Genomic DNA, 114,859 nt, shown 5'->3' with positions numbered 1-114,859 from the left:
ACGGGACCGGACCGGCGCCTTCGCGGGCTGGATGGCGGGACTGACCGCAACCTTGGGCAAGATGGGGGAGGATCTGATCCTCATGGTCCAGTCCGGCGTGGATGAGATCCGCATCGCGGGCGCGGGCGGCTCTTCCACCATGCCGCAGAAGCAGAACCCGGTCGGCCCCTCGGTCCTTGTCGCGCTCGCGCGGCAATGCGGCGCGCTGGCCGCCGTTGTGCAGGGCGCGGGTCTGCACCGGCAGCAACGCGACGGGGCGGCATGGTTCGCCGAATGGCTGTCGCTACCGCAGCTTTGCATCCTGACCGGGCGCGCGCTCGCGCTGGCGTTAGACCTTGCGGGCCGGATCACGCCGCAGCCAGAGGCCATGGCCCGCAATCTGGACGACGGCTCCGGCCTGATCCATGCCGAGGCCTTGTCCTTCGCGCTGGCCCGCAATCTGCCCCGCCCGGAGGCGCAGGCCCGGATCAAGGCGCTTTGCGCCGCGGCGCGGCCGGGCGGGCCGTCGCTTCAGGCGCTGGCGGCAGCGGCGTTTCCCGGGCTGGGCCTTTCCGCCGCGGACCTTGGCACCGCGCCGGATGAAGCGCGGGCCTTTGCCGGGGCCGCGGGCGCCTAAAGGCGGGCCTTCACACCCCGCAGGTAAGACAGGCTTTCGGCCACCGCCTCCGCCTCTGTGCCATAGCCCGGGGAAAGCCAGTCGATTTCCACCGCCAGCACCCCCGCATAACCGTGGGACTTCAACTCGCGCAGCGCGAAATCAAGGTCGATGACCCCGCGTCCGGCGGGCACGCTGGGCCAAAAGGCCATGGTGGCGGGATCGCCGCCGCGGGCCTCGATATCCTTGATATGCGTGGCCTTGGCATAGGGGGCCAGACGGCGGATCACCGCCTTGGGGTTTTCATACATTCGCAGATTGTTGGCGGTGTCCAAACAGACCCCCAAATAGTCCGAGCCTATAGTCTCGATCAGGTCCGCTATCTCTTCGGCCAGCAGGTCAATGTGGTTCTCCACCGCCAGCACCACGCCCGCCGCCTTTGCCTCACGCACCAGCGGGGTCAGCAATGGCAGAAGCGCCGCCTTGTGATCGGCCCAACGGGCGGGGCGGGTGCCGCGGCCACCGGCGCAAATCCGCATGACGCGGGCCCCCACGGCGGCGGCATCGGCAAGGCTGGCCCGTGCATCGTCCAGCGCCTGCGGGGCGGCACCCGACTGCAATCCACGCGGATGACCCCAAGCCCAAATCCGATCCATCCCCGCCCGGTCCAGCCGGGCCGCCAGCGCCGTGGTCAATTCCCGATCGCCCACCGGCAGGAAACAGCTTTCCAAAGAGACCGCCTCGACCCCGAACTGCACGGAGAAGTCGATGAAATCCCAGACCGTCATGCTGTGGTCGGGCGCAGTTTCCAGCCCCGGGTAAAGTTCGCCGAAATAGCGGTGGAAGCTGTAAGCGTCGATGCCGAGTTTCATGGGTCTTCCCGCTAGATGTGCTCCTGCGGCGCGCCGAAGACACCCCGCGACAGTGCCTGATCCACGCCCCCCTGAAGATGGCGGCGCAACAGCGCAACGGCCGCCGGCACATCCCGGGCGAGCGCCGCCTCTTTCAGCGCAAGATGTTCCGGGCGCGAGGCCGCCGGACGGAAAGCCAGCGCAATCATCTGGTAGCGCAGGTACTTGTCGAAAACCTCGGCATGGGTCTGCATCAGCACCCGCGACCCGCAGGCCGCGATCAGCGCCTGATGAAACTGCCAGTCGCTTTTGCGCCATTCGGTGATGTCCGAGGCATCGCCCGCCTCCAGCCGCAATTCGTGACTGTCCAGCCGGTGGTGGGCGGCGATCACCTGCGCCTCCCAGTCCAGCGTGCCCTGGGCGAAGCTCAGCGCCAGCGCATGTTCCTCGATCAGCAGGCGAAGTGCCGCAATCTCGTGCAGACCCTCGGCCGAGATGGGCGAAACCTCAAAGCCGCGCTGCCCCTCGGCCAGCACGAAACCATCGGCCGCCAATCGCGACAGCGCCTCGCGCAGGGTGCTGGCGCCGGCGGCATAATCCTCTTTCATCTGGTCCAGCCGCAGCCGCTGCCCCGGGCGCAGCCGGCCCATGATGATATCGCTGCGCAGCCGCTGATAGACCGTCGCGCCGACGGTTTCCCGTCCGGCCATCTCGGTCGGGTCCGGCCGCTGCGGAAATTCGATCATGCCGCCGCCCCCGGAGCTTTGCCGAGCAACCCGTTCTGCACGGTATAGTCAATGCAGGCGCCTATATGCCCGGTCAGCACGGCCCGGGCGCGATCCGCATCCCGCTCCAGCGCGGCGGCCAGCAGTGCATCATGCTCCTTTGCGGCCACCGTGCCGCGGAACATCACCAGCAGCACCTGATAGCGCAGAAAACGGTCGAAAATCCGCTCATGCGCGGCCAGAAGTTCGGTCGAGCCGCAGGCCGAGATCAGCGCCACATGGAATTCGCGGTCATAGCGTTTCCAGCGGGCGGTGTCGCTGCGGTCTCCGGCCAGCATCCGCGCCTCCATCCGGGCCAGCTTGTGATGGGCGCCGACGACGGCCGCCTCCCATTCCAGATCGCCCGCCGCGAAAGAGGGCCCGACGGCATGGCATTCCAGCAGGATGCGCATATCGGAAATCTCGCGCAGATCCCGGGCCGAGATCGGGGCGACCTCAAACCCTTTCTGCGCCTCGAACAGGATCAGACCTTCGGCCACCAGCCGGGCCAGCACCTCGCGCAGGGTGGTGACGCTGACATCATATTCGTCGCGCAATCGCTCCAGCCGCAGCTTGCCTCCCGGAGGCAGCCGACCGAACAGGATATCGTCCCGCAATCGCCGATGGGTGGTTTCCCCCGGCGGCGCCCCGGTCTGCTGTGCCGCGATCATCGACCATCCTCCTGCCGGCAGTGAAGCTGAACCCCTGCCGAAGCGCAAGACGCACGTTCATTCGATGATCATAGGGCGATCCAAAAAATCTCATATGAAATGTGAATCAATTGTTGATCGCAGAAAGCTCCGATGGCAGTCTCGTCCCGAGGCCGCCCGCTGGGGAGAGTGGTGCGCGCCGTTCAGGGAGGAACACATGACCATCAAAGTCACGCGACGCAGCTTTGCCGTGCTGGGTGCTGCCGTTCTGGCGACGCCCTTCGTTTCCCGGATTGCCAATGCCCAGGACCCGGTCAAGATCCGGTTCTCGGCCGTGTTCTCGGAACAGGACATCCGGGCCGAGATGATGAAGAAATTCGTCGAGGGCATCGGCCCCGGCTTCGCCTATGAAGGCTTCTACGGCGGCGTGCTGTTCAAGCAGGGAACCGAACTTGTCGCCCTGCAGCGCGGCAATCTGGAAATGTCGAACATCGCGCCGCAGGATATCTCGAACCAGGTTCCGGCATGGTCGGCGCTGACCTCGGGCTATCTGTTCCGCGATTCGGCGCATCTGACCACCTTCTTCGCCAGCGATGCGGGCACCGAGATGAAGGCCCTGGCCGAAGAACAGCTGGGGATCAAGATCCTGGGGCCGACCTTCTACGGCACCCGGCAGGTCGGACTTTCGACCACCAAGAAGATCAGCACCCCCGCCGACATGGCCGGGATCAAGCTGCGCATGCCGGGCGGCGAAGCCTGGCAGTTCCTGGGCCAGGCGCTTGGCGCGAACCCGACACCGATGGCCTATGCCGAGGTCTATACCGGCCTGCAGACCGGGGCGATCGACGGGCAGGACAATCCGCTGCCGAATGTCGAGAACATGAAGTTCTACGAGGTGATGAAGCAGATCGTCCTCACCTCGCATCTGGTGGCCTTCGACCTTCTGACCCTGTCGGGGCAGGTCTGGCAGGCCCTTTCGGACGAACAAAAAGCCGCGGTCCAGAAGGCCGCCGACGAGGCCATCGCCTTCTCGACCGCCGAACATGTGAAGCGCGAGGAAGAGCTGGCGAAGAGCTTTGCCGAACGCGGGCTTGAGGTCTACACGCCGGATGTCGAGGCTTTCCGGGCCCATGTGCAGAAGGCCTATCTCGAATCCGATCTGGCGAAGGACTGGCCCGAGGGGCTGATCGACCGGATCGCCGCCCTGTAAACCTTTGCAAACCCGCGCGGCCCCCGTTCCGGCAGGGCCGCGCTTTCCGTTCCCGAGGTCGCCCATGCCCCTTGCAAGGCTTTCCGCGTGGCTGCGCCGCCGCGCCGAGGACGTGATCGTCCTGATGCTTCTGGCGATGTTTCTGGTCTTCCTGCTGCAGATCGTGTCGCGCTACCTGCTGAACCTGCCGATGGGCTGGACGCATGAGGCCAGCGTCGTGCTGTGGATCTGGCTCGTGCTGTTCGGCGGCGCCTTCGTGATCCGCGACACCGAAGAGATGCGCTTCGATCTGGTCTATGCCGCCGTGGGCGCGCGGACCCGGCGGGTCTTTGCGCTGATCACGGCCGCGGTCACGGTGCTGGCCTTCACCGTGTCGATGCCCGCCACATGGGATTACGTGACCTTCATGAAGGTCGAGAAATCGGCCTATCTGCGCATCCGGTTCGACTGGCTTTATTCGATCTATGTCGTCTTCGCAGTCGCCATGATCATCCGTCAGATCTGGGTCGGGTTCCGCGCCATCTATGGCGGTGCTCCCGAAGCCTATGATCCCACCAAGGCGAGTTCCGGCGTATGACCCTGACCAGTCCCTTTTCGCTGACCATCGTTGCCATCACCGCGCTGGCGCTGCTGGGCCTGCCCATCGGCCTGTCCATGATCGTGGGATCGGTGGGCTATCTCTGGATGTCCGGCATGGACATGGGCACCGCGGCCGAACAGTTCCTGAACGGCATGTATTCCAACTACATCATCCTTGCCGTGCCGCTGTTCATCTTCGCGGCCGAGATCATGAATTCGGGCTCGATGACCGAGCGGCTGCTGCGGTTCTGCAACGTGCTGGTGGGGCATATGCGCGGCGGCCTGGCGCAGATCAACGTCGTGCAAAGCCTGATCTTCGCCGGCATGTCGGGATCGGCCATCGCCGATGCGGCGGGGTCCGGCCGGATGATGCAGAACATGATGACGCGCGAGAACCGCTATACCCCCAGCTATGCCGCGGCGCTGACGGCGGTGACGGCGGTGATCGGGCCGATCCTGCCGCCGTCGATCCCGATGGTGGTCTATGCGCTCGTATCCGACGCCTCTATCGGCTATCTGTTTCTGGCCGGTGTCGTGCCCGGGCTGCTAATGACTGCGATGCAGATGGCGCAGGTGGCCTGGGACGCAAGGCGCCACAATTTCCCGGTCGAGGAACGGGTGCCAATGCGGGAAATCCCGCGCGTCACATGGGCCGCTTTCCCGACGCTGCTGATGCCCGTAATCCTCTTGGGCTGCATCTATTCCGGCATCACAACGCCGACCGAGGCCGCCGCCCTGGCCGCCGCCTATGCCGTGCTGGTCTCGACGGTGATCTACCGCAGCCTGACCTGGCGCGAGGGCTATAATGCCGTGCTGATCTCGGCCAAGACCTCTGCCTCGATCGGGATGATGATCGGCGGCGCGCTGGTCTTCAACTATGTGGTGACCGTCGAAAACATCCCCGAGACGCTGCGCGCGCTGCTGCAGGGATGGGAACTGACGCCGCTGCAGTTCCTGCTGCTGGTCAATGTGATCCTGCTGGTGCTGGGTTGCGTGCTGGAGGGGACGGCGGTGCTTCTGATCATCGTGCCGGTCTTCATCCCGGCCGCGCAGGCGCTTGGCATCGACCTTGTGCATTTCGGCGTGGTCGTGGTGGTGAACATCATGCTGGGGCTGGTGACGCCGCCCTATGGCCTTCTGCTGTTCATCATGACGAACATCTCCGGTTCGCCCATGAAGGACATCATCCGCGACTGCCTGCCTTTCCTCGCATGGATGGTGCTTTGCCTTGGGCTGATCACCTTCTTCCCCGACCTCGTGCTGTGGCTGCCCCGCATGGCGGGCTATGCCGGCTGACCTTTGGTGACCTGAATGACCCTTTACATCCTGAACGGCCCCAACCTGAACCGCCTGGGCAAGCGCGAGCCCGAGATCTACGGCCACACCACCCTGGCCGAGGTCGAGGCATGGTCGCGTGACGCGGCGGGCGATCATCCGGTGGAGTTCCGCCAAACCAACGCGGAGTATCAGCTGATCGACTGGGTGCATGAGGCAATCGACGCCAAGGCCGCGGGGCTGATCATCAACCCGGCTGGCCTGACCTTCACTTCGGTGCCGGTGATGGATGCGCTGAAGATGTTCAGCGCGCCGAAGATCGAGCTTCACATCTCGAACATCCACGCGCGCGAGGCGGTCTATCACCGCTCGCTGGTGTCGCCGGTGGTGACGGCGGTGATCGCAGGGCTGGGCCCGAACGGCTACCGCGTGGCGGTGCGGGCGCTTCTGGACCTAATCGGCTGAAATCATGGCGGGGCTACTCCGCGTCGGCCTGATCGGCGCAGGCATCCAGCAGTCGAAATCACCCCTTCTGCATATGGAGGAGGCGCGGGCGCAGGGCCTGCCCCTGAGCTATGAGTTGATCGACCTGACCGCCCGCGGCCTTGGGCCAGAGGCGCTGCCGGATCTGCTGGCCGAGGCCGAGGCACAGGGGTTTGCGGGCGTGAACATCACCCATCCCTGCAAGCAGCGGGTCATTCCCCTGCTGGATGACCTGTCCGAGGATGCCGCCCAGCTGGGCGCAGTGAACACGGTGCTGTTCCGTGACGGACGCCGGATCGGTCACAACACCGACTGGTCCGGCTTTGCCGAGAGCTTCCGCCGTGGTCTGCCAGACGTGGCCTTCGACAATGTACTTCTGGTCGGGGCGGGTGGCGCGGGGGTGGCCGTGGCCCATGCTTGCCTGCGGCTTGGGGTCGGCAGGCTGTGGCTGCATGACGCCGACGCAGCACGGGCCGAGGCGCTCGAGGCCGACCTGAACGCGAGGGCCGGCGCCGCCCTGGCCGTCGCGACGCCCTATCTGGCCAGCGCAATGGCGCAGGTCGACGGTCTAATCAACGCCACGCCGATGGGGATGGAGGCACATCCCGGCCTGCCGGTGGATGTGGACCTGCTGATGCCCCGGCATTGGGTGGCCGAGATCGTCTATTTTCCGCTGGAAACCGCGCTGCTTCGGCATGCCAAATCCCGCGGTTGCCGGGTTCTGGACGGCGGCGGCATGGCGGTGTTTCAGGCCGTCGCCGCCTTTCGCCTGTTCACCGGGCGCGAGCCGGATGCCGGGCGGATGACAGCACATTTCGCGCGGATGACCGGCGGCTGACGCGTCGCCCTGCCTCGCCCCTCTGCCGCAACAGCACCGCGCGCAACATCTTGTCCCACGGCCGCGCCGCGTGATCGGTCAGCAAAGTCTGGAGCAACCGATGCTCCACCCGCCAAGCCAGCCTTCAGTCAAATTGCATTAATATCACAAGGTCAACGGAACGCCTCCGGCAGCCCGACCGGCATGGCGATAGAGCCCGTTTGAAAGGCAATCCCGGTCAAGTCGCAGTCCCCGATGCCGACCGGCATGCGGATACGGAAAGCCAACGGCTCTTACCGCGCGCGGGGCAGCTGCACGCTTGGGAGGCCGGGTCGCAAGCCAAGGTTGGCGTCGGGCGCTGGATCGCTTTCTACAACCGTCAGCGGCCGCACGCCGCCCATCGCCGACAACCGCCAGCCGTAGTCTGCTTCGACGCAATCGAAACTGATCAGCAGGTGCGGGCAGTCGCGTACATCAGCCGGGAATCTGTCGAAAGATCGGGAAACCGCTCATCTCCACAAAGGCCTGCGAAAGTGGATCGCAGGCAACCCACTCGGCGCATCAAGGCTGTGAAGGAAGCGTATAATCATCAGAACCGCGTCACACCCGCTCCATCGCCAGGGCGATGCCCTGGCCGACGCCGATGCACATCGTGGCCAGCGCGCGCTTGCCCCCCATGAGAGACAGTTGCAGGGCGGCCGTGCCGGCGATCCGCGCGCCCGACATCCCCAAAGGATGGCCAAGCGCGATGGCGCCGCCATTCGGGTTCACCCGCGGATCGTCATCGGCGATGCCCAGTTGCCGCAGCGTGGCTATGCCCTGAGCCGCAAACGCTTCGTTCAGTTCGATCACGTCGAACTGGTCCTGGGTCAGGCCCAGCCTTGCCATCAGCTTCTGGCTGGCGGGCGCTGGCCCGATCCCCATGACCCGCGGCGGAACGCCCGCCGTGGCCCCGCCCAGGACGCGGGCCATCGGTCTGAGGCCGTATTTCTCGGCCATCGCACCATTGGCAAGGATCAACGCGGCCGCTCCATCATTCACCCCCGACGCATTGCCTGCGGTGACGGAACCGTCCGCGAAGAGCGGCTTCAACTTGGCCAGCGCCTCGGGCGTCGTAGCGCGCGGATGTTCGTCTTGGCTGACGATCACCGGATCGCCCTTGCGCTGCGGGATGCTGACCGGGACGATCTCTTTGGCGAGACGGCCATTCTCTTGCGCCGCCGCGGCCTTGCCCTGGCTTGCCAGAGCCATGCCATCCTGCGCCGCGCGGCTGATGCCGTAGTCATCGGCGACGTTCTGACCCGTCTGCGGCATGGAATCGATACCATAGGCCGCCTTCATCGCCGGATTGACGAAGCGCCAGCCGATCGTGGTGTCATGGATCTCGGCCGCGCGGGAAAAGGCGCTTTCGGCCTTGGGCATGACAAAGGGGGCACGGCTCATGCTTTCGACCCCGCCCGCAATCATCAGACTCGCCTCGCCCGCCGCGATCTGCCGGGCTGCGGCCAGAACCGCATCCATGCCCGATCCGCAAAGCCGGTTGATGGTCGTGCCTGTCACGCCCACCGGCAACCCCGCCAGCAGCACGGACATACGGGCGACATTCCGGTTATCCTCTCCCGCCTGATTGGCGCAGCCGAAGATCACGTCATCGACCGCCTCCCAATCGACCTGCGGATTGCGCTCGATCAGAGCGCGCAGCGGCACGGCGCCAAGATCGTCGGCCCGAACCGACGACAGCGCGCCGCCGAAACGGCCGATCGGCGTGCGGATATAGTCGCAGATGAAGACGTCGGTCATGGTTACAGGTCCGGGCAAATAAGGTCGGTCACAGGGCCGGGCACCAGCAATTCGGCCTCCGTCAAAGCCTGCAGGTCATCCAGCGAGACCGTGGCCAGCTTTTCCCGCAGCACGAACCGCCCGCCTTCGATATCCAGCACCGCCAGCGAGGTATAGACCCGCGTCACGCAGGCGACCCCAGTCAAGGGCAAGGTGCAGCTTTTCAGGATTTTGGGCTTGCCGTCCTTGGTGACATGATCAGTGATGACGGCCACGCGTTTGGCGCCATGGACCAGGTCCATTGCCCCGCCGACCGCAGGCACGCCCCTGGGTCCGGTGGACCAGTTCGCCAGATCGCCGGTCTCGGCGACCTCGTAGGCGCCCAGAATGGCCACATCCAGATGCCCGCCCCGGACCATGGCGAAACTGTCGGCATGGTGGAAGAAGGCGGTCCCGGGCTTGACCGTGACGGCCTTCTTGCCTGCGTTGATCACATCCCAATCTTCCTGTCCCTTCTCGGGGCTTTCGCCGAAGTTCAGGATGCCGTTTTCGGTATGGAAAATCGCCTCGCGCCCCGGCGGTTGGTATTGTGCCACCTTCTCGGGAAAGCCGATGCCCAGGTTCACATAGGCCCCGTCGGCAATGTCCTGCGCCGCGCGCCAGGCGATCTGGTTGTTGCTCAGCTTGTCCATGTCTCAGGCCTCCAGCGGATAGATGGCTTGGGCGCGGTTCAGATCTTCCTCCTGCACCGGCGCGGCGACCTCGACCACGGTCTGCACGAAGATGCCCGGCGTGATCACATGTTCGGGGTCGATTTCGCCCGGCGCTACGATGCGGCGCGCCTGCACCACTGTCTGCGCCGCTGCCATGCACATCAGCGGCCCGAAATTGCGTGAGGCCGCACGGTAGGTCAGATTGCCATGCCGGTCGGCCAGCTCAGCCTTCACCAGCGCCACATCTGCCTTCAACCAGCGCTCGCGAACATAGGACCGGCCCTCGAACTCTTCGACCGGCTTGCCCTTGGCAAGATCGGTTCCGAAGGAGGTTGGCGTATAGAACGCCGGAATGCCCGCGCCGCCCGCCCGGATACGCTCGGCCAAGGTACCCTGCGGCACCAGTTCCAGCTCGATCTTGCCAGCCAGATACAGCTCGGTGAACACGACGGGATCGGCGGATCGCGGGAAGGAACAGATCAGCTTCCGCACCATCCCCGCCTCGATCAGCGCAGCCAGTCCGACATGGCCATTGCCCGCGTTGTTGTTAACGATTGTGAGATTCTTGGGATGGCCCGATGCGCGAAAGCGGTCGATCAGCGCGTGGATCAGCTCGATCGGTGCGCCCGCGCCGCCGAAACCGCCGATCATCACGGTCATGCCATCCGCGATTCCGCCCACTGCTGTGCCCAGGTCGGCGACTGTCTTATCCATGCTGGCCCTTTCCGAACGCCTCGCGCCCAGGTTCTATTTTTGGGTCAGCCATAGGGTCGATTTCCGGATGCGTAAATTCGGTTTGTGCGATATGGAGTATTTGTTAGCATATCGCACAAAGGATAAGGCCGCGTGATCTCCGAACGTGACATGATGACCGGCCTTGCCAAAGGCCTGGCGGTGATCGAGACCTTCGGCGCCGAGACGCCGCGCCAATCCATCGCCCAGGTCGCCGCCAGTTCGGGCCTTGACCGGGCAACGGCGCGCCGCTGCCTCCTCACGCTCACCCATCAGGGCTATGCCGTTTGGGACGGAAAGTACTTCACACTTACGCCGCGCGTGCTGCGGCTGGGGACGGCTTGCCTGGCAAGCATGCCGCTGCCGCAGCTGGTGCAGCCCTTGCTGGATGCGCTGTCCGAGCGGATTGGCGAAAGCTCTTCGGTCTCAATCCTGGACGGCGCTGAGATCGTCTATGTCGCCCGCGCCGCGCAGCAGAAGGTGATGTCGATCGCGCTGATGCCCGGATCCCGCCTGCCCGCCTATTGCACAAGCATGGGTCGGGTCATGCTGGCGGCCCTGCCCGAACCCGAGGCAGAGATGCGACTGGGCCGCGCTCCATTGCCCGCAAGAACACCGCACACCTTGACCGATCCGCAAGCCATCCTGGCCGAATTGGCGCAGGTGCGCGCACAGGGCTATGCCCTGATCGACCAAGAGATCGAGCTCGGTCTGCGCTCGGTGGGAGTGCCTTTGTTCGACATGTTCGGCCGCATTGTCGCTGCCGTGAACGTCGGTGTGGCCGCCAGCCATGCCAAGGTCGTCGATCTCAAGACGCGATTCCTCCCAGAGCTTTTGGCGCTACAGGCGCAAATGCGGGGAATCCTGAGGTGAAGAACGGAATGGCTTTAGGCTCACGACTCTATCCCGCTCCATAGCCAGAACAGGGCGGTTGCGGCGAGGCATCCGGCCAGGGTCGCAGAGCTTTATCCCCTTGTCTCTCAACGCATACCTGAACCGAGCCCCGCCGGTCATCGGGGCGCGCTTTGCCGTGGCTCTTCGGGAAGCCGGGCGGAAAGCGCGCCTTTAGACCGTCCATTCGGCAGAAAAGCTTGCTCGTCGCTCAGTCTCCTTTCCGAGGCTGAATCGCGCAGCAGATGCAAGAGCTACGGGTCCGACCCTATGCTGCGGCGGCAACCTGTGCCCTGCTCAATCGGCGCCTGTCCGCACAGGCGTGCAAGAAGTATGACTGTTTTGCGACAGCAATTTTCATCGCGACGGCGCATATCGGCAAAAATAGTAGCAATTGCGGGCCATCAGGCTATTGTGCACCGCGCGAAAAGACGCCCAAACCTGTGCAAAGCGGTCAGAGACCTTGCCCAAACCGAAGAACAAGCCGAAGAAACCCTCGGTCAGCGCCAGCAAGGTGGCTGAACTGGCAGGCGTGTCGCGCTCGGCCGTGTCGCGCACGTTCACCGACGGGGCAAGCGTTTCGGCGGACACACGTGCCCGCGTTTTGGCTGCGGCCGAGAAGCTGGGCTATCACGTCAACCACCTGGCGCGCGGGCTGATCCATCACCGCTCGGGCATTGTCTGCCTGATCGTGGCCGAGCTTCAGACCCCGTTCCAGTCAAGCTTTGTCGAGGTGCTGACCCATCAGCTCCAGGCCAAGGGCAAGGTGGTGATGGTGCTGAACACCTCGGGTGTGGCGGCGAATGTCGAGGCGGCCTTGCGCCAGACGCTGAACTACCGGGCGGATGCCACGGTCGTCCTTTCCGGCGCGCCGCCGCTGTCGCTGATTGAGACCTGCATCGACAATGGCCAGCGGATGATCCTGATCAACCGCGCCGATGCCCGCAAGGGCGCGCATATCGTCCTGATCGAGAACGAGATCGCGGCGGCGGAAGCCTGTTTCATGCTGCGCCGCGCGGGGTGCGAGCGGCTCGCGGTCGTGTCTTCGACCGCCGGAACACCCAGCATCGTCGCGCGGGAAGAGGCTTTTGTGGCCGCGGCGCACGAAGCAGGGGTCGAGGCAGTGGTCAGCCGCGCCGGGCCGACCGGATACGCTGCCGGGGCCGAAAGCGCACGGCAGCTACTGGCGGGATCGAAGCGCCCGGACGGGGTATTCTGCGCGACGGACCTGCTGGCCTTGGGCTTCCTCGATGCGGCGCGGATCGAATTCAAGCTCAGACTGCCGCAGGATCTTTGCGTGGTGGGCTTTGATGACATCAATGCGGCGGGCTGGCTGGGCTATGACCTGACCACCTTCCGGCAGCCGCTCCCGGAAATCGCGGCCCATATCGCCGAGGTATTGGACGGGGATGAGCCGGAAGAGCCGCAGATCCGCCGCTTTCCCGCCCAGGTGATCTGGCGCAAGACGGTGCGGCCCTAGCTTATCTTCAGGGCGTTGAGTTCCATGCTGAAATCGCCATTTGGCAGGCGGTTCAGGTAGCCGTTGAGAATGCGCAGCAGCGCGGCGAAGCGGCTGGCAAGGCTGTCACCCGTCAGATCAGGTATCTCGGCGCAAAAAAGGCGGTAGAACGCCAGCCGCTCGACCGGAATGAACGGCTCGGCCAAAACGCCAGCCTTGCGCAGCCGATACCAGTCCTCGGCCAGATGGCGCAGCGGCAGGTCTGGGGTTTCGACCTCGATCCCCAGAATGCCCGCCAGATCGGCCATCCGCGCACGATTTGCGAAATCGACCATGTCCGACGGCCATTCGCGCGCCATGTAGCGGTCCTGCACAAGACCTGTCAGATGCCGGTCCAGAAAGGTGCCGTGGTCGGGCGCATGGGTGGCGAAGGGCGCGGGCTGGCCCGTCCGCCCGGCCTCACTCTGATAGGCGGGATAGGCGCGGTCATGGCCAGAGATGTCGGACAATGACAGCGTGCGGATGCGCGCCTGGTTGTCCGCAAGGTCCAGCATCTTCATCGCGGGCGCGAAACCGACCGGCGAGGGCACGGCGATGTTGAAGAAGCCCTCGGCACCCGTGCCATGGCGGGCCGTGTCATTCACATGCAGATGGCCCGAGAAATGCAGCCTTACCCCGGTGGCGGCAAAGCCCAGGGCAACGTCCTCCGGCGGGATGCGCCGGGCAAGACCCGTCGCACCGAAGAGCGCGATTTCCCCGGCGCCCGTCCCGCCCAGAACGTCGGTCGGCGGGTAATGCGAGAAGGCAACCAGTTGCTTTCCTGCCGTCCGCGCGCGCGCCGCCACATCCGCCATCCAGCCAAGCAGATGCGGTCGCTGGTCGATCACCGCCGCCCAGCCGCCATCGGTGGCATCGTGGAAGGAAGAGGCTTGCGAGAAATCCTGTGCGCCGCCACGCGGGATACAGACATTGGCATCCAAAGACAGGATCCAGAGGCCGGGCTCGGGTTCGACCAGATAGGAGGCGTCGATCATCTGGCAGCACGCCGATCCGTCAGGGCTGCGGGCCTCATAGCTGCGCGCAGCCCAGTCGGGGTCGTGACCGAAAGGCGTTTCCCAATGCAGATCGGCGGGATCGGGCCAATAGCCCAACGAGCGCATCCGCTCCAGCGCGTCCTGCGTGCCCAGCGTCGCCGCCTCGGGGCAGGTGTCACTGCGCAAGGGTACGCTTTCGCCGCTGATGCCAACGAAATTCTTGTTCTGCGGCCGCCCGGACAGGGCGAAAAGATCGTGATTGCCGGGGGTCGCCAGAACGCGCAGCCCATAACGGTCGCGGAAGGCAGCGATCACGTGCAGCGCGGCCCTTATGTTCGGCGCCTGCCCATCATCCGTGAGGTCGCCCACCAGCAGGGCCAGGCGCGCGCCTTCATCCACCGCTCGTTGCAGGGCCGCGCGAAAGGCGGGCAGGCTTTCGTTGAAGACACGGGTCGAGGCCGCCGTATCGGCCCAGGTGCGGATCGCGCGTCCAAGACCGCTGTCGCGGGGCGACCAGTCGCAGTCATGGACATGGGGATCGGCGATGACAGCGATACGCGTCACTCGGCCGCCTCGTGATGGGACTCAAGCAGGCGGACCCAGCCCACCGTCCGCTCGGCCGCGGCGATCAGCATGGGTTTGGGCGTCTCATGCCATTCGTCGGGGCGAAGCGCACGCTTTTCGCGGATGTGGTCGATGGCGGCAAGCAGTGTGGGGAATTCGGCCGGGATATGCAGATGCAGGAACAGGGCCGCAAGGATAACCGAGCGCGACCGTCCCGCCCGGCAGTTCACCAGCAGGTTGCCGCGTTCGCGAAACGGGTAGCTGGCCTTTTCCGGCAGCACCTGGTCCAGCGCCCCGCGCAACTGGTAATAACCCGCCAGCATCATCGTGTCGGGATTGCCCGGCCCGTCGACGATGCCCAGCTTGTAATAGCGGATCGGAGCAGGGCCATACTCGACACGGCTGTCATGCGACACCTCGTCCGGCGTGGCGACATAGTTGAAATCCAGGTTCACGGCACAATTCAGCACCGTGCTGATTCCGTTGGCGCGCAGGAGCCGCACATCCGAAGCCCCCTCGCGGCCGCCAACATAAAGATCCACGCCGTAGCCAGGCAAGTTTTCATAGACGCGGCTGATCGGCGGGCGGTCATAATGCGGGGCCATTAGGCGGTCCTTGCCAGGTGTTGCGGTTTGGCCAGAAGGTCCGGGCCATCGAGAAGCGGAATGCCGGAGGCGAGAGACAGGATCGCGGCGACATCGGGGCTAGCGGCCAGAACGGGCGCGCCTTCGGTAAGCCCACCCAGCGAAAGGAAGGGGCCAGTCACCCCGCCCGCTTCGCGCACCAGCAGAAGCCCGGCAAGGCAATCCCAGGAATTCATGTGCAACTCGGCATAGCCGTCGCTGCGGCCATCGGCGACGTAGGCAAGGCCCAACGCGCCACAACCGCCGCGCCGGACGTTGCTGCCCGCGGCGAGGAGGTCACTGACGGCGGTGATGTACTCGCTGTTCGGCAGCCGGTTGGACCATCCCATCTCGAAACTGGTAGCAGTGATGTCCTTGGTGCCCGAGACATGGATTGCCTTGCCGTTCAGCGTGGCGCCGCGACCCAGGCGGGCGAAGTACCGGTCGTCGAGGATCGGGTTGGTGATGGCGCCCAACTGGGTCTCGCCATTCGCGACAAAGGCAATGGCGATGCAGAAATGCGGAATGGCGCGGGCAAAATTCGCCGTGCCATCAATCGGGTCCACCACCCAGGCCTGCGCGCCGGGATTGCCACCGGTTTCCTCGCCCAGGAAGCCGTCTTCGGGGAAGGCCTGCGCGATCCGCGCCTTCACATGCGCCTCGACCTGGCCGTCGGTCTCGGTCAGGTAATCCTGCGGGCCCTTCATGCCGATGGGTTGGCCGATCTGACGCGCGAAGCCCGCCGAGGCCAGCGCGGCGGCGGTGGCGATCAGGTCGCGCAGGAACGTTTCGCGGCGGTCAAGGGCTTCGGGATCAAGTGTCATTGGGTCATCCTTGGGTGCCGCTGTGATGGCAAGTTTTGCACAGGAGTGCAACGGGATTGTGATGGGCTTTCATGCGACCTGTGCCCGCTGGGCGCGACCAGTTGAGATTTCATCGGCCAGGGCCTGCAGCGTGGGGTAATCGGCGCCGCCACGCAGGGCGAGATAGCCGGGATGATGGTGGGCGGGGGCGTCTTCGGGACATTTGCCCAGGTGAAAGGGCAGGTAGCGCCCCCCTGCCCGCTCGACGATCAACTTCCCGGCGGTCACATCCCAGGGGTTGACCCCAAATCCCGCCGCCGCATCAGCCCAGCCCGCCGCCACATGGGCAAGCGACAGGGCCGCACTGCCAGGGCGACGCAGGGTGGCGACCGTCTCGATCAGGCGGCCCAGCCGCGCCAGAGACAGTTCCTTGCCATCCAGCCGGAAGTCGCGTGTGACGGGATAGCCGCAGATAAGGGTGGCGTTTTCCTCGGGCGGCGCGTTTGCCGAGATCAGCGGCTTGCCGTTGAGCCAGGCGCCCTCGGCATTGGCCGAGAAGAGGTCATCCGCCATCGGATCATAGATCGCCCCGGCGACCACCTGACCATCCACGACGGCACCGACAGAGGTGCACCAGAAAGCGATGCCGCAGGCGAAATTCGATGTGCCGTCAATCGGATCGACGAACCAGTGCACGGCGCCACCGCCGGTCGAGCCGCCCTCTTCCCCCATGAAGGTAGAGTCCGGCACATCTCGGAAGATTGCCTCGCGGATCATCGCCTCGGCTTGACGGTCATAGACGGTGACCGGATCGTGGCGGTCGACCTTGAAATCCACCTTCATCTGGCCCCGGAAGGCCGCCACCAGTTCGGCGGCCGGAAGGCGGGCTGCGCGTATTGCCGCGGTCAGGATATGATCGGTCATCTTGCTTCTCATGTTCAGGGTCGGCGGGCCGTGTGGAGCGACCCGCCGAAAGCGCTGGGAGGTGTCAGCGCTGGTAAAAGACGCGCCAGAAATCCTGCCAGTCCTGACGGGTGTCCCAGTCATCCAGGCCGGTTGCGGCGTCATAGGGGAAAAGCGCGTCCAGATGGGCGGCAAGACCCGAGGGTTCATCTGCCGGAAGCGCGATCTTGGTCGAAGTCGGCATCTTGCCATCCCTCATCTGGGGCAGGATGCCTTCCTCGGTCAGGACATAGTGGATGAACAGCTTTGCAGCGCTGGGGCTGTCGGTTCCCGTGGCGATCAGGCCTAGCTTGGTGTAGCTCCAGCCGACCCACGGTTCCATGCCGGCACAGAGGCCCAGCTTGTAGCCCTTGTCGGCATTGTCGCGGAACTTGGCCGAACTGAGGAGGCCTACGAAAGGCTCGGCCTGGCCCGGCGCACCCACGGCTTCCGACACGCGGTCATCGCCATCGGCGACCAGCGGGCCATTCGCCCCCATCGCGGCCAGCCAGGCAGCGGCGGCCGAAGGCTGATCTGTCTCCAAAGGCTTGCCGAAATGGGCCTCATAGGCGGCTCGCAGTGGTTCTTCGCCACGCGTCGCCATCTGGTTGAACCAGTCGGTATATGTGCCCTTGGTCAGCGGATCGATGATCGCGACCCTGCCCTTCCATTCCGGCTCGGTCAGTTGCCAGATATTCTTGATCGGGCATTCCGTATGGGCCTCGGTGTTGTAAGCCCAGACATTGGCATTGGTCGAGATCGCCAGCGGGTTGCGGTAGCTTTCCGGGATGTCCGCCTCAAGATCCGGCGGCACCCAGCTTTCCACGACCCCGGTCGGCAGAAGCTGCGCGATGGCGGCGGGCGTGTCGGTCAGAAGCGCCACATCACCCAGGACATTGCCCGACTGATGTTCGCGGATCAGCATCTCAAGCTGTGCCGTGGCCGAAACCTTCTCGCCCGTCGCCTGGATGCCGTATTTGGCACTGAAGGCCTCGGCCATGTCGACGATCTTCCCGGTCGAGTCATAGACCGTGATCGGCGGTTCGGCCTTCGCCGCCTCGATCAGGGCGTTCAGATCGAAATCCTGCGCCAGCGCGGGCAGGGCCGACACGGTCAGCACTGCTGCCGTGAAAACAAGTCTTTTCATGCTGTTACCTCTGAAAATTCGGTTCAGCGCGCATAGGCCAGACGCCAGAAATCCTGCCAGTCCTGGCGGGACTCCCAGTCTTCCAGCCCGGTAGAGGGATCATAGGCCAGCACCTCGTCCAGATGCGCGGCGATGCCCGAGGGTTCATCGGCAGGCAGCCCGACCGACTTGTTCGACGAAACCTTGCCATCCGCCGCCTGCGGCGCGATGCCTTCGGCGGTCAGGGCATAGTGGACAAAGAGCTTAGCCGCGTTCGGGCTGTCGGTGCCCTTGACGATCAGGCCGACCGTGCCGCTGGAAAAGCCGATGATCGGGTCTACGCCGGAACACAGACCCAGGGTAAAGCCCGCGCCTTCGTTGTCGCGGAACTTGGCGGCTGAAACGAGGCCGATGAAGGGCTCGGTCTGGCCTGGGGCAGCAACCGCCTCGGCGGCGGCGCTATCGCTGTCGGTCAAAAGCGGGCTGTTGGCGGCAAGGGCCGCAACGAAGGCCTCGGTCGCGCTGCCATAGGTGGTCTCCAGCTTCTTGCCGTAATGGGCCTCATAGGCGGCGGCCACCTTGTCATCCGCATGGCTGCGCATCTGATTGAACCAGTCGGTGTAGGACGGTTTGCCCAGCGGGTCCTGCATCGAGACCTTGCCCTTCCAGTCGGCATCGGTCAGCTGCCAGATGTTGGTGATCGGGCATTTGTCGAAAAGGGCGGTGCTATAGGCCAGGATATTCGGGCTGCTAACGATCAGCAGCGGATTCTGCGCCACGGGCGCGATATCGGCGGCCAGATCCGGCGGCACCCAGCTTTCGGCGAAGCCGCCGGGCAGAAGCTGGCCGATGGCGGCGGGCACGTCCGAAATGAAGGACACATCGGTCTGCACATTGCCCGACTGCACCTCGCGGATGACGGTTTCCAACTGCGCGGTGGCTTTGCTCTTGATGCCCTCGGCCTTCAGCCCGTATTTCGCCGAGAACGCGTCGGCCATTTCGGTGATCTTGCCGGTCGAGTCATAGACGGTCAGCGGCGGCTCGGATTTCGCGGCCTCGATCAGCGCATCCAGATTGAAGTCTTCGGCTTGCGCCGCACCCAGCCCGATGAACAGGGCCAGCGCAGAAGTGATGGTCTTTTTCATTCTTGTTCCTCCCTCTTTCCTATGGCCGGACCCGGCATCCCTCCCCGGACGGCGGGCCCGGGTGGTTTCAGCGGTTCAGTTCCGTCATCCAGATGTCCTGCCAGTCCTGCCGGCGCTCCAGATCGGAGTCCGAACTGGCGGTGTCCCAGACCATCAGCTCGCCCAGATGGGCGCCGATGCCCGAGGCTTCTTCAGCCGGCAGGCCGATCCGCGGATCGGCGGGGATCTTGCCATCCACGCTTTGCGCGGCGATGCCCTCTTCGGTCAGCAGGTAATGAATGAACAGCTTGGCGGTATTGGGCGCGGGGGTGCCTTTGGCGATGACGCCCAGCCCGGGGTAAAGCCAACCCGCGAAGGGCTGCATCCCGCTACAGATCGCCAGCTTATAGCCCTTGTCGGCATTGTCGCGAAACTTGGCGGCCGAGAGCATGCCGAAGAAGGGCTTCTCCTGCCCCGGCGCGCCGATGGCATCCGCGACACCGCTGCTGTCGGCGACAAGGGGGCCATTGGCGGCAAAGGCGCGGACCCAGGCGTCGGTGGCACTGTCGCCCTCAAAAGGTTTGCCGTAATGCGCCTCATAGGCGGCGGCCATCGCATCGTCGTGATGCTCGGCCAGCTGGTTGAACCAGTCCGCATACATCGGCTTTTCCAGCGGATCCATGATCGCGACCAGCCGCGCAAAGTCCGGATCGACCAGCTGCCAGACATTCGTCACCGGGCATGTGTCTTGCGCTTCGGAATTGTAGGCCCAGACATGCGGATCGCTGACCACGACAAGCGGATCGCGGGCGCTTTCGGCCAGATGCTGGGCGATATCGCCGGGAACCCAGCTTTCGACCACGCCCTGCGCGACCAGGTCGGTGACAATGACCGCGACATCCGACGCCAGCGAGACCGATCCGGTGATACTGCCTGCCTGATGTTCGCGGATCAGAAGATCGACCTGACCTGCCTCGTTCACCTTCTTGCCGGTGACGTTCAGGCCGTATTTGGCGTTGAAGGCCTCGGCCGTCTCGACGATCTTCCCGGTCACGGCATAGACCGTGGTCGGCGGTTCGCCCTTTGCCGCCTCGACCAGCGCGTCAAGGTCGAAATCCTGGGCCATAGCCGATCCGGCGATAACACCGGCGGCAACCGTCGTCAGTAGTCCCTTCATCCATTCCTCCCGTTTTCTCTTGTGTCCCGCACCACCTGCACGCCCTCCTCGGCGCGCAGAAGGGCGCTGTCGGCCTTGGTCAGCCGGTTTCCTTCCTTGTCAAACACGTGCAGCGCCGTGGGGCGGGCGTGCAGCCAGACCCTTTCCCCCCCGCGCAGGCTCGGGCTGGTGGTCGTGGTCAGAAAGACCACCCGGCCCTCGATGTTCAGCTCGATGATCCAGCTGCCGCCGGTGGGCAGGATGCCCGTCACCTGCGCCTCGTGCGAGAAATGGCCCTTCGGCACGGCGAGTTCGGTCGCGGCGATCTGCAGGGCTTCGGGGCGCAGCCCGACCGAGCCGATCGCAAGCCCTTCGCCCAGCCGTGTCCGAAGCCAGCTCTTCAGACTGCGGTCCAGCGCGTTGTTGCCCGAAACCTCGACGATATTGATCGGCGGGCTGCCGACGAATTCCGCGACGAAGCGGTTGGCGGGACGGTCGTAGATGTCATTCGGCGAGCCGATCTGCTGCAGCGTGCCTTCGTTCATCACCGCGATCTGGGTGGCCAGCGTCATTGCCTCCCATTGGTCATGGGTCACGAAGACGATGGTGGTGCCAAACTCGGCATGGATGCGTTTCAGCTCGGTCCGCATTTCCAGCCGTAACCTTGCGTCAAGGTTTGACAGCGGTTCGTCCAGCAAAAGCACGCTGGGGTTCACGGCAAGCATGCGGGCCAGCGCGACGCGCTGCTGCTGACCGCCGGAAAGCTGGCTGGGATAGCGCTTGCGGTATTTCTCGATATCCAGCGCCTTCATGACCTTGGCGACCCGGTCTTCACGCTCAGCCTTCGCGACCTTGCGCAGGCGCAAGCCAAAATCGACATTCCGCTCGATCGTCAGGTGCGGCCAGAGCGCATAGGACTGAAACACCAGCCCCATCCCGCGTTTCTCTGGCCCCACGAACTGGCCGCTGGCCGGGCAGTCGATGACCTGATCGCCCACCTCGATCCGGCCTCCGGTGAGGTTCTCGAGTCCCGCGATCATGCGAAGGGTGGTGGTCTTGCCACAGCCCGACGGGCCGAGAAGGCACATGAACTCGCCATTGCCGATCTTCAGGTCCAGGTCGCGGACGGCATTCGGGCCAGCGCCATAGGATTTCTGGACATTGCTCAGGGTGATGTCGGGCATCAGGTTCCAAGTCCTTCGGCAAGATTGGTGCGGGTCAGGCGCTGCGCCATAACGGTGCCGCCATAGGCTAGGCCCGCGATGATCAGCACCACGGCGTTGGCCGCCTGGGTGTAGTTGTAATCGACCAGCCGCAGCGAGAAAGTCGTCAGCACATCGGTCGCGGGCACGGCGAGGATGACGAAGAGCGACAGGCCCTTGATGCCCGAGATGAACGGGAGAAGGATGCCGGTCACCAGCGATCCCTTCTGGATCGGGATCACCACCCAGACCATCCGCCGCAGCCAGCCCGCGCCCACGACTTGCGCGGCCTCCTCAGGGTCCTTGCCCAGCTGCATCATCGCCGAAATCCCGGCGCGCGAGGCATAGGGCATCTGATCGGCCATCAGGGCCAGGATCAGGATGGCGGTGGTCCCATAAAGGGCGGGCACCGGGCCGCGCGCCACCGCAAAGAGCGACAGATAGGCCGCGGCAAAGGCGATGCCAGGCACCAGATAGGGCATAAAGGTGACTTGCCGCAGGAACACCGCCAGCGGGCGCCAGGGGGTGCGGACCACGACATAGCCGGTCAGGATGCCCAGCAGGCCCGATCCGATCGAGGCGGTGCCGACGATGGTGATCGTGTTCACCGCAGCCTGCCACAGATCGGGGCTGAGCAGGATGCCGGTGCGCATGGCGACGGTGGGCAGGTCGGTGCCGATCCAGTAATCCAGCGTGAAGTTCGACCAGGAGAAGTTGCCGGGCTGGCGCATCACGGTGGACAGCGCCAGGGTCAGCAGCGGCAGGCAGACCGAGACGACAAAGACCGCCATGGCGAAGCCGCTGGCCGGCCAGCGCCAGGATTTCAGCCGCGACTGGCGGTTCATCGACCCTTTGGAACCCACGGTTACGAAGCGCCGCGCCTCCCGCGCCAGATAGGCATCGACCAGGATCGCGATCATCCCGATCAGCATGATGGCGCCTGCCAGCACCCCCGCCACCCCGGTCTGGCGCGAGCTGATCGAGCGGTAGAGCGAGGTCGCCAGCACGTCGAAATTCACCGGCAGGCCAAGCACATAGGGCACGCCGAACTCGCCCAGGCATTTGGCGAAGATCAGCACCACGGCCGACATCAGGGCCGGTCGCATCAAGGGCAGGATCACCTGCCAGGCGACCGCGCGGCCCGAGGCACCCAGGATGCGCGCGGAATCCTCCAGCTGGCTGTCGAACCGCTTCAGGGCCGATCCGAACAGCAGGATCACGAAGGGCGTGTAATGCAGCGCCAGGATGACGGTGATCGGAAACTGCCCATAGGCCAGCCAGTCGGGCGGGCTGAATCCCATGCTCTCCAGCCAGCCGGGCTGACCGCCGATGGTGCGGTTCTTGAACAGCGTGGTCCAGGCCAGCGCAAAGGTCCAGGCGGGCAGCATGTAGGGCACGATCAGCGCGGTGGCGAACCAGCGGCGGCCGAACATGTCGGTCCGCGCGATCAGCCAAGCCAGGAAGCCGCCGACAACCAGCGAGATGACGATGGCGCCGAAACCGACCTTCAACGTGTTCAACAGGGGTACCCAGAACAGGTTCTGCGCGACGGGCGAGGTGAAGGCGCGGCCCAGATAGTAGAGCGTCAGCCCGCCTTCGTCGGTCTTAGTACGGCGTTCGTCGCCGAACTGCACCGTGATCGCATCGGCCAGGATCGAAATGATCGGGACGAGGATCAGATACAGGAACAGCGCCGCCATCAGCACCCCGATCAGCGTCGTCGGCTCGCGCAGCGCCAGACGCAGCCGATAGCGCAGGCTGCTGCCGCCGAGCATGCGATCTGGATCAGCGGATTGCATGGCAAACCGAAGTTCCCGCCGAGACGGCGGGAAAAGAGCGACCGGACAAGTTGATACTCCCCATGAACCTGCGACAGGACGGGCCCGCCGGATGCACCCCTCCCGGCGCATCGGTCTTTGCTGAGTCTGAAGATTCCCGCTGCCCGCCTCGTTGTCAATGACTTTTTGCACGGCTGTGCATTGATCTTTTGCCCTTGCAAAACGAACATGTCCAGCCAGGCGCCTCGCTGCCTTTGGCAGGTCTCGCACGACATTGTGCAAGCGCAGCAATCGAAAGCTTCCATTCTTTGACGGGATTGCCTGCCCGCGCCCTCACGCCAGCCGTCATTCTTCCTTGACAGGCCTGTAAATCGTGCAACAGGATATGCACAGCAGTGCATTTCTGCGCGGGTCTGCAAGAACCCTTGGGAGGAGGAAACATGAAACGACAACGCGCGCTGGCGCTTGCGACATTGGCATGCGCACTTCCGACTGTGGCGTCCGCCGATGAGCTGAACTTGATCTGTGCCGCAGATGTGGTGATCTGCGAACGCCTGACCGAGGAATTCGGCAAAGCCTATCCCGATATCAGCACCAATATGGTGCGCATGTCCTCGGGCGAAGCCTATGCCAAGATCCGCGCCGAAGCCCGCAATCCGCAGACCGATGTCTGGTGGGGCGGAACCGGCGATCCGCATCTGCAGGCGGCGGCGGATGAGCTGACGACGCCCTACGATTCGCCGATGAAAGCGGAATTGCAGGACTGGGCCCTGTCGCAGGCAAAGGCCTCGGGCGACCGGTCCATCGGGGTCTATAGCGGCGTTCTGGGCTGGGGATACAATACCGAAATCTTCGCCGCCAAGGGGCTGAAAGAGCCGACCTGCTGGGCCGATCTTCTGGACCCGTCGCTCAAGGGCGAAATCCAGATCGCCGACCCCAATTCCTCGGGCACAGCTTACACGACACTTGCCACGCTGGTGCAGCTGATGGGCGAGGACGAGGCCTTCACCTATCTGAAGGCGCTGAACGAAAATGTGGCGCAATACACCAAATCCGGCTCGGCCCCGGTCAAGGCGGCGGCACGGGGCGAGACAGGTCTGGGCATCGTGTTCATGCATGACGCGGTCACCCAGTCCGTCGAAGGCTTCCCGATCAAGGTCGTGGCGCCTTGCGAGGGCACGGGCTACGAGATCGGATCGATGTCGCTGATCGAGGGCGCGCCGAACCCGGACCAGGCGAAGATCTTCTACGATTGGGTGCTGCGCGCCGATGTGCAAAGCCTGATGCCCGAGGCCGGTTCTTATCAGATCCCGTCGAACAAGGCGGCGAAAGCCTCGGAACATGCCATCGACCCCTCGACGGTAAAGCTGATCGACTACGATTTCGCCAAATACGGCTCTTCCGAGACGCGTCAGCACCTGCTGTCGCGCTGGGATGCCGAAATCGGCGGCCGGGCGGCCGAATGACAAGACCGGTCGGGGCAGCCCCCCGACCGGCTTCCCGGATGATCGGAACTGCCGATGCGCGTTGAAGACCGCCGCCTCGACCGCCTCTTGATCGGAATCATCCTCGCGCTGGCGATCCTGCCCTGGTTTCGCGTGCGCGCGGGGTTCTTCTCATTCGCCTGGGTGACCGAGGTCTTCGGCAAGGATGACCTCTGGCCCGGCCTTGCGCAGGCCGTGGCGGGGCAGGTCCAGCTTTGGCCGGTGATCCTCCTGGTCGGGGCGGCGGTGGCCCTGCGCCTGACCATGCCCCCCGGCCCGAGACGTGGCGGGCGAATGATCTGGCTGGGGGCCCTGGGCCTGGCCTGGCTTGCGATCGAGGGTCTGTCGCTCGGCGCGCGGGGCTGGAACTGGTCGCTTCTTGAGGCGCTGATGGGCGAGGCAGAGGGACAGCCGCCCTTTGGCGCGGGGGCGATTTGCACGGGCATCACCTTCACTTGCCTGATCTCGCTGGGTCAGGCCGAGCGCGGCGCCCTGAAAGGCGACGCTTTCGTGCTGACCGCCATCGCGATCCTGATCCTGCTGGTCGCCGTCTTTGTCTTCTATCCAATCCTGTCGATCTTCACCGGCGCCTTCCAGGATTTCGATGGCTCCTTCACCGCGACTGGCGTGGCCAAGAACATCATCGATCCGAAGATCTGGAGCCTTTCCTGCCTCGTCGGCGGCAGTTGCGGCGTCGCCTGGCGCACCTTCTTCCTGGCGATCTGCACCGCCAGCGGCTCGACGCTGCTGGGCCTCGCCTTCGCGCTGGTCGCCACCCGCACCGGGTTTCGCTTCCGCAAGGGGCTGCGGCTGCTGACGGTACTGCCGATCATCACGCCACCTTTCGTGGTGGGCCTTGCCCTGACCATGCTTCTGGGCCGCAACGGCACCATCACCCACGTCATCCAGGACCTGACCGGCTACGAACTCGGGCGCTGGCTCTATGGCCTGACGGGGATCTGGCTGGCACAGGTTCTCAGCTTCACCCCGATCGCCTTCCTTGTCCTGATCGGCGTGGTCGATGGCGTCAGCCCAGCGATGGAGGAGGCGTCCCAGACCCTGCGCGCCGGGCGCTGGCGCACCTTCCGCTACGTCTCGCTGCCGCTGATGGCCCCCGGCCTCGCCAATGCCTTCCTGATCGGCTTCATCGAAAGCATGGCGGATTTCGGCAATCCCTTGGTCCTCGGCGGATCGGGCGGCGTCCTGTCGACCGAGATATTCTTTTCCGTCGTAGGCGCCCAGAACGATCCGTCGCGGGCGGCGGTACTGGCGGCGGTGCTCTTGTTCTTCACCCTCTCGGCCTTCCTCGCCCAGCGGCTCTGGCTTTCGGGCCGCAACTTCGCGACCCTCGGCGGAAAGGGGGCGGCAGGCACCCATGCAAGTCTGCCCCGCCGCGTCGCCTGGCCGGTGATCGCCCTTGTCACCTTCTGGGCGCTGTTCACCCTGACGATCTACGCGATGATCCTGTTCGGCGGCTTCGTGAAGACCTGGGGCCTCGACCATTCGCTGACGGTCGAACATTACGTCCGCGCCTTTGGTGTCAGCCTTGAAGACGGCTTCCGGTGGACCGGCGTGGCCTGGAACAGCTTCTGGACCACCATGATGATCGCCCTGATCGCGGCCCCCCTGACTGCCGCCGTGGGCCTGCTGACCGGCTGGCTGATCGCCCGGCAGAAATTCCCGGGCAAATCCGTGTTCGAGTTCATGCTGATGATGAGCTTCGCCATCCCCGGCACGGTCATTGGCATCAGCTACATCATGGCCTTCAATCTGCCGCCGATCCAGATGACCGGGACGGCACTGATCCTGATCGCCTGCTTCGTCTTCCGCAACATGCCGGTCGGCGTGCGCGGCGGCGTCGCGGCCATGGCGCAGCTTGACCCCAGCCTGGACGAGGCTTCGCTGACCCTTGGCGCCAATTCCGGCCGCACCCTGCGCCGGGTGATCCTGCCGCTTCTGCGCCCGGCCATCACGGCGGCGCTGGTCTACAGCTTCGTGCGCGCCATCACCTCGATCTCGGCCGTCGTCTTCCTTGTCTCGGCCAAATACAACATGGCGACGGCCTATATCGTCGGCCTGGTCGAGAACGGGCAATATGGCGTGGCCATCGCCTATTCCTCGGTCCTGATCGTGGTCATGATCACGGTGATCGGGGCCTTCCAGCTGCTGGTCGGCGACCGCAAGATCCGCCGCCCCGGCACACCCCAGAAAAGTGAGGTGCCCGCATGACCGGAACCCGTCGGGGAGAGGTGGAGTTTCGCGCAATCCGCAAGGACTATGGCTCTTTCACCGCGATTCCACAGCTTGACCTGCGGATCGAACCGGGTCAGCTGGTCACCCTGCTGGGTCCGTCGGGCTGCGGCAAGACCACGACCCTGCGCATGCTGGCGGGGCTTGAGACACCAACGCAGGGCAGCATCCTGATCGGCGGTCAGGACGTTACGCGCCAGCCGGCGAACCAGCGTGACGTGACCATGGTGTTCCAAAGCTACGCATTGTTTCCGCATATGACGGTGATGCAGAACGTCGCCTATGGGCTGGAATCCGGCGGCATGCGCAAGGATGAGGCGAAGGAGGCCGCAAACAAAGGTCTCGACCTGGTCGGTCTCAGCGGCTTCGCCGGGCGCCTGCCGTCCGAGCTTTCGGGCGGCCAGCAGCAGCGTGTCGCCGTGGCGCGCGCTTTGGTGCTGGAGCCGCAGGTTCTCCTCCTCGACGAGCCGCTGTCCAACCTCGACGCCCGTCTGCGCCGCCGCGTGCGGACCGAAATCCGCGAATTGCAGCAAAGGCTGGGCTTCACCGCCGTCTATGTGACCCATGACCAGGACGAGGCGCTGGCGGTCTCGGACCGGATCATCGTGATGAAGGATGGCCGGATCGCGCAGGACGGCACGCCGGCAGAGCTTTACGAACGCCCGGCCTCCGAGTTCATCGCGGATTTCATCGGCGAGGCCAATGTTCTGCCCTGTACAGTCCTGTCCGTGACCGGAGCTGAGGCGCGGGTCGGCCTGGGTGGGATCGAATTCACCCTGCCCGCCCATGGTGCCAGTCCCGGCCCGGCCAAGCTCGCCCTGCGCCCGAGCGCGCTGAAACTGGGCGCAGCAGCGGGAATCCCGGCCATGGTTCTCAGCGCGGCCTATCTGGGCGATCACGTGGAATATGATCTGGAGACCGGCATCGGCCGGCTGTTCCTTGTCGACGAAGCCACCGACCGAAGCCTCGCCAAGGGATCAGAAACCTTTCTCGCCTATGGCGGCAGAGGGGCCGCATTGATCGTCTGAACCTCTGCGCTGTCTCCTTGGCAGTGGCCTCTGCGGTTTCGCAACCCGCTCTGACCGGCAAGGTTTTGTCGCATAGTTTTGTGTTGACGGACGAAGGGGAGCCGATCCCTTTCTGTTGGTCGGCCAGCGCTGTGAACTGGGCGAACGGGCAGTGTCCAGGCGTGAGCTGACCATTACTTATCATGTTGGCCACCTCGATGCCCCCAACATAGCTGATGCGGAGGCGAAGGAGTTGAACCCCAGCATCGGTCGGATCCGCTTCTTGATCGTATGGTGATCCTGCTCGACCATGTTGTTCAGGAATTTGATCCGAACCCTCTCGATCGGGATCGGGCAACCGAAGGCCCTGAGCATCCGGTTGATCGCGTTGAAAGCGGCAGTGTTCGCGCCACTACGGTCGATGACGATCTTGCGGAGCAGGCCGCTTACCTTCAGCGCCCGGGCAAATAACCTGGTTGCAGCCTCCTAGTTGCGCCACTTTGACAGCATGACGTCCAGGGTTTTGCCGAACTTGCCTACCGCTCTGTAAAGGTAAACCCATTCGCCCATCACCCGGATATAGGTTTCGTCCCTCCGCCAGGATCGATCTGTCAGCACAGTCCTGCGCCGTGCATTGGCAACAATCTGGCAGGAATACTTGGCGACCCAGCGATTGAGCGTCGGAGATCGACATGCACATCTCGCTCCGGCAGGGTCTCTTACAGATCCCCGAAGGACACAGTGTACCGGAGTGAGAAGACCGCCGCGAACAGGGTCTCGTCCTCAGGAAATTGCGCAGCGTCGAACGAAATCGTCAGTCTCCTCTGAATGGCACCGTGGAAAGCAGGAACCATCGATCCTCAAGAACAGTCACGTCAAGAACCAAGGCTTGCCACAGCAGCCAGGCGCGCCCTTATCGCGCCATGTCAGCCGAGAATGCTTCGACCGAGCCGGTGAAGATTTCTTCCTGCCCGTCGCTAACTCTTATGACCGTGCCCTGGGACGCCTCAATGGACTCCCATCTTTCTCTTGGAAGGTTCGTCAGCAGGCCGCGGAGGATGATCAGCACGACCTTATGCGCGACGATGACAGAAGGTCCCCTGACATCTTCAAGAAAAGCACGCAGACGCTGTTCCAGGGCTTCCAGCCCCTCGCCCCCAGGCGCGCTGCGATACAGATCGAAATCCGTCACACAGGCCCTGACCAATTCAGGATCACGCAGCGCGCGCTCTTCGGGCGAAAGGGCTTCCCACGCTCCGCAATCAAGCTCTCGCAGCCGCGGCTCCAGGATTGGGAGGGTACCATCCAGCGCGATCGCGGCAGTCTGGCGAGCGCGCGGCAGCGGACTGGAATAATAGGACAAGCGCCCGGCGTGCTGAAGCGCCCGCTTCAGGATTGCGGCCTGCTGCCTTGCCTGCGACAGGCCGCGATCCGTAAGAGGCGAATTCAGGCTGCCCTGAATCCGTCCTTCACGGTTCCACTCCGTCTCACCATGCCGCAGCAGATACAGGACATGTGGACAATGGACGCAGTCCGACATCTCCCTCACAGGACCACCGCATTCTCAGTATTCGTCACCAGATAAACTGTCGCGCCCGGATCGAACCAATCCCTGCCCGAGCGATGACTTTGATCCACCACGATCTCGCTTCCGCCGGAGGTGACGAGATAGCGGATCTGCCCACCCAGGAACTCCCGGTGTACCACCGTTCCGGCAAGCGCATCACGGCCCGCCTCGCGCTGGATTGTGATGTTCTGGGGACGCAACACGATGTTCTTCCCCGCTGCGCCGACCCCATCGGGAAGCGACAGGCTGTCCCCGGTCTTGGTGCGGAACCGCGCGCGGCCGCCTTCGGCCTCGACCGTCCCCTCCAGGATATTGGCCGTCCCGAGGAACCGCGCGACGAACAGATTGGCCGGCCGGTCATACAGATCCTGCGGCGACCCGATCTGCTGGATCACCCCGCCGTCAAGCACCGCCATCCGGTCCGACGTGGTGTTTGCCTCCTCCTGGTCATGCGTCACGAAAATCGTCGTCAGACCCAGCTTGCGTTGCAGGGTCAGCAACTCGCGCCGCATCTGCACCCGCAGGCTGGCGTCAAGGTTCGAGAGCGGCTCGTCCAGAAGCAGAACCTGCGGCTCGATCACCACGGTCCGCGCCAGCGCGACGCGTTGCTGCTGGCCGCCCGAGAGCTGGTTCGGCATCCGGTCGGCCAGATGTTTCAGCCCCACCAGATCCAGCGCCTCGTCGACACGGCGCGCGATGTCGGCCCCCGGCACCTTGCGCTCGCGCAGGCCGAAGGCAACATTCTCGCGCACCGACATATGCGGCCAAAGGGCGTAGGACTGGAACACCATCCCCACGTTCCGTTTCCAGGGCGGCAGGTCGACCACATCCTTGCCGCCGATGCGGATCGCGCCTTGCGGGCGGGGGCCGAACCCGGCGATCGACCGCAGCAGGGTTGACTTGCCGGACCCGGATGGCCCGAGGAAGGCGAAGAACTCGCCGGGTTTGATCGTCAGGTTTACGCCAGTCAGCACCTTGGTCTGCCCGAAGGCGAGGTGCAGGTCATCAATCTCGATGCCAAGCATTTCGGTTTTCATGGGTTGCTCCCTTTCGGCACTCAGTGCCCGGTGCCGGATGTTTTCAGTTTCTTGTCGCGCTCGATGATCAACTGAGACAGGTACATCCCCAGCCCGACGATGATGACCGCGATGATGCCAAGCGCAGCCCCCGCCCCGCGCCCCGAAGGCGTCTGCATGAAGAGGTAGATGCCATAGGCCAGCGGGCTGTCCTTCGAGGAGGAAACCAGCATGATCGTCGCCGACAGTTCCACCGCCGCCGTGGCAAAGCTGGTGACGAACCCGGCCAGGATGCCCCCGGTCATCAAGGGCACGACAACGCGGCGGATGGTGCGCGACTTGGTGGCGCCAAGGCTTTCGGCGGCTTCCTCAAGCGCGACGCTGACCTGTTGCAGCGCGGCCATGCAGGCCCGAAGGGCATAGGGCAGCCGCCGGATCATCAGCGCGATGGCGATGATCACCCACCATTGCGCCAGGGGCTTGTCGAGGAAGGGCACCTCGACACTCTGGAAGGTGCGCAGATAGCCGATGCCCAGAACCACGCCTGGCACGGCCAGCGCGGCAGTGGCCATATAATCCAGCCATTTGCGGCCCGCGATGCCGGTGCGCAGCACGATATATGCAATCGCAGTGCCCAGGATCACGTCGCCTAAGGCCGCCAGACCCGCGTAAAGCAGCGTATTGGCGATATATTGCTGCGAGCCTTCCCACATGCGGACATAGTTGGCCCAAGTATAGCCGTCCGGAAGGGGTGCAAAGCTCCAGATCGTGCTGAAGGACAGCAGCAGAAGACCGATATGGGGCGACAGGACCAGAAGCAGGATGAAGATCACCGCGCCATAGGCCAGCACCTTCTCACGGGGCGACAGGTCGCGCTTGGCCAGCCCGCCGCCGCCTTTCTGCACGGTCGCGTAATCCTTGCCACGCATCACCAGGAAGGATGCCCAAAGCGACAGGATCGAGAACGCGACGAGGATGACCGAGATCACATAGCCCATCGGGTCGCTGATCCCGACCGAGGTGATCCGCAGATAGGCCTGCGGCGCCAGCATGTTGTTGGCGTTCAGAAGAAGTGGCGTGCCAAGATCGTCGAAGACCTTGATGAAAACCAGCACCGCGCCGGCGATATAGCCCGGCATGGCCAGCGGAAACACGATGCGGCGGAACATCCTCAGCCCCGAGGATCCCAGGTTCTGCGCCGCCTCTTCCATCGAGCGGTCGATGTTGCGCAAGGACGCCGACAGGTTGATCAGGATGAAGGGAAAATAGTGGATCGACTGGACCAGGATGACGCCGTTCAACCCCTCCATGAAGGGAATGGTAAAGCCGAAAGTGTCGCGCAGAAGCAGGTTGATTGTGCCATTCCTGCCAAAGATCAGCGACATGGCCACCGCACCCACAAAGGGCGGCATGATCAGCGGGATGAAGCCGAGGCTCTGGATCAAGGCCGATCCGCCGAAGTTGAAGCGCGTGGTGATATAGGCCAGCGGCAGGGCGATGATCGTTGCCACCACGACCGACATGGCCGAGACGTAGAAGGAATTGGCAAAGCTTTCCCGGAACAGGCTGGTGCCAAAGAAATCCGCGAAGTTCTGCAAGGTCAGCCCGCCGCTGCGCGGGTCGATGAAGGCGACGTAGATCACCTGAAGAACCGGGAAGATCAGAAACCCCATCAGGAAGATCGCGATGAAAAGCCCGACCAGGGCGGTGCCGCTCAGCCGGGGAAACAGGAAGGACGGCAGGCGATCGGCCAGACCTGTCCCGGCCGCCAGGCGCGGAGTGTCATTGGGCATGGGAATATGTCCGGGATGTAAGGGGGGATGAGTTGACAGGGACGGTTGCCCGCCCCTGCCGGATCGACCTCCGCCCGCCCCGCGACCCACCAGAAGCGGGGCAAAGCGGATGCCAATCACATGGCAGCGGCCTTGTCGGCCAGGTCCTTAGCCTTGCGATAGTTCTCGGTCACCATCGCGTCCCACTGCTGCTCAATCTCTGCCTGACGCGCCTCGACCGCATCACCGGCTTCCTTGCGGACCGCTGTGAAGGCGGCGGTGAAGGCGGGGTCGAGGCTTTGCTCTTCGGTGATCGGCATGGCCTCGATCAGGGCGCGGGCCTCGGCGATCAGGGCTTTGGCCTCGGCATTGCTGCCATCCGGGTGCTTGGCCTCGGCATCATGCACGGCCTTCACGGCGGCTTTCAGATCGTCCAGCCGGTAGGTGATCATCACGTCGAACAGCGACGAGACGACGTAGTAGCGCGCGCCCGACTTGTCGACATCGAAGGTCACCGCCGCGCCGATCGACTTGTCCTCGAACGGGTTCGGCAGGCCCTCTGGCGCATCGGGATAGACCGCCGGGTTGACCGGCAGACGCATGATCGCCGGGTCGAACAGCACCTTCTGGCCCTCGGGCGACAGCAGATATTCGACAAAGGTCACCGCGCCCTTTTCATTCGGCGCATTGGCGATGACGCCCACATTCGCCGGCACCAGCGCGGTCACTGTCGGATAGGCGAATTCGACCGGGAAGCCCGAGGCCTTGGACGAGAAGGCGAAGAAATCGATCACGATGCCAAAGCCGAAGCTGCCGGTGTTCACCCCGTCCGGCACGCCAAAGCTGCGCTCGGTGACCGAGGCGAAGTTTCCACCCATCCATTTCCAGTCGGCCCAACCCTTGTCCCAGCCCTCGCCCTGCAACACGGTTTCCACCGTCAGGTGCGTGGTGCCCGAGCGCGAGGGCGCCGACATGCCCACATGGCCGAAATATTCCGGTTTCTCCAGATCGGCCCATTCCTTGGCGGGCTGCAACCCATTGCCTTCCAGATAGCGGGTGTTCCACATGATCCCGTAGCCCGAGGCCGCGAAACCATAGTAGTGGCCATCGGCATCGTTCATCGGATAGCTGCCGATCACGTCGGGAATGCCGGTGACATTTGGGGCGATCTTGGCCAGCTTGCCATCGCTCTTAAGAACCTCGAACGCATCGGGCGCCGAGGCCCAGAAGATGTCGGCCGTATTGGCGCTGGCGATTTCCTGGATGTATTTCACCCCCGAGGAAGTGCTCTTGTTCAGGATCTCGATGTCATAGTCGGGATGCGCGCCCTCGAAAGCCTTTTCGATCACGGCGGTCATTTCCTCGGGGAACGAGGTGACGACGACGATTTTCTCCGCAGCCCATGCGCCGCCAGCCATCAGGCCAGACGCCGCCGCACTGCTGATCAGCAGTTTTTTCATGGTGTAATTTCCTCCCTCTTGTCCGCATCGCTGCGGATCGGGAAGCAACCTGCCAAGCTGGGAAAATCAAATCAACTATTTGATTTTTCAAGAAAATATATCCAGAAACGGGTCATTTTTGACACGGGCGGCGGGTCAATCCTGACCCTCGGGAACCATCCCGCACGCCCGCAGCCGCAGATAAAGCCGCTTGCGCGGGATGCCCAGGGCCTCGGCCGCCTCGGCCTTGCGGCCGCCGGTCTTTTGCAGGGCGGCGCGCAGCAGGGCTGATTCGAAGTCCTGCATCGCTTCGTCATAGCCCAGATCATCCGCCGCCACCGTGCCCCGCGTCGGCGGCTGCAACGTGACCTTCAACCCGATCACCAGCTTTTCGGCGACATTGCGCAATTCACGCAGGTTGCCCGGCCAGTGATAGCTGCGATAGGGCCGCAGCTCTTGCGCGCTCAGTTCGGGAAAACGGCGGTTGTGGCGCTGCGCCGCCTCGCGCAGGAACTGGGTCAACAGCAGGTAGATGTCGTTCTCCCGGTCGCGCAGCGGTGGCAGTTCCACTTCGGCAAGGCTGAGCGGGTAGTAAAGGTCATCGCTCATCGCGCCGGTGCGGCGCAGGTCACTGATACTGCCATGGGCCGAGGCGATGACACGGAACCGTGTGCCGGGCGTTCGTGCCTCCATCATGGCCAGCAGCCGATGTTGCAGGGGCGGGCTCAGCGCGTTCGCCCGCTCCAGATACAGCGTGCCATCGCGCGCCGCCGCGACCGCGCCAGGGGCGTCTGTGCCCTCGCCCAGCATCAGCGCCGCGAAATTGCTTTCAGTCAGCGCACTTGCGTCCATCGTGATGAATTCCCCGTCAAGGCCGGAAAAGTCATGCAGCGCCCGGGCCGCCAGTTGCTTGCCCGTTCCCGGTTCGCCGTGCAGCAGCACATCCACCTCAAGCGGTGCCACTGCCGCCAGTTCGCGGCGACAATTGCGCATCGCCGTTGAACGGCCCAAGAGCCGCGCCCGCAGATCGGTGCCGCGCGCGATACGTTCTTTCAGCCGCCGGTTCTCCAGCAGCAGCCTTCGGGTTTCCAGCGCGCGGCGGATGACTGCCAGCATGTATTCCGGCGGGGCAGGCTTTTCGATGAAATCAAATGCACCACGCTGGATCGCCTGCACTGCGCTGCGCACATCGCCATGCGCCGTGATCAGCACGAAGGGCACGCCCGGGGCCATGTCGCGGGCTTTGGCCAGCAGGTCCAAGCCCGAAAGCTCGGGCATCCGCATGTCCGACAGGATCATCCCGTCCCATTCCGGGTCCAGCTCTGCCAACATCGCCTTGCCGCGCTGGAAGCCTCGCGCTGGCAGGCCAGCGGCCTCGATCACCTCTACCATTGCGGGCAAGAGGTCGGCATCATCATCGACGATGAAAATCTTAGCTTCAGGTTTCATCTTGCTTCACCATCGGCAACCGCAGCCGCGCCACCACACCCTGGTCGGGCGCGGGCGCGAGCATCAGGTCGCCGCCCATGTCCTTTGCGATGTTATAGGAAATCGACAGGCCAAGCCCCATGCCGCGGCCGGCCTCTTTCGAGGTCACGAACGGGTTCACGGCCTCTTCGGGAGACAGATCGCCCAGGCCCACGCCATTGTCGCGCACGGTCAGGTCGATGAACCTGCCCGCGATCACGGCATCCAGCGCGATCCGCCCGTCGCCGTTGCGTTCGGCGACTGCATCCAGGGCATTGCTGATCAGGTTGATGATCACCTGCTCGATCAGAATCGGATCGCCCATCACCCGCGCTTCGGTCGCGGCGGCGCTGCTGTTGATCACCGCACCCGATTCCTCGATCCGGCCCTGCAACAGCGACAGCGCGCCCGAGATCTGGTCGCCCAGCCGCAGCGGCTCGCGCTTGTTGTCCGAGCGGCGGGCAAAGCGGCGCAGATGCGAGATGATCGCTTCCATCCGGTCGGTCAGATCGGCGATCCGGTCCAGCTGCCGCCGGGCCTCTTGCGCATCCGCGGCCTCGCGCGCGGATTCCAGCAGCACGACGCGATAGCGCAGCGCAGAGAGGGGCTGGTTCAACTCATGGCTGATGCCGGCCGAGAGGTTGCCCAAGGCGGCCATCTTGCCCGCTTGCACCAGGTCGGCCTGGGTCTCTTTCAGCTTGCGGATCGCCTGATCGCGTGCCGCGATGGCCCGGTCGAATTCATCGACCGCGGCGCGCATCCTGCCGATCTCGTCCTTGGCGCCCGTCTGCGGAACGCCCGTCCCGGCGCTGTCGGCGATCCGCAGCATCCGCCCCATTAACTCGCGCAGCGGGGCGACGATCCGCTTGCGCATGACGCCAAAGACGATGGCCAGCCCCACCAGCCCCAGGGCAAGCGTCAGCGCCACCAGCCAGGCCATAGTGCCGCGGGCCTGGTCGACCGTGTCGGCGATGGTGGCCAGAACCCGGCGCTTCTCGCTGACCGCCAGCCCGGCAAGGTGATCCTGCAGCAAGGCCACCCCATCTTGCGCCGACTGGATGACAGCATAGATCCTGGCCTGCCCTGCGACCCAGACCAGACGCCGCTGCACCAGGCCATTGGCCGGATCGGCCAGCTTACGCAGCCGGTCGTAGGACTGGCGCAGGGTCAGGAAATCGGCCCGCTCCGGCAGCGCGTCGATCGACTCTCCCAGTTGCGCCATCATGTCCCAGGTCAGGCCGGAAAGCTGCTCGATCTGGGCCTCGTCCTGTGAGACGGCGATCTGCAGCATCAAGGCCACCGCCGTCCCGGCATCGGTGCCAACCTGGAACACGCGGTCGCGCAGGCGCCGGTCACGATCAACCTGCTCGACCAGCGCAGCGCGAAGGCCGGGATCATCCTGAGCCTTCAGTTCCAGCATCCGGGCACGGATGTTGAAGTCATAGTCGTCCAGCAGCGGCTCGACCTCGTCCTGGATATCGACATTCAGCCAACGCAAGGCCTCGATGTCGCGGGCATTGGTCTGGGCGAGATCGTGGCGGCGGGTGTAAAGCGGCGGCAGCGCAGCCAGATCGCGCTGCAACGCCGCGACCAGATCGGGGATAGGGCTACCGGCAGGCAGGCGCAGAGCGGGATCTTTCAGCGCCGCCGTCAGCCGCGCGGCGACCGCCGCGACTTCGGCCAGCTCGACTGCGCTTTCGCCCTCGCCGCCTATGATGCGGGTCGTCAGCCCCGCAAGCTGTGCCGAATGGCCCGCCAACTCGCCCGTCAGCGCGATCCGGGGCACTTGCGAGGCGGCCAGCCCCGAAAACTGCGTCTGAAACCGGGCGAAGGTCACGCTGGTCAGCGCCAGCGCCAGCCACATCAGCGCCACGGTGCCGCCGATCAGCAGCATCAGCCGCTGCCAGACCCCGCCGCGCGGCAACAGCCTCATGGTCGCGCCCCCCTGATCCGGCGCTCCAGCGCCGTCAGCGCCCGGTCGGCTTCATCCAACTGGCGCAGGGCGGCTGCGGCCCAGTCGGTCCGCACCGCATCCTGTTCCGGCGTCATCGTGATCAGGTCCGAGATCCGGCCGGGGCTGGCGTTCAGCGCCTCCCGTTCCGCCTCCTGCTCCGACACGGGCAGGCTGGTCAAAAGCCGTTCGATCAGGTCAAGATCGGCGGCATCGAACTTGCCTTGCAGCGCCCGTAACCGGACCCACAATTCCCGACGGCGCGGCAGCAGATCCGAGATGAAAATATCGAAAAGCGCGTTGACCGCCCAGTAGCGCCGCTGCGCCAGCCGGGCATCATAGACCTGCCACTGTCGGCGGATCGCATCGCGCATCGGCTCTGGGATTGCGTCTGGTGCCTCTGGGCGCAAGCTGGCGACGACCGGAATCCGCCCGACGCCGGGGTCAAGCAGCAGCCGCTGGCCGGTATCCGACAGCACGAAGCCGATGAAATCGCAGGCCAGACCCGGCTCTAGCCCGCCCGCCAGTCGGCCGATCTGGGCGGGAAAGATCATCACCGGCTTGCCATAGCGAAATTCCAGATCCGGCTCGACCTCGGCCAGAAAGTCGATGGTCAGGCCGATGTCAAAGCGCCCGGACCTGACCCCGTCGATCACCCCGAAACTGCGCGCGGTCAGGGTCGACAGGTTTTCGGTCAGGCGCAGGAAATAGGCCCAGCCGTCCTCCCAGCCCCGCACCTGAAGAAACCGCTCGACCATCATATGCGTCGTGCCCGACTGCGAGGGCAGCGACATACCGATGCGGCCGCGATAGCCCGGGAGCAGCAGATCGTCCCAGTCACCCGGCATGGCGATATGCGCATCCGCCCGCCGCGCCCAGCCGATCGAGGACAAGGCGAAACTGACATGGCCCGAGGCATCCAGTGCCGGGCAATCCTCGGCGACAAAGCCATGATGCTGACCGATGACCGCAAAGGCTTCGGGTGCAGAGGCCCAGAAGATGTCAAAGCCCCGAGCATTGCCGCGGGTGATCTCATCGATGCCGGAATTGGTATTCTTGTTCAGCACAAGAAGATCGGCCTCGGGAAACGCTTGGCGGAAGGCGGCGATGAACGGATCGGTCAGCGCCGGGGGCATCGAGGTCAAGATCCGCAATTGCTGCGCCTGCCCGGCCGACCCGGTCGTCGCCAGCACCGCCAGACCGGTCAGCAACCGGCAAAACAGGCCGAAACGCGATCCTTGCAACCCCTTCCCTCCCTCGCCTCCCATTCCCCTATGAGCGCTCTGTCAGCTTTCGGCAACTGAAAGGCCGGGTCGGCGAAACGCGGGTCAGTTTTGACACGTGGGATCGACAGCCCGCGACAGACGATCCTGCATTCTGGCTGGTCGCAAAGTTCTGCGACCGACCCCGCCCATCGAAAGGCAAGAGGTAAGTCGTTGCGGCCCCGCATGTCCTGATGCCGGGTGGCGATGGAGGGCTCTGGCGCGAAGTTTCATTCTGAACGGCTTTGTTGGGCGCGACCGCTTGCAGAGCAATCGGCCAGCGCCGCGATCCGATTCATGCCGACCAATTCCCTGTGAAACCGCCGGGGCTGCGCAGTCTGGCAATCTGCGGCTTTCGGTCGGAGGCTATGCCGTTCCGCCGCGGTTCCAGCCCCGACCGCGCGTGCCGTAAAGCTCGTAGCCCGTCTCGGTCACGGCCAGGGTATCCTCCAGCTTGATGAAGCCGCGCCGGGGGTGAAGCATTGTGGTTTCGACCGACAGGATCATGCCCTCTTCCAACGGGGCTTCCGCATCGGTGCCAGCGTAGGCGACGGGGTGGTTCGTCATCAGGAAGGGCACTTCATGGGTGATGACGCCCATGCCATGGGCAAAGAAGTCGGTGCAGGCGCGGTTGGGCTGGCGGGAAAGCTCGGCCTCGCCCGCGGCGATCAGGTCGCCGCCCAGGGCGCCAGCGCGCACCTTGGCAAAGGCGGCCTGTTGCACCGTCTCGATTTCCGCCAGAAGGTCCTGCAACTCGGCATCCGGCTCGCCCAGCACGCCCATCCGGCAGATATCGCCGATATAGCCTTTGAGGTTGCCGCCTGAATCGATCGACAGCACCTCGCCCTCGGCCCAGGTCTGGGACGAAGCCGCGCGATTGTGCGACGACCCAAGCGTCAGCAGACAATATTCGAACTGCAGGCCCCGCAGGGTTTCCTCGCGCCGCAGCCGGTCGATGATCTCATGCTTGCTGTCGCCCGCCCGGCTCGCGGCAATGGTCGCCTGCATCGCATCGCTGATCGCCTCGGAGGCCTGCCGGAGCAGGGCGCGTTCGCCCGCGGTCTTGACCGCGCGCAGCCGTTCCAGAATCCCGGTCGCATCGGCAAGCGGCGCGTTGGGATAGGCGTCCTCAAGCAGCCTGGCGCTGTTCATCGGCAGGAAGGACGGTTCCACGCCGATGCGGGGCGAGGCGGGGCCGTGGTCCTTGAGGTGGCGGATCGCCTCGGCGATGCTGTCGGTCGAAGTCCAGGACATCGGCAGGAAATGCGGTGTCCAGAACGGATGATTGGCGTGCTCGCTGTTTTCCATCTTGTTCGCCACGTAGGCGGTCTTGTCCGGCGCGCCACGGATATAGGCGATGACCGGCAGATAGCGGCTGTGGCCGATCGCATCCATCGCCGAGAAGAAGATGAAGCGGTAGCCGCCCAGAAGATATTGCGTATTGTGCTTCGAGGTGACGAGAAGGACGTCGATCCCCGCCTTCTCCATCAGGTCGTCCAGCCTGGCAAAGCTATAGGGCAATGCAGCGGTGAGCGCGGCGTCCATGGCTCAGGCCTTTCTGGCAATCAGGCGGAAATCCGGCAGCGTGCGCAGGGCCTCTTCCGGCCCATGCGGGGCGTAGACGACAAAGATCTTCATCTCGGTCGTGCCGGTGTTCAAGGTGGCATGATAGCGGCCTTCCGGAATGAAGACGCAGGTGCCGGGGCCGACCTGTTCGGTATGGGGGGTGCCGTCTTCGTCTTCGACCATCTGCTCGCCCCAGCCTTCGAGGATGTAGATGATCTCCTCGGCGCCCGGGTGGTTGTGGCGGCTGTGGCCCTGGCCGGGCGGCACGGTGACGACCGCGGCCGAGAATTTCTGCGCGCCGTTCACCTGCGGGCCAAGGACAACGGCGAGGTGGCCCCAGTCGAAGCCGAAGGCATCGACATCAGCGGGGGTGCGGAACAGGGTCTTCACATCGGTCATGGCCTCAGCCTTTCGCAGGAATGGATTTGAAGGCGCGGATCTGGTCGGCAATGGCACGTTCGGCCGGCAGGCGTTCGGCACTGGAGGCGCCGTAGAAACCGTGCATCCGGTCGGCCCGGGCCAGGACATGGGCGGCATCCTCGGGCATCGAGATCGGGCCCCCGTGGCACAGCAGGATGATGTCGGGGCGCACCTTGCGCGCCGCGGCCGAGATGGCGTCGATTTCGCTCACGCATTGGTCCAGCGTCTTGGTAGACGTGGCTCCGATACTGCCGCCGGTGGTGACGCCCATATGGGCAACGATGACATCGGCCCCGGCTCTCGCCATCGCGGTCGCCTCGTCGGCGTTGAAGACGTAGGGCGTGGTCAGAAGGTCCTGCCGGTGCGCTTCGGCGATCATGTCGACCTCCAGCCCAAAGCCCATGCCGGTTTCCTCGAAGCTCTGCCGCATCTGGCCGTCGAACAGACCGATCGTGGGAAAGTTCTGCACGCCGGAAAAGCCCATGGCTTTCAACTCGCCCAGGAACTGCGGCATCAGGATGAAGGGGTCTGTGCCGTTCACGCCCGCAAGGACGGGCGTGTGTTTCACCACCGGCAGCACTTCGACCGCCATCTCCCTGACGATCTCATTGGCGTTGCCATAGGCCAGGAGCCCCGCCGCCGAGCCGCGCCCCGCCATGCGGTAGCGCCCGGAATTGTAGATGATGATCAGGTCGATCCCCCCGGCCTCTTCGGCCTTGGCGGAAAGGCCCGCGCCGGCGCCGCCGCCGATGATCGGCTGACCGGCGGCGATCATCCTGTGGAAACGGTCGAGAATCGTCTTGCGGGGAATTGCGGGCATCAGGGCCTCATCAGGGACAGGAAGGTGTCGGCGGCGGCCTTGGCGAAGGCCGGGTCGTTGATGTGCAGCGGCAGGTGGACCAGCCGCGCAGGGTCGGAAATCGTGCTGGCCAGTGCGTCGAACAGGGCAGCGTCGGCCGCGGGGTCCCGGAACGGGCCACCGTCAATGTCCAGCGCGGAGACCCCCTTTTCGGGAATCAGCAGGCGGATCGGGCCGGGACAGGCATTCAGCTTCTGGCCGATCCAGCGGCCGATCTGCGCATTCTCCTCGGCCGTTGTCCGCATCAGCGTGACATTCGGATTGTGGTGGTAAAACAGCCGGTCGCGGTACCGCTCGGGCACGGTTGGCGGCGCCCAGAAGTTCACCATGTCCAGCGCACCGACCGAACCGACCCAGGGCGTGCCCATGCGGGCGACGACATCCAGCCGGTCGGGCCGCGCCGGCAGGACGCCCCCGAACAGCAGGTCGGCGATCTCGGTCGTGGTGATGTCGATCAGACCCGCAAGGATGCCCTGGTCCAGCAGCTGCTCCATGGCGCGGCCGCCGGTTCCGGTGGCATGAAAGACCAGACAGTCGAATCGGCCGCGCAGGTGGTCGGTGATCGCGGTGACACAGGGCGTGGTGACGCCGAACATCGTCAGACCCAGCGCGGGCAGACCGACGCTGTCGGCGGGTGCCGGCGCGGTGGCGGCGCCGACCAGGGCATGGGCCGCGTTCGACAGGATCAACCGGCTCAGCCGGTTCAGCCCGGCAACATCCGTGACCGATGGCATCATCACGATGTCCGAGGTGCCGACATAGGGCGCCGTGTCGCCGGAGGCGAGGGTGGAGACCATGAATTTCGGCAGCCCATAAGGCAGTTCGCGCATGCCCGCGCAGGCGATCGAGCTGCCGCCGCCCCCGCCGATGGCAAGGATTCCCGAGATCTTTTCGCCATTCGCCCGGCACCAGGCGGCAAAGGCCCGGCCCATGGCAGTGACGGCGGCGCCTCGATCCTGGCCGGCCAGGATTGAGGGCCCGTCCGGGTGGCAGGCGGCAATGGCGGCGGCGGGAATATCGGGGGTGATGCGGGGTGCCCGGGTGCCAAGGTCGATGACCGTGACCCTGTGACCTGCAGCGGCAATCAGATCGCGCAGATAGGCGATCTCCTCCCCCTTGGTATCGCAGGTTCCGGCGAGGTGGATGGTGCGCACCGCAGGCCCTTTCTGCGGCCCCGGCCGCAGCGGCGGACGAAGGCGCTTGATCGAATATTGGACTGTAGTACCATATTGGGATGATAGTCCCATTACAAGCTTCCGATCCTGCCGAACCCGTCGTGCCGCTCAAGGGCGCCGCGGCACGGACCCGCGCGCTGATGATCGCCACCGCCTCGGAGATGATGCGGCGGGGCCAATCCCCTTCCGTCAGCGCGGTGGCCGAAGCGGCGGGGGTGTCGCGCTCGACGGCCTACCGCTATTTCCCGACGCTGGCCGACATGCTGCGCGCCGTGGTGGGCGAGGCGCTGGGACCGATCCTCGGCTGGAACCCGCCCTCGAGTCCGGGCGCGGCGCGGCTGGCTTCGCTTTACGGCATGACCTTTCCTCGGCTAGCGGAACATGAGGCGACTTTCCGGGCTGCGATCCGCCAATCGCTGGAGCCGGATGCAGAGCTGCCGGGGGACAAGACCCTGGGCCGGGGGCATCGGCGGGCCCTGCTGCAGCGCGCCATCGCCGACAGCGGCCTGCCTCCCGAACAGGCGGCGCGGCTGGTGCATGCGCTGTCGCTGACCTTCGGGATCGAGGCGCTGATCGTGCTGAAGGATATCTGTGGCCTGACCGACCCCGAGGCACAGGAGGTGGCGCTCTGGTCGGCCGGGGCGCTGCTGGAGGCGGCCCTGCGCCAAGCAGGCATCAAGCCGGACTAAATCCGATTCTGGTCCGGCCAGAATTTCGAACTCAGTCCGACGCGCACGGGCGCGGCAGGGCCGCGCCTCTGCCCGTTTCGTAAGTATTTCGCGGACTTGTGGCTGATATACTTGTGCAGATGCAGCATTTTCGTGCGCAGGTTGCGGGGGGCGGATTCGAATGGATGATTGACAGCCCGCCACAACTGGTAGTACCAATTCTGGAGTCTTGGAGGGGACGAATGGTGGCACCAGGGGACCCGGCAAGCCGGGCTCGCGTCGCCTGATAATGATAAACGGGAGGAAGTCACATGCACGGATCATTCTACCGTCTGCTGGCAGGGGTTGCGGCGATCGCGCTCTCCGCTCCGGCGGCGTCATCGCAAGAGCTGACCATCTTCTGGGCCGAATGGGACCCGGCCAATTACCTGCAGGAACTGGTGAACGAATACGAGGCCGAGACCGGCGTCGTCGTCACCGTCGAAACCACGCCCTGGCAGGATTTCCAGACCAAGGCCTTTACCGAATTCAATGCCAAGGGCAGCGCCTATGACATGATCGTCGGCGACAGCCAGTGGCTGGGCGCGGCGTCGGAGGCGGGCCACTATGTGGACCTGACCGATTTCTTCAATGCCCACAAGCTGGGCGAGGTCATGGCTCCGGCCACGGTCAAGTACTATGCCGAATATCCCGGCAACTCGGGCAAGTACTGGGCCGTCCCGGCCGAAGGCGACGCGGTCGGCTGGTCCTATCGCAAGGACTGGTTCGAGGACCCGGCAGAAATGGCCGCGTTCAAGGAGAAGTACGGCTATGATCTGGCCGTGCCGGAAACCTGGGCGCAGCTGATCGATATTGCCGAATTCTTCCACCGGCCCGACCAGAACCGCTACGGCATCGCGATCTACACCGACAACTCCTATGACGGGCTGGTGATGGGTGTCGAGAATGCCCTGTTCTCCTACGGCGGCAACCTGGGCGATTATGAGACCTATCAGGTCGACGGCATCCTGAACTCGGACGCCTCGATCGCGGGCCTGGAGGCCTACCGCAAACTCTACGGCTTTACCCCGCCCGGCTGGTCGAAGACCTTCTTCGTGGAAAACAACCAGGCGATCACCGAAGGCCTTGCGGCCATGTCGATGAACTACTTCGCCTTCTTCCCGGCGCTGGTGAACCCCGCGACCAACCCGAACGCCGAAGTCACCGGCTTCTTCGCGAACCCCAAGGGCCCCAACGGCGACCAGTTCGCCGCACTGGGCGGGCAGGGCATCTCGATCGTCTCCTACTCGAAGAACCAGGAAGAGGCGTTCAAGTTCCTGGAATGGTTCATCAAGGACGAAACCCAGAAGCGTTGGGCCGAGCTTGGCGGCTATACCGCCAGCGCCAAGGTCCTGGAAAGCCCGGAGTTCCGCAACGCGACGCCATATAACGAAGCCTTCTACCAGACCATGTTCATGGTGAAGGACTTCTGGGCAGTGCCGGAATATGCGGAACTTCTGACCGCAGCGAACGAACGGATCTACCCCTATATCGTGGGCGGCGAAGGCACGGCCAAGGAAGTGCTCGACGCGCTGACAGCCGACTGGACAGCGACGTTCAAGAAGTACGGCCGGATCAAGTAATCACCCAACCTGGTTGCGATGGGCGTCGCTTGGCGCCCATCGCTTTCCCCCCACGCAGGATGACGCACCGTGGCAGATGTGATGACCCGGCTGGAGCCTGATACGCGCGCGGCGGCGCGCGGGCTGTCCGACCTTTCGATCCGCAACCTTTTCATCATTCCCACGATCGCATTCCTGATCATTTTCAACGTCTTCCCGTTGATCTATTCGCTGTATACGGCATTCACCGACTATCGGGCCTCCACCTCGGCCCCGGCGAACTGGATCGGCCTGCGCAATTTCCGCGAGCTGCTGAGCGACCCGAACATCTGGCGCAACTTCACCATCACCGCGAAATACGTGGTGATCTCGGTCACCGGGCAGGTGCTGGTGGGCTTTGGCCTGGCCATGCTCCTGAACCGGCCGATCCCGCTGAAGGGGCTGATCACCACGCTTCTGCTGCTGCCGATGATGATGTCGCCAGCCGTGGTGGGCCTGTTCTGGAAGCTGCTCTATGACCCGTCCTTCGGGATCATCAACTACTTCCTGGGCCTTGGAAAATTCGAATGGCTGGCCGACCCGCAGATGGCGCTCTGGGCCGTCGCGATCGTCGACATCTGGATGTGGTCGCCCTTCGTGATGCTCTTGTCCCTTGCCGGCCTGTCAGCCGTGCCGAAGCACCTCTACGAGGCGGCCGAGATCGACCGGGCGGGGCCGTTCTACACCTTCTTCCGCATCACCCTGCCCCTGGTCGCGCCGATCCTTATGATCGCGATCATCTTCCGCACGATGGAGGCGTTCAAGACCTTCGACCACGCCTACATCCTGTCGACCCAGCCCACGACCGAGCTGATCGCGATCCGGCTGTACAAGATGGCCTTCCTCGAATGGCAGACCGGCATGTCCTCGGCCTTTGCCTACATCGTGCTGATCGTCGTGGTCGCGATCACCAACATCTATGTGAAATACCTGAACAAGGCGAAGGCGCGCTGAGATGGCCGAGGTCAAGACAAAAGGCGAAGTGATCTTCAACCGTGCCGCCGTGATTGCCGTGCTGGTGGCCCTGGTCATCATGCTGACGCCGATCTTCTGGATCGGGGCCACGGCCTTCAAGCCGCGCAACCTGGCGACGACGGCGCCGCCGACCGTGTTCTTCGAACCGACGCTGTCGCCCTTTGCCAAGCTGTTCACCAAGCGCAGCCAGCTGCGCGAGCCGGTGGACGAGGCGACCTACGACGCCGCGCCCTGGTGGGAAAAGCTGATCTACGACGGCGGCGAAAGCGTGGTGCGCAACAAGAAGACCGGCGAGGTGACGTCCTCGGGCTACGGCAGCCGCTACCTGAACTCGCTGATCGTCTCGATCATCTCGACGCTCCTTGCGGTGTCGATGGGGACGGTGACGGCCTATGGCTTCTCACGCTTCCGGGTGCCGGGGGAACAGGACTGGCTGTTCTTCATCCTCAGTACGCGGATGCTGCCGCCCATTGTCGTCGCGATCCCGATGTTCCTGATGTACCGGGCGGTGGGGCTCTATGACACGCATGTCGGCCTGATCATCCTTTACACCGCCTTCAACCTGTCCTTCGCGGTCTGGATCATGAAGGGCTTCATCGACGAAATCCCGCGCGAATATGAAGAGGCGGCGCTGGTCGACGGCTATACGCGCCTGCAGGCCTTCCGCAAGATCGTGCTGCCCGAAGCCCTGACCGGCATCGCCGCAACCGCCGTATTCTGCTTCATCACCGCCTGGAACGAATATGCCTTCGCGCTGATGATGACCTCGCGCAATGCGCAGACCGCCCCGCCCTACATCCCCAGCCAGGTCGGCTCGGGCCTGTCGGACTGGACGGTCATCGCCTCGGGCGCCTTCCTGTTCCTGGTGCCGGTGGCCATCTTCACCTTCCTTCTGCGCAACCACCTTCTGCGCGGCATGAGCTTCGGGGCGATCCGCAAATGACCTTCCGCCAGATGAACGCCAAATATTACGAACCGGCGGCGCAATGGACGATGATCCTGGGGGTGATCTTCCTGTGCCAGCCCTGGATCGAGGTGCTGCACCGATACGGGCTGACCATCATCCTGATCGGGCTGGTCGCCTTCCTGATCACGTCGCATGTCCCGCCCGAGCCCGAGGCCGAAGAGGAAGAAGAGGAAGAACTGGTCTGATGGCACGGATCGAGCTGAAAAACATCCAGAAGTTCTTCGGCGCCGTGCAGGTGCTGAAGGATGTGAACCTGACCATCGAGGATGGCGAATTCGTCGTCATGCTGGGCCAGTCGGGCTGCGGCAAGACCACCACGCTGCGCGCCATCGCGGGGCTCGAGACGGTGTCGTCGGGCACGATTTCCATAGACGGAAAAGAGGTGCAGGACCTGCGCGCCGCGGACCGGGACATCGCCTTCGTCTTCCAATCCTTCTCGCTTTATCCGCACATGACGGTGCGGGAAAACATCGCCTTCCCCCTGCGCGCCGTGCGGATGAGCGCCACCGAACTCGACGCCGCCGTGACCGAGGTGGCCAAGGTGCTGGGCATCGAGCGGTTCCTGAACCGCAAGCCCTCGGCCCTGTCGGGCGGCGACATGCAGCGGGTGGCGATCGGACGCGCCCTGGTGCGGCGGCCGAAGGCGCTGTTGATGGACGAACCCATCGGTGCATTGGACGCGAAGCTGCGCGAACAGATGCGGGCCGAGATCAAGCGCCTGCACATCTCGCGCGGGTCGACCTCTGTCTATGTGACGCATGACCAGATCGAAGCGATGAGCCTGGCCGACCGGATCGTCGTCATGCACGCGGGCCTGCTCCAGCAGGTTGGCGCGCCGGAAGCGGTCTACAACCGGCCCGCGAACCTGTTCGTCGCGCAATTCGTCGGCAGCCCGGTGATGAACGTCTCGGACGTGGCGATCGAAGGCGGCGCGGGGGCGGCGGTGCTGTCCTTCGGCCGGGGCGTGGGCCTGCCGGTCGCGGGCGGCCATGTCGGCCACCTGCCCGGCCAGCGTGCGGTCAAGCTGGGGATCCGGCCCGAGGCGGTCCTGTTGCGCCACGGGCCCGAGGGCGGCTTCGTCGAGACCGAGACCACCAACATCGAACCCCTTGGCTCGCACGAGATCGTCGACGTGCGGCTCGGCGATGCCACGCTGCGCGCCCGCGTCGAGCCGGGCTTCGTCCGCGACGGACAGCGCGTCTGGGTGGGCATCGACCCCGAGCGGGCGCATTTCTTCGACGGGGAATCCGGAATGGCGCTGCGGAGGACTGCCTGATGGCGCGGATCGAGCTGAGCGGGATCAACAAGAGCTACGGCGCCTCGCGCGCGCTGCGCGACCTGAGCCTGGTGGTGGAGAACGGCGAATTCTTCGTGCTTCTGGGCCGGACGGGCGCCGGCAAGACCACAACATTGCGCATGATTGCGGGGCTGGAAAAGCCCGACAGCGGCGCGGTCAGCATCGGCGGCCGCGATGTCGGCGACATGACCGCAGCCGAACGCGACGTGGCGCTGGTGCTGCAGCAATATTCGCTCTACCCGCGCCTGACCGTGCGCGGGAACCTCGAATTCCCGCTGCGCGCGCCGGGCCGGAAATTCACCGAAAGCGAGATTGCCGGGCGCGTCGAACGGGCGGCGAAGACGCTGCAGATCACCCATCTTCTCGACCGTAAGGTCGAACGCCTCTCGGGGGGCGAGATGCAGCGCGTGTCGATCGGCCGCGCCATCGTGCGCCAGCCTTCGGTCTTCCTGATGGACGAACCCCTGTCGGCGCTGGACGCCAAGCTGCGCGAAAGCCTGCGGGTCGAGCTGAAGAAGCTGCACAGCGATCTTGGCGCCACCTTCCTCTTCGTGACCCATGACCAGGTGGAAGCCATGTCGATGGGCGACAAGATCGGCGTGTTGCGGCAGGGGCGGCTGGTGCAGGTGGGCACGCCCGCCGACATCTACGAACGCCCGCTAAACACCTTCGTCGCCCGCTCGGTCGGCTCGCCGCCGATGAACTTGATCAATGGCCGGCTGGCCGGGGGCATGGCCGAGATCGGCGGCTTCACCCTGCCGATTGCGGCCAATACGGCCGGCAGTGGTGCTGTGACCTTCGGCGTGCGGCCGGAGAATGTGGTGCTGGCCCCCGGCGCGCCCGGCGAGGCGCGGATCTTCGACATTGAGGATCAGGGCGTGGTCAAGATCCTGGTGATGGATATGGGCGAGACGCGGCTGCATGTGACCGTCCCCGCGGGCACACAGGTGCAGCGCGACGAGGTGGTGCGTTTCGGCTGGAAAGCCGACCGCGTGGTCACCTTCGATGTGGAAAGCGGCGCAAACCTCGCGCTGGGATGATAGGATCCCGGCCATTCCAGGCGGATCAGGCCGGAAACCGCGCGCGGTAGGTCGACACGACCTCGGGGTTCACCAGGTTCAGCGGCAGCTCGCCCGCCATGATCCGGCGCGCTTCGGCCACGACCCCCTGCCCCATGCGCAGCATGCTTTCCACGGTGATCCCCGCCATATGCGGCGTCAGGATCACATTGGGCAGCTTCAGAAGCGGGTGGTCCGCGGGCAAGGGTTGGGTGTCGAAAACGTCCAGTGCGGCACCGCCCAGATGGCCCGAGGCCAAGGCGCGGATGAGCGACTCTTCGACGACCAGGGGGCCGCGGGCGACATTGACCAGGACCGAGCCCGGCTTCATCCGCGCAAGGGCCGCCGCGTCGATCAACCCACGGGTCTGGTCGGTCAGGGGGGCGCAGAGGACCAGCACATCGGCCCGCTCCAGCAGCTCGGGCAGCGTGACGACCTGCACATCCATGTCGCTGACCGGGCTGCGGCTGTGGACGACGACCGGCATGCCGAACCCCTGCCGCGCGATGCGGGCGAGTGTCCGGCCGATATTGCCGAAACCGAGGATGCCCAGTGTCCGGCCCGAGAGTTCGCGGCCATGGTCGGAATGCGCGCGGCCGGCAGCCCAGCCCCCGGCCTGCAGGTCGCGCGTCACTTGCGGGTTGCGGCGCAGAAGCGCCAAAGCCGTCCAGATCGCGTGTTCGGCCACCGTCAGGGCGTTGGCGCCGGGCACATTGGCGACAAGCACCCCGGCCTCCGTCGCCTCATCCACCGGGATCATATCAAGCCCGGCCCCATGACGGATCAGCGCACGCAGCCCGCCCTCGCGCGGGGCGATGCCCGGCGGAATCGGCGCGCGGACCACGATGATGGCGGCGCCGGCAGATTCCGTGCTGATGGCCTGTGGCGTGGGCGCCGAGGCCACGCGATAGTCGCCAAGCGCCCGAAGGTCGGCGGTCACCTCGGGATGAAGCGGATGGGTTGAAAAGATCACCGCTCACCCCTCGGCGGCTGGCTCGAGCAGCTCGCTCCAATAGCTCATCGCGCCGCGCAGATGCGACACCATGAGCGCCGAGGACAGCGCGGAATCGCGGCGCTGCAGCGCCTCGAAGATCTGGACATGCTCTTCATGCGAGCGGCGGTTGCGCTCGGGGCTGCGGAAGTAAAGCTTCAGCCGGTTGTGGCTGAGTGCGTAGAAGGACGTGCAGATGTTCAGGAAGATCGTGTTCTGTGTCGCGCGGACGATTTCCAGGTGAAAGTCCTGGTCCAGCTGGTCAAGCCCCTCGCCGGCCTGAAGGCGCTCTTCCGAAAGCTTCAGGATCTCGCGCAGGCGGGCAAAGTTCTCGTCGGTCGCGCGCGACGCGGCCAGTTCGGCGGCCTTGATCTCGTGAATCTTGCGGACCTCGACCGCTTCGAAGATCTGGCGGTTTTCCAGCGGCAGGCCAAAGCGGGCGAAGAAGGACATCGCCTCGATCCCGCCCGATCCACCATTGACATAGATGCCGGACTTCGCGCGCCGTTCGATGACCTGCATCGCTTCCAGGATCGCCAGCGCCTCGCGCACCTGGCCGCGGCTGATCGAGAAATGTTCGGCCAGATCGCGCTCGGACGGGGCCTTGCCATCATTCGCGCGGGCGGCGTCCATCAGATAGGCGGCTAGGGTGGGCAGGAACTCTTCCTGTTGCATGGCTGGCTCCCGCTGGATCACTGTCTGGCGTAGCGCGCGATCACGTCCGTGTCCATGTCGAGCCCCAGACCGGGGGCATCGGGCACGGCGATCATCCCGTCCTGCACGGTGACGGGAACGCGCGACAGGCTGTGGATCATCGGATTGGCCCCCAGCGAAAACTCGACGATGTATCCGGACGGGGCGGCGGCCAGAACATGCAGCCCGGCAAAGAAACAGGGCGCCCCGGCCCAGAGATGCGGGGCAAGCCGCAGGTTGAACGAGGAGGCAAGCGCCGCGATCCGCATCGCCTCGGTGATGCCGCCGCAGAAGGCGGGATCGGGCTGCAGGATGTCGGCGGCACGATGGCTGATCAGCGAGGCAAAGTCGAAGCGGCTGCATTCGGATTCGCCTGTTGCGATCGGGATCATGGTCGCGGCGCGAAACTCGGCCAGCCCCCTGTGGTCGTCGGCTGTGACCGGCTCTTCGAACCAGGCCAGGTCGCAATCCTCGACCAAAGCGGCAAAGCGCTTGGCCTCGGCAACGGTATAGGTGCCATGGGCGTCGACCATCAGCTCCACATCCGGCCCCAGCGCCTTGCGCGCCGCCCGCACCCGCTGGGCCGAAACCTGCGGACGGTCGTCCATCGACCCCACCCGCATCTTCACCGCGCGAAAGCCGCCCGCCTCGACATAGGATTGCAGCTGCGCGCCGATCCCGGCTGAATCCGCCCACCCGCCCGAGGCATAGGCTGGCAGACGCGGAGCCGACCGTCCGCCCAGAAGCGCCCAGACCGGCTGATCCAGCGCCTTGCCGCGAATGTCCCACAGAGCAATGTCGATGGCGCTGATCGCCGCGACGGTCAGCCCGCGCCGCGCCAGTTCCGGCAGGGCATGCCCGCGCGCCGCCGCGGCCGAGGCACGGCTGCCGTTGTACAAATCCTCCCAGATGGCGGTGATCTGGCTGGCATCCCGGCCGATCAGCCGGGGACCGAATTCATGGTTCAGAAGATGGACCAGCGCCGCATATTGCCCCGCGCTGCCCGCCGCGTTCTTGCCTTCCCCCCAGCCGACCACACCATCCTCGGTCTCGATCCGCAGGATGGCTGCATCAAAGGTGCGAAGCCGCCCGAAATCGCTGACGTGCTGGCGGGATTCCTCGATCGGAATCTGCACCCACCACGCCTGAACCGTCTTGATCCGCATTCACGGGGATTCCCTTCCTTGGCGGGCGGTCCGGCACACGGCCGCCCGCGCCAGTTCACTTGATCAGCGGCAGGATGGTTTCGGCGGTGATCCGCATCTGATCGGCATAGAACTTCTCGGTCAGCAGGCTCGACCCGTGGTCCTGGATGAACTTCAGCTGCTCGGGCGAGATGTCGACGGGGTTCTTCTCCACCATGTCGGGATAGGGCGCGGCGGGGGTCCGGTCGACCGGGGCGACGAATTCGTTCGTCAGCGCCCCGTCATAGCCGATCTCGCGCAGCGTGCCGATGATCCTGGCCCAGTCCAGATGCCCAAGCCCCGCCGCAAAGCGGTTGTTGTCGGCGACGTGGAAATCGAACAGGCGCTTCCCGGCCAGGCGGATCGCGTCGTAGATGTTCGATTCCTCCATGTTCAGGTGATAGGCGTCCAGGCAGACGCCACATTCGGGGCTGACGGCATCGGCCAGCGCCAGAGCCTGGGCGCAGCGGTTGAACAGATAGGTCTCGAACCGGTTCAGCGGCTCGACCGCGATCCGCACGCCCACCTTCTGCGCATGCGCAAAGCACTCGCGGGTGGCATCGACCACCCATTTCCATTCCTCTTCCGGCGTTGCGTCCGGGGTTACCTTGCCCACGGTTGCCGGCACCAGCGTGATGATCTCGCCCTCCAGTTCCGACACCATGGTGAGAACCGATTTCACGTAATCGACCGACCGCGCGCGCTGGCCTTCGTCCTTGGCCGCAAGGTTGCGTTCGCCCAGCGTCAGGGTCACGGCGCCCCAGCAGCGCATGCCGTTGTCCTTGAGCAGCTTCAACGTGTCCTTGGTGTTGTATTGCGTCGGTTCGCCCGAGATCTCGATGGACGAATAGCCGTATTGCTTGATCCGGCGAACGGTCGTTTCCAGCGGTTCGGCCCGCATCCAGTTGTGCGTTGAAAGATGCATATTTCCTCCCTGAAGGGCGCGCGCCGGAAAGCGGGTCCCGACCGTCCTTATCCTATTCTGGTTCTACCAGATTGCGCCGCTTTCTGTTGGCGGTCAAGCGGGTCGCCGGGCGATTTCACCATTCTCTGCCGAACGAGGCCGCGAATTTGGCGGATGGTCGCGGCGGCAGTGGCAAAGCACAAGAACGCGCTGGCAAGACGCCGCTCACTTTGGTAAGACCAGATAACAGCAATGGGGGCCGCGGTGAAAATCGGAATGTGTATGTTCCTGTGGACCACGAAGGTCGGCCCCGAACATGAGGCGCTCTTGGCGGACATCCGAAAGACCGGGTTCGACGGGGTCGAGATTCCGGTCTTCGAAGGCCAGCCTTCGGACTATGCCGCCCTCGGCCGCCGGCTGGACGCGCTGGGTCTGGCGCGCACCGCCGTGTCGGCCATCGGTGACCCGGCGCTCGACCTGATGTCGCCGGACACGGTGGTGCGGCAGGCCGGAATCGACCGGATGCGCTGGGTGCTCGACTGCACCGCCGCGCTGGGGGCGGACCGGGTGTCGGGGCCGCTTCATTCGGTCCTGGGGCAGTTCTCCGGGAAGGGACCGACGCCAGACGAGCTTTCCCGCGCGGCCGATAGCCAGCAGCGGATCGGCGAACATGCGGCGACCGTCGGCGTGACCGTCGGGCTCGAGGCGCTGAACCGGTTCGAATGCTACCTTCTGAACACGATGGCCGATCTGGCGGCCTTCGTGCGCAGGGTCGGGCATCCGAACATAAAGGCGATGTACGACACGTTCCACGCCAATATCGAGGAAGCCGATCCAATCGGCGCGCTGACGCGGAACCGGGCAGAGGTGATGCATATCCACCTGTCCGAGAATGACCGGGGCGTGCCGGGTCGGGGCAATATCCCCTGGGCCGAAACCTTCGCGGCGATCAAGTCCATCGGCTATGACGACTGGCTGACGATTGAGGCTTTCGGCCGTGGGCTGCCCGACCTGGCGGCAGCGACGAAGGTCTGGCGCGACTTCGCCGAAAGCCCCGAAGCGGTCTATCGGGACGGTTACGCGCACATTGCCCGGCATCTGACGGATATCGGCCTGCGCTAGGGCGTCGGGCACAACTACGGGAGGACGTTCATGAAGACGATCAAGGGTCCGGCGCTGTTTCTGGCGCAATTCGCGGGCGATGCGGCACCATTCAATTCGTGGAAATCGATCACGGCCTGGGCGGCCGATTGCGGCTATAGGGGGGTGCAAGTCCCGTCCTGGGACGGTCGCCTGTTCGACTTGGAAAAGGCCGCGGCCAGCAAGGACTATTGCGACGAGTTCAAGGGCGTCGCGGCGGAGTCGGGTATCGAGGTGACCGAGCTTTCCACCCACCTGCAGGGCCAGCTTGTCGCCGTCCACCCCGCCTATGACGCGGCGTTTGACGGTTTCGCCGCACCGTCCGTCCGGGGCAACCCCAAGGCCCGGCAGGAATGGGCCGTCGACCAGGTCAAGAAGGCGCTGACCGCCAGCCGCAACCTCGGCCTCACCGCCCATGCCACCTTTTCCGGCGCGCTGGCCTGGCCCTTCGTCTATCCCTGGCCGCAGCGACCCGCCGGTCTGGTGGAAGAGGCGTTCGACGAGCTTGCCCGCCGCTGGACGCCGATCCTCGATCATGCCGACAGCTGCGGTGTGGATGTCTGCTATGAAATCCACCCCGGCGAAGACCTGCATGACGGGATCAGCTACGAGATGTTCCTGGACCGCACCGGCAACCACGCCCGGGCCTGTATGCTCTACGATCCGTCGCATTACGTTCTGCAGCACATGGACTACCTGCAGAACATCGACATCTACCACGACCGGATCCGCATGTTCCACGTCAAGGATGCCGAGTTGAACCCCACCGGCCGGCAGGGCGTCTATGGCGGCTTCCAGTCCTGGGTGAACCGGGCCGGCCGTTTCCGCAGCCTGGGCGACGGCCAGGTCGATTTCGGCGGGATCTTCTCGAAACTCACGGCCCATGGCTTCGACGGCTGGGCGGTGGTGGAATGGGAATGCTGCCTGAAGCACCCCGAGGATGGCGCGCGCGAGGGGGCCGAATTCGTGGCCGCCCATATCATTCGGGTGACGGAAAAGGCCTTTGACGACTTCGCCGATTCCGGCACCGACCGCGCCGCCAACCGCCGCATGCTTGGACTGGAGTAGGACAGATGCCCATCGACGCCGCCCATACCGCCCGCCCCGAACGGCTTCGCCTTGGCATGGTCGGCGGTGGACGCGACGCCTTCATCGGCGCGGTCCACCGCATCGCCGCCCGGATCGACGACCAGTATGAACTCGTCGCCGGGGCCTTCTCGTCGAACCCCGAAAAGGCGCTCGCCTCGGCCTCCGACCTGGGCGTGACCCGGGCCTACACATCCTTCGCCGAAATGGCCTCGAAAGAGGCGCGGCGGAAGGACGGGATCGACGCCGTCGCCATCGTCACCCCGAACCACATGCACGCGCCAGTGGCGCTGCAGTTCCTGAAACGCGGCATCCACGTGATCTGCGACAAGCCGCTGACCGCGACCCTGGCCGAGGCGAAACGGCTGGCCAAGGCGGCCGAAGCCTCGGACGTCGTCTTTGCCCTGACCCACAATTACACCGGCTATCCGATGATCCGGCAGGCCAAGGCGATGATCGCGGCGGGCGAGCTGGGCGAACTGCGGCTGGTGAACGTCGAATATGTCCAGGATTGGCTGACCGAACCCGTCGACAACAAGCAGGCCGACTGGCGCACCGACCCGGCCCGGTCCGGCGTCGGCGGCTCCACCGGCGACATCGGCACCCATGCCTTCAACCTGGCCAATTTCGTCACCGGCCTGACGCTCGACACGCTGGCCGCCGACCTCACCGCCTTCGTGCCCGGCCGAAGGGTCGACGACAACGGCCATGTGCTGATGCGCTACCAGGGCGGCGCAAAGGGGATGCTGTGGTGCAGCCAGGTCGCGCCGGGCAACGAGAACGCCCTGCGCCTGCGCGTCTATGGCACCAGGGGCGGGCTCGAATGGGCGCAGGAAGACCCGAACTACCTCTGGTTCACCCCCTTCGGCCAGCCCAAGCGCCTGATCACCCGCGGCGGCGCCGGATCGGGCCCCGAAGCGGCCCGCGTCTCGCGCGTGCCCCCGGGCCACCCGGAGGGTTACCTGGAAGGCTTCGCCACGCTCTACACCGAAGCCGCCCGCGCCATCCGCGCCGCCAAGTCGGGAACCCCCCTCCCCGAGGGCACCACCTTCCCGGGCCTGAAGGAGGGGCTGGAGGGTGTCGCCTTCGTCGATGCCTGCGTCCGCTCTTCTGGCCGCAACGGCGCCTGGGTCACGCTGAACCTTTGACAACCCGCGCCGTCGCGACCAGATCGGCCAGCGCCTGGCCAAGCGGGCGCTCCGGGTCGGCCAGATCGAGCACGACGTTCATGTGATTGAGCCCCGGCTGCACCATCAGCCGGGCCCCTCGGCCGGACCGGCCCAGAAGCTTGTGCAGGCGCTGCGCCTGGTCGTGGAAAGGCGCGGTTTCCTCGGCCCCGTGCGCGATGATCCGGCCCGGTCCCGCGTGCTGGTGCGCGGTCAAGGGCGACCAGGCCCGCGCCTCGGAGACCGTCATCCGCGCCTCGTCCTTCAGGAAGCTGCCCGGAATGCCGGACAGGTCGTAGATCCCGCTCAGCAGCAGCAGCCCCGCAACCGGGGTCTCGGGCGCCACGCCATCCTCAGGCCCCGTCGCGGCCAGGTACGAGGCCAGATGCGCCCCGGCCGAATGTCCGCTGACCGTCAGCCGCGCCGGATCGGCCCCCAGTGCAGGGGCCCGCGCCGCAAGCCAGGCGGTGGCGCGGCGGACCTGGTCCACCAGCACCGGCAGCCGCGTGCCGGGCATCAGATCGTATTCCACGATGGCGGCAATGCCGCCGGCCGCCAGCACCGGGGCGGCCACACAGGTGTAGTCGGCCTTGTCGCCCGACCGCCAGTAGCCGCCGTGGACGAAGATGTGGATCGGCGCGCCCGAGCGCAGGTTGGGCGGCAGCAGGATGTCGATCCGCTCGCGGGCGCCGGGGCCGTAGGCGGAACCGGCCCAGATCATCGACCTTGCCGCAAGGGCCCGGCTGCGGGCGGCAATCTCGGCCGAGATCGCGTCGAAATCCGGCACGAAACTGCGGATGCGGTAGGGGTCCGGGCCTGCCATGCGACGTCCCCCGGGCTGCACGATGGGGTCAGAAATCAACTGCAAGATACTTGGCCTCCAGAAAATCGAGGATGCCGGTCACCCCGCCCTCGCGGCCAAGTCCGCTTTGCTTCACGCCGCCGAACGGGGCGGCCGGATCGGACATGAGCCCGCGGTTCACGCCGATCATCCCCGCCTCGATCCCGCGCGAGACGCGCAGCGCACGGGCAAGATCGCGCGAGTAGACATAGGCGGCAAGCCCGTATTCGGTGGTGTTCGCCAGACGGATCGCCTCGTCCTCGGTGCGGAAGCGGTAGACCGGGGCGACGGGACCGAAGATTTCCTCATGCGCGATCGGTGCCTCGGGCATAACATTCTCAAGGACGGTGGGCGGGTAGTAGAAGCCCTCACCCGGCGGGACCGCTCCACCCGTCACGATCCGGGCGCCGCGCGCGACCGCGTCGCTGACCAGCCGGTCGATCTTCTGCACGGACCGGCGGGTGATCATCGGGCCGCATTGCGTGGCCGGATCGGTGCCCGGACCCACCTTCAGCGCGGCCATCCGCGCGGCCAGGCCGGCGACGAAGGCGTCATGGATGCCCTCCTGCACGTAGAACCGGTTGGCGGCGGTGCAAGCCTCGCCAGCGTTGCGCATCTTGGCGACCATGGCCCCGTCCAGCGCGGCATCCAGATCGGCATCATCGAAGACCAGGAAGGGCGCGTTGCCGCCCAGTTCCATCGAACAGCTGACCACCGATCTGGCGGCCTCGGCCAACAATGTGCGGCCGACGCCGGTCGAGCCGGTGAACGACAGCTTGCGGACGCGCGGGTCGCCCAGGATGGCCGAGGTGACGGGGCCGGGCTGCGTTGTGGTGATGACGTTGATGACGCCGGGCGGCACGCCGCAGTCCGCAGCGATGCGCGCCATGGCATAGGCGGTCAGCGGCGTCTCCGAGGCGGGCTTCAGGATCACGGTGCATCCGGCGGCCAGCGCCGGGCCGATCTTGCGCGTCGCCATGGCGGCGGGAAAATTCCAGGGCGTGATCAGCAGACAGATGCCGATCGGCTCGTGGTCGACAAGAATGTTGTGCGACCCCGACGGGGTGCGGCGGAACTCGCCCGCAATCCGCGTCGCCTCTTCGGCATACCAGCGGAAGAATTCGGCCGCATAGGCCACCTCGCCCCGCGCATCCGACAGCGCCTTGCCGTTTTCCAGCGCGATCAGCCGTGCCAGGGCCTCGGCCTCTTCGGTCATCCGGGTGAACATCCGGCGCAGGATTTCCGACCGCTGGCGGTGCGGCGTCGCCCGCCAGCCTGCGGCGGCGGCATCGGCGGCGTCGACGGCCGCCAGTGCCGCGTCGATCCCCGCATCGGGAACCTCGGCGATGGGCAGGCCACGGGCCGGGTCGATCACCGGAATGCCCCCGCCGGGATGCCACTTGCCGCCGATCCACAGGCCCTGGGCGTGAAGCGCGGGATCGGCATAGTCGAGCGGGGCTGCGTCAAGCGTCATGGGCGGATCCTCAGGCAGGGGAACGGGCGAAGGCAAGGTCGCCGGCATAGGCGGCGCGCAGAAGCGCGCGCATGTCGGCGGGCGTGATGGGGCGCGGGTTGTTCTGCATCAGCCGGGCGATCCCCAGCGACTGCTCGGCCACCCAGTCCAGCCTGTCCTCGGCCAGGCCCAGGTCGCGCAGCGTGGCCGGGATGCCGATGCGCTGGAACAGGGCGGCGATGGCGGGGATCACCTGCTCGGCCTGCGACAATCCCATCGCGCGGGCGATCTCGGCCAGTTCCGGGCCGATGGCGGGGGCGTTCCAGGCCATGACATAGGGCATCAGGCAGGCGACGCCCGTGCCATGCGCGGTATGGGTCAGCGCGCCGATCGGATACTGGATCGCATGGGCCGCGGCGGTTCCCGCGACGCCGAAGGCAAGCCCGGCCAGCGTCGCGCCCAGCATCACTTTGCCCCGCGCCGTGGCATCCGTACCGTCGGTGCAGGCCTTCTCCAGCCCCTCGGACAGAAGCGCGATGGCGCGCAAGGCGAAATGATCTGAGGTGAGGTTCTTGCCCACGAAGACCCGCTCCTGCGCCAGCAGGGGGGTCGGGGTGCGGCGAATGGCGGTGAAGGCCTCAATGGCGTGGGTCAGCGCATCGGCGCCAGCAATCGCCGTCAGGCCGCGCGGGCAGGTCATCGTCAGCTCGGGGTCGCAGATTGCGGCCACCGGGATCAGATGGGGCGAGGAGATGCCAACCTTCAGCGTGCGCTCGGAATCCGACAGGACAGCGACCGGCGTCACCTCCGACCCGGTGCCCGCCGTCGTCGGCACCGCGATCAGCGGCAGGACCGGCCCGGGCACAAGGAACTCACCGAAATAATCCTGCGGTCGGCCGCCATGGGTCAGCAGCAGCGCCACGCATTTCGCCATGTCCAGACAGGACCCGCCGCCGATGCCGATGACCAGCTCAGGCGCGAAGCCCCGCTGCGCCTCGGCCGCCGCGATGGCCGAGGCGACGGGAACGTCGGGCAGCGTGCTGTCCTCGACCTGCAGCTCGAGGTCCGCGGCGCGCAACTCATCCATGAGCGCCAGGAAAGTGCCGTCCGACGACAGCCGGGTGTCGGTGACGATCAGCGCGCGCCGGCCCAGCTTTCGGGCCACGGCGGCCAGGACATGCCGCTGTCCGGGGCCGAACAGGATTTCGCGGGGGGACCGGATGGTGGCGAACGCTGTCATGGTTCCCTCGATGCTGCGTGATGGCGCGACGAATATCAGATCGTATAGGATAAACGATTTGACATCCGATAGGATATCTGCGACCGATGGCCGCGTGTCAAGCAGGGATCAATCGACGATGGCATTGGCGGCGGAACGGGAAGGTCGGCAGGTGTCCCTGCGTCCGGTCAGCATGGCGGATGGTGTCTATGACAACATCTACGAACGGCTCATGTCGCTCGACATCGCCCCGGGCGCCCGCATTGCCATCGATGTCCTGGCGCGCGAACTCGACATCTCGCAGACCCCCGTGCGCGAGGCGCTCAGCCGGCTGGAACGCGAAGGTCTGGTCCGCAAGGCGCATCTGATCGGTTATTCCGCCGCCCCCCAGCTGACCCGCAAGCAGTTCGACGACCTCTATGAATTCCGCCTTCTGCTGGAACCGCAAGGCGCCCGCATGGCGGCCCGGAACATGACGGCAGACGCGCTCGCCGGGCTAGAGGCCGCGGCCGCCGACATGCAGGACGGCAGCCCGCCGGTCGACCGCAACAGCCGATATTCGCGTTTTGCCCGAGCGGATGCGCAATTTCACGATGCCATCCTGCGGATCGCGGGCAACAATGTCATGCGGCAGGCCCTTTCGGGCCAGCATGTCCACCTGCACCTGTTCCGGCTGATGTTCCACGCCCGCGTCACGGTCGAGGCGCTCGACGAGCATGAAACCCTGCTCGTCGCCTTCCGCAACCGCGACCCCGAAGCCGCGGCGCAGGCGATGCACGACCATATCCAGCGGTCGCATGACCGGCTGATGCTGGCCTTCGACTAGGCCCGCACCCTTTCGCCCGGCCGGACACGTGCCGGGCAGCTGTCACCAAGGAGGAGAAAACGGATGGCTGGCAAGAAGATCCTGATGCTGACGGGCGAGTTCACCGAGGAATACGAAATCTTCGTGTTCCAGCAGGGGATGGAGGCCGTGGGCCACACCGTCCACGTCGTCTGCCCCGATAAGAAGGCGGGCGACAAGATCCAGACCAGCCTGCACGATTTCGAGGGGCACCAGACCTATATCGAGCGCTACGGCCATTTCGCCGATATCAACAAGACCTTTTCGGACGCTGAGAAGGAGCTGGACCAATACGATGCGGTCTATTGCGCTGGCGGCCGCGGGCCGGAATACATCCGCACCGACAGACGCGTGCAGGCCATGGTTCGTCACTTTCACGAGGCGAAGAAGCCGATCTTCACCATCTGCCACGGCGTGCAGATCCTGATCGCGGTCGATGGCGTGGTGCGCGGCAAGAAGGTCGCGGCCCTGGGCGCCTGTGAACCCGAAGTGATCTTGGCCGGCGGCACTTATATCGACGTCAAGCCGACCGAGGCCTATGTCGATGGCACGATGGTCTCGGCCAAGGGCTGGACGGGCCTTGCCGCCTTCATGCGCGAATGCCTGAACGTGCTGGGGACCAAGATCGTCCACAGCTAGGCCCGACGCCCCATAACCGGCCCGCACGGCTGCCCGCAATGAACGGGCGGCCGTCGCGCATTGAGCGCCCCGCCAGTTCGGCAGGATCGCCTGTGCGTGGCGGCGGGCTGCGCGGGCGCCCTAGATCGCCGCCGTCCAGACCCGGAACCGCCCTGCCCCGGTGACCTCGCGGGCGATGCCGCGGCTGACGAGCAGGGTGAGGTTGCGTTCGACCGCGGCGCGGCTGGCGCCGCTTTCGGTTTCGGCCTGCGGGGCCGAGACCATCAGGTGGCGGGCCAGGCAATCGAGCAGCAGGCGCGGCACCCGCCCGGACAGATCGGCCAGCGCCTCCCCGGCCCGCTCCTGCCAGCGCCGCAGCCGGTCGAGCTCCATCAGCCCGGCCAGCACGGCCTGATGCGCCCGGTCAGCCAGCCCGCGAACCGCCGCTGGGCGCTGCCCGTCGCCATCAGCGCCCCGAAGCCCGCCGCCGCCAGCGGCAGGAAGGCTTGAAGTGAATAGGCGGGATCAGTCGCAAGTCATGCCCGACGCGCAGAGCGATGTGTCCCAATAATGGCTTGTAGCGCAGGCCATCATCGCCGCGACGCAGGGCTCGTGCGCCTCCAAAAATTGCGTCAGCTTCGCGCGCGAGGCCACGCGGTTAAATAGAACCGCCCCGCCCCGATCCCCGGCGCAAACCTGAAAACGACGATTGGCGAGATCGATCGCGGCGACATTAACTTCTGACATGGGCTCCTGCCTCGAACGCGCCGTTGTGGCTTTGCAGGCACCATACGATGCCGGGCGAAGGCGGCATCCACCCCATCAGTTCCGACCGATGCTTCGCTTGGCTCACACACATCGCGTTCCTGACGGGGACAGCGCGTCTGCGTCGGCAGGCCACTGCCCGGAACACCAGCGATCTTTCGCCGCGCGTGACCGTTGGTCAGCCCAAGCCGCACCGCTTCGCGCCGAAATTCCGGCGGCGGTCTGTACCCGTTTTCCACAGAACACCTTTTGCTTCCTCTCTTGGTGCTCTCCACTTTTCCGGGGCAAGTCCAGCTTCGGTCAGTTTCCGCTGCTGCGAACTCGACGGGCGACAGCATGCAGTTATTCACATGCCTGCGCTTTGACTCAGAACTTTGTCTTTCCTGATCAACCGCGCGGACCAGCTATCTCGCGGATCATCGCAAGCGCGTCGGGCGCATCGATGCAACGTGCGATTTGATAGAGACTCTCAATCTCTCGCTGCGGCAGCACGGCCTGAAGCAACGAGCCGAATTTGGCCCGGATATCATCCCAGCTCAGGGGATTATCCGGATGCCCCTTCACGATGCGGGTGGACGCGCGCAGCACCTCGCCATCCTCCAGCGTGACCTCAAGATGCGCCTCAGCCGGCGGCTGGCCTGCCACGGGCTCAACTGTGATGCGGTCAAGCAGTCCGGTTACCCGCCTGTCCGCCAGCGTCGCCGGAACAAAGTCGGCCGGCAGCAGCCGGTAGCCATTCAGCCCCATCGCGACACAGAACGGCACGCTGAACTTGCATTCCAGCGGGGTCTTGGGAAACAGTTTTCCGGCGGTGATCAAGGCCGTGCTGTGGGTCTTGGCGTGAACCGCGCGGATGGCGCGCCCGGCCAGACGCTCTGACAGGCTGCGCGCCGCCTCGGTCGAGGCATGCGTCGCGCGGCACGAGGCGAAAAGCTTGAATCCATTGCCCAGAATCTCCCATTTCGTGCCGAAATCATCCAGCTCGGGCACGATGGCCGACCCGTCCTGGATGAAGGCCGACAGCCAGCCGCCCTCACGCTCATAAAGCATGTGCGCGGCCTCGTAGCCTTCGGCGGCATATTGCGCGGCCATGATGCCGTCCATCGCGGCCTTTCCCGAATGGAAGGGCTTGGAATGGCTGCCGAACGACCCGAGCAACCCGCCCATCGTGGTGGCGGCATTTCCAAGCGCCGATTCCACCTGATCGCGCGTAAGGCCCAGCAGAACCGAAGCGGCGGCGGCGGCGCCCGCCCGGCCGACCACGGATGTCGGATGAAATCCCTTGCGCTGCAGGGTGCGGCCGACGCCATCTGGCGCCCCCCCATTGCCCAGCTTGGCCATGACCTCGTAGCCGGTGATGAAGGCCCCCATCATCGCCGATCCCGAAATGCCCCGCTCTTCCGACAGGGCAAGCGTCGCCGACCAGACCGGGCCTGACGGATGCCCGGCGCCGGCGGGATGCGTGTCGTCGTAATCCTGCGAATGGGTCGCCGTGCCATTGACCAGCGCGGCAAGGGCCGGGGCCGTGCGATATTCGCCAAAGACGGTCGCCTGACCGGGGGCATTCCAGCGCCGCACGGCTGCCGAAGCGGACCGGACCGGCGCATCCCCCATCGAGCCGACGGTCACTCCAAGATAGTCGACAAAGGCCATCCGCGCCGCTTCCAGAACTTCGGGCGGATAGCTTCGCCCTTCGGTGCCGGTGATAAACGCCGACAGAAGCTCGCCGCGGCTTGTGCCGGTCTGGATGGAATGGGGCGCGTTCATCACTATCTCCTCGGTCTCGCATTTGCGGGGCGCGGGTGCCCTGCTGGTTCGGTGCAGGCGTCAGCCGACGCGGATCAGGCGGTGGCGCTCTCCGGGGTCAGCCGGGCGGTCAACGCCGCGACCTTGCCCCCCGCGAAAGCATCGGCGCGGATGTCGGAAAGAAGGCTTGCCGCCTTGGCCTGCCCGAAAACCGAACCGGCATTTTCCAGAAACTTCTGGCCGATCTCGTCATCGCCCAGGGGATTTTCTGCCTCGCCCTTCGGATCCCGGATCCGCCGTTCCAGAACGGTCGCATCGTCCAGTGTCAGCCGCACCACCGCGGTGCGCCGGGCAGGATATTCGGCGTCGCATTCGGCATCGGTGAAGACCCGTGTACGGGCAAGCAGCCGCTGCATGTCGGGCGCATCGAAGCCCGCGGGGTCGAACTGCGCCACGCCGGGATGCCCGTGCAGCAGCGTGGTCGCGATGGCGCAGGGCGCACTCATCTGCGCGTCCAGCAGGGTTTGCGCGGTCACATGTTCATGCCCGCTGACACCCGGGCCATAAAGCCCGATCTCGATGCTAGAAACCCGTTCGGGCGCGATGGAATGTTCGGCCTTCAGGGCCAGAGTCGCGTCGATCGCCGCCTGGAAATGCCGGCAGCAGGGATAGGGCTTGAAGTAGACCTGCGGAAATTCCCAGTCCTGTCCCAGCCCCCGCACAAGCCGGTCGGCCTTGCCCCGACCGGCCGCCATGGCGCGGAACAGCCCGTTCCGGCCCTCGAACACCGCCTGCGCGCCGGTGACACCGCGGCGCGCCAGTTCCGCGCAGAGGATGCCGTCGCGCGCCGCCTTGCCAAGGTGCAACCGCTTCACATCGGCCCCGTCATACAGATATTCGCGGATCCCGCCCGCGAAACTGCCGGCCAGTCCGAAGCCTTGGGCAATGGTCGCGGCATCAAGCCCCATCAGCCGCCCCGCTGCCGCAACCGCCCCGAAAACGCCCGCGACCGAGGAATTGTGCCAGCCCTGGCCGGCCGAGGTCGGATGGATCGAGGCGGCGATCCGCAGCATGACTTCGTATCCGGCCACCACGGCTTCCGCAAAGGCCAGCCAGTCACTGCCTTCGGCTTCCGCCACGGCCAGCGCGGTCGAGAAGATCACCCCACCGGGATGGGCCGACCCCTCGCGATGGCCATCGTCGAAATCCAGCGCATGGGCTGCGGTTCCATTGGCAAAGGCCGCGTCCTGAACCGACGCACGCTGCGCCGTGCCGATCAGGGTCGCGACCGGCCGGCCGGCCTGCGCCTCGGCAAGCGCGCGTACCGCCACCGCGGGCGGCTGCGACAGGCCGGCCGCCACCACGGCCAGATAATCGACCAGCGCGCGGCGGAAGGCGAGGTGAACCGATTGCGGAAGGTCTGCCCAGGAAATCGCCGCCGCATGGTCTGCCAGAACCTGCGACAGCGCAGGGGCTGCGTTCATGTCCGGATCGTGTTTCATCATTCCCCTGCCAACGGTCAGATCCAGATGTTCGGCAGGCTGTCCAGCGCATAGCCGCTGCGGAACGGCTTTACCTGCCCGTTATTCGGATCAAAGACATGGCGGTCGATCTGGCCGATATTGCCGCCATAGAGATGGATCGAGATCGAGGTCCTGTCCTTCCAGGCGTTGCGCACGCGATGGACATCGCCGATGGTCGGCGAAACCGCATCCAGCCCGCCGGGTTCAAGCATTTCCTCCTCGGCCTGCGGGCGCCAGATGCCGTCGATCAACGCATATTTCTGTGCCTGCTCGGCCCCTTCCAGAACGCCGATCAGCCCCCAGGTCGTATGGTCGTGAACCGGCGTCTGCTGGCCCGGCCCCCAGACGAAGCTGACCAGCGAAAACCGCTGCAGCGGGTCGCAGTACAGAAGATATTGCTGATAGCGTTCGAGGCTGGGTTGCGCATAGGCGCGCGGAAGCCAGTCGGGGCGGCGGATCAGGTCGGCCATCAGCGGCGTCGCCTCGCGGAAAAGCCGGGCCTCTTCGCTTTCCCGGTCGGAAAGCCGGGTCATCTCGACGACGAAATCGCGCAGGGGATTGGGGGTCATGACGCGGCCACCCGACTTCCCCGCGTGCCCGTCGCGGTTTGGATTTCGCCAAGAACCTCATCCGTATGGTCGCCCAGGCCCGGCGGGCCGCGCCGCACCGGGGTTGGCTGGCCGTCGAACAGCACGGGATTGCCGAAGGTCCGGGTCCGCGCCCCCGAAGGCAGGTCGATTTCGCTGACCCAGCCCATCGCCGTCACCTGCGGGTCTTCCAGCGCGGCGGCGTAGTCGTTGATCGGAGCACAGGGCACGCCTGCGGCCCGAAAGGCGCCGAGCCAGTCTTCACTGCTGCGCGTCACGAAAATCTCTTCCAGCACTTCAAGCAGCGCATCCTGATTCTTCGCCCGCAGCGAGACGCTGCTGAACCGGTCATCCGCGCGCAGGGCCGGGCGACCGACAACCTCGCAGACCAGCGACCACAACGTGTCATTCCCCGCCGCCATCACAAAGTGACCATCCTTCGAACGGAATGCCCGGTAGGGGGCGTTGCGGGGATGGGCCGAGCCCAGCTTTTGCGGAATCTGGCCTGTGCCGAAGAATTCCGAAGTCTGCAGCGCCGCCACCCCCAGCGTCGCGCCCATCAGCGAGACGTCGATATGACAGCCCGTTCCGCCCGCAGCCACCTGCCGCAGCGCCGCGGCGATGGAAAAGGCCGCATAAAGCCCGGTCGAGAAATCCGAAATCGGCACGCCGCATTTCACCGGCGCCCCGCCCGGCTCGCCCGTCACGCTCATGACGCCGGCCATGGCCTGGATCGAGACGTCGAAGCCGCCTTCACGGGCCCGCGGGCCCTTCTGCCCGAAGCCCGAGATCGAGCAGTAGACCAGCCCCGGATGCAGCGCATGCAGCCGGTCGAAGCCCAGACCCAGCCGTGCCATGACGCCGGGCCGGTTGTTTTCGACCAGCACATCCGCCTGCGCACAAAGATCCAGCGCCGCCGCCTGCCCCGCAGCGGTCTTCAGATCAAGGACGACAGACCGCTTGTTGCGGTTGAGCGAGGCGAAGTTCTCGCTGAAGCCGCCGGTCAGGGGGGGCCAGCTGCGCATCGCATCTCCGCCGGCCGGGCTTTCGATCTTGATCACGTCGGCGCCAAGGTCGGCCAGCAACATCCCGCAGAACGGCCCCGCCGCGATCTGGCAGAATTCCACGACACGAATGTCGGCAAGCGGTTGAAGCGCGGGCATTGTCATCATCATTCCGTCAATGAGAATTCGGGATCAGGGTTTCGCCCGCAGGTCTTGCAGCGAAACCCTGCATTTCAGTGGCTGATGCCCAGGGCCTTCACCATGGACGCATAAGCTTCGGACTCCTCGGCGAAGAATGCCTTGGTCGCCGCGCCGTCGCGATAGGTGTCGACCATGTATTCCTCGGCCAGAACCTTCTTCCATTCGTCGCTCTGGGTGATCTTGTGGATCGCTTCGGCCCAGAAAGCGGCCTGTTCCGGCGTCAAATCGGCCGGCGCGATGACGCCACGCCAGGCCGCAACCTCGGCGTTTACGCCCAGTTCGCGCCAGGTGGGCACATCGGCCATTGCCCCGGGCAGCCGTTCTGCTGCGGCGACGGCCAGAAAGCGCAGATCGCCGGATTCGCGGAAGGGCAGCAGCGACCGCGCCGTCGTGACCACCACATCAATGTGACCGCCCAGCGTCGCCGTGACGCCTTCGGCCGAGGAATCGAAGGCAACGGTCTTCAGCTTGGTGAGATCGACGCCTGCCTCTTGCGCAAGCTGCATTACGGAAGCGTGGTTGACTGTCCCCAGGCCGCTCGAGACAGAGAAGCTGATTGAATCCGGCGCCTCGCGCAGCATGTTCAGCAAGGTCGCGCCGTCGGTGATCTTGGAATCCGCGCGCACGGCGAACACCATGTTTTCCTCGAACAGCGTCGCGATCGGGGTGAAATCTTCGTATTTGATCGGGCTGCGCCCAAGGATCACATTGGCGATCAGCGGCGTGTTGACGATCTGGATGTAATAGGGGCTTCCCGTGTGCTGCTGCGTATAGGCCAGCGCCACCGCATGCCCGCCGCCGGGCTTGTTGTTGACGATGCTTGCCTGCGGGATCAGGCCTTCCTTGACCAGCAGGTCATGCACAAGCCGCGCCGTGAAATCCATCGACCCGCCCGGCGCCACGCCGACAACGACCTCGACCGGCTGGTCCGGCGCCCATTCTTGCGCAAGGGCAGGTACACCCGCCGCCAAAGCAAGGGCCAGCCCCAGAGGGGCAACGAGGCGCCTTATCTGCATTTTCATATCTGTTCCTCCCAAGGTGAACGGCTTTGCCGCCCTGTTGTTTTCGCTGTGGGGCTGGAAAGTCCGCTTCAATCCGAAAGTCGGAAAAGCGGTCTCGTTCAGCCTTTCGACCGGCGCCTCCCCACGCCAGTCGCCCGAATGTCGTGCTATATATTGGCACGCAGTCTCGTAAATTGATTATCGTGCCGCCACTCCCGCGGTGTCAACATCGCCTTGCTTCAGAAGTGGGGTATATAATATCTATAGAAAACAATTCCATATCGCGCCGCGGTGGGAGAAGAACTTCGGTAGTGGTTGCGCGGAGGCGTGCTAAATATTAGAACTAGGTGCCATAATATGGCCTATGGGAATCATAATCCGTGGACTCGACACTCTTGAAGGGCCTTCGGGTACTGGAGGCCGTAGCCCAAGCCAGCGGGCCGGTCGGCGCGACCGAGCTGGCAAAGACCCTCGACATGACCAAAAGCAACGCGCATCGCGTCCTCAAGACACTGGAGGCCGCGGGCTATCTGCGCCGGAATAACCTTACCGGGAAATACGGGCTGAGCGTCCGCCTGTGGGAATTGGGCCAGCGGGCGATTGCGGGTGTCAGCGTGAAGGTCGAGGCGCAGGACAGCATGGCCTGGCTTGCGGCCGAAACCCATGAGACCGTCCATCTCTCGGTCCTGGACGCCGATGAGGTGATCTATCTCGACAAGATCGAAAGCTCGGAACCCGTGCGCGCCTATACGACCGTCGGGGGGCGGGCACCGGCCTATGCTGTGGCGACGGGAAAGGCGCTTCTCGCCTGGCAAGGGCCCGAGCTTATCGAGGCCGTGGCCACCAGCCTGAAGCGTCACACCGCGACCACGCTGGCGGACCCCATTTTGCTTGGCCTGGAACTTGCCCGCATCCGCGAACAGGGCTTTGCCGTCAATCTGGGAGAATGGCGGGAAAGCGTCGGCGGGATCGCCGCGCCGATCCGCAGTGCGGACGGGCGCGTCGATGCGGCTATCGGCATCTCAGGGCCGCGCCAGCGCATCACGCCCGAACGGATCGCCACTTTTGCAACGCTCGTGATCCGCGCCGCCGCCGAGATTTCGCTGCGTCTGGGCTATCGGGAACGGATCTAGAAAATGGATTTCGCAAGAGTTGAACACCACGGCGCAGTCGCAACCATCACGCTGAACAAGCCGGAAAGGGGCAATGCGCTGTGCCTGCAGATGGTCGAGGAGCTGATCAGTTGCCTTGCGCAAGCACAATCCACATCGCGCCTTGTGGTCTTTCGCGGCGAAGGGCGCAACTTCTGTGCCGGGCTGGACCTGTCGGCGCTGGACGGGGAAACCGACGCAACCCTGTTGCTGCGCTTCGTCCGCATCGAGACGCTTCGCAATTCGATCGAAACCAGCCCGGTTGAAACCCTTTGTGTTGGGCAAGGCGCTGCCTACGGCGCCGGGGCCGATCTTTTCGCGGCCTGCGACCACCGGCTCTGCCTTGCCGACACACGCTTTGCCTTCCCGGGTGTAGCCTTCGGCATTGTCCTTGGCACAAGCCGCCTGGCATCACTGGTCGGCGCGCCGGCGGCGCAATCCATCCTTCTGGCGCGCAGGACGGTCGGGGCCGACCAGGCGATGTCGATCGGCCTGGCAACGGACCATGTCGAGTCGCAGAATGCCGCCATGGACCGGGTTGCCGAACTTGCCGCAAATGCCGGGCGGCTGCCGGCTGACGCGGTCGCGCGCCTGCGGCAGGTGATACGTCAGGACCGGTCGGACGCGGACCTTGCCGCGCTGACACGGTCCGCGAGCGCTCCGGGGCTGCGCGACCGGATTCAGGCCTATAGCGCGACGTTGAAATCGGCGGCCCCACTTTCGGCAGGAGGGGTCAGTGTGCCCGGCTGATCGCTCTCCAGTGGCGGGCGAGGGGCCCGGATTGATCCGGTTTCAATATCAAACTGGCCAAATGTTGCATTTGCCGGATTACTCCCGGCCTTATATGCCGACCACGACATCTTTCTGACGCGGAAAACACCATGCAAGACTTGTCGCCGCCATCCACCACGGTCGTAGAAGCCGCGCTTGCTGAACTCGGGGCCCTGTTCGGCACCCGGTTGAGCCGCGCTCTGGCCGTGCGCCAGCAGCATGCGCAGGACATGAGCTGGCACGCCGCTCCGCCGCCGGATGCTGTGGTCTTCGTGAAATCCACCTCCGAGGTGCAAGCGGTGATGCGGATCTGCCATCACCATCGGATTCCCGTCATCGCCTTTGGCGCCGGATCATCGCTGGAAGGCCATATTCACGCGCCATGTGGAGGCATCAGTCTTGATCTGTCAGGCATGGACAGGATCCTTGTGGTCAACGCCGAGGATCTGGACGTTACGGTCGAGGCCGGCGTGACGCGCGCGGCGCTGAATACCCATCTGCGCGACACGGGTCTGTTCTTCCCCATCGACCCCGGCGCGAATGCCACTATCGGCGGAATGGCCGCCACCCGCGCCTCGGGCACCAATGCGGTGCGCTACGGCACGATGGCGACCAATATCCTGGCGCTTGAGGTGGTTCTGCCCGATGGCAGGCTGATCCGTACCGGCACGCGGGCGCGCAAATCGGCGGCGGGCTATGACCTGACGCATCTCTTCGTGGGTTCGGAAGGCACGCTGGGCATCATCACCGCCGTCACCCTGCGGCTTTACGGCATCCCCGAGACGATCTCGGCCGCGGTCTGCGCCTTTAGCAGCCTGGAAGGCGCGGTGCAGGCGACGATCATGGCGATCCAGATCGGCATCCCAATGGCGCGGATCGAGCTTCTGGACGAAATCCAGGTCGCTGCGGTGAACAAGGATTCAAATCTGGGCCTGCCCGAGGTTGCAACGCTGTTCGTGGAATTCCACGGCTCGCCCGAGGGCGTGGCCGAGCAGGTGCGGCTGTTCGGCGAACTGGCCGAGGTCAATGGCGGCCAAGGCTTCCGCTGGGCCACCGCGACCGAAGAACGAAACGCGCTGTGGAAAGCCCGGCACCATGCGCTTTTCGCGGCCAAGGGGCTGCGGCCGGGCTGTGAGGTCTTCATCTCGGATGTCTGCGTGCCGATCTCGGCCATGGCGGGCGTGATTTTCGAGGTGCAGCGCGACATCCGCGACAATAGCCTGACCGCGCCGATTTTGGGCCATGTCGGCGACGGCAATTTCCACGTCCTGTTCCTGATGGACCCCGCCGATGCCGATGAGATCGCCCGGATCAAGGCGGTCAACGGGCGGATGATCGACCGGGCGCTTGCCGTCGGCGGAACCTGCACGGGCGAGCATGGCGTGGGCGTGGGCAAGAAGGCCTATCTGCGCAAGGAGCAGGGCGAGGCGGTGGATCTGATGGTGGCGATCAAGGCGGCGATCGACCCCCGCGGGATCATGAACCCCGGCAAGATCTTCGACCCCGCCCCCTGAGCCACGGCCCGGCCTAGGAGTCGGGCTGCCAGGTGCCGATCAGCATCTTCATGAACCGCTCGGCTGCCGGTGACAGCGTGACACTGCGGCGTTTGAGAATGCCGATTGTCCGGGTGACCTCGGGTTGTCCAATCGGAATCGCCGCTAGGAACGGGTGATCGCCCTGCGGCATTGCCAGCCGAGGCAGCACCGCGATACCCAGGCCCGCCTCGACCAGGCCAAGCGAGGTGGACAGGTGGGTCACTTCATAGGTCCAGGGCAGGTTCTGGTTTGATTTGGCCAAAGCAGAATCCAGCAGCGTGCGATTTGCCGAAGACCGATGAACCGAAATCAACGGGCACCGCTGCAGGTCGGCCCAGGTGACCTCGGGCGCGCTGGCAAGCCTGTGATCCTTGCGTGCTGCAAGAACGAACGGGTCCTCGATCAGGCGGATGAAATCCAGATCGGGGTCGGTGTTGCCCATGAAATTGATGCCGAACTCGACCTCGCCCCGCGCGACCGCCTGAACCCCCTGCGTTGCCGGAAGATCCATTATCGAGAAGCGGACCTGTGGGAACTCCTCGGAGAAGCGGCGGATCACCGAAGGCAGAAAATAGAACGCCGCCGTTGGGATGCAGGCCATGTTGATGATCGCAGCACGCTGAGATCGCGTGTCGCGCGACGCGAAAAGCGAACCGTCGAATTCTTCCAGCATGCGCCGTACCAGAGGAACAAGCTCCATCCCCATGGCGGTCGTGGTGACGTGGCGCGTCGAGCGATCCAGAAGCGCCCCGCCGATGGTCTGCTCCAGTTTCTGGATACGCCGGCTCAGCGCCGGCTGCGACATGTTCAGCGCGTCTGCCGCGCGATGGAAGTTTCCCAGCTCGACCACCATGAGAAATGACCTGAGGTCGAGGATTTCGCAATTGATGCGCAACTTGGATCACTCCCGAGATTCTTTGCATTTCAAATATTAGTCGATTTACGGAATGCTTCAATCAAAGGAATTGATGCGATTTGCGCATCAGAATTGTTGCAGCTTGCATTGGTAAGCAGAAGGTCAGTCAAATGAACGATCAATCGGGGATCCCGTGCGTTATGATGCGTGGCGGGACGTCGCGCGGCCCCTTTTTCTTGGCCCAGGATCTGCCCGACGATCCCTCCCTGCGTGACGAGATCCTGATTGCCGCCTTGGGCGCGGGACACCCGCTTCAGATCGACGGCATCGGCGGCGGAAATGCGGTGACCAGCAAGGTCGCAATCGTCTCGCGCTCGACCCGGCCAGGGGCGGATGTGGACTATCTTTTCGCCCAGGTCTCGGTCGCAAAACGGCTGGTCGATACCTCCCCCAATTGCGGAAACATGCTGTCGGCGGTCGGTCCCTTTGCGATCGAGGCTGGGCTTATCCCGATCATGGATCCCGTCACGCTGGTGCGGATCTACAATGTGAACACCCGGACGATGGTCGAGGCCGAGGTTCAGACGCCAGGTGGCATTGTCACCTACGGCGGCGAGGCGAAGATCGACGGTGTGCCGGGCACGGCGGCGCCGGTGATGCTGTCCTTCCTGGACGCATCGGCCCAGGCGCAGGACACGATGTTCCCGACCGGCCAGACGCTGGACCGCATCGATGGAATCGACGCGACCTGCATCAACGCTGCCATGCCGATGATGGTGCTGCGGGCCGCCGATCTGGGCGTGACCGGCCATGAAACCGCGGCCGAGCTGAATGCGAATGCCGGTCTTCTGGCCCGGCTGGAAGAGTTGCGCCGCGAGGCGGGGCGCCGGATGGGGCTGGGCGATGTGTCCGAAAAGGTGGTGCCAAAGCCGGTGCTGATCGCGCCGCCCGCGGGCGAAGGCGACCTGGCGGTGCGCTATTTCATGCCGGCAACCTGCCATCCCACCCTGGCCACCACGGGCGCCATCGGGCTTGCGACCGCGGGCACCGTTTCGGGCACGCTGGTCGAACAGTTGATCGGACTGCGCACGCCGCCTTCGGTGGTGGTGTTCGAACATCCGATGGGCCGCATGGACGTGGGCATGCGCCGGCGCGGCGACCGGACCGTGGCCAGCCTGCTGCGCACCGCGCGCCGACTGTTCGAGGGCCGCATCCTGGTGCCAGCCAAGCTAGGGAACGCACAAAACCCCTTCATGGGGACCAAGCTCGAGAAGGAAACGCCTGTCTCGGCATGAATCTATGGAATGGCCCCGAGGAGGAGGATGCCTGAAAAGGTGCCCCTGCAAGCCAGGACGAAGGGAGGAACGATGACTGATATCAAGACGGCATCTTTTGCCGCAGCTGAGAATATTCTGGATCTCGCGAAAAGCGATTTCCCGGACGAGGCGCGTGATCGTGCCTTGATGGCCATCATCGATACGCTTGGCGTGACGCTTGCCGGCGCGGCACATGAAGGCCATGGCATGCTGTCGCGGGCTGTCCTCCCTGGTGCGGGCGATGGCCCCTCCGCCGTTCTGGGGGGAACGCGCCGATTGGGCGTGCTTGACGCGGCCCTGCTGAACGGCGCCGCGGCACATATGCTGGACTATGATGACAGCAATTCGCATCTCTTCGGCCATGTCTCGGTCGCGGTCCTGCCCGCGCTGCTGGCCCTGGCCGAAAAGCAGAAAGCCAGTGGCACGCAGCTGATCCATGCCTTCCTCTGCGGCTTCGAAACCGCCGCCCGCTTCGGCAACACGGTCAGCAAGTTCCAGTATACCAACGGCTGGCATCCGACGACCACGGTGGGCATCTTCGGGGCCGTGGCGGCCTGTGGCGTTCTGGCCGGTCTTGACCGGCATCAGATGGCCATGGCCATCGGCATAGCGACGCATCTCGCATCCGGCGTGAAATCGAATTTCGGATCGATGACCAAACCCCTCGGCGTCGGCAATGCCAATCGCAATGCGCTGATGGCAGTGCTGCTGGCGAAGGAAGGCTTCAGCTCGGGCGAGACATCGCTGGAACATCACCACGGCTATTTTAACGCCTATAACCGCGGGATGGAAAATGTCGATCTCGATGCGCTGGTTCAACCCTGGGCGGGCAGCGAGTTGAAGATCCTCGACCGCAAGAAGGGCATCAAGCAGAAGCGCTATCCCTGCTGCTACGCCACGGCTCCCGGGCTGGACGGCATTCTCGACCTGCGCGAGGAACATAGCCTGACCCCTGCCGATATCGAGTCCATCGAAGTCGCGGTACATCCGATCCGTTTCCCGCACATCAACGTGCCCGCCCCCGCGACACCACTGGCCGCAAAATTCTCGATGACCTACTGCGCCGCCCGCGCAATTGTCGCCGGCCAAATCATGATGAGCGACTTCGACGATGGACCGGCCTTCACGGACGGCGAAGCCCGCGCGCTCATGGCCCGAAGCCGCCTTGTGCGCTATGACCGCGAGAATCCAAGCGGTGCGGATGTGACCATTGTCACCAAGGATGGCCGCACCCTGACCCGCTATGTTGAGGCGGCGATGGGGTCGACCTATGACCACCCGATGACGCCCGATATGGTGCGCGAGAAGTTCCTGGATTGCGCGGGGCTTGTCTCCGGGGCCGATGGCGCAGGGGCCCTGTGGGATGCACTTCTGGCCCTGCCGAAAGCTGCAGATCTTTCAGTCCTGACCTCCCAGATGATGCAGCGCAAGGCTGCCCCCAAGATCCTGGCCAGTGCTCATGGTTAACGTCATCCTCGCCGTCGTCGCGATCGTGATCGCCTTGATCTACTGGTTCGGCATCGCCGCCATCCCCTCCATGATGTTCGGCGATGTCCTTGGTCCAACCGCCTATCCGCACCTTCTGATGATCATGCTCGTCGGCGTTGCAGGTCTGCTTCTGGTCGAAGGCCTTCGTGAAAAAGACTGGGCACCAGCCCGGGCCAATTTCCGAAGCTTTCTGCGCGAGGACGGTTTGACCTTTGCTCTGGCCGCGGGCGCGATCCTCGCTTTCTTCCTGCTGTTCAGGCCGCTGGGTTACCTTCTGTCGACGCTGATCTTCCTGCTCGTCTCGATGCTGGTCCTCTATCGCGGCCCGCGATGGGTTCCTGTCGTGGTCACGCTGGGTTTCTGCGCTGCGAGCTATTTCATTTTCGTCCACGCTTTCGGAACGCAGCTGCCTCGCGGCTTGCTGGCATTCTGAGGGAGGAAACCAGATGCTTCCCTACGAACACATCCTCAACGGCTTTGCGGTCGCGTTCCAGTTCCACAACCTGGGTTTTGCCCTGCTTGGCTGCATCCTTGGCACATTGGTCGGCGTGCTGCCCGGCCTTGGCCCCGCCGCCGGAATGGCGCTCCTGCTACCGCTGACCTTCGGCATGGACCCCACCACCGCGCTCATCATGCTAGCCGGCATGTATTACGGCGCCATGTATGGCGGTTCGACCACCTCGATCCTGATCAACACCCCTGGCGAGGCCTCGTCCGTAATGACGGCGATCGACGGCTACCAGATGGCCAAGAACGGCCGTGCGGGAGCGGCGCTGGCGGTTTCCGCTATCGCCTCGGTCATCGCTGGCACGTTCAGCGTGATCGCGCTGACGCTGATGGCAGTGCCGCTGGCGCGGTTCGGGCTGAAGTTCGGTCCGGCCGAGCATTTTGCCATCCTGATCTTCTCGATGGCTGCGGTTTCGAGTCTGACCGGCAAATCGGTGGCGCGCGGCCTGTTCTCGATGGTGATCGGTCTCATGATCGCCACCATCGGCATAGACCTGCAAAGCGGCATGCCACGCTTTACAGGCGGCAATCTGGAACTGCAGGACGGCATCAGCTTCCTGGTTGCCGCAGTCGGTTTCTTCGCCATCGCCGAAGTGCTGGTCAACATCGAGGAACACCTGCGCGGCAATTCCACCGTGCTGGCGATCAAGGGTCGGCTGTGGCTGACAGCCGAAGAGTGGCGGCGTTCCTATATGCCGATCATCCGCGGCACGCTGATCGGCTTCTTCAAGGGCGTCATTCCGGGCGGCGGGGCCACGATCTCGACCATGCTCAGCTATTCGCTGGAACGCTCGATCCACAAGGAGAAGGAAAAGTTCGGGACCGGTATGATCGAGGGCGTCGCCGGACCCGAGGCCGCGAACAATGCCGCGGTGGGTGGCCATATGGTGCCCCTGCTGGCACTTGGAATTCCCACCGGCACCACGACGGCGATCCTGCTGGGCGCCTTCATCATCTTCGGCATCCAGCCCGGGCCGCTGCTGTTCACCCGCAACCCAGATGTGGTCTGGGGGCTGATCGGGTCGATGTATATCGGCAACCTGATGCTCTTCGTGCTGAACCTGCCGCTGATCGCGCTGTTCGTCCGCGTGCTGCACACGCCGACCGGCATCCTTCTGCCGCTGATCCTGGTGATCGCCTCAATCGGGGTCTATTCGATCGACAATTCGGCGCAGGACCTGCTGCTGACCTGGTGCTTCGGCATCGCGGGCTATGTCTTCAAGAAATGCGACATCCCGATCGCGCCGCTGATCCTGGCGATGGTTCTGGGCGGCAAGATGGAACAGTCGTTCCGCCAGTCGATGACGCTCTCGGGCGGTGACCCCACCATCCTGGTGTCCAGCTGGATTGCCATCCTGTTCCTTGTTCTGGCGACGGCCATGGTCCTTGGCCCCATCGTTCTGCGCCTGCTGCGCCGTCGGCGCAAGCCGCAGGAAATTCCCGCGCAGTGAAAGACTTATTTAGGAGGAAACCTATGACCAAATTGACCGCGACCCACACCCGCCGTGCCTTCCTGGGCACGTCAACTCTCGCCCTGGCGGCAACGGCACTGCCTCGCATGGCCACGGCACAGGACAGCTGGAAACCCGAGCATGCCGTCGAGATCGTCGTCGGTGTCGCGCCGGGCGGAGCACAGGATCGCACGGCGCGCGACGTCGAAGCCAATCTGAAGGCGATCGGCGCAATTCCGAATGACAGCATTACCGTTAACAAGCCCGGTGGCGGCCATTCCGTCGCGCTGGCCTATACGATCAGCCATGCTGGCGACGCCCACTACCTGCAGGCTATCGGCGGAGTCATGTTGTCGAACAACATCCTTGGACGCAGCCCGCAGAAGTATACCGACGTGACCCCCATCGCGATGCTGTTCAACGAACAGATGGCATTTGCCGTTGCGAAGGACAGCAAGATCACCGACGCCAAGACGCTTCTCGACATGCTTGCCGCAGATCCGGCTTCGGTGTCCTTCTCGATCTCAAGCGGGATCGGCACGACGAACCACATCTCGGCCCTGTTGGTGGCCAAGGCTGCGGGCGCCGATGTCACCAAGCTGAAGGCCGTCGCTTTCGACAGCTCTGCCGAAGGCGTCACGGCAACCCTTGGCGGCCATGTCGATGTCGCGATCACCACGCCCTTCGCGCTGGATCCTTTCGTCGAATCTGGCGAGCTGCGTTACATCGCGGTGGCCAGTGACGAACGCGGCAGTGGTCTGCTGGCCGACACGCCGACGTGGAAGGAACTGGGTGTCGACGCTGTTGTCTACGCCTGGCGATCGGTCATCGCCCCTCCGGGCCTGACAGAAGCGCAGATCGCCTATTGGGACAAATCCTTCGGCGAACTTCAGGCCTCGCAGGCCTGGCAGGACATGCTGGCGAAGGAAAATCTTGTGGCATCGCCTTTGGACAGCAAGGCTTTCGCAGCTTTCCTGGACAAGGAGAACGCCCGCTACACCGAGCTTCTGGCGAATGCAACCGAGCCGGTGAAGAACTGACCCCTGCCCTCCCTGACAAGTGCTGCGGATCTTTGGGTCCGCAGTTCTCTCTCTTGCGAAAGTCCCTGTCATGACCCAGCCCGCGCCCTCTGCTTCCACACCGACCCGCGGCGAACAACTTGTCGATTTCATCTCTGCCGGACACGGAAGGGTCTATCCTCCCGAAGTCCTGGATGCCGCCCGTAAGGCCTTCGTCGACTATCTGGGGGTGACGCTGGGCGCGATGAACGATCCGCCGGTTCGCGCCGTCTCGGCGGCGATCCGCCGCTGGAACGCGCCGGGCAAGGCGACCGTCTTCCACAGCTATACAACCGCGCCGGCCCTGGCCGCGCTGGTGAACGGCACCGCCACCCATTCGCAGGATTACGACGATACCCATCCCCTGGGCGCGGGCCATCCCTCGGGCCCGGTCTGGTCGGCGACGCTGGCCATGGCGCAGGAGCTGGGCCTGTCGGGCGGCGCGATGATCGGCGCCTATATCACCGGCTATGAGGTGATGGCCAAGCTTGGCAATGGCGGGCCGAACGGCGTCGGCCGGGCGCTGCAACGCAACGGCTTTCACCCGACCTCGGTCGTGGGCCGCGCCGGGGCCGCCTCGTCGACGGCCGTGCTTCTGGGGCTGACGCCGCATCAGACCGGCTCGGCACTGGGCAATGCCGCGACCACGATGGGCGGACTGGTCGGATCCTTCGGCACCCATTCGAAACCCTTCCATGCCGGCAAGGCCGCAATGGACGGGATCATGGCCGCGCAATATGCCGCCGAAGGCTATGAGGCGGCGCAGACGCTGTACGAGATCAAGGGCGGCTGGCTGTCAGCGATGATCCAGGATGCCTCGGGCGATATCCCGACCCTGGACGATTTCGGCACGCGCTGGGAAATCCTGGGCAACGGCTTCAAGCTGTTCGCCTCGTGCCGGGCCACCCATGCCTCGACCGAAACCGCCCGCAGCCTGGCCGACAAGGTCAAGGGCCGGGCGATCCGCTCGGTCCATGTGCGCACCCATGGCCATGCGCTGGTGACCGCCGGCAAGGGCAAGCCGGTCACGCCGCTGGAAGGCAAGTTCTCGATCCCGTTCTGCGTCGCGATGGGCCTGTCGGGCCGCCACCTTCTGCCCAGCGATTTCGTCGAGGCGACGCTGCAGGAGGCGCCGATCATGGCGCTGATCGACAGGATCACCGTGCAGCCGGTGGTCGGCCAGTCGCCGGCCGAAGCGCATGTGGAAGTGGTCATGGAAGATGGCGAAGTGCTGAAGGCCACGACGAAGATCCTGAAGGGTCACCCCGACAATCCGCTGTCCTGGGACGAATTGCGCCACAAGTTCGAGGCCATGGTGGCGCCCCTGCACAGCGCGGCCGATGTGGACGCGCTTTACGAGGCGGCGCGCAGCATCGACACGCCCGAAGCCCTGGCCGAGGTGATGCGGATCGCGGGGCCGCGGGCATGATGCGACGGGATCAGCCGCTCGTCTCCACCCGCTGGGTGGCCGAGCATCTGGGCGCGCCCGGACTGGTGGTTCTGGACGCGAGTTTCGTGCTGCCGGGCGGTAGGCCCACAGCGGCCGAGCTTTACGCACAGCGCCATCTGCCCGATGCCGTGTTCTTCGACATCGATGCCGTGGCCGATCACGGCACCCCCCTGCCCCATATGCTGCCCACGCCCGAGGCTTTCGCCCGGATGGTCGGCGCCATGGGGATCGGCAATGACACGGCGGTGGTCGTCTATGACACGCCGGGGCTGATGTCTGCCGGCCGGGCCTGGTGGACCTTGCGCGCCTTCGGCCATGACCGGGTTGCGGTGATGGATGGCGGCTTGAAGAAATGGCAGGCCGAGGGCCGGCCACTGACCGACCGGGTGCCCAGCCCGAGCCCGGCCCGCTTTACCCCCGCCTTCCGGCCCGATCTGATCCGGGCGCGCGATCAGGTTCGCGCGGCGCTGGAAACGGGTTCGGCGCAGGTCGTCGATGCCCGGTCAGCCGCGCGCTTTACCGGCGCCGAGCCCGAGGCAAGGCCCGGCCTGCGCTCGGGCCATATGCCGGGCGCCCGGAACCTGCCCTTCGGCCTGCTCAGCAACCCCGAAACCGGAGAGGTCCTGGCTCCCGCCGCGATCCGCGCGGCCTTTTCCTCGGCGGGGATCGACCCTTCCCGCCCGATAATCGCAAGCTGCGGATCGGGCGTCACCGCTGCGGCCTTGGCTTTCGGCCTGCATCTGATTGGCGCTGAGGCCTCCGTCTATGACGGGGCCTGGGCCGAATGGGGGCAGGCCGGCGACACGCCGGTCGTGACAGGCGGCGTTCCGACCAGCTGAGGGCTCCGGACTGCCTGATGACGACCAGACCCGGACACGCGCTGTGCCCGGCAACGACCTTCTATTTCCGGAAGCAGAAAGCTGATCGAAAAGATGCCGGCCAGACCACCGATCCTCGACCTTCTGAGCTGGAACATTCTCTTCACGCTGATCATTGCCGTGGTGGGGGGCTGGGCCTTTCATCGGCTGGGCCTGCCGCTGCCCTGGATGATGGGTGCCATGGCACTGACGATGCTGGCGGCAATGTTGGGAATGCCGCTGCGACGGACACGCCCATTGCGACCGCCTTTCGCGGCAGTGATCGGCGTGACGCTCGGCTCGGCGTTCCAGCCCGCCGTTCTGGGACAGGGTGCCGCCTGGGTTGTGGTGATGGCGGCCACGGCGCTTGTCACGATGCTTTGTGGTGGTCTCGGCTATCTCTATCTGCGCCGCGTGGCCGGCTTCGACCCGGTAACCGCCTATTTCGCCGGAATGCCCTCAGGCATTCAGGAGATGACGCTGCAGGGCGGGTTGGCCGGCGGCGATGAACGCCAGATCGCCCTTGTCCACAGCACCCGGATCTTTCTGCTCGTGATGGTCGTGCCACTTCTTTATGCCGCGACCTATGGCGTGCGCTCGACCGGAAGCCCGCTGCTGTCGCATTCCATCAGTGAGCTGGGCGCCATTGACTGGAGCTGGCTCATCCTCGCAGGCGCGATCGGCTGGCCTCTGGGCAAACGGATCGGCCTGCCCAATCCGGCCATGATCGGCCCGCTGATCATCAGCGCCATCCTGCACCTGACCGGCATCGCCAAGGCGGCGCCTCCTTCGGTGCTGATCCTGATTTCGCAGGTCGTCCTTGGGTCGGCGCTTGGATCGGGCTTTCTTGGCACGAAGTGGGGCCTTGTGCGTCATGCCTTCCTGCACGGGCTTGTGCTGGTGCCGATCCTGTGTGCGATCTGCGTGACCGTCGCCATTGTGGCTGCACCGCTGGCCGGCCTGCCCTGGAGCGTTGTCTTCCTGCCGATGGCCCCCGGCGGCGCGGCCGAGATGTCGCTGATCGCGCTGGCGCTGCATGCCGAGGTGGCGCTTGTCACCTCAAGCCAGCTGGTGCGGATCCTCATGATCAACCTTGGCGCGACGGCGGTCTTCCGCCTGCTGCGCCTGACCAAGACATGACGCATCGGCCGATGCGTTGGGCTTTCTCGCGACAAACAAAGGAGATGCGGCGATGTTGAACTGGAAAGGTTACCGGGGAGAAGTGAAGAAGCGCGTCGGCGAATTTGCTGCACTCGTGCCCGATGTGATGAAGGGCTATGCCGCGCTGGCCGCCTCGGGCGAGAAGTCCAAACATCTCGACGGCAAAACGCGCGAGCTGATCGCGCTGTCGGTTGCCGTCACCACGCGCTGCGACGGCTGCATCGCCAGCCATGTCGAAGCGGCGCTGAAACATGGCTGCACGCGTGAGGAAATCGCCGAGGCGCTGGGGGTCGCCATCGCCCTGAATGCGGGCGCGGCGCTGGTCTATTCGGCCCGCACGCTGGATGCCTTCGACGGGATGTCGGCGGCCACGTAAGACGCGGCCGACACCGGCCGGGGTCGGTTAAAGCGGCGTGCGGATATGGCGGCAATAGCCTTCGTTCGTCTCCAGCCGATCCCGGCAGCGGGCAAGTGCCGGCAGGGGCAGGCTGCTTTCCGGCAGCCTGAACCAGTGATGCACCGAAGGGGCCGCGACGATATCGGCCAGCGGCAGCGTCTCGCCGGCCAGGTAAGGCTGCCTGGCCAGCCAGGCGTCCAGCGCTTCGACCGCCTTGATCACCGCGGCCAGATCGGCCTCGGCTTCGGCCTTGCGCGGGCGGGTCAGCGGCGGGGTCAACGAGATCGAGGCCCATTCCATCCAGCGATCCGCCAGGCAGCGCCAGGCCGGGTCGGCTGGCCACAGTGCATTGGGCTGCCGCCCGGCCAGATAGCGCAGGACCGGCACCTTGCCGAAAGGGCTCGTCGCCAGGAATTCGGCCGTATCGGTGGCGCCAAAGCCCCGGCCGGTCAGCGGCGCAATCGGTGAACTTGTCGCCCAGTTCGGCATCCGACATCGGGTTCAACGGTCTGCGGCGCGCCGTCCATCTTTTCTGGCGCGCAAGCAATCGTGAACACCTATTCGGTAAGACACGACTGAATCGGCGCAGGTCCTGAACGCGCGCCGTTCTGCCTTTCGGAAGTCGGGCGCAACCCACTTTTACGGGTGAATGTAACGGATATCCCAGTCATCGTTGATCGCGGGCTCGAAACTGACATTCCCGGCAGTCGCCCAGTTCGACTGCAGGAAATAAAGCGGGACGACGCCTGTTTCCTCGATGCCGATCTTCATGGCTTCGGCCATCAGGGCACATTTCTCGTCGCGGTCAAAGGCAAGCAGCGATTTGCCAAGCGCTTCATCGAACTTGGCTGAAGAGTATCGGCCGCGATTGACCCCGCCGATCCCCCGGTCGGCGTCATAGGTACCCAGCATCGATTTTAGATAGTCTTCAGCCGACGGGAAAGTGCCTGCATAGGAATATTCCATCACGCTGTATTCGCCCTTGGTCGCGTTGGCGGTGAAATTCGCGAAAGCCAGCGCGTTGACATCGTCGATCTGGATACCGCCCTGCGCCCACATCTGAGCGACCGCCAGCGCAACATCCGCGTCCTTGGCAAAACGGTCGTTGGAAGAGTGGATCGTGATCGCGAAACCGTCCGGAAATCCGGCTTCGGTCAGCAGCGCCTTGGCGCCTTCAACATCGCGCTCGGCCTTCGGAATGTCAGGATTGTAGCCGCAGATCCCCTCTTGCACGAGTTGGCTTGCCGGTTCGCCGCCGCCCGCCACGCGGTCGACCAAAAGCTGGCGGTCGACCAGTTTGGACAGGGCAAGTCGCACGCGTGAATCCATCAGCGGGTTGGGGTTCAGCAGCTTGCCGGTCTTGTCCTTGACGAAGGGGCTTTCGCGGTCACGCTGGTCGAACTGCAGATACACGATGCGGACGGTGGGAACGGACCACACTTTCGCGCTGCCCGACCCGTTGATCCGATCGATGTCGTTCGGAGAGACGCCGTCTATGAAATCCACATCGCCGCTCAGCAGCGCCGCCACGCGCGAGGCTTCGTTGGGAATGAACCGCATGGTGACATGCTCCCATTCCGGCATCCCGCCCCAATAGTCATCGAAACGCTCGAATTTAGCGTTGTCGCCGCGGGCCCAGGACACGAACTTGTAAGGCCCGGTCCCGATCGCCGCCTTGCCAGCGTTGAAATCCTCGGTGGTCGCACTTTCGGCAACAGCCTTGTTCACGATCGGAATCCGCCCGACACTTTCGATGGCGGCCGGCCACGGCTCTTTGGTCACGATCTTGACAGTCAGGTCGTCCACCGCCTCGACCGTGATGTCACCCCTGAGCCGGAAATAAGAGGACGGGGAATTCGGCACGTTGACGGAACGGTCAAGCGAGAACACGACATCGGTCGCAGTCAGCGTATCGCCGTTGTGGAATTTCACGTCCTTGCGCAGGTGGACGATCCAGGTGTTCGGATCGACATTTTCCCAGCTTTCGGCCAGCTCGGGAACGATCTCGAACTTGGAATTCGGCGTGACCAGCGACTCGAAGGTCATGTGTTTTGTCGGCTGGTCGTTACCGGCATTGTTGAAATGCGGGTCGATAGACGATTGCTCGGTCAGCCGTCCAATGGTCAGATCCTGCGCCCAAAGGCCCGTCGCGGTGCTGGCGAAAAACGCGGCGCATGTCGCCGTCGCCAGGATGAGTTTGGTTTTCATGTCTCTCCTCCTCCGTTTTGGTGTTCGTCTGGTGCTGTGGCCGATGTCGCGCAGTCCACAACGACCCCCTGTGGCGCATTTATCGGGAAATAATTCCGCTTCTTGCATCAGTTGAGCCGATATCGCCTATCGGATCGGGGGGCCGTCCCGCCCGATCAGGGCTGCACGTTCTCCTTCAGCCAATGATGGATGATCTGCGCCACGTCCTTGTTGTTCCGTTCGCACGGCATGCAGTGGGTATTGCCGTGAAGGCCGATGGCTGGCAGGTCGATCACCTCGGACTTGGCGCCCTTGCCTCGGATCGCCTGGGCATAGGCGCGGCAGGCATCGCGATTGCGCATCCAGCGCGGATCGGTCTCGATATAGTCGCCAAAGAGCCCTAGCATGGGTGTGCGGAAGCCCTCCGGCAGGGGGGCGCCGCTGCCGGACTGGGCGGGCTCGGCCAGCACGAGACCACGCACAAGATCGGGACGGGCTTCGGCGGCGCGGCAGGCAAAAGAGGCGCCCTGGCTTGTCGCGATCACGATGCAGGGGCCGATGCGGTCGACCAGATCAAGATAGCCCTGCAACACCGCCCGATCCGTGCCGATCCAGCGCGGGACATTTCCCTTCATGAACCCTTCGAAATGCTCGAAGGGGAATTGGCAGTCTTGCCCGCCGACCAGCCCGCCTTGCGGCGTCTGTGCGACTTGCCCGGCGCGCATCCGGTTCACGACATCCTGGAACGAGGCGCGACTGGGTTCTTCGTTCCAGATGTCTAGCGGCGGACAAGGCCAGCCTGAACGCCCGCGCTCGACCGCGTCCGAGCAATAGACCGGCCAGCCGAGCCTGAGGAAGATGTTCAGCCAGCCGTCCCGCCCGTCCGGCGTGGTTTCCCAGGTTGCGCCGGTGCTTCCGCCCCCATGCCAGAGCAGCAGCGGCAGACAGCCGTTTGAACCTTCCGGCAGGAAATACTGCACGTACATCTGCTCGACCCAGTAGGTTCCGTTCGGGTCGATGGTGACCGGCGTTCCCTGCGGGCTGAACAAGACCTCGCGCGAAGGCTTTCCCGTCACCTCCACCTTGCGGCCACCGACATAGAACGACCCCATGTCCCGCAGACGGATCGGCCCCTCCGGGTTTGCCGCGATCTTGGCCTGTAGCGTCATGCGATCTCTCCTTTAGCCATGTTGCGCTGGCCGCCCTGCCCCGAGAACAGATGGCAGGCGACCGTATGGCCCGGCCCGAGGCTTTGGGTGGCGGGCTTCAGTTTCTTGCAGACCTCCATCACCTGGGGGCAGCGGGTATGAAACCGGCAGCCGCTTGGCGGGTTCAGTGGGCTTGGAACCTCGCCCGCGATCCCCGCGAACCGCCGCTTTACGGGTTTTGGCTTGGGCATTTCGGCGATCAGCGCCCGGGTGTAGGGATGAGCCGCATGCTCGAACAGCTGCGCGGCCGGCGCCTGTTCGACGATTTCGCCCAGATACATCACCGCGACCTGGTCAGCGATGTGCCGCACGACCCCCAGATCGTGGCTGATGAAAAGGCTGGTCAGCTTCAGATCGGCCTGAAGATCGGCCAGAAGATTCAGGATTTGCGCTTGGACCGAGACATCAAGCGCCGAGACGGCCTCGTCGAAGACGACCATGTCGGGCTGCATTGCCAGGGCACGGGCAATGCACACCCGCTGCCTTTGTCCGCCCGAAAGCTGGTGCGGATAACGGTCAAGATGCCCCTCCGCCACGCCGGCCATCTGGGCATAGCGGCGGACATAGGCGTCAAGCTGGCCCGCCGAGACATAGCGATGTACCCGTGGCGCCTCCCCGATCAGGCTGCGAATGCGCATCCGCGGATTCAGCGAGGCATAGGGATCCTGGAACACGATCTGGGTCTTCAACCGGATGCGGCGCGCCTCTTCGCGGTCAAGCTGTTCAAGCCTTTTGCCGTTCCTGGTGATATGCCCCGCAGTCGGTTCCAGCAGCCCGCCGGCAATCCTTCCCAAGGTCGTCTTGCCACAGCCGGATTCACCGACAAGGCCGGTCATTTGCCCCGCCCGCAGCGCAAGGTTGATACCAGAAAGGGCCTTTACACCCTTCGTTTCACCCTGCCTGCCCTTCACGAAATCAACGGATCGCGCAATCAGGCCCTTCGACCGGATGAACGTGCGATCCACGTCATGGAACGTCATAAGATCCTGGGTCATGCGGAGACCTCCAGAGGGTGCCAGCACCGGAATTGATGGCTCTTGGTCTCATCGACGATGGGTTCGGTCGCGCATTGCGCCGTGCTACGACCGCAGCGTGGCCGGAAGCGGCAGCCCGACGGAATGGACCCCGGGCTGGGAATGGCACCGGGGATCTGCGCCAGCCGCGCACCTTTTTCCAGCGCGGTCGGGACCGAGTTCAGCAGACCTTTTGTATAGGGGTGCCGCGGCGTGCTGAGCACATCGAAACAGGTGCCCGTTTCGACGATCTTGCCAGCGTACATGACCGCAATGCGGTCGGCCAGACCCGCGGCAAGCGCAAGGTCATGCGTGACCCACAGGAAAGCCGTCCCGAACTTTGCGCTCAGATCCTGAACCTGGGCCAGGATCTGGCTCTGGGTCGTCACGTCAAGCGCGGTGGTCGGCTCATCGGCGATGATCAGATCGGGACGGTGCAGAAAGGCGATGGCGATCGCCACCCGTTGCCGCATGCCGCCGGAAAATTCGTGCGGGTAGCACCGCATCCGCTCTTCGGGCGACGGAATGCCCACAAGGCGCAATGCCTCGCATCCCTCGCGCCAGGCCTCTGCCCAGGACACCCTGCGATGCGCCCTGATGGTCTCGGCCACCTGCGTCCCGACGCGCAGAACCGGGTTCAACGTCATCATCGGGTCCTGGAAGATCATCGCCAGCCTGTTGCCGCGCACGCGCTGCATCGCCGTTTCGTCCAGCGCCAGCAGGTTCTGGCCGCCGAACAGGACCTCGCCGGCGAAATTGATACCGCCCTCAAGCATCCCCATGATGGCAAGCCCGGTCAGGGTCTTGCCCGAGCCGGATTCCCCGACAAGGCACAGCACTTCGCCCGCGCGGATATCGAGGCTGACATCTTCGATGATCGCCCGGCGCTGCGCGCGGTCGCCAAGCCAGATGTTAAGATCGCGCACCCTGAGGGTTGCGGTGTCCTGCATCTCCATGCTCATGCCCTGAGTTTGGGGTTCAGCGCGACGCGCAGGTGATCGCCGATAAGGTTCACGGCCACGACTGTGACGACAAGCGCGATGCCGGGGAAAAGCGTGATCCAGTAAGTGCCCGACAGGATGTAGGAAAAGCCGCTGGCAATCAGCATGCCCAACGAAGGCTCCGTCGCTTTGACCCCGACACCCAGGAAACTCAGCGTCGCTTCAAGCGAAATCGCCCGCGCAACCTGGATGGTCAGCAGAACGATCAGCGGCGGCAGGCAATTCGGCAGAAGATGCACGAAGATGATCCTGCGCACCGGCAGCAGCGAAACCTTCGCAGCGGTCAGATAGTCCTTCCCCAGTTCGACCAGGGCAGCGCTGCGCGCAGTGCGCGCGTAGCCGGCCCATTCCACGATCACCAGGGCCAGCACCACATTCCCCACCCCCTTGCCCAGAAAGGCAAGCAGCATCAACGCCACCAGTATGGCAGGAAAAGACAGCTGCAGATCGACGAGGCGCATGATCAGCGCTTCGACCCAGCCACCGAAATGCGCGGCAACGATCCCCACGATCGTTCCGATCGCCCCGGCGATCAGCGCCGATCCGAAACCGACGATCAGGGATATCCTGAGCCCGTAGAGGATACCCGACAGGATGTCGCGCCCCTGTCCGTCCGTTCCCAGCAAGTAGCTGGTGCTGCCGTCGTAAGACTGGCTTCCCGGCGGAAGCTTGGTGTCGAACAGCGAAAGGCTCAGAAGGTCGTAAGGGTCCTGCGGCGAAATCAGCGGCGCCAGAATGGCCATCCCGATGACCAGCATAAGGATCGCACTTCCCGCGGCCATGGCCGGGCTCTCAGTGATCCAGGCCAGCCAGACCGCGGGCCGCGACACGACAATCGCGGGGGCGGGGGTTTGGTCGCTCATGCCATCTTCTCCCTGATTCTGGGATCCAGAATGAGATATGCGAGATCTGTCAGAAGGTTGATCGTGACGAAAAGCAGCGCGATCACGATCAGATAGGCGACAATGACGGGCCGATCGAGCACGCTGATCGACTTGATGATCAAGCTGCCCGTACCCGGCCAGGCAAAGATCGTCTCGGTGACCACGGCAAAGGCGATAGTTCCGCCAAGCTCAAGCCCGACGATGGTGATCACCGGGATCAGGATGTTTTTCAGGACATGAACCATGACGATCCGCCGCCGCCCCAGGCCCTTGGCGCGCGCAAAGCGGATGTATTCTGCTCTGGAAATCTCGATGGCCCCCGCACGGACCAGCCGGAAGACAAGCGACATCTTGTAGATGCTCAGGCTCAGCGCCGGCAGAAGCAGGTGGCGCAGGCCGTCCAGTGTCATAAACGACCATTCGACGCCAAGAACCCGCACCGTATCGCCGCGCCCCGAACTGGGCAGCCAGCCAAGATTCACCGCGAAGACGATGATCATCATGATCGCGATCCAGAACGCCGGGACCGAAAAGCCCAGCACGCTCAACCCGACGGACAGGCGCGAGGCCAGCGATTTGGGATAGATGCCCGCCATCAGCCCCAGCGGAACCCCGATCAGAAGCGCCAGGACGACGGCGCTGATCGCTAGTTCCAGCGTGGCGGGCAGGCGCTTCATGATCAGCTCTAGCGCAGGTTCGCCCGACACGAAGCTGCGTCCCAGATCGCCATGCAGGATTCCCTGCAGGAAGTAGAAATATTGCTGCCAGAGCGGCTTGTCCAAGCCAAGCGCCTCGACAGCCCTGGCGCGTTCGATCTGATCGGCATCCGATGGAATCAGCACATCAACAGGGTTGCCGATCGCATGCAGGCCAATGAAGACGATCACGGTCATCACCAGGATGACGCCGATGGATTGAAGGATCCTCGAGATGACCGCTTGCGTCATGACCAGACATCCTTAGGCAGGATCGGAAGCGTAAGCCGGCAGCCCCCCGTCTCGGCCCCAAGATGCAGGACATTGGTGATGCCCTCGCCACCGTCTCGGACGGCCGCATGGTTAAGCTCGAACTTGGGGAAGTTTGACGACGAGATGTCCAGCCGCAGGCAATGACCGGCCGCAAACCTGTTGGCGGTCCAGCACAGGGTGCCCGCCACGGAAACCGTTCTTCCGGTAACCTCTTGCCCTTCCGGCACGTTGTGGCTGAGCCGCAGGATCGTGTCCCCCAGAAGCATGGCATAGCCCTCGGGGTAGTCTGGGCCAGCGGGATATTCGTCAATCAGCTTGAGCGTGATGTCGCTATCGCCGCCATCGGTCGAGATCTTCAGGTCATATTCCACGCAGCCCGCCACCGCGACGTCCTCGGTCAGCGGGGCGGTGCGGAAGACGCAGATGTCCTGCCGATCGGCAAGCCTTTGTCCGGGCGTCGGGCACTGCGCCGCGTTTTCGGGCTGGACCTGGTCGAAGGAGCCGGCTTCCAGATAGGGGCTGAAGCTTGAAAAATCTCCACCCAGGGTCGGCACGGGCGACTTCAGATCATAGGGAAAGCTGCGCGATACGGCTCCGGCCGGGGCGCGTTCCGCAAGCGCCGAGCCTTGGGCCAGGTACAGTGTGCTGGATTCGGTTCCCGGCACCGGCCAGCCTGCCGCAACAACCCATTGCCCGCCGTGATCCAGGCGCCCCTGCGCCGTCTTCCTGCCGCTGCCCCCGCCCATGAGGAAGAACCGGGCGGTCGGGCCATCCAGAGATCCGCCCTGCATGGCAGCCCGGAAGAACCGCGCACGATAGTCGACCCAGCTTCCCGCCCAGGAATCGAGCAGGGCATGCGGCCCGAAATCCACGTCTCCCGACACCGACGAATTGTGATCGCAATGGGTCCAGGGCCCCAGGATGATCTGGCAGGGCTGGTGGTCTTTGAGGCCGCAATACAGCTCGCTGATTGACCGCGCGTAAGGATCGTACCACGACGACATGAAAAGTATCGGCACGCGCGCATAAAGGTCGTAATGCGCCTCGGTCGCAAGGGCGAGACTGTCCCAATCCGTCGTCGCGGCCTTAGGGTCGAAAAGCTCAAGCAATGCGGCCTCATAGTCGGGATGCGCGGACAAGGGAGAATGCGCCTTGGCCCAAGGCGTGCGGCCAAGCCAGGCCTGGAAATCTTCGCCCAGCAGCGCGTTCCGCAGCGCCGGATTTGCAAGCGCCGCAGGCGATTGCGCGGCCTCGCGGAAAAGCCAGACCGCCTGCTTCATCTCGACGACCCCATTTTGACGCACGCCATTGCGCCACGCATTGGAAAATCCTCCGGAATCAATCGCCTGTGCCATCAGCCCCGGCGGATTCAACGGACCCACCGCCGTCTGAACAAGTGCCGAATACGACTGGCCATAGCTGGCAATCCGCCCGTCGCAGAACTCCATCTCCTTGAGGGCACGGATCGTGTCAAAGCTGTCTTCGGCCTCGCTGATGTATTTCCGGAAATGCCCTTCCGAGTCGTAACGGCCCCTGCAGTCCTGAACGGCCACAGCGAACCCCAGCGCGCAGAACTGCCGCGCGATGTCATGCGCCTCCGGGTCCCTTGCGGCACCCGCCCGCTTTTCGCCCTGACGCAGGCCCAATCGGCCATAGGGTGTGCGCTCGAGCAGGACAGGCCAGGGGCCACGGCCTTCCTTGGGCACGAATACGGTCGTGGCAAGCCGGACGCCGTCGCGCATCGGGATCATCACGTCGATCTTGTCGGGGACTGCCGTCGCGCCAATCCTCTCGACGTTCAGATCTTCACCCAAGGGCTGTGCGTCACAGGATCCGAAATCGCAGCTCACAGCGGTGCCTTCTAAGTTGATTCTTGCATGAAACGTGTTCATTATTCGTTTCATGCAACAATGCGATAAATTTGATAAGTGCAAATAATTGAAGGATTGATCCGGGATGAGAAATAATTACGAGCTCCTGGATATCCGCGCTTTCCTGGCCTTGATGAGCCTCGGCAGCTTCAACGCCGCGGCCGAGAAGCTCAACATGTCACAGCCTGCGTTCAGCCGCCGGATCGGACAGTTTGAAGAAACGCTGGGCGTCAAGCTTTTCGAGCGGACGACAAGAAGCGTTCGCCCCACTCGCATCGCCGAGCAGTACCAGCCGGCCTTCGCGCGCCTGCTGAATGAACTCGACGCGATCTCGTCCCTGGGGGCAACCTCAGGCCCGTCACGTGAAACCGTTGTGATCGCCTGCGTCTTCTCGGCGGCGGTCAAGTTCCTGCCGTCGCTCATCAGCGACTTTCTAAGCCTGCACAGCGGCGTGGAGTTCAGCATCCTCGACGTTTCGGCGAACGAAGCGCTTGAAGCGGTGTCGACCGGCGAGGCTCATTTTGGTGTGACGATCCTTACAGGCAGCTATCCGTCGCTGGCCTTCATCCCGGTGATGTCCGATCCGTTCGTGTTCATCTGCCATCGGTCCCACCCCTTGGCCGGCCGCAAGTTCGTGACGGGTACCGATCTGGCAGGTCACCGCCTCATCCAGTTCCAGAGCGGCAGCTACAATCGCACGATCATTGATCTGTCGACGGCCCCGTCGAACCTGGATCTCGACTGGACTGTGAAGGTCAATCACCTGTCCACCGCCATCGGCTTGGTCGATGCGGGCGTCGGGGCTTCGATCATGCCGCATATGATGGTGGAAACCGTCAACTCTCCAAACGTGGTTGCCATCGAATTGAGAGAACCCAGGATGACCCGGACCATCGGTATCGTTGAAAAGAAGGGGCGCGTCCTTGCCTCGATGGCGAAGGAATTCCGCGATTTCTTGAACAACGAATGGCCCGACAGCATCGCCAAGACCTGACCCGCTCCCGCCGTGACCCAGCCTGGCGCGTCAAGGCCACCGCGTCGAGAGCAACTGACGCTTGGGCCCATGCAGCGGCGTCACAAGCCAATCGCCTGGTTGGGACCGACGCGTGACTCCCACCGTTGATTTCCGTTGAAAACCGCAACTCTGTCCCGCACCATTCCGCAATGAGCATCAATTTTGAACTCCTCGATCTGCGCACCTTCATCGCGATCATCGACCTTGGCTCTTTCCGCAAAGCCGCCGAGGCATTGAACATTTCGCAGCCCGCGCTGACCCGCCGGATCCAGGCCTTCGAATACAAGCTGGGCAATCAGCTGTTCGAACGCTCGACCCGGCATGTCTCACCGACGAATGTCGGTCGCGAGATCGAACCCATGGCGCGCCGCACCATCGCCGAGATCGACGAACAGTTTGGATCGCTTTCCGATGCGGGCGCCTCCCGTTCGGGATTCATCTCGATCGCCTGTATCCCGACCTCGACGCTCAGTTTCCTTCCCCGCGTGATCGGCAAGTTTCACGCCGACTTTCCGCGGGCGCGTTTTCGCATCCTCGACAATTCCTCGGCCCAGGTTCTGGACAGCGTGTCTGACGGCACGGCGGATTTCGGACTGACCTTCACCGGCCAGTCCGACAGCCAGTTCAAGTTCACCGCGCTGTTCGAAGACGAATTCGTCGCTCTTTGTGCGCCAGAGGACCGGATCGCGCAAAAGGCCAAAATCGCCTGGAGCGAGCTGAACACCCTGCCCCTGATCGGCGTCAACAGATCCAGCGGCAACCGGACGCTGATGGACACAAGGCTGTCGAAAGACGGCATCAAGCTGAACTGGGCGCATGAGGTGAACCACGTCACCGCGGCCGTCGGGCTGGTGCGCCAGGCTGTCGGCGTGTCGGTAGTGCCGCGGATGGCCTATGATCCGCTGCTGATGGGCGATCTGCGGATCATCCCGCTGGTGAGCCCCGTCGTGTCACGGCGGCTGGGCATCATCGAGCGCAGCGGCGCGCGGCAGGGCCGGCTGGTCACGGCCTTCCTTGACCTTCTGAAGACCTTCGGCGCGGCCGAGGTCTGATCATGCCCCTTTTGTCGCCGCGCGACCGGCCCCAAGCGGCTGTCAGCCGACGACCTTCTTCCGCCGCAAGGTCTCGATCTCTTCGGCGCGGTAACCAAGCGCCGACAGGATGTCCTGATTGTCGCGCCCCAGGGGCGGCGGCGGACTGTCGATCCTCGGTCCGCCTTCGGCGAAGGTGAAGGGCGCAAGCGGCACGGAATAGCCGCCCTCGACCAGGGGCGAGCCGTCTTCGAAACGGTGAAAGGCGCGGCGATGCGCGACTTGCGGGTCGGCCAGGGCCTCGCGCACGCTGCGCTGGCGCACCGCGGGCACATGATGGGCCTGGAAGAAATCCTCCCATTCCTGCGCCGTCTTGGTGAGGAAGATCTTGTTGAGCAGCGCCAACTCTTCCTCGCGCCCGGCAAGCCGCTCGGCCTCGCTGCGGTTGGCGCGTTCGGGATGGCCAAGCGCCTGCCACAGCCGCGCATATTGCCGGTGGTTCGCGGCCGCCAGCATCACCTTGCCGTCGCTGGCCTGGAACTGGTTGTAGGTCGGGCTGCCATGTTCCAGCTTTTCATAGGTCATCTCGCGGCCGGTGCGCAGCGCATCGGTGATCTGCGCGCCCATCATCATGAAGGCCACATCGTTCAGGCAGGCGTCGATCCTTTGCCCCCTGCCGGTCCTTTCGCGCTGGAACAGCGCGCTGGAAATCGCGAAAGCCGTGGCGATCCCCGCCCCGATATCCACCAGCTGCGGCCCGCAGCGCAGCGGCCCCGTCGCTTCGGTGCCGGTGATCGACATGATGCCGGAATAGCTTTGGATCACCTGGTCATAGCCGGTCTGGCCGCGCCGGGGCCCGTCCTGTCCCCAGGCGGTCAGCGAACAGTAGATCAGCCGCGGGTTGATCTTCTTCAGATCGTCATAGCCCAGCCCCAGCGCCTCGAACGACCCGGCGCGGTAGTTCTCGACGAAGACGTCGCTGTCGCGGACCAGCGCCTCGATGATCGCCCGGCCTTCTGCGGTCTTGATGTTCACCGTCAGAGACCGCTTGTTCGCGCCGGTGGTCAGGAAGCGCGTGCCCATGAAGGCATCCGCAAGCCCCTTGTCGCCGCCATCGCTGCGCGCCATGTCGGGGTCTTCGGGCGGCTCGACCTTGATGACCTCCGCCCCCAGCATCGCCAGCTGACCCGTGGCGAAGGGGCCGGCAAGCACATGGGTCATGTCGACGATCTTGATGCCTTCGAAGGGCCTTTGCATGCCTTTGTCCTCTGCCAGCCGCGGATGCCTGGATCTGGCCGGCATAAGCGGACCCATCCTATCCGTAGCGGCGCGGTGACCTTTCTTCCAATGCCGATATCCGACAGGATTATTCCGCGAACCGGAATGACCGGCCTTCGCTTGCCGCTGCGGGACCTGTACCCCCAAACCGCCCGGATCTGTGTCTGTCGCCGCCGATCGTCTTCGCGCTAGGAGCAGGGTCAGAAGCCCGATCGACCCAAGCTTCCCGGTCGATCGACCACCCCTTTTGCACCTACAGCGCGGATGACCGCAGCAGGCGGCCCGCCGCCCGGCGGATGGAGACGTGAATGATCGAGATTTCCCACCACATGGCAAACAAGCCCTGGGCCGGCACTTCCGCCCGATGGTCCGAGATCCGCAACCCGGCGACCGGCGCGGTGACAGGGCGCGTGGCGCTTGCCAGCCCGGCGGATGTCGATACCGTGGTCGATGCGGCCCGCCGCGCGCTGCCGGCCTGGGCGGCGACCCCGCCCGCCAAACGGGCCGCGGTGCTGTTCGACTTCCGCGACCTTCTGCGCAAGCACATTGACGAACTGGCGGCGCTGCTGTCGGCCGAACATGGCAAGACCATCCCCGACGCCAAGGGCGAAATCGCCCGCGGCATCGAGGTGGTCGAATTCGCCTGCGGCATCCCGCAGCTGCTGAAGGGCGACTATTCCGAATCCGTGGCGAACAATGTCGACAGCTTCTCGGTCCGTCAGCCGGTCGGCGTCGTCGCGGGCATCACGCCTTTCAACTTCCCGGCCATGGTGCCGCTGTGGATGTATCCCGTCGCGATCGCCTGCGGAAACACTTTCGTGCTGAAACCTTCCGAGAAGGATCCCAGCGTCGCCCTGCGCATCGCCGAACTGCTGGCCGAAGCCGGGCTGCCGGCGGGCGTGTTCAACGTGGTGAACGGCGACAAGGAGGCGGTCGATGCCCTGCTCGACAATCCGGCGGTCGAGGCGATCAGCTTTGTCGGCTCGACCCCGATCGGGAAATACATCTACACCCGCGGCGCGGCGAACGGCAAACGCGTGCAGGCCCTGTGCGGTGCCAAGAACCATATGGTGGTGATGCCCGATGCCGACATGGATCAGGTGGTCGATGCGCTGATCGGCTCGGCCTACGGGTCGGCGGGCGAGCGCTGCATGGCGATTTCGGTGGTGGTTCCGGTGGGAGAAGACACAGCAGACCGGCTTGTCGCCGCGCTGTCGCCGCGCATCCGCCAGCTGCGGATCGCGCCCTGCACCGATCCCAAGGCGGAACTGGGCCCGGTGATCTCGAAGCAAAGCCAGACCCGCATCCTGGGCCTGATCGAGGAAGGCCTGGCGCGGGGCGCCGAGCTGGTGGTCGACGGGCGCGGCATTTCCATTCCCGGCCATGAAGAGGGCTATTTCATCGGCGGCTGCCTGTTCGACAGGGTGACGGTCGACATGTCGATCTACCGCGAAGAGATCTTCGGGCCGGTGCTTTCCGTCGTGCGCGCCAAAACCTACGAAGAGGCGGTGCAGATGGTGAACGACCACGAATTCGGCAACGGCACCGCGATCTTCACCCGCGACGGCGATGCGGCGCGCGATTTCTGGGCGCGGGTCCGCATCGGCATGGTCGGTGTCAATGTGCCGATCCCGGTGCCGGTCGCCTATCATTCCTTCGGCGGCTGGAAGCGGTCGCTGTTCGGCGACCACCACATCCACGGGATGGAAGGGGTGCGCTTCTACACCAGGCTGAAGACCATGACGACGCGCTGGCCCTCGGGCATCCGCACCGGCGCCGAGTTCAACTTCACCAGCGGCAAGGACGCCTGAGCCGCCGTCCCGGACAAGCCGGCAGCCCATGCGGCCGCCCCCCGAACCCAGAACCCGCGCGGGCGATCCGGTTGCTGCCGCATCGCCCGCAGCCGCGCGCCTGGCAGACCGCCTTTCAGCGCATAGGTCGAATGATGCCCTTTCTGATGCACGCCACTTTTCACGCGGTCTCGACCTCGGTGTCGCGGCTGTTCCGCGGGGTGTTCGTGGCCCTGCTGATCGCCGGTGCCGCGACCTTTCTGTCCGATCACTACGGGGCGCCCGCCATGCTGATGGCGCTGCTGCTGGGCATCGCGCTGAATTTCCTCAGCGAAGAGCCCCAATGCGCGCCCGGCATCGCCTTTGCCAGCCGGTCGATCCTGCGCATCGGCGTCGCTCTTCTGGGGCTGCGGATCAGCTGGCAGATGCTGGCGGGGCTGGGCGCTTCCTCGGTGCTGTGGATCATCGCCGCCGTCGCCACCACGATCGCGGTGGGGCTGCTGGGCGCGCGTCTCTTGGGGCGCGACTGGCGCTTCGGCATGCTGACCGGCGGGTCGGTGGCGATCTGCGGCGCTTCGGCGGCGATGGCGATCTCGGCCGTGCTGCCGCGCAACGAGCGGTCGGATACCGACCTGTCCTTCACCGTGATGGCCGTCACGCTGCTTAGCACCATCGCCATGGTGATCTACCCGATCTTCACCGATGCCGCCGACATGCCGCCCGCCGATGCAGGCCTGTTTCTGGGCGCAACGATCCATGACGTCGCGCAGGTGGTGGGCGCCGGCTACACGGTTTCCGACGAGACAGGGGATGTCGCGACCGCGGTCAAGCTTCTGCGCGTCGCCTGCCTTGCGCCGGTCATCCTGCTTCTGGGCATTGCCATCGGCCGGTCCGGGCAGGCCGCGGCCCCGGGCACGCGCCGCCCGCCGCTGCTGCCGTTCTTCGTGTTGGCCTTCCTGCTGCTGACCACCTTGAATTCGCTTGTCGCGGCCCCGCCCGCGCTGGTGCAGTTGGCCGGAAACCTGTCGAAATGGATGCTGCTGACCGCAGTGGCCGCCGTCGGGATGAAAACCTCGCTCCGGCAGCTTGCCCACGTCGGCGGACCCGCAGTGATTCTGGTCGTGGCCGAGACCGCCTATCTGGGGATCGGCTTCTTCCTGATCACCGCCTGACGGCAGCGACGGGGCGGATTTCCGGCCTGACTTATCCTCTCTCCTCTCTGTATCGGGCTTATGACGGCGCGCGACGGGCCTGCGGTTGACCCTGGGCCCATCGTCGCCGCAGGCCTGCCTGTTTTCTGTGCCAAACCCGGAAAAAGCTGACTCCATTATTCCGAATATTGCAACGAAAAGCCGCCAGATTTGCATTGGCCCGCAAGACACATTTGTCCCTAGTCTCGCCTCAACAGGCCAGCGCAACACGCCCCTCCACGGGCCGGGCCGCCCGATCTTTACGAAGTCTGGACATATCCCATGCAAGCAAAACTCGTGGTTACCGGCGAAACGCTGTGCACCCGCAAACATTCGTCCTTCACCGACCGGCCCTTCCTCGACATGGTCGAGATCATCCGGTCTGCGGACGTGGCCTGCACCAATCTCGAGACCCGGATCCACACCTTCAAGGGCGCGCCGATGCCGATCGACACGATGGGGCAGGAACAGTCCTATCAGCAGGCCGATCCCTTCGTGGCCGAGGAACTGAAATGGCTGGGTCTCAACATGATTGGCCGGTCAAACAACCACGGCATGGATTTCGGCCCCGAGATGATCCGCGAAGAGGCCGAGATCCTCGATGCCGCCGGTCTTGTGCATGCTGGTGTGGGCAAGAACCTGTCCGAGGCGACGCGCGCGACCTTCCTTGAAACCGACAATGGCCGCTTCGCCTTGATCTCGGTCTGCATCGACTTCCCGCCGCATTGCCCCGCCGGCCCACAGGGCCCCGATCTGCCCGGCCGGCCCGGGATCAACGCGATCCACCACGACATCCGCTACGAAGTGTCGGGCGAGACCTTCGACGCGCTCGCCCGACTGATGCAAGAGACCGACCAGCACAAGGCGCTGCGCGATGACCAGATCCTGGCCTTCGGCAAGGTGTTCAAGCGCAGCAAGGCCAACAGCATCCATTATGCCGTCGACCAGGCCGATCTGACCCGCAACTGCCGCGTGATCGCGGATGCGAAACTGGCCTCGGACATCGTGGTCGTGCATCTGCATCAGGAAACCGAAGGCCATTATCCGCTGAAGCATGTCGAGGATCTGGCCCATGCGCTGATCGACGCCGGCGCCGATGTGGTGATGGGCGATGGCCCGCATCTCTTGCAGGGCATCGAGATCTACAAGGGCCGGCCGATCTTCTACAGCCTGGGGAATTTCTTCTACCAAAGCGAGACGATCAAGCTTTTCCCCCCGGACCAGTATCTGCGCGCCGGGCTGGGCATCGACGCCCTGCCGCAGGAAGCGATCGAATATCGCGACGCGATCCGCGCAGGCCGGGTGCAGAAAGACAATATCCGCCCGTTGCGCGCGGGCGGGGAATATGGCGAATGGCACGAAGCGGTTCTGGGCGCCCTGTCCTTCAAGGACGGCGCCATTACCGAGATCCGGCTGCATCCGCTTTGGCACCACCACGAAAAGCGCGCGCAACGCGGGCTGCCGCGCATCGCCAGCCACGAGATCGGCGACCGTATCATCCGCAAGATGGCCGAATACTCTGAACGCTACGGAACCGAAATCCGCAACGAGAATGGCGTCGGGGTGATCACGAAGTTCGACTGAACAAAGGGGATCAGACTCTGATTCCGCACAACACGGAGGTAAAAGATGAAAATGACAAAACGCACCCTGCTTCTTGCCAGCGCGATGACCAGCCTTCTGGTCACGGGCACGGCCGCCGCTGCGGCGGATTTCGCCTGCTCGACCCTGCGCTGGATCGTTCCCTATTCGGCGGGTGGCGGGCTCGACTGGGCCACGCGCCTGGTGACCGACGGCGTGTCGCAGAAACTGGGCGGGGTCGCCGTTGTGGTCGACAACCGCGCCGGCGCGACCGGCGCCGTCGGCGGCAAGGAAGCGATGAACGCCAAGGCTGATGGCTGCACCATCCTGTCGATCACCAGCTCGATGGTGGTGAACCAGGCCGTGAAGGGCCATGACGAAGTGGGCTTCGACCTGCTGACCGATTTCACCCCGGTCGTGGCGCTGGCCTCTTCGCCCTATTTCATCACCGCGAATGCCGATCTGGGCGTGAAGACCCTTCCCGAGCTGCTGGCGAAGGCCAAGGAAAAGCCGAACGAAATTCCCTATTCCACCTCGGGCAAGGAATCGCTGCAGGCGCTGGCCTATGGCCTGCTGAAGTCGCAATCCGGGGTCGAGATGATCGAGATCCCCTACAAGGGCGGCGGCGAGATGTTCGCCGATTTCCTGTCGGGCCGCGTGCCGCTGTTCCTGGCCTATCCCTACGAGGTAAAGGACTATGTGGGCGAAGGCAAAGCGTTCTACCTTGCGGTCACCTCGGCCGAGCGCCACCCGCTGCTGCCCGAAGTGCCGACCGTGGCCGAAACCCTGCCCGGTTTCGAGATCCTGCAGACCTATGGCGTCGTGGCTCCGGCCGGCACCCCGCCCGACGTGATCGCCCAGATCAATGCCGCGATCAGCGAAACCCTGGCCTCTGAAGACGTTGCCAAGAAGCTGCAAAGCGAGACGTCCTTCGTGGTCAAGGCCGGCGCGCCCGAAGCCTATGGCGAGATGCTGAAGAAGGATCTGGAACAGTTCCGGTCCATCGCCACGGATCTTGGCTTGGTCAAGTGATCCACAGTCTGCTGGGGGAACGCCGGTCGCGGCGTTCCCTTGCAGGTATTCCGGGGCTTCAGGCCCCGTTCCAATGATGCCGGACAGGCATCGCTTACCCCAGAAGGACGGAAGAATGTCTGATTTGCCCCGCGGCAGACAGCTCGAGAGCTTTGTGCTGGCGACGAGCTACACTACAATCCCTGAGGACGTGCGGGAGGCCGCCCGTCAAGCTTTGGTGGATTACATCGGCGTGTCGATCGTCGGCCGCGACAGCCCTGCTGCGCAACCCGCGCAGCAGGTGATCAAGCGCTGGGGCGCCGCCGGAAAGGCAAGGGTCATTCTGGGGCAAGCGACCAATCCGGCGATGGCGGCCCTGGCGAACGGGTCGATGACCCATGCGCTGGACATGGACGATACCCACAGCCAGGGCTGCGGCCATCCCAGCGGCCCGGTCTGGTCCACCGCGCTGGCGATGGGGCAGCATTACGGGAAAAGCGCGCAGGACGCGCTGGCGGCCTTCGTCACCGGCTATGAGGTGATGGCACGGCTGGGCGGCGGCGGCACCTATGGCATCGGCCGCACGCTGCAGGTGCGCGGCTTCCACCCGACCTCGATGGTGGGCCGGATGGGCGCCGCCTGCACGGCGGCGGCGCTGCTGAAGCTGGACCAGGACCAGATCGGCAATGCCCTGGGCGCGGTCGCGACCACGGCGGGCGGGCTTCTGGGCTCGTTCGGGACGCATGGCAAACCCTTCCATGCCGGCAAGGCCGCGATGGACGGCATCCTCTGCGCCGAGCTGGCGCTGGACGGTTTCGTCGGCGCCCGGCATCTGTATGAAATCAAGGGCGGCTGGATGACGGCCTTCCTGCGCGACGACCAGTTCCAGATCCCCGATCTGGATTTCGCGGCCAAATGGGAATTGCTGGAAACCGGCTACAAGCGCTTTGCCAGCTGCCGCGCCACCCATACCCCGGCCGAAGCCGCCATTCTGGCGCGCGCGAAGGTGGACGGGCGCCCCATCAAGCGGGTGGTGGTCTATCTTGACCGCACCGCCATGGTCACCGCCGGTCGGCTGGATCCGAAGACCGGGCTGGAGGGCCGGTTCAGCATTCCGCTCTGCGTGGCGATGGGCCTGCTGGGGATCAACCTTGGTTCGCATGACTTCACCGAGGCAACGGTTGCCCGGCCCGAGGTGCAGGCGCTGCTGAAGAAGATCGAATGCATCACCATCGACGACCAGCCCGAGGACGAGACCCATATCGAGGTCGAACTGGACAGCGGCGAGATGCTGAAGGCCTCTTCCGAGATCCCGTTCGGCGATCCGCGGCGTCCGTTCACCTGGGATGACCATCACGCCAAATTCTCGGAACTGGTCACGCCGGTCATGGGCCAGCCCGCGACCGAGCAGCTGTTCGATCTGCTGCGCGGCTTTGACCAGCAGCCCGACAGCATGGACCGGCTCAGCCGGATGCTTGCCGCTCCGGCGGACTGACAGAAAGGGAACTAACGTGAAAGCGACGCACCATCTTCGGGATCTGCTTTCCGGCGCAAGCATCGTAATCGTCGGACTGGCAATCTCCACCTATTGCATGGCGACACTCGAACGAGGGACGCTGATGGAGCCCGGACCGGGCGGGTTTCCCTACGTACTCGGCCTGCTTATGGTGTTGACGGGTGCGATTTCGCTGTCGATGACACTGTTCGGCGGGCGCAAACAAGCGCCCGTCGAGGAAGAGCCGGTTCTGGGGCTGAACCTGCGCATCCTGGGACTGGTGATGATCTCGATCGCGGCCTTCGGGCTTTTGATCGAAAGCTTCGGTCTGGCACCGGCCTGCTTCGCCTCCGTCCTGCTCGCCTCACTGGTGGCGCGCAACATGTCGATGACAAGCCGCTTGGTCTCTGCCGTCTGCGCCTCGGGCCTCGCCGTTCTGATCTTCGCCGAGATCCTTTCGGTGCCCGTCCATATCTTTACCTGGCCGCTGGAATTCTGACCATGAATGACATCTTTTCAAACATGTGGCTGGGCCTGTCGGTCGCCGCCACACCTGAAGGGCTCCTGTACTGCACGCTTGGCGTGTTCGTGGGAATGGTGGTTGGTGTCCTGCCGGGCCTTGGATCGCTTGCGGCGATTTCAATCCTGTACCCGATCACCTTCCATGTCGAACCGCACTACGCCATCATCATGCTGGCAGGCATCTATTACGGCACCACCTACGGCGGCAAGACGACGGCAATTCTGCTCAACGTTCCGGGCGAAACCGATGCCGCAGTCGTCTGTTTCGACGGTCATCCGATGGCCAAGCAGGGTCGCGCCGGCGTGGCGCTGTTCATGAGCACGATGGCCGCCTTCCAGGGCGCGGCGATCGGCATCGTCATCGTGATGCTGTTCTCGCCTGTCATCGCCTCCGCCGCACTCAGCTTCGGCTCCCCCGAATATTTCGCGCTGATGGCCATGGGCCTGCTGGCCACGACCGCCATGTCCGACAGCGGCCCGGCGAAAAGCATCGCGATGGTATTGTTCGGCATCGTACTGGGTCTCGCCGGCACCGATGTGAATTCCGGGGTCGAGCGGTTCACCTTCGGGCTTACCAGCTTGCAGGACGGTGTCAGCATGGTGGTCATCGCTATGGGCCTATTCGGCGTATCGGAAATCATCTTCACTTTCGCCACCACCACCGCCGTGGTCGAAAAGATCAGCATGCGGTCCATGCTGCCTCGCAAGGACGATCTGCGCCGCTCCGTCGCGCCCGTCCTGCGTGGCGCCGCCATCGGCACCTTCTTTGGGGCGCTGCCCGGCACCGGATCGACCGTGTCGACCTTCATCTCCTACGGGACCGAGCGGAAGGTCTCGAAAACGCCCGAACGCTTCGGCAAGGGCGCAATCGAAGGCGTGGTCGGCCCCGAGGCCGCTGCGAACAGCGCCGACATGACCGCCTTCATTCCGACCCTGACGCTGGGCGTCCCCGGCTCGACCTCGATGGCGCTGATCCTGTCGCTTCTGGTCATGCATGGCATGACCCCCGGCCCGCGGCTGATCACCGATCACGCCGATCTGGTCTGGGGCCTGATCATGAGCTTCTGGATCGGCAACATCCTGCTCTGCGTCTTCAACATCCCGATGATCGGGCTTTGGGTGCGGCTGCTGCGGATCCCCAGCCAGTATCTTTATCCGCTGATCCTGATGTTCATCTGCATCGGCACCTATTCGGTCCGCATGCATCTGGGCGATGTCTGGATGGTGATCGTCGCCTCGTTGTTCGGCGTGGCCGCGCGGTTCGGCAATTTCCCCGCAGGTCCGCTGCTTCTGGGTTATGTCCTTGGCCCGATGATGGAAGAGCATTTCCGCCGCACGCTGCTTTTGTCCCGCGGCGACCTGTCGGCCTTCTTCCAGGGACCGATCTGCCTGACGATCTACACGGCGGTGATCCTGCTGTTCAGCTTCAAGCTGTTCCGCCTCTCGCCCCTTGGCCGCCGGATGTTCCCCAGGCCGATCCTCGACGAAAGCCTGTGACCGGCCATCGCGTCACAGCGGAACCCATGGTTTGGCCCCGTGGCTGAACCCCCGACACCAGGAGACCGACATGACCGACTATTACAACCTTGGACCCTATACCTGCCCGGTCAGCACCCAGTCGCCCGAGGCGCAGCTTTGGTTCGACCGCGGCCTGATCTGGTGCTTCGGCTACAATCATGATGAGGCGGTGGCCTGTTTCCTCAAGGCCATCGAGCGCGATCCCGATCTGGCGATCGCCTATTGGGGCGTCTCTTACGCGTCGGGCTGCAATTACAACAAGCCCTGGGCGGCCTTCGACGATGCCGACATGGAACGCTCGCTGGCCCGCGCCTTCGACTATGCCCAACGCGCGCTTGAGAAATCCGCCAACGCCTCCGAGGTCGAGGCGGCGCTGATCGTCGCGCTGCAACGCCGCTATCAAAGCGCCACCGCCCAGGGCAGCGAGGCGTTCTGCGTCTGGAACGACGACTATGCCGATGCAATGCGCGAGGTCTATGCCCGTTTTCCGCGCGATCTGAACGTCGCGACCTTATTCTGCGAGGCGGTGATGAACCGCACGCCTTGGGCGCTGTGGGATCTGAAGACGGGAAGCGTCGGCGCCGACGCCAGTACGGTCGAGGCCGTTTCTGCAAGCGAAAAGGCGCTGGCCCTGCCCGGCGGCTATCAGCATCCGGGTCTGCTGCACATGTACATCCACCTGATGGAAATGTCGCCCTTCCCGGAACGCGCGCTGCGCGCCGCCGATGCGCTGCGCGGGCTGGTGCCCGATTCCGGCCATCTGCAGCACATGTCGACCCATATCGACGTGCTGTGCGGGCATTACGAACGGGTGGTCACCTCGAACCACGATGCCATCGTGGCAGACCGCAAATACCTGGCCCGCCAGGGCGCGATCAATTTCTACTCGCTCTATCGCTGCCACAATTATCACTTCAAGGTCTATGGCGCGATGTTCCTGGGCCAATATGCGCCCGCCATGGAAGCCGCCACCGAAATGGCCGGCACGCTTCCGGCCGAACTGCTTCAGGTCTCGTCGCCACCTATGGCCGACTGGCTGGAAGGCTTTCTGTCGGTGAAGCAGCACGTCTATATCCGCTTCGGCAAATGGGACGAGATCGTCGCCCAGCCGCAGCCGGAAGACCCCGAGCTGTTCTGCGTGACCAATGCGATGATGCATTACGCCAAGGCCGTGGCCTATGCCGCCAGCAACTGCGTCGAACCGGCCCTTGCCGAGGCCGAGAAGTTCGAACAGGCCTTCGCGCGGGTGCCCGAAAGCCGGATGCTGTTCAACAACACCTGCCGCGACATCCTGACCGTGGCGCGGGAGATGATGCTGGGCGAAATCGCCTACCGTCAGGCCGAGTATGAAACTGCCTTCGCCCATCTGCGCAGATCGGTCGATCTCAGCGACAACCTGCCCTATGACGAACCCTGGGGCTGGATGCAGCCGACCCGCCACGCCCTGGCCGCGCTGCTGCTGGAGCAGGGCCAGGTCGAGGAATCTGCGGCCGTCTACCGCCAGGATCTGGGCCTCGACCCGACCCTGCCGCGCGCCGTGCATCACCCCGACAATGTCTGGAGCCTGCAGGGCTATCACGAATGCCTGCGGAAACTGGGCCGCGATGCCGAGGCGGCGCTGATCGGGCAGCGCCTGACGTTGGCCAAGGGCCGGGTCGATGTGCCGGTGCGCGCGTCCTGCTACTGCAAGCAGGGCAGCCGCTGAGCTGCCGCCGCCGATGCGCCCGCCCGCCTCCGCCCCTGCGATGCGCCTGGCCCTGGCGGGTCTGTGCCTGTCGGGCTGGGGCGGGCTTGCCGCCATGGCAGCCGAACAGGCCCGCCGGGGCGCACTGGCGCCGTTCGGGCCGGGTATGGGGCTGATCGACGGGCTGCGGCTGTGGGGCTTCGGCGACATAAGGGTCTGGATGGATGCCGGGTCGCTGTGTTCCTATGACCCGGCCCGCCCGATCCTGGCCATGGCGGCCGTGATTTCAGCGATGTGGGCGGCGATGACCCTGGCGATGGTGCTACCGCTGCTGGCGCATCACAGAGAAGCGGGCGGCGGCTGGCCGTTCGGCGCGCTGCGGGCCTGGTCGGGCAGCGCGCTGGCTTTGCTGGGCTTCTGCGCGCTTGCCACCCTTTGTCAGATCGCCGCGCAGGCGGCGGGCCTGCTGTCGCCCGCGCTGCGGGTGGAACATCCACTGGCCCAGGCCTTGTTCGTCTTCGCGGCGATCCTGGCGCAGGCGCTGCTGGGCAGACGTCCGCGCCCTGCCGCACGCGCCGACACGATCAGCGCCGGCGCCCGTGCAACCCTGCGGGGCCTCGCACGCTGCGCGCCCATGCTTTTGCTGATGTTTCCACTGGGGCTGATGAACCTGGTCGCCATGGCCGCGATGCTGGCGCTTCACCTGTCGGGCGCCCTGGCCCTGCCCGCGCGGCGCCCGCTGGGCCGGGTGACCGGCCTTGCCCTGCGCCTTGCCGCCAGCCGGGGCCTGCGGTGAAGCTGCGGATCGACATCGACCGGACGCGCAGCATCGGGCTGAGCGATCAGATCACCGCGCAGATCTCGCGGATGATCTTCGAGGGACGGATCGCCACGGGGCTGAAACTGCCCTCGTGCCGCCTGCTGGCGCGCGACGTCGGCGTGTCGATCAACACGGTGATCGCCGCCTATCAGACCCTGCAGGACGAACAGCTGATCACCGCCCGGCCGCGCTCGGGTTTTTTCGTGCGCCTGGGTCCCGGCGTGCATCCGGGACTGATCGCCCAGGCCCCGGCGCCAGAAAAGAAACCGGCGCGGATCGTGCAGAAGCTGAACCTCGCGCGGCGGGCCGACGGGATCGACACGATCTTCCGGCCGCAGAACTGGTTCGCCCAGCCCTATCCCTTCGTCTGCAACCAGATCAGCGAAAACGACTTTCCGGTCGCCGAATGGCGCGAATGCGCGCGGCTGGCGATGAACCGCAAGGATCTGAAGATCTGGTCTTCGGATGGGCATTATGCCGACAGCCCCGACCTGATCCGTCAGGTCAACCAGCGCATCCTGCCCAGCCGCGGCATCGCCGCCGATCCCGGCTCGACGCTGATCACCCTGGGGTCGCAGAACGGACTGTACCTCATCAGCTTTCTGTTCGGCGGGCGCGACCGGATGGCCGCGATGGAAGATCCGGGCTATCCCGATGCCCGCAAGATCCTGACCACCAATTTCGGCTCGGTCCGCTTTCAGCCCGTCGATGCCGAGGGGCTGGTCGTCGACGACAGGCTGCGCGGCGTCGATCTAGTCTTCGTGACCCCGAACCGGCAGTTTCCGACCACGGTCACCATGTCACCCGCGCGGCGCCGCGCGCTGCTGGATGCGGCCGAGGAACATGACTTCTACATCGTCGAGGACGATTACGAATGCGATGTCGACTATCGACAGGTCCCGCCCTTGTCGCTGCGCGCGCAGGATGACCGCGGGCGGGTGATCTATCTTGGCAGCCTGTCCAAGGGTCTATCGCCGGGGCTGCGGCTGGGCTACCTGAACGCCTCGCCCGATTTCGTGGCGGCGGCGCGCGACAGCCGGGGCATGATCCTCAGGCACCCGCCCATCATCCTCCAGCAGACGGCGGCGGCCTTTGTCGATCTTGGCTATTACGACCGGCTCCTGCGTCGGCTGAAGCGTGATCACGAACAGCGCTGGCGCATCGCCAATGCCGCTTTGGCCGACAGTCTGCCGGGGCTTGAGGTGGTCAGCGAATTCGGTGGCACGAATTTCTTGCTGACCGACCCCCAGCGCCAGCTGCAAGCCGATGCGCTGGCCCGGGCGGCGCTGGCGCGGGGGATCGTGATCGAAGCGGTGGCGCCCTGCTATTGGTGCCGCGCGCAGGGGGCCCACAGGTTCCGCATCGGCGTCTCGTCCATCGGTCAGGACCGGATCCGGCCCGGCCTTGCGCTACTGGCCGATCTGGTCGCCGAACAGCGCTCCACCGGGACCTTTTCCGCGCCACCAACCGGCGCGGGCTTGCCGGCCTCGGCCTCCCGTGCGCCCAGCCGAAAGACGCAATGCGCCATCTTGAAAGCCGGCATCGTCACGAACACCGCCAACACCTCGGCCAGGTGAACCGCCAGAAGCCGCCCAGCCGCGCCAAGCCCTTATGCTTCCTGACCATTGCGTGCAGCATCTGGTCCTAGAAAAGCATTCCTACCAATGGCTTACGACAAAAATGTCGATCCGGCAGTGTACGAATCCGCGAATGGCCGTGTTCGCATCACCCGCGGAAAGACGGCCCATCATTATCCACGCAGTGGATCGAGTGCGAGAATATTATGAATTTGATCAATGTTCTGGTTTGACCAACGATGCCCTCCCATCGGCGGCAGCCGAATCGCGCTGACGCTGGGTCAGCCACCTGTCCATTCTGGTGCAGGGGGCCACCGGCGAGCCTGAAGTTTCGGAGGGATGACATGAAATTTCGACGCATACTCTATTCTGCCCTTTGCGCGGCTGCACTCGCCGCGCCGGTCGCGGCCGAGGATCTGACGATCGGTGTCGGCGGCACGGCCACCTCGATCGACCCGCATTTCTATAATGCCTCGCCGAATAACAGCATCGCGATGCAGATCTTCGACCGGCTGACCGAGCGCAGCGCCGCGGGCAAGCTGCTGCCGGGCCTGGCCGAGACCTGGAAGCCGGTGGGCGAAACCGAATGGCTTTTCACCCTGCGCGAGGGCGTGAAATGGCATGATGGCGTGGCCTTCACCGCCGATGACGTCGTCTTCACCTTCGACCGCGCGCGCGACGTGCCGAACAGCCCCGGCGGCTTCGGCGGCTTCCTGCGGGCGGTGGCCAAGGTCGAGGCGGTGGATGACCGCACCGTGAAGATCACCACCCACGCCCCCTCGCCCAACCTGCCGGGCGATCTGGCGAATATCGCCATCGTCTCGCGCCATGCCGGCGAAGGCGCTGACACCACCGATTACAACTCGGGCAAGGCCGCCATCGGCACCGGCGCCTTCCGCTTCGTCGAATTCCGGCAGGGCGACCAGATCCGGCTGGAACGCAACCCCGACTGGTGGGGCGGCGAGGTTGCCTGGGACAATGTCACCTATCGCGTCATCTCCAGCGCGGGCGGCCGCACGACCGCCATCCTGGCCGGCGATGTCGATATCATCGACACCCCGGCCGCCGCCGATATCGCGCGTCTGCAAGGCACCGATGGCATCAAGGTGACCAGCACGCCGGGCCTGCGGGTGATCTATCTCATCAGCTCGCCCCAGACCGGCGCGCCGATGAAGTTCATCCGCGGCCCCAAGGGCGAGGAACTGGCCGAAAACCCGCTGGCCGATGTGCGTGTGCGTCAGGCGCTGTCGATCGCGCTGAACCGCGAGCTGATCGTCGACCGGATCATGGAAGGCACCGCCAAGGCCTCGGGCCAATGGCTGCCCGAGGGCGCTTTCTCCTATTCGCCCGACATTCCGGTGCCGGCGCAGGATCTGGAAAAGGCCAAGGCGCTTCTGGCCGAGGCGGGCTATCCTGACGGGTTCCAGCTGACCCTGCATGTCCCGAACGACCGCTATCCGAACGCGCCCGAAGTGGTGCAGGCGGTGGCGCAGATGTGGACGCGGATCGGCGTGCAGACCTCGGTCGAGGCGCTGCCCTGGACGACCTATTCGGCGCAGATGAAGGATTTCGCGGTGAAGCTTGTGGGTCTTGGCAACGCCACCTTCGATGCCAGCTCGATGCTGATCAACGTCCTTGGCACGGCCGACAAGGATCGCGGTCTGGGGGCGTCGAACGATACCGGCTATTCCAATCCGAAGCTGGACGAGATGACCGCCGCCGCGCTGACCCTCTATGACGATGCCGAGCGCGAAAAGGCGCTGATCGCCGCGGTGAAGGTTGCGCTGGACGATGGCGCGGTGCTGCCGCTGTACCAGCAGACCAACACCTGGGCGATGCGCGACGGGCTGAGCTATGAGCCGCGGATTGACGAACGCACGCTGGCCAAGGATGTCAAGCCTGAATAGGCCCAATCCCATGGCCTGAGGCAATGACTTGGGCTTCCTGCACCGCGCGGCCTGTGTCGCGCGGGGCGCATTCCCCGACCGCCATGATCGACACGGCGCGCGCGCCCCCGGTCGCGGGGCTGTCAGACCGGACATAGAATGACACTCTGGATCTTTCAAAGACTCCTTCAGGCGGCCCTGGTCGCGCTGGCCATGGCGGCGCTGCTGTTCTTGGCGCTGCAGCTGATCGGCAGCCCGGTCGAGACGCTGCTGCCCGCCGAGGCCACGCATGAGGAGCGGCTGCGGCTGATCCGCGATCTGGGCTTGGACCAGCCGCTGCACATCCAGTTCCTGATGTTCCTGAAGGGGATGGTGCAGGGCAATCTGGGGGTCAGCTACGTGTTCAAGGAACCCGCCGTCGCGCTGATCCTGTCGCGCCTGCCGGCCACGCTGGAGCTGGCGCTGTTCGCGGTGCTGCTGTCGCTGATCATCGGCCTGCCGCTGGGCCTGATCGCGGGGCGCCGCCCGCACAGCCTGACGGCGCAGACGATCATGACCGGCTCGATCTTGGGCTTCAGCCTGCCGATCTTCTGGGTCGGCATCCTGTTGATCATGATCTTCAGCGTCTGGCTGGGCTGGCTGCCCAGTTCCGGCCGCGGCCAGACCATCATGGTTCTGGGCGTGGGCTGGTCCTTCCTGACCTGGGACGGGCTGCGCCATCTGATCCTGCCCGCCTTCAGCCTGTCGCTGTTCAACGTCTCGATGGTCACCCGGCTGACCGAAAGCGGCGTGCGCGAGGCGATGTCCAGCGATTATGTCAAATTCGCCCGCGCCAAGGGCCTGGCGCCGCGGCGGATCCTGACCGTGCATGTGCTGAAGAATGTGATGATCCCGGTCGTGACCGTGGTCGGGCTGGATATCGGCACGACCATCGCCTTTTCGGTGGTGACCGAAACCATCTTTGCCTGGCCGGGCATGGGCAAGATCATCATCGACAGCATCGCCGCGCTCGATCGGCCGGTGATCGTGGCCTATCTGATGCTGGTGGTGCTGATGTTCGTGCTGATCAATCTGGTCGTCGACATCCTGTACCGGCTCCTCGACCCGCGCATCCGCCTGCAGGGAGAGTGAGATGAGATCCACGTTTTCCGCATTCTTCCGCTTCCTGCGCGTCTATGCCCGCTCGCCCCTGGCGGTGATCGGGCTGATCGGCACGGTTCTGGTGCTGCTGGCCGCGATTTTCGCCCCCGTCCTGTCGCCGCAGAACCCCTATGACCTTCTGCAGCTGGACATTCTGGAAAGCCGGCTGCCGCCCGGCGAACAGGCCTATGCGGGCTTCACCTTTCTTCTGGGCTCGGACGGGCAAGGGCGCGACATGTTCTCGGCGATCCTGTACGGGCTGCGCATCAGCCTGATCGTCGGGATCGGCTCGGCCGCGCTGGCCTTTGTTCTGGGCACGCTGTTCGGGCTGACCGCCGCCTATATCGGCGGCCGGGTCGAGACCTTCATGATGCGGCTGGTGGACCTGCAGATGTCGGTGCCGACCATCCTGTCGGCCCTGCTGATCCTGGCGCTGCTGGGCAAAAGCATCGGCAATGTCGTGCTGGCCATCGTGATCGTCGAATGGGCCACCTATGCCCGCACCGCGCGCGGCACCGCCCTGTCGCAGATGCGCCGCGACTATGTCGAGGCCGCCAAGGCGCTGCGCATGGGCCATGCCAACATGATCCTGCGCCAGTTGCTGCCGAACTGCATCTCGCCGCTGATCGTGCTGTTGACCATGCAGATCGCCCGCGCCATCACACTGGAAGCGACGCTCAGCTTTCTGGGCCTGGGCGTGCCGATCACCGAACCCTCGCTGGGGCTGCTGATCTCGAACGGGTACGAGCTGATGCTGTCAGGCACCTATTGGGTCAGCCTCTTCCCCGGCATCGCCCTTCTGGTCACCATCTTCTCGATCAATCTGGTCGGCGACCGGATGCGCCAGATCCTTGATCCGAAGGCCGCTCAAAGATGACTGCCCCCATGCTGGAGATCCGCAACCTGCGGACCGAATTCGCCACCGATGCCGGCCGCGTCACCGTGATCGACCAGGTCAGCTTCAGCCTGAACCGCGGCCAGGTGCTGGGGCTGGTCGGGGAATCCGGGTCGGGAAAGTCGGTCACCGGCTTTTCGATCATGGGGCTGATCGACCCGCCGGGCCAGGTCAGCGGCGGGCAGATCCTGTTCAAGGGCGAGGATCTGCGGACGCTGCCCGAGCCGCGGATGCGGGCGCTGCGCGGCAACCGCATCGCGATGATCTTCCAGGATCCGGCGATGACGCTGAACCCGGTGCTGCGCATCGACACCCAGATGATCGAGACGATCCTGGCGCATGAGAAGGTCAGCAAGACTGTCGCGCGCGAAAGGGCCCGCGATGCGCTGGGAATGGTGGGCATCCCGAGCCCCGAAGAACGGCTGCGTGCCTATCCGCACCAGTTTTCGGGCGGGATGCGGCAGCGCGTGGCCATCGCCATCGCCCTGCTGCACCGCCCCGACCTGATCATCGCCGACGAGCCGACAACCGCGCTGGACGTGACGATCCAGGCGCAGATCCTGGCCGTGGTGCAGCGGCTGGCGCGCGACCATGGCACCGGGCTGATCTGGATCACCCATGACCTGTCGGTGATTGCCGGCCTCGCCGACCGGGTGGCCGTCATGTATGCTGGCCGGATCGTGGAACATGGCGATGTCGATACGGTCATCCGCACCCCGCGCCATCCCTATAGCCATGGGCTGATCGGCAGCCTGCCCTCGCGCAATCCGCGCGGACAGCATCTGAAACAGATCACCGGCACCACCCCGGCCATCGCCGCCCTGCCCCAGGGCTGCGCCTTCCGGCCGCGCTGTGCGCGCGCGACCGAGGCCTGCCTGGCCGCGCCGCCAGTGACGCAAACCGAGGGGCGGCTTCTGCGCTGTTTCCATCCCGTGACCGAGGGAGAGGCCGCATGACCCCGCGGATCGAGATCACCCATGTCAGCAAGCGCTTCTCGCGCAAGTCGGAACTGGTCGAGCGTCTGGCCGAACGGGCGGGGCTGAAGGCGCCAAAGCCGGTGGTGCATGCGCTGGACGATGTCAGCCTGGCGGTCGGCAGCGGCGAGGTGGTGGGGATCGTCGGCGAATCCGGCTGCGGAAAGTCGACGCTGGGCCGCATCGTCGCCGGCATCCTTGACGCCAGCGCCGGCGAGATCCGCTACAAGGGCCAGACCCTGGCCGAGATGCCCGACCGGCAGGCCGCGCAGGCCCGGCTGGACGTGCAGATGATCTTTCAGGATCCGTCCTCGTCGCTGAACCCGCGCCATCGCGTCGACGAGATCGTCGGCGCCGCCGCGCTGCGCCATGGCAAGACCACCCGCGCGGGCCTGGCCGATTACGTCGCCGAGCAGATGCGCCGCGCCGGGCTTGATCCGGCGATGAGCCGGCGTTTTCCGCATCAGTTCAGCGGCGGGCAGCGCCAGCGGATCGGCATCGCCCGCGCCCTGGCGGTGCAGCCCGACATGCTGATCTGCGATGAATCCGTGGCCTCGCTGGATGTGTCGATCCAGGCGCAGATCCTGAACCTGTTCATGGATCTGCGCCGCGACCTGAACCTGACCTACATGTTCATCAGCCACGACCTTTCGGTCGTCGAACATATCTCGGACCGGGTGGTCGTCATGTATCTGGGCCGGATCGTCGAAGAGGCGCCGGTGGCCGAGCTGTTCGCCCATCCCGCGCATCCCTACACCCGCGCGCTTTTGCAGGAAATCCCGCAGCTTGACACCAAGCGGCGCCACTATGCGCCGATCACGGGGGAAATCCCCAGCCCGCTCGCCCCACCCTCGGGCTGCCATTTCCACCCGCGCTGTCCCCTGGCCATGCCGCGCTGCGCGCTGGAACGGCCCGAACTGCGCCAGATCGGCCCGGCGCATCGCTCGGCCTGCCATCTGAACGACTGACCCAAGCGGTCGAACCGAACTGAAAGAAGGAAAGACCATGTTTTCTGCATGCCTGAACGCAGCTGACCCCAGGAAGGCGGTCATCCCCGGTGCCGACTGGCAGCAGGTCGCCGATCCCGAAGCCCTGGGCCTTGATGCGGGATTGCGCGCCGAAGCGGATGCGGCGCTGGATGCGCTGCCCACCACCTCGTTCATGGCGGTCAGCGGCGGCGAGGTGCTGTACAGCTATGGCGACGTTTCCGAGGTCAGCTACATGGCCTCGACCCGCAAGAGCATCCTGTCGATGCTGATGGGCAGGCCGGTCTGCGAGGGCAAGATCGACCTTGATCTGACCATGGCCGATCTCGGCATCGACGAGGAAGACGGTCTGCTGCCGATCGAAAAGACCGCGCGGCTGCGCGATCTTCTGATCAGCAGCTCGGGCGTCTATCACCCGGCGGGCAGCCCGGGCGGCGACATGAAGGATGTGCCCGCGCGCGGCAGCAAGACGCCGGGCCAGTATTTCCATTACAACAACTGGGATTTCAACGTCCTGGGCGCGGCCTTCGAACAGCTGACCGGGCGCTCGGTCTTCCAGGCGCTGGACGAGGATCTGGCCCAGCCGCTACAATTCCAGGATTTCGACCGCAACCGTCAGCGGATGCTGGGCTATAACGGGCAATCGCGCTACCTGGCCTATCATCTGTTCCTGTCGGGCCGCGACATGGCCCGCATCGCGCTGACCATGACGCGGCAAGGCGCCTGGGGCGCGCAGCAGATCGTGCCGGCCGAATGGGTCGCCGAAAGCACCAAGATCTGCGTCCCGGCCGAGGCGATGAACGGCAGCCGCAAGCCCTGCGTGGCGGGCTACAGCTATCTTTGGTGGATCCCCGTCGTCACCCCCGAAACCCCCGAATGGCAGGGCGCCTTCGTCGCGGCCGGGCATTTCGGCCAGTTCATGCTGGGCATGCCCGCCATCGACATGGTCTTCGTCAACCGCCGTGCCATTCCCGACGAGATGGCCGTCGCCCGCAACAATGGCAGCTTCACCGACGAGCCACCGACCGTGACGATGGAACAGTTCCTGTCCGTCGCGCGCAAGTTTGTGACCGCCCGACAAAAGGCCGTCAGGGGCTGAGTGCATGCGGACCCGGCCGCCGCCGCTTCCGCATTCCGCCTTGCCCGCTCGAGCGGCCCCGCTGTACACCAACGGAATGCAGCGTTTTCCTCTGGGCGGGCTCGACCTCAATCTGCTGAAGGTGCTTTACGCGCTGGCGGTCAAGGGCAACATGACCCAGGCCGGCGACTACATTGGCCTGTCGCAACCCGCGATGAGCCATGCACTCAAGCGCCTGCGCGCGATCACCGGCGACCGGCTGTTCCTGCGCAATGCCCGCGGCCTGACCATGACCCGGCATT

104 protein-coding genes and 1 pseudogene (2 of these 105 cut by a window edge) are annotated in these 114,859 nt (G+C 64.8%); 54 read left to right on the top strand and 51 right to left on the bottom strand.

Features of this window, described 5'->3' with window-relative positions; translation table 11 throughout:
• Nucleotides 1-616, top strand: partial view of a lyase family protein gene (locus ACED67_RS09555; protein WP_395541368.1) — the 3' portion only. It extends 695 nt beyond the left edge of the window; only the last 616 of its 1,311 coding nucleotides appear in the window; the start codon falls outside the window, past its left edge; the stop codon is at nt 614-616.
• On the opposite strand, the gene ACED67_RS09550 is transcribed toward ACED67_RS09555, so the two are convergent.
• From ACED67_RS09550 to ACED67_RS09540, 3 genes are read right to left on the bottom strand one after another with little or no spacing between them, the layout of a single operon-like run.
• Nucleotides 613-1,467, bottom strand: coding sequence for a sugar phosphate isomerase/epimerase family protein (locus ACED67_RS09550; RefSeq protein ID WP_395541367.1), 855 nt, complete (start codon nt 1,465-1,467; stop codon nt 613-615). The two genes, ACED67_RS09555 and ACED67_RS09550, sit on opposite strands and share 4 nt — an antisense overlap.
• Before the next feature lie 11 nt (nt 1,468-1,478).
• Nucleotides 1,479-2,192: a GntR family transcriptional regulator gene (locus ACED67_RS09545; RefSeq protein ID WP_395541366.1), complete on the bottom strand. Its 714-nt coding sequence runs from the start codon at nt 2,190-2,192 to the stop codon at nt 1,479-1,481.
• Nucleotides 2,189-2,881 (bottom strand): GntR family transcriptional regulator, encoded by a 693-nt coding sequence (locus ACED67_RS09540; RefSeq protein ID WP_395541365.1) that lies wholly within the window; start codon nt 2,879-2,881, stop codon nt 2,189-2,191. The genes ACED67_RS09545 and ACED67_RS09540 overlap by 4 nt, the downstream gene beginning before the upstream one ends.
• A 196-nt stretch (nt 2,882-3,077) precedes the next feature.
• On the opposite strand from ACED67_RS09540, the gene dctP reads away from it, so the two are divergent.
• The 5 genes from dctP to ACED67_RS09515 all read left to right on the top strand — a co-directional run bounded on the left by dctP (nt 3,078) and on the right by ACED67_RS09515 (nt 7,245).
• Complete coding sequence (gene dctP, locus ACED67_RS09535) at nt 3,078-4,070, top strand: TRAP transporter substrate-binding protein DctP (protein ID WP_395541364.1); 993 nt, start codon at nt 3,078-3,080, stop codon at nt 4,068-4,070.
• A gap of 64 nt (nt 4,071-4,134) precedes the next feature.
• A complete protein-coding gene (locus ACED67_RS09530) occupies nt 4,135-4,647 on the top strand; it encodes a TRAP transporter small permease (RefSeq protein ID WP_395541363.1) in 513 nt (170 codons plus the stop codon).
• 2 nt (nt 4,648-4,649) lie between these two features.
• The gene (locus ACED67_RS09525; protein WP_395541519.1) at nt 4,650-5,945 is read left to right on the top strand and encodes a TRAP transporter large permease; all 1,296 of its coding nucleotides are present in this window, start codon (nt 4,650-4,652) and stop codon (nt 5,943-5,945) included.
• A gap of 15 nt (nt 5,946-5,960) precedes the next feature.
• Nucleotides 5,961-6,389, top strand: a complete 429-nt coding sequence (locus tag ACED67_RS09520; RefSeq protein ID WP_395541362.1) for a type II 3-dehydroquinate dehydratase — start codon at nt 5,961-5,963, stop codon at nt 6,387-6,389.
• 4 nt (nt 6,390-6,393) lie between these two features.
• Nucleotides 6,394-7,245: a shikimate dehydrogenase gene (locus tag ACED67_RS09515; protein WP_395541361.1), complete on the top strand. Its 852-nt coding sequence runs from the start codon at nt 6,394-6,396 to the stop codon at nt 7,243-7,245.
• A gap of 579 nt (nt 7,246-7,824) precedes the next feature.
• Here the strand turns inward: ACED67_RS09515 and pcaF are convergent.
• From pcaF to ACED67_RS09500, 3 genes are read right to left on the bottom strand one after another with little or no spacing between them, the layout of a single operon-like run.
• Complete coding sequence (gene pcaF, locus ACED67_RS09510; RefSeq protein ID WP_395541360.1) at nt 7,825-9,024, bottom strand: 3-oxoadipyl-CoA thiolase; 1,200 nt, start codon at nt 9,022-9,024, stop codon at nt 7,825-7,827.
• Nucleotides 9,025-9,026: 2 nt separating this feature from the next.
• Nucleotides 9,027-9,695 (bottom strand): 3-oxoacid CoA-transferase subunit B, encoded by a 669-nt coding sequence (locus ACED67_RS09505; protein ID WP_395541359.1) that lies wholly within the window; start codon nt 9,693-9,695, stop codon nt 9,027-9,029.
• A gap of 3 nt (nt 9,696-9,698) precedes the next feature.
• Entirely contained in the window at nt 9,699-10,430 is a 732-nt protein-coding gene (locus ACED67_RS09500; protein WP_395541358.1) for a 3-oxoacid CoA-transferase subunit A, read from the bottom strand.
• 132 nt (nt 10,431-10,562) lie between these two features.
• On the opposite strand from ACED67_RS09500, the gene ACED67_RS09495 reads away from it, so the two are divergent.
• Both ACED67_RS09495 and ACED67_RS09490 read left to right on the top strand, forming a co-directional pair.
• Nucleotides 10,563-11,321 (top strand): IclR family transcriptional regulator domain-containing protein, encoded by a 759-nt coding sequence (locus ACED67_RS09495; RefSeq protein ID WP_395541357.1) that lies wholly within the window; start codon nt 10,563-10,565, stop codon nt 11,319-11,321.
• A 481-nt stretch (nt 11,322-11,802) separates the two neighbouring features.
• Nucleotides 11,803-12,819, top strand: coding sequence for a LacI family DNA-binding transcriptional regulator (locus ACED67_RS09490; RefSeq protein WP_395541356.1), 1,017 nt, complete (start codon nt 11,803-11,805; stop codon nt 12,817-12,819).
• On the opposite strand, the gene ACED67_RS09485 is transcribed toward ACED67_RS09490, so the two are convergent.
• From ACED67_RS09485 to ACED67_RS09445, 9 genes are all read right to left on the bottom strand, one after another.
• Nucleotides 12,816-14,396, bottom strand: a complete 1,581-nt coding sequence (locus tag ACED67_RS09485; RefSeq protein ID WP_395541355.1) for a metallophosphoesterase family protein — start codon at nt 14,394-14,396, stop codon at nt 12,816-12,818. The two genes, ACED67_RS09490 and ACED67_RS09485, sit on opposite strands and share 4 nt — an antisense overlap.
• Entirely contained in the window at nt 14,393-15,001 is a 609-nt protein-coding gene (locus ACED67_RS09480; RefSeq protein WP_395541354.1) for a dual specificity protein phosphatase family protein, read from the bottom strand. The genes ACED67_RS09485 and ACED67_RS09480 overlap by 4 nt, the downstream gene beginning before the upstream one ends.
• Nucleotides 15,001-15,843, bottom strand: a complete 843-nt coding sequence (locus ACED67_RS09475) for an inositol monophosphatase family protein (RefSeq protein WP_395541353.1) — start codon at nt 15,841-15,843, stop codon at nt 15,001-15,003. Before ACED67_RS09475 ends, ACED67_RS09480 begins: the two co-directional genes overlap by 1 nt.
• 69 nt (nt 15,844-15,912) lie before the next feature.
• Complete coding sequence (locus ACED67_RS09470; RefSeq protein ID WP_395541352.1) at nt 15,913-16,746, bottom strand: inositol monophosphatase family protein; 834 nt, start codon at nt 16,744-16,746, stop codon at nt 15,913-15,915.
• Nucleotides 16,747-16,810: 64 nt separating this feature from the next.
• Nucleotides 16,811-17,911, bottom strand: a complete 1,101-nt coding sequence (locus ACED67_RS09465; RefSeq protein WP_395541351.1) for an ABC transporter substrate-binding protein — start codon at nt 17,909-17,911, stop codon at nt 16,811-16,813.
• Nucleotides 17,912-17,934: 23 nt separating this feature from the next.
• Nucleotides 17,935-19,035 (bottom strand): ABC transporter substrate-binding protein, encoded by a 1,101-nt coding sequence (locus ACED67_RS09460; RefSeq protein WP_395541350.1) that lies wholly within the window; start codon nt 19,033-19,035, stop codon nt 17,935-17,937.
• A gap of 67 nt (nt 19,036-19,102) precedes the next feature.
• The gene (locus ACED67_RS09455; protein ID WP_395541349.1) at nt 19,103-20,191 is read right to left on the bottom strand and encodes an ABC transporter substrate-binding protein; all 1,089 of its coding nucleotides are present in this window, start codon (nt 20,189-20,191) and stop codon (nt 19,103-19,105) included.
• Entirely contained in the window at nt 20,188-21,354 is a 1,167-nt protein-coding gene (locus tag ACED67_RS09450; RefSeq protein ID WP_395541348.1) for an ABC transporter ATP-binding protein, read from the bottom strand. The genes ACED67_RS09455 and ACED67_RS09450 overlap by 4 nt, the downstream gene beginning before the upstream one ends.
• Entirely contained in the window at nt 21,354-23,147 is a 1,794-nt protein-coding gene (locus tag ACED67_RS09445; protein ID WP_395541347.1) for an ABC transporter permease, read from the bottom strand. The genes ACED67_RS09450 and ACED67_RS09445 overlap by 1 nt, the downstream gene beginning before the upstream one ends.
• A 443-nt stretch (nt 23,148-23,590) precedes the next feature.
• Between ACED67_RS09445 and ACED67_RS09440 the strand changes: the two genes are divergently transcribed.
• Genes ACED67_RS09440 through ACED67_RS09430 form a run of 3 tightly spaced genes read left to right on the top strand, consistent with a single transcriptional unit; the run spans nt 23,591 to nt 27,912 of the window.
• Nucleotides 23,591-24,616: an ABC transporter substrate-binding protein gene (locus ACED67_RS09440; protein WP_395541346.1), complete on the top strand. Its 1,026-nt coding sequence runs from the start codon at nt 23,591-23,593 to the stop codon at nt 24,614-24,616.
• 54 nt (nt 24,617-24,670) lie between these two features.
• Nucleotides 24,671-26,863: an ABC transporter permease gene (locus tag ACED67_RS09435; RefSeq protein WP_395541345.1), complete on the top strand. Its 2,193-nt coding sequence runs from the start codon at nt 24,671-24,673 to the stop codon at nt 26,861-26,863.
• A complete protein-coding gene (locus ACED67_RS09430) occupies nt 26,860-27,912 on the top strand; it encodes an ABC transporter ATP-binding protein (RefSeq protein ID WP_395541344.1) in 1,053 nt (350 codons plus the stop codon). The genes ACED67_RS09435 and ACED67_RS09430 overlap by 4 nt, the downstream gene beginning before the upstream one ends.
• 121 nt (nt 27,913-28,033) lie before the next feature.
• Here the strand turns inward: ACED67_RS09430 and ACED67_RS09425 are convergent.
• From ACED67_RS09425 to ACED67_RS09370, 12 genes and pseudogenes are all read right to left on the bottom strand, one after another.
• Nucleotides 28,034-28,709: pseudogene (locus ACED67_RS09425) on the bottom strand (IS6 family transposase); the annotation flags it as partial.
• A gap of 95 nt (nt 28,710-28,804) precedes the next feature.
• Entirely contained in the window at nt 28,805-29,431 is a 627-nt protein-coding gene (locus ACED67_RS09420; protein WP_395541343.1) for a histidine phosphatase family protein, read from the bottom strand.
• Nucleotides 29,432-29,436: 5 nt separating this feature from the next.
• Nucleotides 29,437-30,495 (bottom strand): ABC transporter ATP-binding protein, encoded by a 1,059-nt coding sequence (locus ACED67_RS09415; RefSeq protein ID WP_395541342.1) that lies wholly within the window; start codon nt 30,493-30,495, stop codon nt 29,437-29,439.
• A 20-nt stretch (nt 30,496-30,515) separates the two neighbouring features.
• The gene (locus ACED67_RS09410; RefSeq protein ID WP_395541341.1) at nt 30,516-32,267 is read right to left on the bottom strand and encodes an ABC transporter permease; all 1,752 of its coding nucleotides are present in this window, start codon (nt 32,265-32,267) and stop codon (nt 30,516-30,518) included.
• A gap of 116 nt (nt 32,268-32,383) precedes the next feature.
• On the bottom strand, nt 32,384-33,706 hold the full coding sequence (locus ACED67_RS09405; RefSeq protein WP_395541340.1) for an ABC transporter substrate-binding protein: 1,323 nt from the start codon (nt 33,704-33,706) through the stop codon (nt 32,384-32,386).
• A gap of 135 nt (nt 33,707-33,841) precedes the next feature.
• Nucleotides 33,842-35,134, bottom strand: a complete 1,293-nt coding sequence (locus tag ACED67_RS09400; RefSeq protein ID WP_395541339.1) for a sigma-54-dependent transcriptional regulator — start codon at nt 35,132-35,134, stop codon at nt 33,842-33,844.
• Nucleotides 35,124-37,085: a sensor histidine kinase gene (locus ACED67_RS09395; protein WP_395541338.1), complete on the bottom strand. Its 1,962-nt coding sequence runs from the start codon at nt 37,083-37,085 to the stop codon at nt 35,124-35,126. The genes ACED67_RS09400 and ACED67_RS09395 overlap by 11 nt, the downstream gene beginning before the upstream one ends.
• Nucleotides 37,082-38,347, bottom strand: a complete 1,266-nt coding sequence (locus tag ACED67_RS09390; protein ID WP_395541337.1) for an ABC transporter substrate-binding protein — start codon at nt 38,345-38,347, stop codon at nt 37,082-37,084. Before ACED67_RS09390 ends, ACED67_RS09395 begins: the two co-directional genes overlap by 4 nt.
• Nucleotides 38,348-38,731: 384 nt before the next feature.
• Nucleotides 38,732-39,910: a M24 family metallopeptidase gene (locus ACED67_RS09385; protein ID WP_395541336.1), complete on the bottom strand. Its 1,179-nt coding sequence runs from the start codon at nt 39,908-39,910 to the stop codon at nt 38,732-38,734.
• 3 nt (nt 39,911-39,913) lie between these two features.
• On the bottom strand, nt 39,914-40,330 hold the full coding sequence (locus tag ACED67_RS09380) for a cupin domain-containing protein (protein ID WP_395541335.1): 417 nt from the start codon (nt 40,328-40,330) through the stop codon (nt 39,914-39,916).
• A gap of 4 nt (nt 40,331-40,334) precedes the next feature.
• On the bottom strand, nt 40,335-41,171 hold the full coding sequence (locus ACED67_RS09375) for a phosphoenolpyruvate hydrolase family protein (protein ID WP_395541334.1): 837 nt from the start codon (nt 41,169-41,171) through the stop codon (nt 40,335-40,337).
• Nucleotides 41,171-42,364 carry a Tm-1-like ATP-binding domain-containing protein gene (locus ACED67_RS09370; protein ID WP_395541333.1) on the bottom strand — a complete coding sequence of 398 codons (1,194 nt, stop codon included), beginning with the start codon at nt 42,362-42,364 and terminating at the stop codon, nt 41,171-41,173. The genes ACED67_RS09375 and ACED67_RS09370 overlap by 1 nt, the downstream gene beginning before the upstream one ends.
• Before the next feature lie 161 nt (nt 42,365-42,525).
• Here ACED67_RS09370 and ACED67_RS09365 point away from each other — a divergent pair, with 161 nt between their 5' ends.
• The 7 genes from ACED67_RS09365 (at nt 42,526) to ACED67_RS09335 (ending at nt 48,972) form a co-directional block, all read left to right on the top strand.
• Nucleotides 42,526-43,074, top strand: coding sequence for a TetR/AcrR family transcriptional regulator (locus ACED67_RS09365; RefSeq protein WP_395541332.1), 549 nt, complete (start codon nt 42,526-42,528; stop codon nt 43,072-43,074).
• Nucleotides 43,075-43,364: 290 nt separating this feature from the next.
• Entirely contained in the window at nt 43,365-44,675 is a 1,311-nt protein-coding gene (locus tag ACED67_RS09360; protein ID WP_395541331.1) for an ABC transporter substrate-binding protein, read from the top strand.
• Nucleotides 44,676-44,744: 69 nt separating this feature from the next.
• Nucleotides 44,745-45,647: a carbohydrate ABC transporter permease gene (locus ACED67_RS09355; RefSeq protein WP_395541330.1), complete on the top strand. Its 903-nt coding sequence runs from the start codon at nt 44,745-44,747 to the stop codon at nt 45,645-45,647.
• Between the two features lies 1 nt (nt 45,648).
• A complete protein-coding gene (locus tag ACED67_RS09350) occupies nt 45,649-46,611 on the top strand; it encodes a carbohydrate ABC transporter permease (RefSeq protein ID WP_395541329.1) in 963 nt (320 codons plus the stop codon).
• Nucleotides 46,608-46,820, top strand: a complete 213-nt coding sequence (locus ACED67_RS09345; RefSeq protein ID WP_395541328.1) for a hypothetical protein — start codon at nt 46,608-46,610, stop codon at nt 46,818-46,820. The genes ACED67_RS09350 and ACED67_RS09345 overlap by 4 nt, the downstream gene beginning before the upstream one ends.
• On the top strand, nt 46,820-47,911 hold the full coding sequence (locus ACED67_RS09340) for an ABC transporter ATP-binding protein (protein WP_395541327.1): 1,092 nt from the start codon (nt 46,820-46,822) through the stop codon (nt 47,909-47,911). Before ACED67_RS09345 ends, ACED67_RS09340 begins: the two co-directional genes overlap by 1 nt.
• Entirely contained in the window at nt 47,911-48,972 is a 1,062-nt protein-coding gene (locus ACED67_RS09335) for an ABC transporter ATP-binding protein (protein WP_395541326.1), read from the top strand. The genes ACED67_RS09340 and ACED67_RS09335 overlap by 1 nt, the downstream gene beginning before the upstream one ends.
• A 25-nt stretch (nt 48,973-48,997) precedes the next feature.
• Here ACED67_RS09335 and ACED67_RS09330 read toward each other — a convergent pair whose 3' ends face one another.
• Genes ACED67_RS09330 through ACED67_RS09315 form a run of 4 tightly spaced genes read right to left on the bottom strand, consistent with a single transcriptional unit; the run spans nt 48,998 to nt 52,783 of the window.
• The gene (locus ACED67_RS09330) at nt 48,998-49,963 is read right to left on the bottom strand and encodes an NAD(P)-dependent oxidoreductase (RefSeq protein ID WP_395541325.1); all 966 of its coding nucleotides are present in this window, start codon (nt 49,961-49,963) and stop codon (nt 48,998-49,000) included.
• 3 nt (nt 49,964-49,966) lie between these two features.
• On the bottom strand, nt 49,967-50,656 hold the full coding sequence (locus ACED67_RS09325; RefSeq protein WP_395541324.1) for a FadR/GntR family transcriptional regulator: 690 nt from the start codon (nt 50,654-50,656) through the stop codon (nt 49,967-49,969).
• A 17-nt stretch (nt 50,657-50,673) separates the two neighbouring features.
• Complete coding sequence (locus ACED67_RS09320) at nt 50,674-51,840, bottom strand: mandelate racemase/muconate lactonizing enzyme family protein (protein ID WP_395541323.1); 1,167 nt, start codon at nt 51,838-51,840, stop codon at nt 50,674-50,676.
• A 55-nt stretch (nt 51,841-51,895) separates the two neighbouring features.
• Nucleotides 51,896-52,783, bottom strand: a complete 888-nt coding sequence (locus tag ACED67_RS09315; RefSeq protein WP_395541322.1) for a sugar phosphate isomerase/epimerase family protein — start codon at nt 52,781-52,783, stop codon at nt 51,896-51,898.
• Nucleotides 52,784-53,044: 261 nt separating this feature from the next.
• On the opposite strand from ACED67_RS09315, the gene ACED67_RS09310 reads away from it, so the two are divergent.
• Genes ACED67_RS09310 through ACED67_RS09300 form a run of 3 tightly spaced genes read left to right on the top strand, consistent with a single transcriptional unit; the run spans nt 53,045 to nt 56,136 of the window.
• On the top strand, nt 53,045-53,884 hold the full coding sequence (locus tag ACED67_RS09310; protein ID WP_395541321.1) for a sugar phosphate isomerase/epimerase family protein: 840 nt from the start codon (nt 53,045-53,047) through the stop codon (nt 53,882-53,884).
• Nucleotides 53,885-53,914: 30 nt separating this feature from the next.
• The gene (locus tag ACED67_RS09305) at nt 53,915-54,970 is read left to right on the top strand and encodes a sugar phosphate isomerase/epimerase family protein (RefSeq protein WP_395541320.1); all 1,056 of its coding nucleotides are present in this window, start codon (nt 53,915-53,917) and stop codon (nt 54,968-54,970) included.
• A gap of 5 nt (nt 54,971-54,975) precedes the next feature.
• The gene (locus ACED67_RS09300) at nt 54,976-56,136 is read left to right on the top strand and encodes a Gfo/Idh/MocA family protein (RefSeq protein WP_395541319.1); all 1,161 of its coding nucleotides are present in this window, start codon (nt 54,976-54,978) and stop codon (nt 56,134-56,136) included.
• On the opposite strand, the gene ACED67_RS09295 is transcribed toward ACED67_RS09300, so the two are convergent.
• Genes ACED67_RS09295 through ACED67_RS09285 form a run of 3 tightly spaced genes read right to left on the bottom strand, consistent with a single transcriptional unit; the run spans nt 56,120 to nt 59,688 of the window.
• Nucleotides 56,120-56,977: an alpha/beta hydrolase gene (locus ACED67_RS09295; RefSeq protein ID WP_395541318.1), complete on the bottom strand. Its 858-nt coding sequence runs from the start codon at nt 56,975-56,977 to the stop codon at nt 56,120-56,122. The genes ACED67_RS09300 and ACED67_RS09295 overlap by 17 nt on opposite strands.
• A gap of 28 nt (nt 56,978-57,005) precedes the next feature.
• The gene (locus tag ACED67_RS09290) at nt 57,006-58,469 is read right to left on the bottom strand and encodes an NAD-dependent succinate-semialdehyde dehydrogenase (protein ID WP_395541317.1); all 1,464 of its coding nucleotides are present in this window, start codon (nt 58,467-58,469) and stop codon (nt 57,006-57,008) included.
• A gap of 10 nt (nt 58,470-58,479) precedes the next feature.
• Nucleotides 58,480-59,688, bottom strand: a complete 1,209-nt coding sequence (locus ACED67_RS09285) for an iron-containing alcohol dehydrogenase (RefSeq protein ID WP_395541316.1) — start codon at nt 59,686-59,688, stop codon at nt 58,480-58,482.
• A 151-nt stretch (nt 59,689-59,839) separates the two neighbouring features.
• Between ACED67_RS09285 and ACED67_RS09280 the strand changes: the two genes are divergently transcribed.
• Together ACED67_RS09280 and ACED67_RS09275 are read left to right on the top strand one after the other, a co-directional pair.
• A complete protein-coding gene (locus ACED67_RS09280; RefSeq protein ID WP_395541315.1) occupies nt 59,840-60,493 on the top strand; it encodes a GntR family transcriptional regulator in 654 nt (217 codons plus the stop codon).
• A 63-nt stretch (nt 60,494-60,556) separates the two neighbouring features.
• Nucleotides 60,557-61,150, top strand: coding sequence for a DJ-1/PfpI family protein (locus ACED67_RS09275; protein WP_395541314.1), 594 nt, complete (start codon nt 60,557-60,559; stop codon nt 61,148-61,150).
• 120 nt (nt 61,151-61,270) lie between these two features.
• Here the strand turns inward: ACED67_RS09275 and ACED67_RS09270 are convergent, their stop codons facing one another.
• From ACED67_RS09270 to ACED67_RS09240, 7 genes are all read right to left on the bottom strand, one after another.
• On the bottom strand, nt 61,271-61,537 hold the full coding sequence (locus ACED67_RS09270; RefSeq protein ID WP_395541313.1) for a hypothetical protein: 267 nt from the start codon (nt 61,535-61,537) through the stop codon (nt 61,271-61,273).
• A 117-nt stretch (nt 61,538-61,654) separates the two neighbouring features.
• Nucleotides 61,655-61,876 carry a hypothetical protein gene (locus ACED67_RS09265; protein ID WP_395541312.1) on the bottom strand — a complete coding sequence of 74 codons (222 nt, stop codon included), beginning with the start codon at nt 61,874-61,876 and terminating at the stop codon, nt 61,655-61,657.
• Between the two features lie 405 nt (nt 61,877-62,281).
• Nucleotides 62,282-63,661: an MmgE/PrpD family protein gene (locus ACED67_RS09260; protein ID WP_395541311.1), complete on the bottom strand. Its 1,380-nt coding sequence runs from the start codon at nt 63,659-63,661 to the stop codon at nt 62,282-62,284.
• 74 nt (nt 63,662-63,735) lie between these two features.
• Nucleotides 63,736-65,124 carry an MmgE/PrpD family protein gene (locus ACED67_RS09255; protein ID WP_395541310.1) on the bottom strand — a complete coding sequence of 463 codons (1,389 nt, stop codon included), beginning with the start codon at nt 65,122-65,124 and terminating at the stop codon, nt 63,736-63,738.
• A gap of 35 nt (nt 65,125-65,159) precedes the next feature.
• Nucleotides 65,160-65,732: a cysteine dioxygenase family protein gene (locus ACED67_RS09250; RefSeq protein ID WP_395541309.1), complete on the bottom strand. Its 573-nt coding sequence runs from the start codon at nt 65,730-65,732 to the stop codon at nt 65,160-65,162.
• Complete coding sequence (locus ACED67_RS09245) at nt 65,729-66,913, bottom strand: CaiB/BaiF CoA transferase family protein (RefSeq protein ID WP_395541308.1); 1,185 nt, start codon at nt 66,911-66,913, stop codon at nt 65,729-65,731. The genes ACED67_RS09250 and ACED67_RS09245 overlap by 4 nt, the downstream gene beginning before the upstream one ends.
• Nucleotides 66,914-66,987: 74 nt before the next feature.
• Nucleotides 66,988-67,971 carry a tripartite tricarboxylate transporter substrate binding protein gene (locus tag ACED67_RS09240; protein ID WP_395541307.1) on the bottom strand — a complete coding sequence of 328 codons (984 nt, stop codon included), beginning with the start codon at nt 67,969-67,971 and terminating at the stop codon, nt 66,988-66,990.
• A 365-nt stretch (nt 67,972-68,336) separates the two neighbouring features.
• Between ACED67_RS09240 and ACED67_RS09235 the strand changes: the two genes are divergently transcribed.
• The 3 genes from ACED67_RS09235 (at nt 68,337) to ACED67_RS09225 (ending at nt 71,392) form a co-directional block, all read left to right on the top strand.
• Nucleotides 68,337-69,089, top strand: coding sequence for an IclR family transcriptional regulator (locus tag ACED67_RS09235; RefSeq protein WP_395541306.1), 753 nt, complete (start codon nt 68,337-68,339; stop codon nt 69,087-69,089).
• 3 nt (nt 69,090-69,092) lie between these two features.
• Nucleotides 69,093-69,857 carry an enoyl-CoA hydratase/isomerase family protein gene (locus ACED67_RS09230; RefSeq protein WP_395541305.1) on the top strand — a complete coding sequence of 255 codons (765 nt, stop codon included), beginning with the start codon at nt 69,093-69,095 and terminating at the stop codon, nt 69,855-69,857.
• A gap of 131 nt (nt 69,858-69,988) precedes the next feature.
• On the top strand, nt 69,989-71,392 hold the full coding sequence (locus ACED67_RS09225) for an FAD-binding oxidoreductase (RefSeq protein WP_395541304.1): 1,404 nt from the start codon (nt 69,989-69,991) through the stop codon (nt 71,390-71,392).
• Between the two features lie 13 nt (nt 71,393-71,405).
• Here the strand turns inward: ACED67_RS09225 and ACED67_RS09220 are convergent, their stop codons facing one another.
• Complete coding sequence (locus tag ACED67_RS09220; protein ID WP_395541303.1) at nt 71,406-72,308, bottom strand: LysR family transcriptional regulator; 903 nt, start codon at nt 72,306-72,308, stop codon at nt 71,406-71,408.
• Between the two features lie 131 nt (nt 72,309-72,439).
• Here ACED67_RS09220 and ACED67_RS09215 point away from each other — a divergent pair, with 131 nt between their 5' ends.
• From ACED67_RS09215 to ACED67_RS09175, 9 genes are all read left to right on the top strand, one after another.
• Nucleotides 72,440-73,564, top strand: coding sequence for a 4-oxalomesaconate tautomerase (locus ACED67_RS09215; RefSeq protein WP_395541302.1), 1,125 nt, complete (start codon nt 72,440-72,442; stop codon nt 73,562-73,564).
• A 72-nt stretch (nt 73,565-73,636) separates the two neighbouring features.
• The gene (locus ACED67_RS09210; RefSeq protein ID WP_395541301.1) at nt 73,637-75,052 is read left to right on the top strand and encodes an MmgE/PrpD family protein; all 1,416 of its coding nucleotides are present in this window, start codon (nt 73,637-73,639) and stop codon (nt 75,050-75,052) included.
• Nucleotides 75,045-75,506 carry a tripartite tricarboxylate transporter TctB family protein gene (locus tag ACED67_RS09205; protein ID WP_395541300.1) on the top strand — a complete coding sequence of 154 codons (462 nt, stop codon included), beginning with the start codon at nt 75,045-75,047 and terminating at the stop codon, nt 75,504-75,506. Before ACED67_RS09210 ends, ACED67_RS09205 begins: the two co-directional genes overlap by 8 nt.
• Nucleotides 75,507-75,519: 13 nt before the next feature.
• A complete protein-coding gene (locus ACED67_RS09200; RefSeq protein ID WP_395541299.1) occupies nt 75,520-77,031 on the top strand; it encodes a tripartite tricarboxylate transporter permease in 1,512 nt (503 codons plus the stop codon).
• 23 nt (nt 77,032-77,054) lie between these two features.
• Nucleotides 77,055-78,071: a Bug family tripartite tricarboxylate transporter substrate binding protein gene (locus ACED67_RS09195; RefSeq protein ID WP_395541298.1), complete on the top strand. Its 1,017-nt coding sequence runs from the start codon at nt 77,055-77,057 to the stop codon at nt 78,069-78,071.
• A 70-nt stretch (nt 78,072-78,141) separates the two neighbouring features.
• Entirely contained in the window at nt 78,142-79,518 is a 1,377-nt protein-coding gene (locus ACED67_RS09190; RefSeq protein ID WP_395541297.1) for an MmgE/PrpD family protein, read from the top strand.
• A complete protein-coding gene (gene sseA, locus ACED67_RS09185) occupies nt 79,515-80,378 on the top strand; it encodes a 3-mercaptopyruvate sulfurtransferase (RefSeq protein WP_395541296.1) in 864 nt (287 codons plus the stop codon). The genes ACED67_RS09190 and sseA overlap by 4 nt, the downstream gene beginning before the upstream one ends.
• 93 nt (nt 80,379-80,471) lie before the next feature.
• The gene (locus tag ACED67_RS09180; protein ID WP_395541295.1) at nt 80,472-81,536 is read left to right on the top strand and encodes an AbrB family transcriptional regulator; all 1,065 of its coding nucleotides are present in this window, start codon (nt 80,472-80,474) and stop codon (nt 81,534-81,536) included.
• A gap of 52 nt (nt 81,537-81,588) precedes the next feature.
• Nucleotides 81,589-81,933 carry a carboxymuconolactone decarboxylase family protein gene (locus tag ACED67_RS09175; RefSeq protein WP_395541294.1) on the top strand — a complete coding sequence of 115 codons (345 nt, stop codon included), beginning with the start codon at nt 81,589-81,591 and terminating at the stop codon, nt 81,931-81,933.
• Between the two features lie 27 nt (nt 81,934-81,960).
• On the opposite strand, the gene ACED67_RS09170 is transcribed toward ACED67_RS09175, so the two are convergent.
• The 8 genes from ACED67_RS09170 to ACED67_RS09135 form a co-directional block, all read right to left on the bottom strand.
• Nucleotides 81,961-82,443, bottom strand: a complete 483-nt coding sequence (locus ACED67_RS09170; protein ID WP_395541293.1) for a glutathione S-transferase family protein — start codon at nt 82,441-82,443, stop codon at nt 81,961-81,963.
• Nucleotides 82,444-82,593: 150 nt separating this feature from the next.
• The gene (locus ACED67_RS09165; protein WP_395541292.1) at nt 82,594-84,270 is read right to left on the bottom strand and encodes an ABC transporter substrate-binding protein; all 1,677 of its coding nucleotides are present in this window, start codon (nt 84,268-84,270) and stop codon (nt 82,594-82,596) included.
• A 47-nt stretch (nt 84,271-84,317) separates the two neighbouring features.
• On the bottom strand, nt 84,318-85,310 hold the full coding sequence (locus ACED67_RS09160; RefSeq protein WP_395541291.1) for an alpha/beta hydrolase family protein: 993 nt from the start codon (nt 85,308-85,310) through the stop codon (nt 84,318-84,320).
• On the bottom strand, nt 85,307-86,344 hold the full coding sequence (locus ACED67_RS09155) for an ABC transporter ATP-binding protein (protein ID WP_395541290.1): 1,038 nt from the start codon (nt 86,342-86,344) through the stop codon (nt 85,307-85,309). The genes ACED67_RS09160 and ACED67_RS09155 overlap by 4 nt, the downstream gene beginning before the upstream one ends.
• On the bottom strand, nt 86,341-87,312 hold the full coding sequence (locus tag ACED67_RS09150) for an ABC transporter ATP-binding protein (protein ID WP_395541289.1): 972 nt from the start codon (nt 87,310-87,312) through the stop codon (nt 86,341-86,343). The genes ACED67_RS09155 and ACED67_RS09150 overlap by 4 nt, the downstream gene beginning before the upstream one ends.
• Before the next feature lie 8 nt (nt 87,313-87,320).
• Nucleotides 87,321-88,226, bottom strand: a complete 906-nt coding sequence (locus ACED67_RS09145; RefSeq protein ID WP_395541288.1) for an ABC transporter permease — start codon at nt 88,224-88,226, stop codon at nt 87,321-87,323.
• Nucleotides 88,223-89,194, bottom strand: coding sequence for an ABC transporter permease (locus ACED67_RS09140; RefSeq protein ID WP_395541287.1), 972 nt, complete (start codon nt 89,192-89,194; stop codon nt 88,223-88,225). The genes ACED67_RS09145 and ACED67_RS09140 overlap by 4 nt, the downstream gene beginning before the upstream one ends.
• On the bottom strand, nt 89,191-91,065 hold the full coding sequence (locus tag ACED67_RS09135; RefSeq protein ID WP_395541286.1) for a CocE/NonD family hydrolase: 1,875 nt from the start codon (nt 91,063-91,065) through the stop codon (nt 89,191-89,193). The genes ACED67_RS09140 and ACED67_RS09135 overlap by 4 nt, the downstream gene beginning before the upstream one ends.
• A 106-nt stretch (nt 91,066-91,171) precedes the next feature.
• Here ACED67_RS09135 and ACED67_RS09130 point away from each other — a divergent pair, with 106 nt between their 5' ends.
• Together ACED67_RS09130 and ACED67_RS09125 are read left to right on the top strand one after the other, a co-directional pair.
• Nucleotides 91,172-92,080, top strand: coding sequence for a LysR family transcriptional regulator (locus tag ACED67_RS09130; protein ID WP_395541285.1), 909 nt, complete (start codon nt 91,172-91,174; stop codon nt 92,078-92,080).
• A gap of 170 nt (nt 92,081-92,250) precedes the next feature.
• On the top strand, nt 92,251-93,153 hold the full coding sequence (locus ACED67_RS09125; protein ID WP_395541284.1) for a LysR family transcriptional regulator: 903 nt from the start codon (nt 92,251-92,253) through the stop codon (nt 93,151-93,153).
• 42 nt (nt 93,154-93,195) lie between these two features.
• Here the strand turns inward: ACED67_RS09125 and ACED67_RS09120 are convergent, their stop codons facing one another.
• Nucleotides 93,196-94,389 (bottom strand): CaiB/BaiF CoA transferase family protein, encoded by a 1,194-nt coding sequence (locus ACED67_RS09120; RefSeq protein ID WP_395541283.1) that lies wholly within the window; start codon nt 94,387-94,389, stop codon nt 93,196-93,198.
• 329 nt (nt 94,390-94,718) lie between these two features.
• On the opposite strand from ACED67_RS09120, the gene ACED67_RS09115 reads away from it, so the two are divergent.
• The 17 genes from ACED67_RS09115 to ACED67_RS09035 form a co-directional block, all read left to right on the top strand.
• Nucleotides 94,719-96,221: a CoA-acylating methylmalonate-semialdehyde dehydrogenase gene (locus ACED67_RS09115; RefSeq protein WP_395541282.1), complete on the top strand. Its 1,503-nt coding sequence runs from the start codon at nt 94,719-94,721 to the stop codon at nt 96,219-96,221.
• Nucleotides 96,222-96,367: 146 nt separating this feature from the next.
• Nucleotides 96,368-97,372, top strand: a complete 1,005-nt coding sequence (locus tag ACED67_RS09110) for a YeiH family protein (RefSeq protein WP_395541281.1) — start codon at nt 96,368-96,370, stop codon at nt 97,370-97,372.
• 300 nt (nt 97,373-97,672) lie between these two features.
• Entirely contained in the window at nt 97,673-98,974 is a 1,302-nt protein-coding gene (locus tag ACED67_RS09105; RefSeq protein ID WP_395541280.1) for a CapA family protein, read from the top strand.
• A gap of 45 nt (nt 98,975-99,019) precedes the next feature.
• The gene (locus tag ACED67_RS09100) at nt 99,020-100,003 is read left to right on the top strand and encodes a Bug family tripartite tricarboxylate transporter substrate binding protein (protein ID WP_395541279.1); all 984 of its coding nucleotides are present in this window, start codon (nt 99,020-99,022) and stop codon (nt 100,001-100,003) included.
• Between the two features lie 115 nt (nt 100,004-100,118).
• Nucleotides 100,119-101,477, top strand: a complete 1,359-nt coding sequence (locus tag ACED67_RS09095) for an MmgE/PrpD family protein (protein ID WP_395541278.1) — start codon at nt 100,119-100,121, stop codon at nt 101,475-101,477.
• A gap of 16 nt (nt 101,478-101,493) precedes the next feature.
• Nucleotides 101,494-101,976 (top strand): tripartite tricarboxylate transporter TctB family protein, encoded by a 483-nt coding sequence (locus ACED67_RS09090; protein WP_395541277.1) that lies wholly within the window; start codon nt 101,494-101,496, stop codon nt 101,974-101,976.
• A 2-nt stretch (nt 101,977-101,978) separates the two neighbouring features.
• Nucleotides 101,979-103,496: a tripartite tricarboxylate transporter permease gene (locus ACED67_RS09085; protein ID WP_395541276.1), complete on the top strand. Its 1,518-nt coding sequence runs from the start codon at nt 101,979-101,981 to the stop codon at nt 103,494-103,496.
• Between the two features lie 70 nt (nt 103,497-103,566).
• Complete coding sequence (locus tag ACED67_RS09080) at nt 103,567-105,222, top strand: tetratricopeptide repeat protein (protein WP_395541275.1); 1,656 nt, start codon at nt 103,567-103,569, stop codon at nt 105,220-105,222.
• Nucleotides 105,223-105,235: 13 nt separating this feature from the next.
• Nucleotides 105,236-105,997 carry a hypothetical protein gene (locus tag ACED67_RS09075; RefSeq protein ID WP_395541274.1) on the top strand — a complete coding sequence of 254 codons (762 nt, stop codon included), beginning with the start codon at nt 105,236-105,238 and terminating at the stop codon, nt 105,995-105,997.
• The gene (locus ACED67_RS09070; protein WP_395541273.1) at nt 105,994-107,598 is read left to right on the top strand and encodes an aminotransferase-like domain-containing protein; all 1,605 of its coding nucleotides are present in this window, start codon (nt 105,994-105,996) and stop codon (nt 107,596-107,598) included. Before ACED67_RS09075 ends, ACED67_RS09070 begins: the two co-directional genes overlap by 4 nt.
• A 344-nt stretch (nt 107,599-107,942) precedes the next feature.
• On the top strand, nt 107,943-109,505 hold the full coding sequence (locus ACED67_RS09065; RefSeq protein ID WP_395541272.1) for an ABC transporter substrate-binding protein: 1,563 nt from the start codon (nt 107,943-107,945) through the stop codon (nt 109,503-109,505).
• A gap of 138 nt (nt 109,506-109,643) precedes the next feature.
• A complete protein-coding gene (locus ACED67_RS09060) occupies nt 109,644-110,615 on the top strand; it encodes an ABC transporter permease (RefSeq protein WP_395541271.1) in 972 nt (323 codons plus the stop codon).
• Nucleotide 110,616: 1 nt separating this feature from the next.
• On the top strand, nt 110,617-111,501 hold the full coding sequence (locus ACED67_RS09055; RefSeq protein ID WP_395541270.1) for an ABC transporter permease: 885 nt from the start codon (nt 110,617-110,619) through the stop codon (nt 111,499-111,501).
• Entirely contained in the window at nt 111,498-112,475 is a 978-nt protein-coding gene (locus ACED67_RS09050; RefSeq protein WP_395541269.1) for an ABC transporter ATP-binding protein, read from the top strand. Before ACED67_RS09055 ends, ACED67_RS09050 begins: the two co-directional genes overlap by 4 nt.
• Complete coding sequence (locus ACED67_RS09045) at nt 112,472-113,461, top strand: ABC transporter ATP-binding protein (protein ID WP_395541268.1); 990 nt, start codon at nt 112,472-112,474, stop codon at nt 113,459-113,461. Before ACED67_RS09050 ends, ACED67_RS09045 begins: the two co-directional genes overlap by 4 nt.
• 37 nt (nt 113,462-113,498) lie before the next feature.
• The gene (locus tag ACED67_RS09040) at nt 113,499-114,578 is read left to right on the top strand and encodes a serine hydrolase domain-containing protein (RefSeq protein ID WP_395541267.1); all 1,080 of its coding nucleotides are present in this window, start codon (nt 113,499-113,501) and stop codon (nt 114,576-114,578) included.
• Nucleotides 114,579-114,582: 4 nt separating this feature from the next.
• A protein-coding gene (locus ACED67_RS09035) for a LysR family transcriptional regulator (protein ID WP_395541266.1) crosses the window boundary here: on the top strand, nt 114,583-114,859 show its 5' end (the start). 731 nt of this gene lie beyond the right edge of the window; only the first 277 of its 1,008 coding nucleotides appear in the window; it begins with the start codon at nt 114,583-114,585; its stop codon lies beyond the right edge, outside the window.

It is taken from the genome of Neotabrizicola paludis (assembly GCF_044142105.1).
Taxonomy (GTDB): Bacteria; Pseudomonadota; Alphaproteobacteria; order Rhodobacterales; family Rhodobacteraceae; genus Pseudogemmobacter.
The sequence above is the reverse complement of the archived record's forward strand: the minus strand, read 5'-3'. Positions and strand labels throughout refer to the sequence as shown.

Bases quoted from the DNA above. Each gene is read 5' to 3' on its own strand.
- ACED67_RS09335 (WP_395541326.1), top strand. From the start codon at position 47,911: ATGGCGCGGATCGAGCTGAGCGGGATCAACAAGAGCTACGGCGCCTCG.
- ACED67_RS09505 (WP_395541359.1), bottom strand. From the start codon at position 9,695: ATGGACAAGCTGAGCAACAACCAGATCGCCTGGCGCGCGGCGCAGGAC.
- ACED67_RS09195 (WP_395541298.1), top strand. From the start codon at position 77,055: ATGACCAAATTGACCGCGACCCACACCCGCCGTGCCTTCCTGGGCACG.
- ACED67_RS09550 (WP_395541367.1), bottom strand. From the start codon at position 1,467: ATGAAACTCGGCATCGACGCTTACAGCTTCCACCGCTATTTCGGCGAA.
- ACED67_RS09180 (WP_395541295.1), top strand. From the start codon at position 80,472: ATGCCGGCCAGACCACCGATCCTCGACCTTCTGAGCTGGAACATTCTC.
- ACED67_RS09285 (WP_395541316.1), bottom strand. From the start codon at position 59,688: ATGACAGCGTTCGCCACCATCCGGTCCCCCCGCGAAATCCTGTTCGGC.
- ACED67_RS09045 (WP_395541268.1), top strand. From the start codon at position 112,472: ATGACCCCGCGGATCGAGATCACCCATGTCAGCAAGCGCTTCTCGCGC.
- ACED67_RS09085 (WP_395541276.1), top strand. From the start codon at position 101,979: ATGAATGACATCTTTTCAAACATGTGGCTGGGCCTGTCGGTCGCCGCC.
- ACED67_RS09440 (WP_395541346.1), top strand. From the start codon at position 23,591: ATGAAACGACAACGCGCGCTGGCGCTTGCGACATTGGCATGCGCACTT.
- ACED67_RS09385 (WP_395541336.1), bottom strand. From the start codon at position 39,910: ATGGACGCCGCGCTCACCGCTGCATTGCCCTATAGCTTTGCCAGGCTG.
- ACED67_RS09100 (WP_395541279.1), top strand. From the start codon at position 99,020: ATGAAAATGACAAAACGCACCCTGCTTCTTGCCAGCGCGATGACCAGC.
- ACED67_RS09210 (WP_395541301.1), top strand. From the start codon at position 73,637: ATGACTGATATCAAGACGGCATCTTTTGCCGCAGCTGAGAATATTCTG.
- ACED67_RS09310 (WP_395541321.1), top strand. From the start codon at position 53,045: ATGTTCCTGTGGACCACGAAGGTCGGCCCCGAACATGAGGCGCTCTTG.
- ACED67_RS09515 (WP_395541361.1), top strand. From the start codon at position 6,394: ATGGCGGGGCTACTCCGCGTCGGCCTGATCGGCGCAGGCATCCAGCAG.
- ACED67_RS09500 (WP_395541358.1), bottom strand. From the start codon at position 10,430: ATGGATAAGACAGTCGCCGACCTGGGCACAGCAGTGGGCGGAATCGCG.
- ACED67_RS09120 (WP_395541283.1), bottom strand. From the start codon at position 94,389: ATGCAAAGGCCCTTCGAAGGCATCAAGATCGTCGACATGACCCATGTG.
- ACED67_RS09240 (WP_395541307.1), bottom strand. From the start codon at position 67,971: ATGCAGATAAGGCGCCTCGTTGCCCCTCTGGGGCTGGCCCTTGCTTTG.
- ACED67_RS09140 (WP_395541287.1), bottom strand. From the start codon at position 89,194: ATGACGCAAGCGGTCATCTCGAGGATCCTTCAATCCATCGGCGTCATC.
- ACED67_RS09075 (WP_395541274.1), top strand. From the start codon at position 105,236: ATGCGCCCGCCCGCCTCCGCCCCTGCGATGCGCCTGGCCCTGGCGGGT.
- ACED67_RS09115 (WP_395541282.1), top strand. From the start codon at position 94,719: ATGATCGAGATTTCCCACCACATGGCAAACAAGCCCTGGGCCGGCACT.
- ACED67_RS09300 (WP_395541319.1), top strand. From the start codon at position 54,976: ATGCCCATCGACGCCGCCCATACCGCCCGCCCCGAACGGCTTCGCCTT.
- ACED67_RS09170 (WP_395541293.1), bottom strand. From the start codon at position 82,443: ATGCCGAACTGGGCGACAAGTTCACCGATTGCGCCGCTGACCGGCCGG.
- ACED67_RS09340 (WP_395541327.1), top strand. From the start codon at position 46,820: ATGGCACGGATCGAGCTGAAAAACATCCAGAAGTTCTTCGGCGCCGTG.
- ACED67_RS09445 (WP_395541347.1), bottom strand. From the start codon at position 23,147: ATGCTCGGCGGCAGCAGCCTGCGCTATCGGCTGCGTCTGGCGCTGCGC.
- ACED67_RS09295 (WP_395541318.1), bottom strand. From the start codon at position 56,977: ATGGCAGGCCCGGACCCCTACCGCATCCGCAGTTTCGTGCCGGATTTC.
- ACED67_RS09260 (WP_395541311.1), bottom strand. From the start codon at position 63,661: ATGAACGCGCCCCATTCCATCCAGACCGGCACAAGCCGCGGCGAGCTT.
- ACED67_RS09110 (WP_395541281.1), top strand. From the start codon at position 96,368: ATGCACGCCACTTTTCACGCGGTCTCGACCTCGGTGTCGCGGCTGTTC.
- ACED67_RS09175 (WP_395541294.1), top strand. From the start codon at position 81,589: ATGTTGAACTGGAAAGGTTACCGGGGAGAAGTGAAGAAGCGCGTCGGC.
- ACED67_RS09215 (WP_395541302.1), top strand. From the start codon at position 72,440: ATGAACGATCAATCGGGGATCCCGTGCGTTATGATGCGTGGCGGGACG.
- ACED67_RS09430 (WP_395541344.1), top strand. From the start codon at position 26,860: ATGACCGGAACCCGTCGGGGAGAGGTGGAGTTTCGCGCAATCCGCAAG.
- ACED67_RS09405 (WP_395541340.1), bottom strand. From the start codon at position 33,706: ATGAAAAAACTGCTGATCAGCAGTGCGGCGGCGTCTGGCCTGATGGCT.
- ACED67_RS09325 (WP_395541324.1), bottom strand. From the start codon at position 50,656: ATGCAACAGGAAGAGTTCCTGCCCACCCTAGCCGCCTATCTGATGGAC.
- pcaF (WP_395541360.1), bottom strand. From the start codon at position 9,024: ATGACCGACGTCTTCATCTGCGACTATATCCGCACGCCGATCGGCCGT.
- ACED67_RS09190 (WP_395541297.1), top strand. From the start codon at position 78,142: ATGACCCAGCCCGCGCCCTCTGCTTCCACACCGACCCGCGGCGAACAA.
- ACED67_RS09365 (WP_395541332.1), top strand. From the start codon at position 42,526: ATGATCGCCACCGCCTCGGAGATGATGCGGCGGGGCCAATCCCCTTCC.
- ACED67_RS09060 (WP_395541271.1), top strand. From the start codon at position 109,644: ATGACACTCTGGATCTTTCAAAGACTCCTTCAGGCGGCCCTGGTCGCG.
- ACED67_RS09460 (WP_395541350.1), bottom strand. From the start codon at position 19,035: ATGAAAAAGACCATCACTTCTGCGCTGGCCCTGTTCATCGGGCTGGGT.
- ACED67_RS09130 (WP_395541285.1), top strand. From the start codon at position 91,172: ATGAGAAATAATTACGAGCTCCTGGATATCCGCGCTTTCCTGGCCTTG.
- ACED67_RS09145 (WP_395541288.1), bottom strand. From the start codon at position 88,226: ATGAGCGACCAAACCCCCGCCCCCGCGATTGTCGTGTCGCGGCCCGCG.
- ACED67_RS09415 (WP_395541342.1), bottom strand. From the start codon at position 30,495: ATGAAAACCGAAATGCTTGGCATCGAGATTGATGACCTGCACCTCGCC.
- ACED67_RS09470 (WP_395541352.1), bottom strand. From the start codon at position 16,746: ATGACCGATCATATCCTGACCGCGGCAATACGCGCAGCCCGCCTTCCG.
- ACED67_RS09395 (WP_395541338.1), bottom strand. From the start codon at position 37,085: ATGAGGCTGTTGCCGCGCGGCGGGGTCTGGCAGCGGCTGATGCTGCTG.
- ACED67_RS09255 (WP_395541310.1), bottom strand. From the start codon at position 65,124: ATGAACGCAGCCCCTGCGCTGTCGCAGGTTCTGGCAGACCATGCGGCG.
- ACED67_RS09520 (WP_395541362.1), top strand. From the start codon at position 5,961: ATGACCCTTTACATCCTGAACGGCCCCAACCTGAACCGCCTGGGCAAG.
- ACED67_RS09055 (WP_395541270.1), top strand. From the start codon at position 110,617: ATGAGATCCACGTTTTCCGCATTCTTCCGCTTCCTGCGCGTCTATGCC.
- ACED67_RS09400 (WP_395541339.1), bottom strand. From the start codon at position 35,134: ATGAAACCTGAAGCTAAGATTTTCATCGTCGATGATGATGCCGACCTC.
- ACED67_RS09275 (WP_395541314.1), top strand. From the start codon at position 60,557: ATGGCTGGCAAGAAGATCCTGATGCTGACGGGCGAGTTCACCGAGGAA.
- ACED67_RS09450 (WP_395541348.1), bottom strand. From the start codon at position 21,354: ATGCCCGACATCACCCTGAGCAATGTCCAGAAATCCTATGGCGCTGGC.
- ACED67_RS09095 (WP_395541278.1), top strand. From the start codon at position 100,119: ATGTCTGATTTGCCCCGCGGCAGACAGCTCGAGAGCTTTGTGCTGGCG.
- ACED67_RS09250 (WP_395541309.1), bottom strand. From the start codon at position 65,732: ATGACCCCCAATCCCCTGCGCGATTTCGTCGTCGAGATGACCCGGCTT.
- ACED67_RS09245 (WP_395541308.1), bottom strand. From the start codon at position 66,913: ATGCCCGCGCTTCAACCGCTTGCCGACATTCGTGTCGTGGAATTCTGC.
- ACED67_RS09225 (WP_395541304.1), top strand. From the start codon at position 69,989: ATGCAAGACTTGTCGCCGCCATCCACCACGGTCGTAGAAGCCGCGCTT.
- ACED67_RS09540 (WP_395541365.1), bottom strand. From the start codon at position 2,881: ATGATCGCGGCACAGCAGACCGGGGCGCCGCCGGGGGAAACCACCCAT.
- sseA (WP_395541296.1), top strand. From the start codon at position 79,515: ATGATGCGACGGGATCAGCCGCTCGTCTCCACCCGCTGGGTGGCCGAG.
- ACED67_RS09105 (WP_395541280.1), top strand. From the start codon at position 97,673: ATGCAAGCAAAACTCGTGGTTACCGGCGAAACGCTGTGCACCCGCAAA.
- ACED67_RS09435 (WP_395541345.1), top strand. From the start codon at position 24,671: ATGCGCGTTGAAGACCGCCGCCTCGACCGCCTCTTGATCGGAATCATC.
- ACED67_RS09200 (WP_395541299.1), top strand. From the start codon at position 75,520: ATGCTTCCCTACGAACACATCCTCAACGGCTTTGCGGTCGCGTTCCAG.
- ACED67_RS09205 (WP_395541300.1), top strand. From the start codon at position 75,045: ATGGTTAACGTCATCCTCGCCGTCGTCGCGATCGTGATCGCCTTGATC.
- ACED67_RS09465 (WP_395541351.1), bottom strand. From the start codon at position 17,911: ATGAAAAGACTTGTTTTCACGGCAGCAGTGCTGACCGTGTCGGCCCTG.
- ACED67_RS09125 (WP_395541284.1), top strand. From the start codon at position 92,251: ATGAGCATCAATTTTGAACTCCTCGATCTGCGCACCTTCATCGCGATC.
- ACED67_RS09315 (WP_395541322.1), bottom strand. From the start codon at position 52,783: ATGCATCTTTCAACGCACAACTGGATGCGGGCCGAACCGCTGGAAACG.
- ACED67_RS09290 (WP_395541317.1), bottom strand. From the start codon at position 58,469: ATGACGCTTGACGCAGCCCCGCTCGACTATGCCGATCCCGCGCTTCAC.
- ACED67_RS09160 (WP_395541291.1), bottom strand. From the start codon at position 85,310: ATGACGCTACAGGCCAAGATCGCGGCAAACCCGGAGGGGCCGATCCGT.
- ACED67_RS09345 (WP_395541328.1), top strand. From the start codon at position 46,608: ATGACCTTCCGCCAGATGAACGCCAAATATTACGAACCGGCGGCGCAA.
- ACED67_RS09040 (WP_395541267.1), top strand. From the start codon at position 113,499: ATGTTTTCTGCATGCCTGAACGCAGCTGACCCCAGGAAGGCGGTCATC.
- dctP (WP_395541364.1), top strand. From the start codon at position 3,078: ATGACCATCAAAGTCACGCGACGCAGCTTTGCCGTGCTGGGTGCTGCC.
- ACED67_RS09360 (WP_395541331.1), top strand. From the start codon at position 43,365: ATGCACGGATCATTCTACCGTCTGCTGGCAGGGGTTGCGGCGATCGCG.
- ACED67_RS09230 (WP_395541305.1), top strand. From the start codon at position 69,093: ATGGATTTCGCAAGAGTTGAACACCACGGCGCAGTCGCAACCATCACG.
- ACED67_RS09375 (WP_395541334.1), bottom strand. From the start codon at position 41,171: ATGCCCGCAATTCCCCGCAAGACGATTCTCGACCGTTTCCACAGGATG.
- ACED67_RS09545 (WP_395541366.1), bottom strand. From the start codon at position 2,192: ATGATCGAATTTCCGCAGCGGCCGGACCCGACCGAGATGGCCGGACGG.
- ACED67_RS09150 (WP_395541289.1), bottom strand. From the start codon at position 87,312: ATGCAGGACACCGCAACCCTCAGGGTGCGCGATCTTAACATCTGGCTT.
- ACED67_RS09480 (WP_395541354.1), bottom strand. From the start codon at position 15,001: ATGGCCCCGCATTATGACCGCCCGCCGATCAGCCGCGTCTATGAAAAC.
- ACED67_RS09530 (WP_395541363.1), top strand. From the start codon at position 4,135: ATGCCCCTTGCAAGGCTTTCCGCGTGGCTGCGCCGCCGCGCCGAGGAC.
- ACED67_RS09305 (WP_395541320.1), top strand. From the start codon at position 53,915: ATGAAGACGATCAAGGGTCCGGCGCTGTTTCTGGCGCAATTCGCGGGC.
- ACED67_RS09420 (WP_395541343.1), bottom strand. From the start codon at position 29,431: ATGTCGGACTGCGTCCATTGTCCACATGTCCTGTATCTGCTGCGGCAT.
- ACED67_RS09410 (WP_395541341.1), bottom strand. From the start codon at position 32,267: ATGCCCAATGACACTCCGCGCCTGGCGGCCGGGACAGGTCTGGCCGAT.
- ACED67_RS09165 (WP_395541292.1), bottom strand. From the start codon at position 84,270: ATGCAAGAAGCGGAATTATTTCCCGATAAATGCGCCACAGGGGGTCGT.
- ACED67_RS09475 (WP_395541353.1), bottom strand. From the start codon at position 15,843: ATGACACTTGATCCCGAAGCCCTTGACCGCCGCGAAACGTTCCTGCGC.
- ACED67_RS09065 (WP_395541272.1), top strand. From the start codon at position 107,943: ATGAAATTTCGACGCATACTCTATTCTGCCCTTTGCGCGGCTGCACTC.
- ACED67_RS09320 (WP_395541323.1), bottom strand. From the start codon at position 51,840: ATGCGGATCAAGACGGTTCAGGCGTGGTGGGTGCAGATTCCGATCGAG.
- ACED67_RS09155 (WP_395541290.1), bottom strand. From the start codon at position 86,344: ATGACCCAGGATCTTATGACGTTCCATGACGTGGATCGCACGTTCATC.
- ACED67_RS09380 (WP_395541335.1), bottom strand. From the start codon at position 40,330: ATGACCGATGTGAAGACCCTGTTCCGCACCCCCGCTGATGTCGATGCC.
- ACED67_RS09080 (WP_395541275.1), top strand. From the start codon at position 103,567: ATGACCGACTATTACAACCTTGGACCCTATACCTGCCCGGTCAGCACC.
- ACED67_RS09265 (WP_395541312.1), bottom strand. From the start codon at position 61,876: ATGTCAGAAGTTAATGTCGCCGCGATCGATCTCGCCAATCGTCGTTTT.
- ACED67_RS09350 (WP_395541329.1), top strand. From the start codon at position 45,649: ATGGCCGAGGTCAAGACAAAAGGCGAAGTGATCTTCAACCGTGCCGCC.
- ACED67_RS09455 (WP_395541349.1), bottom strand. From the start codon at position 20,191: ATGAAGGGACTACTGACGACGGTTGCCGCCGGTGTTATCGCCGGATCG.
- ACED67_RS09050 (WP_395541269.1), top strand. From the start codon at position 111,498: ATGACTGCCCCCATGCTGGAGATCCGCAACCTGCGGACCGAATTCGCC.